At 36.2% G+C, this 115,343-nt stretch carries 114 protein-coding genes and 6 pseudogenes (1 of these 120 running past the window's edge); 29 read left to right on the top strand and 91 right to left on the bottom strand.

Annotated elements, in window-relative coordinates:
* Both H1D32_RS17845 and H1D32_RS17840 read left to right on the top strand, forming a co-directional pair.
* A protein-coding gene (locus H1D32_RS17845; protein WP_261179615.1) for a M20/M25/M40 family metallo-hydrolase crosses the window boundary here: on the top strand, positions 1-232 show its 3' end. 1,421 nt of this gene lie to the left of the window's left edge; the window shows 232 of its 1,653 coding nt (coding positions 1,422-1,653); the start codon falls outside the window, past its left edge; it ends in the stop codon at positions 230-232.
* A 79-nt stretch (positions 233-311) separates the two neighbouring features.
* Positions 312-491, top strand: coding sequence for a hypothetical protein (locus H1D32_RS17840; RefSeq protein ID WP_261179614.1), 180 nt, complete (start codon positions 312-314; stop codon positions 489-491).
* Positions 492-689: 198 nt separating this feature from the next.
* On the opposite strand, the gene H1D32_RS17835 is transcribed toward H1D32_RS17840, so the two are convergent.
* The 4 genes from H1D32_RS17835 to H1D32_RS17820 all read right to left on the bottom strand — a co-directional run bounded on the left by H1D32_RS17835 (position 690) and on the right by H1D32_RS17820 (position 3,015).
* Positions 690-1,766: an ATP-binding protein gene (locus tag H1D32_RS17835; protein ID WP_261179613.1), complete on the bottom strand. Its 1,077-nt coding sequence runs from the start codon at positions 1,764-1,766 to the stop codon at positions 690-692.
* Between the two features lie 65 nt (positions 1,767-1,831).
* Positions 1,832-1,957: a hypothetical protein gene (locus H1D32_RS17830; RefSeq protein ID WP_261179612.1), complete on the bottom strand. Its 126-nt coding sequence runs from the start codon at positions 1,955-1,957 to the stop codon at positions 1,832-1,834.
* Positions 1,958-2,263: 306 nt separating this feature from the next.
* A complete protein-coding gene (locus H1D32_RS17825) occupies positions 2,264-2,614 on the bottom strand; it encodes a hypothetical protein (RefSeq protein WP_261179611.1) in 351 nt (116 codons plus the stop codon).
* A gap of 98 nt (positions 2,615-2,712) precedes the next feature.
* A complete protein-coding gene (locus tag H1D32_RS17820; protein WP_261179610.1) occupies positions 2,713-3,015 on the bottom strand; it encodes a class I SAM-dependent methyltransferase in 303 nt (100 codons plus the stop codon).
* A 260-nt stretch (positions 3,016-3,275) separates the two neighbouring features.
* Here H1D32_RS17820 and H1D32_RS17810 point away from each other — a divergent pair, with 260 nt between their 5' ends.
* Positions 3,276-4,649 (top strand): glycoside hydrolase family 18 protein, encoded by a 1,374-nt coding sequence (locus tag H1D32_RS17810; RefSeq protein ID WP_314733446.1) that lies wholly within the window; start codon positions 3,276-3,278, stop codon positions 4,647-4,649.
* 118 nt (positions 4,650-4,767) lie between these two features.
* Here the strand turns inward: H1D32_RS17810 and H1D32_RS17805 are convergent, their stop codons facing one another.
* From H1D32_RS17805 to nikC, 4 genes and pseudogenes are all read right to left on the bottom strand, one after another.
* A complete protein-coding gene (locus tag H1D32_RS17805) occupies positions 4,768-5,781 on the bottom strand; it encodes an ABC transporter ATP-binding protein (protein WP_261179609.1) in 1,014 nt (337 codons plus the stop codon).
* Positions 5,774-6,796: an ABC transporter ATP-binding protein gene (locus H1D32_RS17800; RefSeq protein ID WP_261179608.1), complete on the bottom strand. Its 1,023-nt coding sequence runs from the start codon at positions 6,794-6,796 to the stop codon at positions 5,774-5,776. The genes H1D32_RS17805 and H1D32_RS17800 overlap by 8 nt, the downstream gene beginning before the upstream one ends.
* Positions 6,797-6,811: 15 nt before the next feature.
* Positions 6,812-7,736 (bottom strand): annotated as a pseudogene (locus tag H1D32_RS17795) (ABC transporter permease).
* Between the two features lie 18 nt (positions 7,737-7,754).
* On the bottom strand, positions 7,755-8,651 hold the full coding sequence (gene nikC / locus H1D32_RS17790; protein WP_261179607.1) for a nickel transporter permease: 897 nt from the start codon (positions 8,649-8,651) through the stop codon (positions 7,755-7,757).
* Between the two features lie 481 nt (positions 8,652-9,132).
* Here nikC and H1D32_RS17785 point away from each other — a divergent pair, with 481 nt between their 5' ends.
* Positions 9,133-10,725, top strand: coding sequence for a glutathione ABC transporter substrate-binding protein (locus H1D32_RS17785; RefSeq protein ID WP_261179606.1), 1,593 nt, complete (start codon positions 9,133-9,135; stop codon positions 10,723-10,725).
* A gap of 43 nt (positions 10,726-10,768) precedes the next feature.
* Here the strand turns inward: H1D32_RS17785 and H1D32_RS17780 are convergent, their stop codons facing one another.
* The 22 genes and pseudogenes from H1D32_RS17780 to H1D32_RS17675 all read right to left on the bottom strand — a co-directional run bounded on the left by H1D32_RS17780 (position 10,769) and on the right by H1D32_RS17675 (position 27,664).
* Positions 10,769-11,968, bottom strand: a complete 1,200-nt coding sequence (locus tag H1D32_RS17780) for a serine hydrolase domain-containing protein (RefSeq protein WP_261179605.1) — start codon at positions 11,966-11,968, stop codon at positions 10,769-10,771.
* Positions 11,969-12,059: 91 nt separating this feature from the next.
* Positions 12,060-13,154 (bottom strand): cytochrome-c peroxidase, encoded by a 1,095-nt coding sequence (locus H1D32_RS17775; protein ID WP_261179604.1) that lies wholly within the window; start codon positions 13,152-13,154, stop codon positions 12,060-12,062.
* Positions 13,155-13,311: 157 nt separating this feature from the next.
* Positions 13,312-13,638 carry a hypothetical protein gene (locus tag H1D32_RS17770; RefSeq protein ID WP_261179603.1) on the bottom strand — a complete coding sequence of 109 codons (327 nt, stop codon included), beginning with the start codon at positions 13,636-13,638 and terminating at the stop codon, positions 13,312-13,314.
* A gap of 592 nt (positions 13,639-14,230) precedes the next feature.
* Positions 14,231-14,491 (bottom strand): metal-sensitive transcriptional regulator, encoded by a 261-nt coding sequence (locus tag H1D32_RS17765; RefSeq protein ID WP_261179602.1) that lies wholly within the window; start codon positions 14,489-14,491, stop codon positions 14,231-14,233.
* A gap of 399 nt (positions 14,492-14,890) precedes the next feature.
* Positions 14,891-15,118 carry a sulfurtransferase TusA family protein gene (locus H1D32_RS17760; RefSeq protein WP_261179601.1) on the bottom strand — a complete coding sequence of 76 codons (228 nt, stop codon included), beginning with the start codon at positions 15,116-15,118 and terminating at the stop codon, positions 14,891-14,893.
* A 45-nt stretch (positions 15,119-15,163) separates the two neighbouring features.
* Complete coding sequence (locus tag H1D32_RS17755; protein ID WP_261179600.1) at positions 15,164-16,291, bottom strand: MBL fold metallo-hydrolase; 1,128 nt, start codon at positions 16,289-16,291, stop codon at positions 15,164-15,166.
* A gap of 41 nt (positions 16,292-16,332) precedes the next feature.
* Positions 16,333-16,899 (bottom strand): sulfurtransferase TusA family protein, encoded by a 567-nt coding sequence (locus H1D32_RS17750; protein WP_261179599.1) that lies wholly within the window; start codon positions 16,897-16,899, stop codon positions 16,333-16,335.
* 109 nt (positions 16,900-17,008) lie between these two features.
* On the bottom strand, positions 17,009-17,485 hold the full coding sequence (locus H1D32_RS17745) for a DsrE/DsrF/DrsH-like family protein (RefSeq protein ID WP_261179598.1): 477 nt from the start codon (positions 17,483-17,485) through the stop codon (positions 17,009-17,011).
* 143 nt (positions 17,486-17,628) lie between these two features.
* A complete protein-coding gene (locus H1D32_RS17740; protein WP_261179996.1) occupies positions 17,629-17,994 on the bottom strand; it encodes a rhodanese-like domain-containing protein in 366 nt (121 codons plus the stop codon).
* A gap of 112 nt (positions 17,995-18,106) precedes the next feature.
* A complete protein-coding gene (locus H1D32_RS17735) occupies positions 18,107-18,367 on the bottom strand; it encodes a hypothetical protein (RefSeq protein ID WP_261179597.1) in 261 nt (86 codons plus the stop codon).
* A gap of 26 nt (positions 18,368-18,393) precedes the next feature.
* Entirely contained in the window at positions 18,394-18,963 is a 570-nt protein-coding gene (locus H1D32_RS17730; RefSeq protein WP_261179596.1) for a carbonic anhydrase, read from the bottom strand.
* 13 nt (positions 18,964-18,976) lie between these two features.
* Positions 18,977-20,644, bottom strand: coding sequence for a SulP family inorganic anion transporter (locus H1D32_RS17725; protein WP_261179595.1), 1,668 nt, complete (start codon positions 20,642-20,644; stop codon positions 18,977-18,979).
* 120 nt (positions 20,645-20,764) lie between these two features.
* A complete protein-coding gene (locus tag H1D32_RS17720) occupies positions 20,765-20,998 on the bottom strand; it encodes a sulfurtransferase TusA family protein (protein WP_396126235.1) in 234 nt (77 codons plus the stop codon).
* Between the two features lie 12 nt (positions 20,999-21,010).
* Positions 21,011-22,147 (bottom strand): MBL fold metallo-hydrolase, encoded by a 1,137-nt coding sequence (locus H1D32_RS17715; protein ID WP_261179994.1) that lies wholly within the window; start codon positions 22,145-22,147, stop codon positions 21,011-21,013.
* A 22-nt stretch (positions 22,148-22,169) separates the two neighbouring features.
* Entirely contained in the window at positions 22,170-22,568 is a 399-nt protein-coding gene (locus H1D32_RS17710; RefSeq protein ID WP_261179594.1) for a DsrE/DsrF/DrsH-like family protein, read from the bottom strand.
* Between the two features lie 14 nt (positions 22,569-22,582).
* Positions 22,583-23,151: pseudogene (locus H1D32_RS17705) on the bottom strand (sulfurtransferase TusA family protein).
* Between the two features lie 19 nt (positions 23,152-23,170).
* Positions 23,171-23,482: a rhodanese-like domain-containing protein gene (locus H1D32_RS17700; RefSeq protein WP_261179593.1), complete on the bottom strand. Its 312-nt coding sequence runs from the start codon at positions 23,480-23,482 to the stop codon at positions 23,171-23,173.
* A 134-nt stretch (positions 23,483-23,616) separates the two neighbouring features.
* Positions 23,617-24,006 carry a DUF302 domain-containing protein gene (locus H1D32_RS17695; RefSeq protein ID WP_261179592.1) on the bottom strand — a complete coding sequence of 130 codons (390 nt, stop codon included), beginning with the start codon at positions 24,004-24,006 and terminating at the stop codon, positions 23,617-23,619.
* A gap of 328 nt (positions 24,007-24,334) precedes the next feature.
* On the bottom strand, positions 24,335-25,024 hold the full coding sequence (locus H1D32_RS17690; RefSeq protein WP_261179591.1) for a formate dehydrogenase subunit gamma: 690 nt from the start codon (positions 25,022-25,024) through the stop codon (positions 24,335-24,337).
* Positions 25,014-26,072 (bottom strand): 4Fe-4S dicluster domain-containing protein, encoded by a 1,059-nt coding sequence (locus H1D32_RS17685; RefSeq protein ID WP_261179590.1) that lies wholly within the window; start codon positions 26,070-26,072, stop codon positions 25,014-25,016. Before H1D32_RS17685 ends, H1D32_RS17690 begins: the two co-directional genes overlap by 11 nt.
* Before the next feature lie 428 nt (positions 26,073-26,500).
* Positions 26,501-26,746, bottom strand: a complete 246-nt coding sequence (locus H1D32_RS17680) for an SHOCT domain-containing protein (RefSeq protein WP_261179589.1) — start codon at positions 26,744-26,746, stop codon at positions 26,501-26,503.
* A gap of 366 nt (positions 26,747-27,112) precedes the next feature.
* Positions 27,113-27,664 (bottom strand): TVP38/TMEM64 family protein, encoded by a 552-nt coding sequence (locus H1D32_RS17675; RefSeq protein ID WP_261179588.1) that lies wholly within the window; start codon positions 27,662-27,664, stop codon positions 27,113-27,115.
* Between the two features lie 396 nt (positions 27,665-28,060).
* On the opposite strand from H1D32_RS17675, the gene H1D32_RS17670 reads away from it, so the two are divergent.
* From H1D32_RS17670 to H1D32_RS17660, 3 genes are all read left to right on the top strand, one after another.
* Positions 28,061-29,029 (top strand): arsenic resistance protein, encoded by a 969-nt coding sequence (locus H1D32_RS17670; RefSeq protein ID WP_261179587.1) that lies wholly within the window; start codon positions 28,061-28,063, stop codon positions 29,027-29,029.
* A 27-nt stretch (positions 29,030-29,056) separates the two neighbouring features.
* The gene (locus H1D32_RS17665) at positions 29,057-29,497 is read left to right on the top strand and encodes an OsmC family protein (RefSeq protein ID WP_261179586.1); all 441 of its coding nucleotides are present in this window, start codon (positions 29,057-29,059) and stop codon (positions 29,495-29,497) included.
* A gap of 189 nt (positions 29,498-29,686) precedes the next feature.
* The gene (locus H1D32_RS17660) at positions 29,687-30,835 is read left to right on the top strand and encodes a histidine kinase N-terminal domain-containing protein (RefSeq protein WP_261179585.1); all 1,149 of its coding nucleotides are present in this window, start codon (positions 29,687-29,689) and stop codon (positions 30,833-30,835) included.
* A gap of 133 nt (positions 30,836-30,968) precedes the next feature.
* Here H1D32_RS17660 and H1D32_RS17655 read toward each other — a convergent pair whose 3' ends face one another.
* The 9 genes and pseudogenes from H1D32_RS17655 to H1D32_RS17615 all read right to left on the bottom strand — a co-directional run bounded on the left by H1D32_RS17655 (position 30,969) and on the right by H1D32_RS17615 (position 39,057).
* The gene (locus tag H1D32_RS17655; RefSeq protein WP_261179584.1) at positions 30,969-31,748 is read right to left on the bottom strand and encodes a 3-hydroxybutyrate dehydrogenase; all 780 of its coding nucleotides are present in this window, start codon (positions 31,746-31,748) and stop codon (positions 30,969-30,971) included.
* A 75-nt stretch (positions 31,749-31,823) separates the two neighbouring features.
* On the bottom strand, positions 31,824-32,795 hold the full coding sequence (locus tag H1D32_RS17650; RefSeq protein ID WP_261179583.1) for a foldase protein PrsA: 972 nt from the start codon (positions 32,793-32,795) through the stop codon (positions 31,824-31,826).
* A gap of 122 nt (positions 32,796-32,917) precedes the next feature.
* The gene (locus H1D32_RS17645) at positions 32,918-33,487 is read right to left on the bottom strand and encodes a hypothetical protein (protein ID WP_261179582.1); all 570 of its coding nucleotides are present in this window, start codon (positions 33,485-33,487) and stop codon (positions 32,918-32,920) included.
* A 201-nt stretch (positions 33,488-33,688) separates the two neighbouring features.
* On the bottom strand, positions 33,689-35,125 hold the full coding sequence (locus H1D32_RS17640) for a sensor histidine kinase (RefSeq protein ID WP_261179581.1): 1,437 nt from the start codon (positions 35,123-35,125) through the stop codon (positions 33,689-33,691).
* Entirely contained in the window at positions 35,103-35,801 is a 699-nt protein-coding gene (locus tag H1D32_RS17635) for a response regulator transcription factor (protein ID WP_261179580.1), read from the bottom strand. The genes H1D32_RS17640 and H1D32_RS17635 overlap by 23 nt, the downstream gene beginning before the upstream one ends.
* Positions 35,802-36,011: 210 nt before the next feature.
* Positions 36,012-36,413, bottom strand: coding sequence for a VOC family protein (locus H1D32_RS17630; protein WP_261179579.1), 402 nt, complete (start codon positions 36,411-36,413; stop codon positions 36,012-36,014).
* Positions 36,414-36,586: 173 nt separating this feature from the next.
* On the bottom strand, positions 36,587-37,246 hold the full coding sequence (locus H1D32_RS17625; RefSeq protein ID WP_261179993.1) for a TetR/AcrR family transcriptional regulator: 660 nt from the start codon (positions 37,244-37,246) through the stop codon (positions 36,587-36,589).
* Positions 37,247-37,317: 71 nt separating this feature from the next.
* On the bottom strand, positions 37,318-38,337 hold the full coding sequence (locus H1D32_RS17620; protein ID WP_261179578.1) for an ABC transporter permease: 1,020 nt from the start codon (positions 38,335-38,337) through the stop codon (positions 37,318-37,320).
* A pseudogene (locus H1D32_RS17615) lies at positions 38,334-39,057 on the bottom strand (ABC transporter ATP-binding protein). The gene H1D32_RS17620 and the pseudogene H1D32_RS17615 overlap by 4 nt, the downstream one beginning before the upstream one ends.
* Positions 39,058-39,310: 253 nt before the next feature.
* Between H1D32_RS17615 and H1D32_RS17610 the strand changes: the two are divergent.
* The 4 genes from H1D32_RS17610 to H1D32_RS17595 are packed head-to-tail and all read left to right on the top strand — an operon-like array spanning position 39,311 to position 42,753.
* The gene (locus H1D32_RS17610; protein ID WP_261179577.1) at positions 39,311-40,123 is read left to right on the top strand and encodes an electron transfer flavoprotein subunit beta/FixA family protein; all 813 of its coding nucleotides are present in this window, start codon (positions 39,311-39,313) and stop codon (positions 40,121-40,123) included.
* Between the two features lie 23 nt (positions 40,124-40,146).
* On the top strand, positions 40,147-41,169 hold the full coding sequence (locus H1D32_RS17605; RefSeq protein WP_261179576.1) for an electron transfer flavoprotein subunit alpha/FixB family protein: 1,023 nt from the start codon (positions 40,147-40,149) through the stop codon (positions 41,167-41,169).
* On the top strand, positions 41,162-42,457 hold the full coding sequence (locus tag H1D32_RS17600) for an FAD-dependent oxidoreductase (protein WP_261179575.1): 1,296 nt from the start codon (positions 41,162-41,164) through the stop codon (positions 42,455-42,457). The genes H1D32_RS17605 and H1D32_RS17600 overlap by 8 nt, the downstream gene beginning before the upstream one ends.
* A complete protein-coding gene (locus H1D32_RS17595; protein ID WP_261179574.1) occupies positions 42,439-42,753 on the top strand; it encodes a ferredoxin family protein in 315 nt (104 codons plus the stop codon). The genes H1D32_RS17600 and H1D32_RS17595 overlap by 19 nt, the downstream gene beginning before the upstream one ends.
* A 182-nt stretch (positions 42,754-42,935) precedes the next feature.
* On the opposite strand, the gene H1D32_RS17590 is transcribed toward H1D32_RS17595, so the two are convergent.
* The 17 genes from H1D32_RS17590 to H1D32_RS17510 form a co-directional block, all read right to left on the bottom strand.
* Positions 42,936-43,337 carry a cytidine deaminase gene (locus tag H1D32_RS17590; RefSeq protein ID WP_261179573.1) on the bottom strand — a complete coding sequence of 134 codons (402 nt, stop codon included), beginning with the start codon at positions 43,335-43,337 and terminating at the stop codon, positions 42,936-42,938.
* A 112-nt stretch (positions 43,338-43,449) separates the two neighbouring features.
* On the bottom strand, positions 43,450-43,617 hold the full coding sequence (locus H1D32_RS17585) for a XapX domain-containing protein (protein WP_261179572.1): 168 nt from the start codon (positions 43,615-43,617) through the stop codon (positions 43,450-43,452).
* Between the two features lie 19 nt (positions 43,618-43,636).
* On the bottom strand, positions 43,637-44,305 hold the full coding sequence (gene deoC / locus H1D32_RS17580; protein ID WP_261179571.1) for a deoxyribose-phosphate aldolase: 669 nt from the start codon (positions 44,303-44,305) through the stop codon (positions 43,637-43,639).
* Positions 44,306-44,365: 60 nt separating this feature from the next.
* Positions 44,366-45,580 (bottom strand): NupC/NupG family nucleoside CNT transporter, encoded by a 1,215-nt coding sequence (locus tag H1D32_RS17575; RefSeq protein ID WP_261179570.1) that lies wholly within the window; start codon positions 45,578-45,580, stop codon positions 44,366-44,368.
* Between the two features lie 705 nt (positions 45,581-46,285).
* On the bottom strand, positions 46,286-47,362 hold the full coding sequence (locus tag H1D32_RS17570; RefSeq protein WP_314733445.1) for a DNA-binding transcriptional repressor DeoR: 1,077 nt from the start codon (positions 47,360-47,362) through the stop codon (positions 46,286-46,288).
* 88 nt (positions 47,363-47,450) lie between these two features.
* Entirely contained in the window at positions 47,451-50,501 is a 3,051-nt protein-coding gene (locus tag H1D32_RS17565) for an efflux RND transporter permease subunit (protein ID WP_261179569.1), read from the bottom strand.
* Between the two features lie 643 nt (positions 50,502-51,144).
* Complete coding sequence (locus H1D32_RS17560) at positions 51,145-51,960, bottom strand: carbohydrate ABC transporter permease (protein ID WP_261179568.1); 816 nt, start codon at positions 51,958-51,960, stop codon at positions 51,145-51,147.
* Positions 51,960-52,838 carry a carbohydrate ABC transporter permease gene (locus H1D32_RS17555; RefSeq protein ID WP_261179567.1) on the bottom strand — a complete coding sequence of 293 codons (879 nt, stop codon included), beginning with the start codon at positions 52,836-52,838 and terminating at the stop codon, positions 51,960-51,962. Before H1D32_RS17555 ends, H1D32_RS17560 begins: the two co-directional genes overlap by 1 nt.
* Before the next feature lie 125 nt (positions 52,839-52,963).
* Positions 52,964-54,223 carry an ABC transporter substrate-binding protein gene (locus tag H1D32_RS17550; RefSeq protein WP_261179566.1) on the bottom strand — a complete coding sequence of 420 codons (1,260 nt, stop codon included), beginning with the start codon at positions 54,221-54,223 and terminating at the stop codon, positions 52,964-52,966.
* A gap of 55 nt (positions 54,224-54,278) precedes the next feature.
* Complete coding sequence (locus tag H1D32_RS17545; RefSeq protein WP_261179565.1) at positions 54,279-55,559, bottom strand: Gfo/Idh/MocA family protein; 1,281 nt, start codon at positions 55,557-55,559, stop codon at positions 54,279-54,281.
* A 131-nt stretch (positions 55,560-55,690) separates the two neighbouring features.
* A complete protein-coding gene (locus H1D32_RS17540) occupies positions 55,691-55,966 on the bottom strand; it encodes a hypothetical protein (protein WP_261179564.1) in 276 nt (91 codons plus the stop codon).
* A 151-nt stretch (positions 55,967-56,117) separates the two neighbouring features.
* Complete coding sequence (locus H1D32_RS17535; RefSeq protein WP_261179563.1) at positions 56,118-57,014, bottom strand: hypothetical protein; 897 nt, start codon at positions 57,012-57,014, stop codon at positions 56,118-56,120.
* Between the two features lie 243 nt (positions 57,015-57,257).
* Positions 57,258-57,773, bottom strand: coding sequence for a DoxX family protein (locus H1D32_RS17530; protein ID WP_261179562.1), 516 nt, complete (start codon positions 57,771-57,773; stop codon positions 57,258-57,260).
* Between the two features lie 243 nt (positions 57,774-58,016).
* The gene (locus tag H1D32_RS17525; RefSeq protein ID WP_261179561.1) at positions 58,017-59,249 is read right to left on the bottom strand and encodes an MFS transporter; all 1,233 of its coding nucleotides are present in this window, start codon (positions 59,247-59,249) and stop codon (positions 58,017-58,019) included.
* On the bottom strand, positions 59,246-59,788 hold the full coding sequence (locus H1D32_RS17520) for an NADPH-dependent FMN reductase (RefSeq protein WP_261179560.1): 543 nt from the start codon (positions 59,786-59,788) through the stop codon (positions 59,246-59,248). The genes H1D32_RS17525 and H1D32_RS17520 overlap by 4 nt, the downstream gene beginning before the upstream one ends.
* 141 nt (positions 59,789-59,929) lie before the next feature.
* Positions 59,930-60,565: a response regulator gene (locus H1D32_RS17515; protein ID WP_261179559.1), complete on the bottom strand. Its 636-nt coding sequence runs from the start codon at positions 60,563-60,565 to the stop codon at positions 59,930-59,932.
* 6 nt (positions 60,566-60,571) lie between these two features.
* Positions 60,572-61,696: a GAF domain-containing sensor histidine kinase gene (locus tag H1D32_RS17510; protein ID WP_396126234.1), complete on the bottom strand. Its 1,125-nt coding sequence runs from the start codon at positions 61,694-61,696 to the stop codon at positions 60,572-60,574.
* Between the two features lie 154 nt (positions 61,697-61,850).
* Between H1D32_RS17510 and H1D32_RS17505 the strand changes: the two genes are divergently transcribed.
* The gene (locus H1D32_RS17505) at positions 61,851-62,423 is read left to right on the top strand and encodes a DUF2087 domain-containing protein (RefSeq protein WP_261179558.1); all 573 of its coding nucleotides are present in this window, start codon (positions 61,851-61,853) and stop codon (positions 62,421-62,423) included.
* Between the two features lie 278 nt (positions 62,424-62,701).
* On the opposite strand, the gene H1D32_RS17500 is transcribed toward H1D32_RS17505, so the two are convergent.
* Both H1D32_RS17500 and H1D32_RS17495 read right to left on the bottom strand, forming a co-directional pair.
* Positions 62,702-63,217, bottom strand: coding sequence for a peroxiredoxin family protein (locus H1D32_RS17500; RefSeq protein WP_261179557.1), 516 nt, complete (start codon positions 63,215-63,217; stop codon positions 62,702-62,704).
* 180 nt (positions 63,218-63,397) lie between these two features.
* Positions 63,398-63,913, bottom strand: coding sequence for a DoxX family protein (locus H1D32_RS17495; RefSeq protein WP_261179556.1), 516 nt, complete (start codon positions 63,911-63,913; stop codon positions 63,398-63,400).
* A 264-nt stretch (positions 63,914-64,177) separates the two neighbouring features.
* Here H1D32_RS17495 and modA point away from each other — a divergent pair, with 264 nt between their 5' ends.
* A complete protein-coding gene (modA, locus tag H1D32_RS17490) occupies positions 64,178-64,945 on the top strand; it encodes a molybdate ABC transporter substrate-binding protein (RefSeq protein ID WP_261179555.1) in 768 nt (255 codons plus the stop codon).
* A 56-nt stretch (positions 64,946-65,001) separates the two neighbouring features.
* Here the strand turns inward: modA and H1D32_RS17485 are convergent, their stop codons facing one another.
* The 4 genes from H1D32_RS17485 to H1D32_RS17470 form a co-directional block, all read right to left on the bottom strand.
* Positions 65,002-65,703, bottom strand: a complete 702-nt coding sequence (locus H1D32_RS17485; RefSeq protein WP_261179554.1) for an ABC transporter ATP-binding protein — start codon at positions 65,701-65,703, stop codon at positions 65,002-65,004.
* Positions 65,696-66,520 carry an ABC transporter permease gene (locus H1D32_RS17480; protein WP_261179553.1) on the bottom strand — a complete coding sequence of 275 codons (825 nt, stop codon included), beginning with the start codon at positions 66,518-66,520 and terminating at the stop codon, positions 65,696-65,698. Before H1D32_RS17480 ends, H1D32_RS17485 begins: the two co-directional genes overlap by 8 nt.
* Positions 66,521-66,656: 136 nt before the next feature.
* The gene (locus tag H1D32_RS17475; protein ID WP_261179552.1) at positions 66,657-67,223 is read right to left on the bottom strand and encodes a nitrous oxide reductase accessory protein NosL; all 567 of its coding nucleotides are present in this window, start codon (positions 67,221-67,223) and stop codon (positions 66,657-66,659) included.
* The gene (locus H1D32_RS17470) at positions 67,220-68,545 is read right to left on the bottom strand and encodes a right-handed parallel beta-helix repeat-containing protein (RefSeq protein WP_261179551.1); all 1,326 of its coding nucleotides are present in this window, start codon (positions 68,543-68,545) and stop codon (positions 67,220-67,222) included. The genes H1D32_RS17475 and H1D32_RS17470 overlap by 4 nt, the downstream gene beginning before the upstream one ends.
* Positions 68,546-68,850: 305 nt before the next feature.
* On the opposite strand from H1D32_RS17470, the gene H1D32_RS17465 reads away from it, so the two are divergent.
* Positions 68,851-69,519, top strand: coding sequence for a sensor histidine kinase (locus H1D32_RS17465; protein WP_314733444.1), 669 nt, complete (start codon positions 68,851-68,853; stop codon positions 69,517-69,519).
* Positions 69,488-70,132 carry a response regulator gene (locus H1D32_RS17460; protein WP_261179991.1) on the top strand — a complete coding sequence of 215 codons (645 nt, stop codon included), beginning with the start codon at positions 69,488-69,490 and terminating at the stop codon, positions 70,130-70,132. Before H1D32_RS17465 ends, H1D32_RS17460 begins: the two co-directional genes overlap by 32 nt.
* Positions 70,133-70,235: 103 nt before the next feature.
* Here the strand turns inward: H1D32_RS17460 and H1D32_RS17455 are convergent, their stop codons facing one another.
* Positions 70,236-73,937, bottom strand: coding sequence for a S8 family serine peptidase (locus tag H1D32_RS17455; RefSeq protein WP_261179550.1), 3,702 nt, complete (start codon positions 73,935-73,937; stop codon positions 70,236-70,238).
* A gap of 519 nt (positions 73,938-74,456) precedes the next feature.
* Between H1D32_RS17455 and H1D32_RS17450 the strand changes: the two genes are divergently transcribed.
* Together H1D32_RS17450 and H1D32_RS17445 are read left to right on the top strand one after the other, a co-directional pair.
* Positions 74,457-75,698, top strand: a complete 1,242-nt coding sequence (locus H1D32_RS17450; protein ID WP_261179549.1) for an ATP-binding protein — start codon at positions 74,457-74,459, stop codon at positions 75,696-75,698.
* Between the two features lie 70 nt (positions 75,699-75,768).
* Positions 75,769-76,197 carry a VOC family protein gene (locus H1D32_RS17445; RefSeq protein WP_261179548.1) on the top strand — a complete coding sequence of 143 codons (429 nt, stop codon included), beginning with the start codon at positions 75,769-75,771 and terminating at the stop codon, positions 76,195-76,197.
* A 76-nt stretch (positions 76,198-76,273) separates the two neighbouring features.
* Here H1D32_RS17445 and H1D32_RS17440 read toward each other — a convergent pair whose 3' ends face one another.
* The 22 genes and pseudogenes from H1D32_RS17440 to H1D32_RS17345 all read right to left on the bottom strand — a co-directional run bounded on the left by H1D32_RS17440 (position 76,274) and on the right by H1D32_RS17345 (position 96,872).
* Positions 76,274-76,717, bottom strand: a complete 444-nt coding sequence (locus tag H1D32_RS17440) for a rhodanese-like domain-containing protein (RefSeq protein WP_261179547.1) — start codon at positions 76,715-76,717, stop codon at positions 76,274-76,276.
* Positions 76,718-76,733: 16 nt separating this feature from the next.
* Entirely contained in the window at positions 76,734-77,213 is a 480-nt protein-coding gene (locus tag H1D32_RS17435) for a cytochrome c-type biogenesis protein CcmH (protein WP_261179546.1), read from the bottom strand.
* Between the two features lie 317 nt (positions 77,214-77,530).
* Positions 77,531-78,835 (bottom strand): DUF2254 domain-containing protein, encoded by a 1,305-nt coding sequence (locus H1D32_RS17430; RefSeq protein ID WP_261179545.1) that lies wholly within the window; start codon positions 78,833-78,835, stop codon positions 77,531-77,533.
* A 439-nt stretch (positions 78,836-79,274) separates the two neighbouring features.
* Entirely contained in the window at positions 79,275-80,810 is a 1,536-nt protein-coding gene (locus H1D32_RS17425; protein ID WP_261179544.1) for a glycine betaine uptake BCCT transporter, read from the bottom strand.
* Between the two features lie 315 nt (positions 80,811-81,125).
* Positions 81,126-81,326: pseudogene (locus H1D32_RS17420) on the bottom strand (OsmC family protein); the annotation flags it as partial.
* Between the two features lie 78 nt (positions 81,327-81,404).
* The gene (tnpB, locus tag H1D32_RS17415) at positions 81,405-82,577 is read right to left on the bottom strand and encodes an IS200/IS605 family element RNA-guided endonuclease TnpB (RefSeq protein ID WP_261179990.1); all 1,173 of its coding nucleotides are present in this window, start codon (positions 82,575-82,577) and stop codon (positions 81,405-81,407) included.
* Positions 82,578-82,710: 133 nt separating this feature from the next.
* Positions 82,711-82,974, bottom strand: a pseudogene (locus H1D32_RS17410) (OsmC family protein); the annotation flags it as partial.
* A gap of 472 nt (positions 82,975-83,446) precedes the next feature.
* The gene (locus tag H1D32_RS17405) at positions 83,447-83,995 is read right to left on the bottom strand and encodes an ABC transporter permease (protein ID WP_261179543.1); all 549 of its coding nucleotides are present in this window, start codon (positions 83,993-83,995) and stop codon (positions 83,447-83,449) included.
* A 122-nt stretch (positions 83,996-84,117) separates the two neighbouring features.
* Positions 84,118-84,915, bottom strand: coding sequence for an ABC transporter ATP-binding protein (locus H1D32_RS17400; RefSeq protein ID WP_261179542.1), 798 nt, complete (start codon positions 84,913-84,915; stop codon positions 84,118-84,120).
* 144 nt (positions 84,916-85,059) lie between these two features.
* Complete coding sequence (locus H1D32_RS17395) at positions 85,060-86,292, bottom strand: MDR family MFS transporter (RefSeq protein WP_261179541.1); 1,233 nt, start codon at positions 86,290-86,292, stop codon at positions 85,060-85,062.
* Positions 86,293-86,368: 76 nt separating this feature from the next.
* Positions 86,369-87,169, bottom strand: coding sequence for a heparinase II/III domain-containing protein (locus H1D32_RS25090; RefSeq protein WP_314733464.1), 801 nt, complete (start codon positions 87,167-87,169; stop codon positions 86,369-86,371).
* 222 nt (positions 87,170-87,391) lie between these two features.
* Positions 87,392-88,411: pseudogene (locus H1D32_RS25085) on the bottom strand (DUF4962 domain-containing protein); the annotation flags it as partial.
* Positions 88,408-88,680, bottom strand: coding sequence for a hypothetical protein (locus H1D32_RS25080; protein WP_314733443.1), 273 nt, complete (start codon positions 88,678-88,680; stop codon positions 88,408-88,410). The pseudogene H1D32_RS25085 and the gene H1D32_RS25080, both read right to left, overlap by 4 nt.
* 25 nt (positions 88,681-88,705) lie before the next feature.
* Positions 88,706-89,467 carry an SDR family NAD(P)-dependent oxidoreductase gene (locus tag H1D32_RS17385; RefSeq protein WP_261179540.1) on the bottom strand — a complete coding sequence of 254 codons (762 nt, stop codon included), beginning with the start codon at positions 89,465-89,467 and terminating at the stop codon, positions 88,706-88,708.
* Between the two features lie 8 nt (positions 89,468-89,475).
* Positions 89,476-90,429, bottom strand: coding sequence for a sugar kinase (locus H1D32_RS17380; protein WP_261179539.1), 954 nt, complete (start codon positions 90,427-90,429; stop codon positions 89,476-89,478).
* A gap of 47 nt (positions 90,430-90,476) precedes the next feature.
* Positions 90,477-91,106, bottom strand: a complete 630-nt coding sequence (locus H1D32_RS17375; RefSeq protein WP_261179538.1) for a YesL family protein — start codon at positions 91,104-91,106, stop codon at positions 90,477-90,479.
* Positions 91,107-91,120: 14 nt separating this feature from the next.
* Positions 91,121-91,762 carry a bifunctional 4-hydroxy-2-oxoglutarate aldolase/2-dehydro-3-deoxy-phosphogluconate aldolase gene (locus tag H1D32_RS17370; RefSeq protein ID WP_261179537.1) on the bottom strand — a complete coding sequence of 214 codons (642 nt, stop codon included), beginning with the start codon at positions 91,760-91,762 and terminating at the stop codon, positions 91,121-91,123.
* Positions 91,759-92,511 carry a 2-dehydro-3-deoxy-D-gluconate 5-dehydrogenase KduD gene (gene kduD, locus H1D32_RS17365; protein ID WP_261179536.1) on the bottom strand — a complete coding sequence of 251 codons (753 nt, stop codon included), beginning with the start codon at positions 92,509-92,511 and terminating at the stop codon, positions 91,759-91,761. The genes H1D32_RS17370 and kduD overlap by 4 nt, the downstream gene beginning before the upstream one ends.
* 88 nt (positions 92,512-92,599) lie before the next feature.
* Positions 92,600-93,430 carry a 5-dehydro-4-deoxy-D-glucuronate isomerase gene (gene kduI / locus H1D32_RS17360; RefSeq protein WP_261179535.1) on the bottom strand — a complete coding sequence of 277 codons (831 nt, stop codon included), beginning with the start codon at positions 93,428-93,430 and terminating at the stop codon, positions 92,600-92,602.
* 167 nt (positions 93,431-93,597) lie between these two features.
* Positions 93,598-93,909, bottom strand: coding sequence for a cupin domain-containing protein (locus H1D32_RS17355; RefSeq protein WP_261179534.1), 312 nt, complete (start codon positions 93,907-93,909; stop codon positions 93,598-93,600).
* A 117-nt stretch (positions 93,910-94,026) separates the two neighbouring features.
* Positions 94,027-95,832 (bottom strand): cache domain-containing sensor histidine kinase, encoded by a 1,806-nt coding sequence (locus H1D32_RS17350; RefSeq protein WP_261179533.1) that lies wholly within the window; start codon positions 95,830-95,832, stop codon positions 94,027-94,029.
* Entirely contained in the window at positions 95,832-96,872 is a 1,041-nt protein-coding gene (locus tag H1D32_RS17345; protein WP_261179532.1) for a response regulator transcription factor, read from the bottom strand. Before H1D32_RS17345 ends, H1D32_RS17350 begins: the two co-directional genes overlap by 1 nt.
* A gap of 176 nt (positions 96,873-97,048) precedes the next feature.
* Between H1D32_RS17345 and H1D32_RS17340 the strand changes: the two genes are divergently transcribed.
* The 9 genes from H1D32_RS17340 (at position 97,049) to H1D32_RS17300 (ending at position 106,580) form a co-directional block, all read left to right on the top strand.
* Positions 97,049-97,960: an ABC transporter permease gene (locus tag H1D32_RS17340; RefSeq protein ID WP_261179531.1), complete on the top strand. Its 912-nt coding sequence runs from the start codon at positions 97,049-97,051 to the stop codon at positions 97,958-97,960.
* Between the two features lie 15 nt (positions 97,961-97,975).
* Entirely contained in the window at positions 97,976-98,857 is an 882-nt protein-coding gene (locus H1D32_RS17335) for a carbohydrate ABC transporter permease (RefSeq protein WP_261179530.1), read from the top strand.
* A 203-nt stretch (positions 98,858-99,060) separates the two neighbouring features.
* Positions 99,061-100,662, top strand: a complete 1,602-nt coding sequence (locus H1D32_RS17330) for an extracellular solute-binding protein (RefSeq protein ID WP_261179529.1) — start codon at positions 99,061-99,063, stop codon at positions 100,660-100,662.
* Positions 100,663-101,126: 464 nt separating this feature from the next.
* The gene (locus H1D32_RS17325) at positions 101,127-101,534 is read left to right on the top strand and encodes a hypothetical protein (RefSeq protein ID WP_261179528.1); all 408 of its coding nucleotides are present in this window, start codon (positions 101,127-101,129) and stop codon (positions 101,532-101,534) included.
* Positions 101,535-101,612: 78 nt separating this feature from the next.
* Positions 101,613-102,500: a hypothetical protein gene (locus H1D32_RS17320; protein WP_261179527.1), complete on the top strand. Its 888-nt coding sequence runs from the start codon at positions 101,613-101,615 to the stop codon at positions 102,498-102,500.
* A 465-nt stretch (positions 102,501-102,965) separates the two neighbouring features.
* On the top strand, positions 102,966-103,460 hold the full coding sequence (locus H1D32_RS17315; RefSeq protein ID WP_396126231.1) for a CcdC family protein: 495 nt from the start codon (positions 102,966-102,968) through the stop codon (positions 103,458-103,460).
* Between the two features lie 34 nt (positions 103,461-103,494).
* Entirely contained in the window at positions 103,495-104,955 is a 1,461-nt protein-coding gene (locus H1D32_RS17310; protein ID WP_261179525.1) for a sensor histidine kinase, read from the top strand.
* A complete protein-coding gene (locus H1D32_RS17305; protein WP_261179524.1) occupies positions 104,952-105,641 on the top strand; it encodes a response regulator transcription factor in 690 nt (229 codons plus the stop codon). The genes H1D32_RS17310 and H1D32_RS17305 overlap by 4 nt, the downstream gene beginning before the upstream one ends.
* A 324-nt stretch (positions 105,642-105,965) precedes the next feature.
* A complete protein-coding gene (locus H1D32_RS17300; RefSeq protein ID WP_261179523.1) occupies positions 105,966-106,580 on the top strand; it encodes a hypothetical protein in 615 nt (204 codons plus the stop codon).
* An 89-nt stretch (positions 106,581-106,669) separates the two neighbouring features.
* Here H1D32_RS17300 and H1D32_RS17295 read toward each other — a convergent pair whose 3' ends face one another.
* The 4 genes from H1D32_RS17295 to H1D32_RS17280 form a co-directional block, all read right to left on the bottom strand.
* Positions 106,670-107,029 (bottom strand): hypothetical protein, encoded by a 360-nt coding sequence (locus tag H1D32_RS17295; RefSeq protein WP_261179522.1) that lies wholly within the window; start codon positions 107,027-107,029, stop codon positions 106,670-106,672.
* A gap of 397 nt (positions 107,030-107,426) precedes the next feature.
* Positions 107,427-107,762, bottom strand: a complete 336-nt coding sequence (locus H1D32_RS17290) for a hypothetical protein (protein WP_261179521.1) — start codon at positions 107,760-107,762, stop codon at positions 107,427-107,429.
* 31 nt (positions 107,763-107,793) lie between these two features.
* A complete protein-coding gene (locus H1D32_RS17285) occupies positions 107,794-108,309 on the bottom strand; it encodes a hypothetical protein (RefSeq protein ID WP_261179520.1) in 516 nt (171 codons plus the stop codon).
* Complete coding sequence (locus H1D32_RS17280; protein ID WP_261179519.1) at positions 108,293-108,775, bottom strand: hypothetical protein; 483 nt, start codon at positions 108,773-108,775, stop codon at positions 108,293-108,295. Before H1D32_RS17280 ends, H1D32_RS17285 begins: the two co-directional genes overlap by 17 nt.
* Before the next feature lie 449 nt (positions 108,776-109,224).
* Here H1D32_RS17280 and hemY point away from each other — a divergent pair, with 449 nt between their 5' ends.
* From hemY to nspC, 3 genes are all read left to right on the top strand, one after another.
* Positions 109,225-110,631 carry a protoporphyrinogen oxidase gene (gene hemY / locus H1D32_RS17275; RefSeq protein ID WP_261179518.1) on the top strand — a complete coding sequence of 469 codons (1,407 nt, stop codon included), beginning with the start codon at positions 109,225-109,227 and terminating at the stop codon, positions 110,629-110,631.
* Positions 110,632-111,318: 687 nt separating this feature from the next.
* On the top strand, positions 111,319-112,560 hold the full coding sequence (locus tag H1D32_RS17270; RefSeq protein WP_261179517.1) for a saccharopine dehydrogenase family protein: 1,242 nt from the start codon (positions 111,319-111,321) through the stop codon (positions 112,558-112,560).
* Between the two features lies 1 nt (position 112,561).
* Positions 112,562-113,689, top strand: coding sequence for a carboxynorspermidine decarboxylase (nspC, locus tag H1D32_RS17265; RefSeq protein WP_261179516.1), 1,128 nt, complete (start codon positions 112,562-112,564; stop codon positions 113,687-113,689).
* Positions 113,690-114,126: 437 nt separating this feature from the next.
* Here nspC and H1D32_RS17260 read toward each other — a convergent pair whose 3' ends face one another.
* The gene (locus tag H1D32_RS17260; protein WP_261179515.1) at positions 114,127-114,276 is read right to left on the bottom strand and encodes a hypothetical protein; all 150 of its coding nucleotides are present in this window, start codon (positions 114,274-114,276) and stop codon (positions 114,127-114,129) included.
* Between the two features lie 8 nt (positions 114,277-114,284).
* Entirely contained in the window at positions 114,285-114,479 is a 195-nt protein-coding gene (locus H1D32_RS17255; RefSeq protein WP_261179514.1) for a hypothetical protein, read from the bottom strand.
* Positions 114,480-115,343 lie beyond the last annotated feature (864 nt).

Below are 115,343 nucleotides of genomic sequence, written 5' to 3'. Positions count from 1 at the left end.
CTTGAGTGACGATGAAGAGGGAATTAACGCGGTTTCTAGTAATACACCATGCTGGGGCTCAAAACTATTTGTAAACTATCAGGATATTCGAGAAATTAATGTCCCAGTAATAAATATTGGCCCATATGGGTTTGATGCTCATAAACAATATGAGCGAGTCGAGCTTTCATATTCCTTTGAAATTGTCCCCAATTTAACAAATGAAGTTATTAGAAAGTTACTACAATCATAGGCTAGCGAATAAAGAACCTCCCTCGCCTTGGATAATTACCACTAAAAAGGATAAATTAACATTGTCTGGAGGTGAGGTTGTGGCTAAAAACAATAAGAACTCAAAACAACATTCGAATAGTGATGCTGCTGCTCTTGGCAATTCTGAAGTAAGTGCTGAAGTCGAGGTAAGAAGTCGTAAAGTCACAAATGAAAATAAAAATAATTTACATGATGATCCTGAGTTTTATATCGGTCAGGAACCCGACGAAACAAAGTAAAAAATAATCTTTCCGCCAAGAAAAGCGCAAGCGCCCTGTTAAGCCCCGACTAGCAAATGTTCTTCGAGAAAAAAAGTGTGTTCTTTCACTTTTATTCTCGAAGGTTATTTGACCTCGAGGGGCTGGGCGGTGGAGCTAGACAGTTATTACGTTGAAATTTTATACATTCTTATCTTTTAAAAAAAGCGCTGAATCCGATCAGCGCCTTTTTTTACTATTGATAGGTAAATGCACTTCCACTTTTGTTCCAATTCCTTCTTTACTATAAAACGAAATCGTTCCTCCGTGCTGTTCTACAATTTTACTACTAACTGTCAGTCCTAGACCTGTTCCTTTTTCTTTAGACGAATAAAAAGGTTCCCCGAGTTTTGTCAAAATTTCTTCAGATATCCCTAAGCCTTCATCTTCAACTGTAACAAAAACGTCCTCATTACTGTTTTTATTAATATTCACCCAAACATTGCCTTTTTCATTAGAAGCCTCAATCGCGTTTTTTATTAGGTTTATAAATAGTTGTTTAAGTAAGTTTTCCTCACATTCAATCATTACGTTTTCTTTTTGTTCAAAACGAATACGAATATTATTCATATTTGCTTGTGGCTCCAGTAAGGATACAATATCCGATACAATTATATTTAGATCATTTTTTGAGAAAAAGACTTTTTGTGGCTTGGCTAATAATAGTAACTCGCCGACAATATGATCTATTCTGTTTAACTCTTTACACATAATGTCGTAATAAGTGTTATTTTCTTTGTTCTGTTCCTTTAGCAGCTGTAAAAAGCCTTTTATTGATGTTAAGGGATTACGAATTTCATGCCCAACACTAGCAGCTAACTCTCCAACGATTGAAAGCTTTTCACTTCGTCTTACTTGTTCCTCTGCTATCTTCTTATCTGTTATATCGCGCCCAATAACAACTAATGCCTTCCTCGTTCCGTCTTCATTAAACAACGGAACTTTAATCGTATCAAAATATTTTGTTGAGCCATCTGGAATTGGGATTTCTTCTTCACATCTAGTTATTTTACCGTTTTGCCAAGTTTGTTCATCCGAACTTTCACAATGGAGGAGTGCTTCGCGATAAAAATCTGTATACCTTGCAAGCTCTGAATCCTTTTTTCCATGGTAATCAACATTTTCTAATTGAAATAGTTTAAGTCCAAAATCATTTGCCTTAATCCAACGACCTTCACCATCTTTAAAGTTTACGAAATCTACCATAGAATTAATTAATGTCGTGAGCTTTTCCTCTTGCTCTTTCGAGGAATTCAATTCTTCTATTTTATTTAAGACAAAATAAATGATTGTTCCCGTTATAAGTACGTAAAATATTCCTTTTACTTTTGAACGACCAAAATCCACTCTAGTGGAATATATAAACCTACTAAAAAGTCGGTTAAGAAAACCCAAGAAACTCCAAGAATAATATAGAGGAGGAAAATCTTCTTATTTTTTTTCAACATTTAGTGCCCCTTTACTAGCTAATCCAATGCAAACTATATTTTATCACACTTACTAATAATTAGATGTTGGTAATATTTTTATTTAAACGCTCTTTTCTAAAAGATTGTTTGTATTTGCTTTTAGGTCGTAACCAAGCGAATGCTTGGTTCTTCACGCATTGGGTGAAGCTTTTGAGAATAAATAAGCAATTGGGACAAATAAATTTGTCCCAATTGCTTATTTATTCTCAAAAGACGACCTAAAAGCAACAAAGTTTACGAAAACACTAATTAAAAGATTTAAACTTCCTCCCTAGTAAAACGTTCCTACACTTTACTCACTTCAAAGACAACTACTTGATCAGTCTCTGTTGCCGCTTCATCGGTATAATCTTTGAAAACTTTCGCCGTTTTAAATCCGACTTCTGCTAATAGTTCTTTTAACTCTTCAATATAATATAGCTTTATTAATAACTCCATTTCCTCAGTTTCAATCACTTTCTCCCCATCGACTAAGTCATATTTTAATGGCCAACTAAGAATACGATTCTCCTCATCATAGGTAGACTTTGAGTATTGAACGATTTCTTTGCCATCTTCTCTTACTTTTCGGTTCGATTCAATCCAGTCAACGCTAGGTTTCATAAAAAAAGCTGGGGTAAGAATTTCAAAAAGCAATTTACCCTCTTGTTTTAAACAGGTATGAAAATTTAGCAAGCTCTTCATCAGTTTCTCTTGTTCAGTAATGACTCCGAGTGAACCCGCCGGGATCATGATCAAATCGTATTGCTTTTCTGATGTAAATCCTCCGCTTTAACAACCTTTAAGTTGCAATTTAAATTTTTCTCTCTAGCTTTTTGCTCGCAAGCTAGTAGCATATCCTCTGAAACATCAAATCCATCAATTTGATAGCCTCTTTCTAAAATTGGGATTAAAAATCTACCAGAACCACACATTGGCTCCAATATTTGCATTTCCTTGTTCTTTAGATATTTCAAATAGAATTTCAACTCATTTTGCGCTGGTTCCGGCTTATCTAAGTCGTAAATTTGCGTACATAAACTTCCATAGTATTTCATTATTGTTGCCCCCTTGCTAATTATCCTACTAAGGATGAATATTCGCCTTAAACATTTGGTAATCCTTTTCCAATTCACTAAATTGTCCAAAATAGGAACGATTTTTTTATAGCTTATAAATAATATATGTTTCAACTCTATGATACCTAATTGCTTCTAGTAAATATCTTCAATATATTACCTATTAAAATAAATAGAGTAATAGGTTACTCTTGTAGTAGTTAAATGAATTTATTATAAACTATTTAGGAGGATTTAGAATGACACAGAAGATATTTGCAGCCTTCCTCATCGTAATGCTTTTCCTCACTCCATTTTCTTCCATACATTCTGAGGCAAAAGGACCGGCAAAAAAAACAAGTGATGATACAACAGTTGTAGATGGGACGGGTAAGGGTAGCTCGAATAGTAAGCATAACCGTACAACAGAGCCTACGCTTGAACCTGTATCTGAAATTATTGAAGAACCTTCACCAGTTGAAGAAGAGTTTGTTGAACCAATTCCTAGTAAGGAGTTAGTAAATTACACTGTTCAATCTGGGGACACGCTTTGGATTATTTCGCTAAAATACGAGACTACTGTGGAAGAAATCAAAGCTTTGAATAACTTAACTAGCGACATGATTTATGTCGGACAAGTTCTTTTGGTACCAGCAAAAAACATCAAAGAAGAGCCAACAAATGAAAGTATCTTTTTAGTACTAGGCTATTACACAAAGTATTGGGACAATGATTTAACTGCCTACCGCTCTCTAGAAAACTATCATTCACACATTAATTCCGTTGCGATTACAACCTATCAGATCAATGCTAACGGGAGCATTGAAACAATTGCTGCACCTGAAGCATTAAAACTCGCTCATGAAAAAGGAGTCAAAACATACGCTACTATTCAAAATCATTTCCAACCTGAGCTAACTCATACTCTGCTTTCAAGTAGTGAATTAAGACAGACTGCAGTCCAAAACATCTACACTCTAGTTAAAAATGAGAGTTTCACTGGCGTCAATATCGATTTTGAAAATATGTATGCGACGGATCGTCAGCTATTCAACCAATTTATTAAGGAAGTCTCAGAATTCTTCACTCCAAAAGGATATGATTTAATCGTTTCTGTTTCTGCCAAAACAGCTGATAATCCAACATGGGCCTGGAGTGGCACCTTTGACTATGCCTTCTTGGGTCAATATGCAAAGTTACAATTGATGAGCTACGATAACTCTGGAACCTGGTCAACCCCTGGAGCAACTTCAGGTGTGGACTGGGTAGAAAATGTCTTAAAATATGCGACAACTCTTGTCCCTTCTGAAAAGCTATTAATTGGTCTACCAGCTTATGGATATGAGTGGTATACCGCAACTGGCAAAGGAATTCGTGCACTTTCTCTTAAACAAATTGATACAATTATCGCCGAAACAAAAGCAACTGTTCGCTTCGATGAAAAAACACAAACACCTTTTTTCACTTATAAAGATAACCAAGGCTTAGAACGAATCGTTTGGTTCGAAAATGAACAAAGTATTCAAGCAAAGATGAACCTTGTTTCTAAATATAATCTTGGCGGCGTATCGATGTGGCGGATGGGACTTGAAACAGACAGTTTCTGGAATACAATTACTAACCATTTAAAATAACGATAAAACCATAATGCCTAGTGGCATTATGGTTTTTTTTGCGTAATGTCCCCCATTATAAACCTCTCACGATCAAAAAAACCACTTTCATTTTATAAGATGAAAGTGGTTGTAAGAATTAGTAGTTCGATGGAATTTGAGAAAAATCAACTGGGCCATCTTCAATTAAATGGCAAGCTGCTTGATGAACCTTTCCAGGTAGCGAATGTAGCTGTGGCTCTTCTGTTGAACATCGATCAAAAGCAAATGGACAACGTGTATGGAAACGACAGCCAGATGGCGGATTAATTGGTGATGGTACATCACCTTTTAGGATAATTCGCTCTTTTTTCTCAAAGATATTCGTACTTGGGATCGCTGATAATAACGCTTTTGTATAGGGGTGCTGGGGATTTTCAAACAGCGACTGTTTATCTGCAACTTCAACAATTTTCCCTAGATACATAACGATAATCCGATCAGAGATATGACGGACAACCCCAAGGTCATGGGATATAAATAAATAGGTTAATGCGAATTTACGTTGGAGATCCTTCAATAGATTTAATACCTGCGCCTGAATCGATACATCCAAAGCAGATACTGCCTCATCACAAATGATTAATTTAGGGTCAACTGATAGAGCACGTGCAATCCCAACACGTTGTCTTTGTCCACCACTAAACTCATGAGGATGACGGTCAATCTGGTGTGAACCAATTCCAACGGTCTCTAGTAAGTTTACAATTTTTTGTCGTCTTTCTTTCGGTGGAACAACCTTTTGTATCTCTAGCGCTTCCTCTAGAATCTGACTAACCGTTTGTCTTGGATTTAGGGAAGCATAAGGGTCTTGAAAGATAATTTGTAAATCTTTACGTTTTCTTCTCATTTGAGCTTTATTTAAAGCGAGTAAGTCCTCACCTTGGAAATTTATTTCTCCAGAAGTAGGCTCATCAAGGCGGAGAATCGCTCTACCTGTCGTAGATTTTCCGCAACCAGATTCTCCAACGATACTTACAGTTTCACCCTCATAAACTTCAAAGCTCACGTCATCCACTGCTTTAACATGATTTACAGTTCTACCGAAAATACCACCTTTAATTGGGAAGTATTGTTTTAAATTTTTAACTTCTAACAAGACTTTTTTACTCATGGTCAGCTGCAACCTCCTTGCTTGTATCCCACTTATCTGTATAGATCCAACAACGAACTTGGTCACCATCAGCAGCAGTTTCTAACTCTGGCAATTCGGATAGACAGATATCTCTAGCGTGCTCACAACGTGGAGCAAACCGACAGCCTTTAGGTAAATTAAATGGACTAGGTACAGATCCATTTATGACAGCTAAGTCACCTTCGTAGTCTTGATCATGTCTTGGAACAGAATTTAACAGCCCAACAGTATACGGGTGTTTTGGACTTGTAAAAAGCGTCTTTTTATCTGCATATTCAACAACTTTCCCGCAATACATTACAGCAACTTTATCACACATTTCGGCAACTACTCCAAGATCGTGAGTAATCATCATTAATGAAGTTCCAAGCTCATCTTGGAGCTTTTTGATAAGATCAAGAATTTGCGCTTGAATTGTTACATCTAAAGCGGTTGTAGGCTCATCGGCAATCAATAGCTCGGGATTACACGCTAAGGCAATCGCAATCATAACACGCTGACGCATTCCGCCAGAGAGTTCAAACGGATATTGCTTTGCACGTTTATCCGGAGAAGGAATTCCTACTAAGCTCAGCATGTCGACAGCTTTGTTCCATGCATCTTTTCGATTTAACTTTTGATGAATTCGAACGGACTCAGCAATTTGCTCTCCACAAGTTAATGTTGGATTTAACGACGTCATCGGTTCTTGGAAAATCATTGAAATTGAGTTTCCACGGATATCCATCATTTGCTTTTTGGACTTTTTTATTAAATCTTCACCTTTAAAGATAATTTCTCCACCAACAATTTTTCCAGCAGGTTCTTGTAAAAGACGGAGAATAGAAAGGGACGTAATACTTTTACCTGATCCAGATTCTCCTACAATCCCAATCGTTTTCCCTTTTTCTATTGAAAAATCTACGCCATCAACTGCTTTTACCTCTCCTTCATCAGTGAAGAAAGATGTTCGTAAATCTTTAACTTCTAATATTTTTTCATTTGATAATGTCATAGTTTTTCACCGCCCTTAATTCAAGTCAATCCGTTTGTTAATTAAACGGTAGGTAATATCTACAAGGAAATTTACAAAAACAAAGAGAACCGCACAAACGAGAATTGTTCCTTAGTACCATTGGGAAGTCGTACGCACGAATTGAGTCGATAATTAAACGACCTAACCCATTAATAGCAAAAACGGTTTCCGTAATTACCGCTCCTCCTAATAGACCACCAAACTGCAAACCAACAACAGTTACTACCGGGATAAGTGCATTACGAAGCGCATGTTTATAGATAACAAGTTTGTCGCTTACACCTTTAGCATAGGCAGTTCGAATGTAATCTTGATTAATGACCTCTAACATACTCGAGCGAGTCATACGAGCAATAATTGCTGCTCCACCAGTTCCTAATGTAATCGCAGGTAAAATCATATGCTTCCATGTTCCCCAACCAGCTACAGGAACCCAGCCTAAATTTACTGAGAAGAAGTAGATTAACATAATTCCTAACCAAAAGTTTGGCATCGAAAGTCCAAATAACGCAACAATCATAATCGATACGTCAGCAAAAGAATACTTTCTAGTTGCAGAAATAATTCCTGCAATTAACCCAATAATTACAGCTAAAGCAGTACCTATTAAAGCTAATTCAACAGTAATCCAAAAACGTTTATCAAAAATCTCTTGCGTAACCGAACGATTTGTTCGAATAGAATTTCCTAAGTCACCTTGAACAGCGTTTGTCACGTAACGTATATATTGAGTGTGGAGCGGATCATTTAAGCCTAGTTTTTCACGCATTGCTTCAACCTGGACAGGGTCCGCAGATTCTCCTGCCATAATTTGTGCAGGGTCACCTGGTAATAGATGCATCATGAGAAATACTGCTAACGTAACCCCAAACATTACAGGGATTGTTTGAAATAGCCTTCGTAAAATATATTCTAACATTTAGCTCACCATCCTTTATTATTTCGATTTCGGATCTAGCGCATCACGCAAACCATCACCAAATAAGTTAAATCCAATAACAACTAGTAATATAACCAGACCTGGGAATAGCGTTAAATGCGGTGCTTGAGCAATATATGAGCGCCCTTGGCTTAGCATCATTCCCCATTCAGGTGTTGGCGGCTGCGTCCCCATTCCAAGGAATGAAAGGGCACTAGCTGTAATAATGGCAGATGCGATGTATAGCGTTGCCTGTACGATAATTGGTGAGACGATATTTGGAAGAATGTGCTTAAAAATAATTCTAAGATCACTCGAGCCCATTGCTCTAATAGCGTCAATATACTCTAATTTCTTTACACTTAATGTTGAGCCACGAACAATCCTAGCAAATGATGGGATTGCAAAGAAGGCAACTGCTAAAATAACGTTCATTGTACTTGCACCCAGAACACTTACAATTGCTAATGCTAATAAAATCCCTGGAAATGCAAGGAGAACATCACAAATTCTCATAATCAATGAATCAATCCATCTACCATAATAACCAGCAACAATTCCAAGGATGACTCCGACAAACGCTCCGATGATTGTCGATACGATCCCGACAGTTAATGAAATTCTTGCTCCAATTAGAATACGGCTTAATATATCTCGACCTTTATCATCAGTTCCAAGCCAGTGCTCAGCAGATGGAGTTTGTAACTTTTTTGCCATTTGAATATCTAACGGATCGTGCGGTGCAATATAAGGAGCTAATATTGCTAACGTGATAAATATTAAAACAATAAATGCACCTGCCATAGCAGCTTTATTTTTTGCTAGCTTTTTATATAAAGCTGACCAACGTGCTGCTTTGGCATTGTGTACTTTAACAGGCACGCCTGTCGTAGGTTGTATAGATGGTTGATTCATAGCTTTCATCCTTTCGCTGTTTTGTAACATTTGTAATATTTCTAACAATTCTATTCTATAATAGCTAGAATATAGAATTATTACAATAGTTTTAATTATATAATTTAATTGTTTTCATTATAAGTTTTTTTACATTAAAGCGCTACAGGGATGATTTGTCAGTTTGCTTATTCCGTCTTTCGAAGAGTATCTTTTGTTGTAAAAAAAAAATATATATTATCAAAATATAATTCTAGTAATTACTAGTAATCTTCAAAATATGACATGCTCTTTAATGAAATAAAGCGGATGTTATTTGAAATTTCATGTTTAAAATTGTCATTATTTGTTACTGAATTATTACAAAGTTACAAAAATATTAATTTTTTTGAAAAAGGTACTTGTGAATTTTTAATTTTTAGACTAATATAAAAATTAATCGTGGCAAACACGAATAACTAGTGTTGTAAAACACATAAAAAAAATAGGGGGTATTTATACAATGAGCTTAAAGAAGAATTTATTTCTTATGCTTGTCCTTGCACTAATGTTAGCATTAGCTGCATGTGGCGGTAAAAACGAAGCAACACCTACACCTGAGCCAACTGATCCTGGCTCACCTGAAACACCAGCACCTGCAGAAGGTGAAGAAGGCGGACATTTGGTCTTCGTAACAGGTGCAGATGCTCCTACACTTGATCCACACGGTATGAACGACACAGCAACATCTAACGCAACATCACAAATTTTCGAACGCTTAACTGATTATGCTGCAGATGGTTCTGTATATGGACTATTAGCAACAGAATTTGAAGCTCTTGATGAGTTAACTTGGGAATTCAAATTACGTCAGGGAGTTAAATTCCATGATGGTTCTGATTTCACAGCTAACGACGTTAAAGCTTCAATTGAACGCTTAATCGACCCAGAAGCTGCTTCTCCTCGTGCATTCATTCTTAACATGGTTGAAGAAGTAGTAGTTGTAGATGAGCACACTGTTCAAATTAAAACAAATATTCCATTTGCTCCTCTTCCTGCTCACTTAGCACATAACGCTGGTTCAATCATTCAAGCTAGTGCAATTGAAGAAGAGAACAACGGTGGTAAAACTATTACAGAACATCCAATTGGTACTGGTCCATTCAAGCTAACTACTTGGGATCGTGGTGCTGAAATTAAAATGGAAAGAAACGAAGATTATTGGGGAGAAAAAGCAAAGGTTGACACTCTTAGCTTTGTAGTTGTTCCTGAAGATGCTACTCGTATTGCAATGTTAGAAACTGGTGAAGCACATGCTGTTCTAGTTGGTGCTCCTGATGTAGCCCGTGTTGAAGCAATGTCTCAACTTGATACAGTTCGTATCCACGGAACTCGTATGGATTACTTAGGTTTTAACATGGACAAAGCTCCTTATGATAATATGAAAGTACGTCAAGCAATCGCTATGGCTGTAAACAAAGACGATATCGTTTATGGTATCTTAGATGGTCAAGGTGTTCCTGCAGTTGGACCTCTAGCTCCTACAGTTAATGGTAACTATCAAGGGTTAACTCCTCTTGATTATGATGTTGAAGCTGCTAAAGCATTATTAGCAGAAGCTGGTTTTGAAAATGGATTTAACACAACAATCTTCGTTAACGAAGGAAACAAAGCTCGTGCGGATATCGCTGAGTTAGTTCAACATCAATTAAGTCAAATCGGAATCAACGTAGAAATCAAAATCGTTGAGTGGGGAGCTTTCCTAGAGCAAACTGCTGCTGGTGAGCATGAGTTATTCATCTTAGGATGGACTACTGTAACTGGTGACGCTGACTACGGTTTATATGCTTTATTCCACTCTTCACAACATGGTTCACCTGGTAACCGTTCATTCTATAGCAACGATCGTGTAGATGAGTTACTAGACTATGCTCGTAGTGAAGCTGATCAACCAAAACGTAACGAAGCATACAAAGAAATTTCTGAAATTCTAGTAGAAGAAGCTCCAATGGTTTACCTACAACACCCTGACTTCGTATATGGTTTAAACGGAGTTACTGGATTATTCGTAGACTTTGGTGGCACTCCATACTTCAAAGGTGTATCTTTTAAATAATACGAATTAAAGGAGGTCCTCTAAAGGACCTCCTTTTTTAACGCTATTTAATATTAGTGATGATCGTTTGAAAAACATCGGGCCACCAGTCAAGCTTCCCGTATTCTTTACCAAATCTGACAATGACAGTATTGTTAATTGGAGACACATAAATGATCTGACCATATTTCCCTAGAGCAAATACGTCATCATCGCCTTCACTATTCCTAGTACTGTACCACATATAGCCGTACCTTGTGTTTCGCCCCTCTAAAAATGAATTGTCGTATTCTTCAAAGCTAATCGGAGTTTCAGTAATTGTTGATTGTTTCACCCACTCACGACTAACTAGTTGTTCATTCTGCCAACGACCTTCGTGTAAGATTAATGAACCAACTTTAGCGAAATCAATCGCTCTCGCATTAATTCCACTTTCCATCTTTTCAAATCCACTTCTTTCACTATCTAAACTCCAGGAAGCATCAAACTCTGATCCAATTTTACTCCATAGCCTTTTTTCCATATAGGTTGCTACTGCTTCTCCTGTACTACGTTCTAAAATAAGACCTAATAAGAGTGGATGATAATTATTATAATGAAAACTTCTATTGCCATTTTTAGTCAAGTTGGGTTTATTTAAGGCCAGATTTCTCATATCAGGCATATAATACGTTTTGGCGTCATCCCCAAACCAAAGGTTACCCTCTTTATAGGAAATAGGAGAACGCATCCGTAACAAATCCTCTATCGTAATTGTTTCAAATTCAGTACCAGCAAGTTCTGTAAGGTAATTTGTTATCGGCTCATAAACTGATTGGATAAAACCATCGTCAATTGCCATACCGACTAAAAGGGATACGAACGATTTTGCTGAAGAAAATGATGTATTAATTGAGTCTCTCTCATAACCATTGAAATAATTTTCGTATACTAGCTTATCATTACTAATAATTATAAAAGCGGTAGTACCTGTTTTTTCTAAGAGTACTTCTAGTGGATCGCTAGTATTAACATTGTTATAGGTATAATTAACCTCGTAGGTTTCCAAGTCTGTAAGTTCTTGTTTTTCATAATAGTAAGCTTGATCTGCCTTGTTAATTGGTCTCGAAGGAAAGATCTTATAATCTTCTATATCTGATTCGCCATAATTGATAATTCTTAGCATGTAATTCGGTGAGTAGGCAATAAATGAATACGTCAAAATTAGAACTAAAACTATGATTGGAATACTTGCTATTTTTATACCCGTTTTCTTTGTCGCCATACTCCTTCTCCTCCCAATATCACAAAAAAAACCTACTAAAAATATTCCACTGTTAGTAAGGTTATACCTTTAAAGGTAAATTTCTTTTGTTCTATTTTAGACCAGGAAGCTCTGGTTTTGTTATCATTGGTACTTCCCCACCTAAGACTTTTAAAAAGGCTAACAGATCAGCTTTTTCTTCAGCGGTTAAATTGAGTTCAGACATAAACATTTTCATAAAAATACTCTTATTAGGATGGTCATCACCACCTCGATTGTAAAATTCAATCACCTCTTCTAGTGTTTCAATACTTCCATCACGCATATAAGGTGCAGTATGAGTAATCCCGTATAACCCAGGAGTTCTAATCCTTCCTAGATCTCTTTCATCTTCTGTTACTGCATAACGACCTTTATCATCAGAGTTAATTCCAAGATTGTAGTACTCATTATCCGTTAAATTTTCTCCATTATGACAAGTAATACAAAAGGCTTTTCCTACAAATAAATCCAACCCTCTGATTTCTTGAGAAGATAACGCATCTCGATCTCCTTTTAGGAACTGATCATAACGTGTTTCGTTTACCACTATTAATCGTTGGAAAGCTGCTAATGCTTTTGCAACATTATCAATGGTAATGCCATCATGAAATGCTGCTAAGAAGAGCTCTTCGTAACCCTCAATGGCCTTTAACTTATCGACAAGTTCATCTAGAGGTTGATTCATTTCCCCTGGATCTTGAATAGGACCTAATGCTTGTTCTTCAAGAGTTTCTGCTCGACCATCCCAAAACAAACTCGTATAGAACCCTGAATTAATTACTGTAGGACTGTTTCTTGCTCCATCTGAACCGTCAATTTTTGTAAACGTAGCTTTACCATCACCATAACCTAATTCAGGATCGTGACAAGTTTGACAACTCACTTCATTATTTCCTGAGAGACGTGGGTCAAAGAATAAAACTTTCCCCAATTCAAGTACTTCTGCCGTCATCGGTGTATCGATTGGGATTGGTATTTCGCCTAGTGGTACTAGGAGCTCATTGTTTAATAAATTTTCAATGATTTCATCTAGGTTATTATTTTCCAGATCGATATTTTGTTCTGGTAATTGATTATCTATTAAGATTTGCTCTTGTGAATTCGCATTGGAACAAGCGATTAAATTAACACTTAATAAACAACTAAGCAGCAATAATCTCTTCATTTTAAATTCTCCCCTCTTACTTAACTTCATTTTCTCTATATTTTTATTTACTTATATTATAATCTCTCTTTTGTTTAGAAAGTGTGTAGTAATGTGAACAATATCTAAACAAAAAATCCTCAAAACTATTGAGGATTTAAAAAATGCCATTAATAAACTAATGATTATTTTCACGCTGAATACTCTCTAAATCACGCTTGGTTTTCTCAGAGCCATATTTATAAACTAGTTGATATAGTTGCTCAAGGTTTGTTAAAGATTCATAATTATCTTCCTCAACGTCTTGAAAATGAAAAGGACGTAAGAGGATATCAGACACATCATAAAGTTCATCACTGTATTTTCGGATAAAATTTGAAACCACTTCTAATTCTTGTTTCGTTACTTCGATTTCATATTGTATCAATTGTGAGTCATCTCTAACATGTTCAATTCCTAATTCAATAGGATTTAATGTCACATAGTACTTTTGTCGTTCTTCCATATTCTCAACTCCTTTAACAGGTATTTATAAACTCTCCAGAGAAACCCTCCTTTATTCTAACGGGTTCAAGTTTCCTATCACAAACATTAACAATGCAAGTCAAAATGAGTGACAATTTGCATATGAATTTGACACTCATTTTTTATTGGTGTAAAGCCATTTGGGTGGAAATAACTTAAAAATTTGTATAGTGAAATGCACCCCTACAATTTTACCCTCAATTTGATATACAATTTATCTTACAAAAAATTTAAAAATAAGCGGAGGTTTTTCGGTTAGATTGAAGAATAGAGCTCGCTACTGGGTAAATAAGCGGAAATTTTCCGATTAAGCAAAGCAAAATCACCCATTTTCACTCTTTTAGAGTCAATAGACGGAATCTTTCCGTCTATTTTAGCTATTTTCAGTGCTATTTTCTTATTAAGAGAAATTTCTCCGCCTATTTATCAAACCCTGCGGACTACCTCATCTATGTCCGTGAGGCTCTTTCTTTTATAATTTGGTAAGGAGCAGAATATTGAGGGGCGTTAGTTAGGAAAACAGCCTTATTCGAAAAAATCCCCTTAACTCGTTTTTAAAGGGACATAATAATCTACCTACTTTTTACAAGTAGATTTACAGCTTCTTGAATAAACTGTTCAGTACTCTCACCATTTTCAATCTGATTTCTAATACAAACTTCCAAGTTCTCACTAACGACTACACCAATAGCTCGATCTAATGCATTTCTTGCTGCCGACATTTGACCGACCAGGTCTTTACAATCTTTTTCTTCTTCCATCATTCTTAAAATCCCTTTTATTTGCCCTTCAATTCTTTTAATACGATTTTTAACTGGATCATTGTATTTCATGACTAGTCCTCCTCTATTTATGAATTTTTAATATTTTCTTGACCCACACTAAGATGCCATTTCACATGATTTTATAATTATTATATACCCTACATAGTATTAAATAAACTTTTTTTAGTAGAAGGCTTTTTTCGCAAAGTTTGTAGCTTTCGTAAAAATCCCAAAAGCCGGAATTTTACACAAAATACTAAGATACCACAACTTATATAGTAAGTAGTGCTCTTTTCTTACTCAATTTATTGAGGGATATCTTCATCTAAGGAATTGTTCCCATTATTTTACGTTAAAAAGCCACAAGTTTTTTTGTGCGACGAGTAACCGCAGGAGCAATGTTTACGAAAAGAGCGTACTTGAAAAATAAATCCTAAAGGATTACCCTTTAGGATTTATTCTTTCTTATTAACCTTTTCGAATCCAGAATTTTAATACATCGTTTTCTTCGCTATCAGCAACTAACTCATTGCCTGTTGATTTTGCCCATGCAGATAAATCATTTTTTGCACCCTTATCTGTTGCGTGAATTTCTAGTACTTGGCCGCTTTCAAGCTCATTCATTGCCTTTTTTGTTTTCACGATTGGCATTGGACATGCTAAACCTTTTGCATCTAAAACTTTATCTGATTTCATTATTTATCACTCCTGTTTTATATTATTAATATTTATTTTTTACCTTTATCTAACTGCACAACGGTTCGGACCAATTTCCATTTCTCTTTGCTTATCATTGTCTGGATTGATCTTACCCATATTTGTTTCACGAATTTCTTGATATGAATTCGGTTGAGGTGGTAAATTCTCTGTTACCATACTTCTAAACTTTGCTTCGTCCTCGATATTTAAACCATGATTTTCTTCTAATAATGTTCCAAGCTTTCTTGAGACACTGCCATCTTCATTTAACTCATCAATAATCATAAAATGAGCAGGAAGCACGATTAATTCATCTGATAACTTACGGTAACGATTATAGAGAGTTTCCCTTAAATCACCTACCCAATCTGCTGCAAGTCCTGCTAAGTCTGGTCTACCAATTGAGTCGATGAAAAGAATATCACCTGTTAATAGATACTTCTCATCAATAACAAACGATGTTGAACCAATTGTATGGCCAGGAGAGTATAATGGTTGAATGGTGATTGTTGTATTTCCAATTGTTACATCGTTGCCATCTTCTAAAGCGCTATATTCAAAAACAACTTCTTCCGCATCTTTTGGAGGTAACCAATAAGTTGCTCCAGTTAATTCTGCGATTTTTCTTCCTCCAGAGATATGGTCTGCATGAAGATGAGTATCGAATACGTGCTTAATTTCCGCACCAATTTTTTTAGCAAAATCAACATAAATATCTGTCATTCGAGTTGCATCAATGATCGCTGCTTCTTTATTTGAAACAACCATATATGATAAACAACCTTTCCCAATTCTTACAAATTGATAAAGCTCTCCACCATCTTTTAGGTCTCCCACTTTTACTGGCTCTAAGTGTTCACTCCATGTTTTCATCCCACCAGTAAGGTAGCCAGCAGCGATGCCTGCTTCATTAAGCATATCTGCGACCATGATCGAAGCTCCTTCTTTAGCACAGACAACTAGAATTTCTTCATTCTTCGGTAATTGATCTAAGATATCCTCTACACCCTCGATCAACTCGAAGTATGGTACATTTAAATGTTTGAAGTTTTCTCCTTCAATCTTCCAATCGCTATATGCATCTTCATTACGAACATCTAAAATAAATAAATTTTCCTTATCAAATACCTTTTTTGTAATTTCAGCTGCAGTTACTGGTCTTGAATTCATTAATGTTACCCCCTACGGTATATTGTTTTATAAAAAAATTTTTAGAGAATTTTCTCTGTAGGACCATTCCATTTGCATATTCCAGGTACAACGTTCCATACCTTTGTAAAGCCATTTTGAGCTAGTTTTTGAGCTGCGAAATCACTTCTACTTCCAGTTCGACAGATAACATAAATTTCATCTTCTTTAGTAAGTTCCGTTAAACGATTTTCCAGTTCTCCTAAAGGAATAGAAACAGCACCAGGGATATGATTAAACATAAACTCTGCTTCTTCACGAACATCTAGTAATGTTACGTTCGCAACACCAAGTTTCTTTTCGAGGTCTTCATTTTGAGCAATATGAGGATGACTTGTTTCTGGTTTTTCGTCTTCCCCGCTAGCTTTGCGTAAATAATGCTTCAATACTCCAGCTTCTTCAATCGTCCCTAAATATTGATTACCAGTTCGCTCAGACCATGCTTTTAAGTCTGCTGTTGAACCTTTGTCTGTAGCTTGAATTTCTAGTACCTGCCCTGGTTGAAGCTCACCAATTGCCTTTTTTGTTCGAACAATTGGCATTGGACATGCTAAACCTTTTGCATCTAATGTTTGGTCTGTTTTAATCATTCTTTTGCCTCCTATTTTTTACAATGTTTTTCATTGTTTCATTCTATTTAATTTATATTGAGTTCTGCCAGAACACTAAGGTTCTGGGACAAAACCCTTTTCTTTTTAGTTAAATAAATAAGTTTACATTACCTTCTGATGCATCTCCTAAATAAGCTGCAACACCTGCTAACTCAATTCCATCAATTAGCTCTTCTTTTTGTAAACCAAGTAAATCCATAGTCATCGTACAAGCCACTAATTTAACACCTTGTTCTTTCGCCATGTCAATTAACTCTGGCAATTGCATTGCATTGTGTTTTTTCATTACATTTTTAATTAGTTTTGGACCCATACCAGCAAAGTGCATGTTTGAAAGACCTAACTTTTCAGGACCACGAGGCATCATTTTAGCAAATGCTTTTTCTAATAATCCTTTTTTCACAGGAACATGCTCACTTTTACGGAATGCGTTTAACCCCCAGAATGTTGAAAAGATCGTAACTTCATGATCATACGCTGCTGCCCCATTCGCAATAATAAAAGCAGCTAAAGCCTTATCAAGATCTCCACTAAATAAAATGATTGTTGTTTTTTTCTTTTCCATTTCCTTCACCTCTTCTATTATTTTATACCTCTATGGGTATTATTAATTATAAAAAAATTTATATAACCAATTACTAATCGGTTTGTTTATTACCTTTACCACTATGGGTATAGTATAAAACATCTAAAAAGTAATGTCAACCATTAAACCCAAGTTAACATGCCACCTTTTACATTCGTAACATTTTGAAAGCCTTGCTTTTTTAACAACTTACTTGCTGTATTGCTACGCGTACCACTTTGGCAAATGACTACCACTTCATTTTTCTTTGACAATTTCCCTTGCTCTTTTGACAAGATTGCAAGTGGGATATTTTCAAATTGACGAATATGATTTGATCTGTATTCCATTGGAGTTCGCACATCAATAAATTGAATCTGTTTATCCTTTAACATTGGTTTTAGATCCGAAGTAGTTATCTGTTTCACACCTTTTGCTGGCAGTAACCTTTGCGACAAAAACCAAATTACAAATAGAACTATTGTACATTTATTAGGATAGTCATTTATAGGCCTCCACTTAGTTTTTTAGCTACAGCGTTTCATTTTATCCTGGCACTCGACAATACAAAAGCCTAAGATTTCGTAGCCCTTGCCCTTTAAAAACCTGATACTCAAATTTCTAACTACTGGTATCCGGTGCTACTATATGGAGTTTTTTACCCATTAGCTGTTTATGATATCTCTTTAAATAGGCAAATGGTAAAACGAATGCTTCCTTTATTGGGAATTTTGCAGCTATATGATAATCTCTTAAATCAACAATCAGTGTTTCCTCATCAATCTCAATCAAATCAGGGCTGATGCATTTCACTACAGTCGGAAAGAAATTTTTATATAAAAGAAAGCTACCCAACAATCCAACAAACCATAAAACATTCATTCAATCATCCACCTCCTTGGAACTTATTAGGGAGAAACTTCGGGAGTGTTTACCCACTCAAGTACTCCCGACTCAACATGAAACAATGCTCCTAAGATTTCAACATTTTGACCGTATTTTTCATATACAGGATGAGTTTTTAAGTTTTTCATCTGACTTATAAGATTTTCTTTGGCTAACTCGTCTAACGTTAGCTTACAGTTTTCATCTTTGAATGGCAGATTCTTTCTAATTTTGTTCAACCAACCTGAAAGCTCAAGGTCTTCTACACCCTTCCATGCGGCTTTTACTCCACCACAGTCGGTATGGCCTTTGATGACAATTTTTTTCACTTTTAAATGAACAAGGGCATAATATAAACTTGCTGTAAAACTCTCATCATTTAGATTAACTTGATTCCCTATATTACGATGGATAAACATTGCACCTAGAGGTAATTGTGTAACAACTGATGGACTAACTCTTGAATCGCTACAAGCAATCACAAAAAACTCAGGTGTTTGCCCTTCTTTTAATTTTTGAAAGTAGTCTGGGTCAGTCTCTTTTATTTTCCGAATAAACTCCTCATTGTTTTTGGTTAACTCAAACAATTCCATAGTTCTCTTCTCCCTACTTTTTTTCTATATCTTTTAATACATGATCAACTGAAGGGTATGTGATTTTCTCAGCAAACTTCTCTTGATAGCCGGCTTTTTTCATTAAATCCATAACAGGTCCTTTTACTCCTGCAATCAAGAATTCAACTCTTGCTTCATTATAAGTAAGAATTAATTCTTTCAACGAATGTAAGGCAACTGCATCAATCGAATTAACGCCAGAAAAATCTAAGACAACCCACTGTGTGTCCGGTTTATTGAGTATTCGTTCGCTTAACTTATTTTCAAAAAACGACATGTTGGCAAAATACAATGATGCGTCAAATCGAAAAATTAAGACATCGGAAAATACTTTTGCATTCGGATAACGTTCAATATTTCGGTAGACATTTTCTTTTGTTAGAAAACCAAGCTCCGCTACATGTGGATAGGCACTTCTCCCAATAAATATGATAAGTGAGAACCCCACTCCAACTAAAATACCAAGCTCAATTCCGATAACTAAAGTTGCGATAAAAGTAATTACCCAAGTCCAACCATCAACACTTCGTACTTTAAATAAGTGTTTAGCTTCTTTGAAGTCAATTAAACCATAAACAGCAACCATAATAATGGCGGCTAAAACCGCATTCGGTAGATAATAAAATAAGCTAGTGAAAAATAACAAAGTTAAGAAAATTAAGATTGCAGTTATCACAGAAGCCATTGGCGTTCTAGCACCTGACTGATAATTAACAGCTGAACGTGAGAAACCACCTGTAACTGGATAAGCTGAGAAAAACGATCCACCAATATTTGCAAGTCCTAATCCAATTAACTCCTTATTCGCAACCACTTTGTACTTTTCTTTTGCAGCAATTGCTTTCGCCATCGCTATCGATTCCATAAAACCAATGAGTGAGATGGTAATGGCCATTGGTAATAATGCAATAAAGGCATTAAACTCAAATGATGGCAATGATAAACCTGGAAGTCCACTTGGTACCACTCCAACAATTTTCACACCGTAATTTTCAAGATTAAATCCATAGACAACTAAAATACTGATAACAACCACCAAAAGTGGGCCTGGTATTTTTGGAATTAACTTCTTAACATAAACAAGCACTAAAATACTAACAATCCCAATTAAAAGAGTAATCGGATTAATTTCGGATGCTCTCATAAATGCTTCATAGAGTAGCTTAAAAACATCCTTGCCTGCTTCAAGTTTTACTCCTAACAAGTGCTTCAATTGACTTAATCCAATAATAATAGCAGCTGCAGAGGTAAAAGCACTGATTACAGCATGGGATAGAAAATTGACTAAAAAACCAAGACGCAAGACTCCTAGGAGTAATTGAAAAATACCAATCATCAACATAAGTAGTAGTACTAGAGCGATATATTCTTCAGAACCAGGCTCTGCTAGCGTTGATACCCCAGTTAGTACTAATAATGATACAATTGCCACAGGTCCCACTGCCAAATGCTTTGAAGTACCAAATAATGCATAAATAAGTAATGGTATCGTTGATGCATATAATCCTATAACTGGAGGCAAACCAGCTAACAGTGCATAGGCCATCCCTTGTGGAATTAACATAATCGCAACAATTAAGCCTGCGGAAAGGTCACCACTTAGGTCAGTCCTTTTATAATTCGGAATCCATTCGAGCGCTGGTATAAATTTTTTAAACATATAATAAGCCTCCTTCAACCTCTTTTTATACCCCTGTAGGTATATATTAATACAAAAAGTTTACACTGTCAACATGTTGTTATCTTTTTATGTAATTAGGAAAAAGAGGGCTATTGCCCCCTAGTGTTTTCGAATATAAAAAGTAAAGACTCCACTTTCTTCTTTATCTCCTATTAATTCATGGCCAGTTGAAGTAGCCCAAGCAGATAAATCATTTTTTGCTCCTTTATCAGTCGCATGCACTTCTAATATTTCGCCAGAACCTAATTCATCCATTGCTTTTTTGGTTTTAACGATTGGCATTGGGCAAGCAAGACCTTTCGCATCCAATACTTTATTAGCTTGAATATCCATAATAAACTCCCCCTATTCTCGAACAGCACAGCGATTTGGACCAATTTCCATTTCCCTTTGTGCTTCTTCATCCGGATTTATTTTCCCCATATTAGTTTGTCTTATTTCTTGATACGCATTCGGTTGAGGTGGTAGGTTTTCTGTAACTGTTCGTCTAAATTTATCAGCATCGCCTATATTTAAACCATGATTTTCTTGATAAAGAACACCCAGCTTTTCAGAAATACTACCATCCTTGTTCATTTCTTTAATCCCCATAAAATGTGCAGGTAATACCGTCAACTCTGCAGCCACTGTTTTATAACGTTGGTAAAGAGTTTCCCGTAAGTCATTTACCCAATCTTCCGCTTTACCAGCTAAGTCGGGACGACCAATGGAATCAATAAATAAAATATCCCCTGTTAATAAAAATTTATCGTCTACGATTAGAGAGGTACTTCCAATTGTATGACCTGGTGAATATAAAGCCTTCACTGTTATAGAACCAACACTAATTTCCGCTTGATCCTCAAGCTTTTCATATGAGAATGTTACTTCACCAGCATCTTTCTCAGGTAAATAATACGTTCCTCCACACTTCTCAGTTAACCTTTTACCACCTGAAATATGGTCTGCATGAAGATGAGTATCAATACAAGCTTCAAGCTTAAGGTTATGCGCAGTTAAAAAGGCTTCATATTGCTCAATCATGCGGTTTGTATCAACAATAATTGCTTTACCTTCTGACTCAATAAGATATGATAAACACCCCTTACCAATTCTCACAAATTGATGGATAGCACCATTACTCAAGTTACCTACTTTGATTGGCTCTAAATATTCACTCCAGCCTTTCATTCCACCTTCCATATAAAACACATTTGAATAACCAGCTTCTGCAATTTCCCCTGCTACAAACTCCGATGATCCTGTTTTCGCACATACAACATAAATAGGTTCATTTTTTGGGAGTTTATCTACAATCGCTTCGAGCCCATCCATTAATTCAAAATAAGGTTTATTGATGATCTCAACATTTTCTCCTTCAATTTTCCAATTATCAAAATCAGTCTCATTTCTAACATCTAATATAAATAGGCGTTCACCATTAATAACCTTTTTTGTTAATTCCTGAACTGAGATGCCTTTAACAGTTGTTCCCGCTGTCATAGTTTGCATAGCCCCATTTCATTTAGAATGTAAGTGTGATGTTAGCTCCATTTGCAAAGTCTAAAAATGTAACAGCACCACCAACGTCAATTCCGTCAATAAAATCTTCTTTTTGTAAATTCATCACATCCATTGTCATCTGACAAGCAATGATTTTTACACCCATTTCAATTGCCACATCAACTAGTTCAGGGATACTCGGCACATTTGCACTTTTGAAGCCCTCAGCAAAATGTTCTTTGCCTTCTGGCATTTGAAGTTGTCCATAGGCTTGTTTATGAATTAAGTTTAATCCTTCAAAAGTAAAAAAAATCGCTACTTCTGTATCTGTAGCTGCTGCTGCCGTTGCAATATTAAATACTTTATAAGCATCAAACAAACCACCGTTACTTGCAATAATAGCTAATTTGGTTGTCGCCATATAAATTCCTCCTATTAATTTTTAGTAACTGAACCTGTCCATTTACTCATCCCGTCACTTACATTTTTTACATTTTTAAAACCCTTTTCAGTTAATTGTTGAGCAGCTAAATCACTTCTGCGGTCAGTACGACAAATCACGTGGATTTCCTCATTCTGATCTAATTCCTCGAACCGCTTCTCTAACTCCCCTAAGGGAATCGATTTTGCACCTTGGATATGACCAAAAGCATATTCGGCAGGTTCCCTAACATCCAATACCGTAACTTTTTCATCTCCTTCAATCTTCTGAAGGAGGTCCTCGATACTAATGGTATGGGGATGCTTTGTTTCTTCTTTTATTTCACTTGGATCTGCTTTTTGCAAATAATGTTTTAGGATTTCCCCATCTTCAACGGTTCCCAAGTAATGGTGGCCTGTATTTTTCGCCCAAGCTGCAATATCTGCTGTTGAACCTTTGTCAGTGGCTTGAATTTCCAACACTTGACCTGGATCAAGGGTTTCAATTTCCTTTTTGTTTTAACAATCGGCATTGGACAAGCTAGTCCTTTTGCATCTAGTGTTTTATTACTAGTAATCATGATTTTCCCCCCTTAAGCTCGATTAACTTTTATTCCAATCCACCATGCCACCAACCATATTCTTTACTTTGTATCCCTTCTGATGTAGCCACTCACTAGCTAACTCACTACGATTCCCAGATCGACACACAATAATATGTTCTTTATCTTTATCAAGCTCATCAAACCTTCTTAAGACTTCTCCTAAAGGGATGTGCTTTGCATTTTCAATTTTCCCAGCCATAACCTCTTGTAATTCCCTTACATCAACAAGGCTTGGATCTTTTCCTTGTTTTATCATTTCCTTTACTTCTTTTGGTGTAATTTCAGGAATTTTCGTTTCAGTATAAGGCATAATCATCTCACCTCCGTTCTTTCTTACTATCTCCTACGGGGTATGATAAAATTTGTCGAAGTAATAGCTAGTTATTGAACCATTTTCCTTTTTAGGGAATTAAAAAACGCCGATATGCTCGGCGATAAAAGTTCTTACATACTTTTGTTAATACAATCAATTAAACGCTTCTCGATATCCTTAGCCATCTCTAGCAAGTCTTTGTCATCTTCAGTTACTGAATTAATTAGAAAGCTTGGTTTTGGCATTCCTAGCATCGTTTTTCCTTTATCCGCAAAGACTACGATTTTGCATGGTAAAAAGTAGCCTATCATTTTATTTTGGCTTAACACTCGCTCCGCTTCCACGGGGTTACAAACTTCTAAAACCTGATACTCATCCTCAAAATTCAAACCCTTTTCCAATAATTTTGCTTTTACATCAAATTTCCATAGGATGCCAAACTGCTCTTCAGCTAAATTTTTCTCCAAGCTTTTAATTGTCTCGTTAATTGAATTTGTTGTTTCGACCGTATAATGAAACATCTCATTTCCTCCTATGGTAACAAAACTTTTAGATATATAAGCAGTGTTCCCTTATTTTCATAAAGAAAAAACCACCATAAAATGGTAGTTTTTTCGCAAGTTGGTGGGACCTATTGTCATAGTTAGTTTAGGCATACTGCCTTATTTAAAGAATAAATGTTGAATGATGAAATAAACTCCTACCAGGAGCCATACCCATGTACCTGGTCAAACAGACGGTATTTTTGTTTGCTTAACCTTGGTAGTGGAAGTTGGAGCAGCTCAACCACTAACGGGATTACATTTTTTCTCTTCTGCCATCAACGTTCGACTCCTTTCGTTTCAAAGCTTACATTACCTTTTTTTTCTTTTTAGCTTTTTCCTCCTCTAGCTCTTTATACCAGATCGTATGGCGTTCTTTTACATATTCCTTATCAACGTATCCTGTAAACATACCAGGTAACATTTTTCGATTTGCCTTGACCACAAAGGCTCCTAAGTGCATAACAATTCCAAGGATTACTAAGACTGTCGCTAAGTTATGAAGTTGAGCACCCCATAGCAAAAATTCATTAGATGCTTGAACTCCTTGAATATTTTTAATAACTTTGAATAAACCAGTGACAATCACTAGACCGATTGCAAAAGCGAAAAATGCATATGCTAATCGTTGTTCAGGTAGATACTTCTCACTAGGCGGCTCGTGTTTACGCATGACCATCGCTTTAATAATTTCATACGATGCCTTAACATCACCTTTTTTAGGTATGATGTGAAATTCTTTTCGAATTAAATGATAAACAAGATGATAAAAAATGATGAAAATTAATAAAGCAGCAAAGAAGTAGTGAACATAAAGCGTTATATCATATCTTGTTAACCAGCCTGTTCCAAATGGTTGGACGAGCAAATAGCGTCCATAAAGTGGCATCTGACCTAACCCTGTGATAATTAGCATAATGATTGAAATTGCTGAACCCCAGTGAACAAAACGGTTTGATAAAGGTTGCCTAAGAATTTTCTCTTTCTTATTCTTCATGCTTATCACCACTTTCATTCTTTTTACCTTTTAATGTTTTATAAGCTGCAATACCTGCAGTTGCAGCACCTGCAATTGGTGCGATCAACGTTGCAAGCATTAAACCTTGAGTCGTATCAAGCATATTGCCTACTTTTGGCTCCATATTTGGTCGACCATCTGGGCGCTTATCTTGGCTCTTGGCTTTTGCTTCTGCTTTACTCTTAACAATTGCATCATTAATTTTATCAAATGGAACTTTTGAAACATAGAACGTTAACGTTCCACCATTTTCATCGTCACCATAGACATAACCACCAATTTCAGCAGCTTTTTCCTGAGCTAGTTTTCTCATTTGGTCAACAGGGCCAAACTCTACTGCTCCAGTTGGACACGAAGTTTGACATGCTGGGCTTTCTCCTTTTGCAAGTAAATCGCTACACATATCACACTTATACATAACCCCACCACCAGCTAAATCTGGTGCAATGTGCATATAAACACCTACACCGGCTTGACGCTGTGGGATGTCCCAAGGACATACATCACGACATTTTGCTCCACCCATACAGAAAAATTCATCAATTTTTACTGCACCCTGTTCAGTCTTATCAATAACTCCAAAAGGACAGAGTTTTTGACAAGGGGCATCAATACAGTGCATACAACGGCGTGGGATAGAAACCATCTCGGTAATGCCATCATGAGAAACCTCTACTTGTTCAATAAACGTCCAGTTGTAAGGTGTTAAGCGATCCGTACGATCCTGTTCTTTTGAATAATCTTCATGTCGTTTTTGTGGCCAATAGTTCTTTAAAGGACCTTCTGGTTGAGGAAAACGATGTTCATTTTTCGTCTTACATGCAGTTACACAAAGTGGCGTATCATAGTTTACACATCCATCACACTTTGTTAAATCAATAATTGAACCAATATATCCTGTAGCTTCTGTTTCTGTTGCAGCAGCAAAAACAGAATTACTTGTCGTCGCAACGACACCAGCTGTTATTGTAGCTTGAGCCGACCTTTTCAAAAAGGTACGGCGATTGATGTTATTTGTTTCTGTCATCAATAACTCCCCCTTAACAATTATACCCTAACAGGTATATCGTAATATATTGTAATCATACTACGAGGGGTATCAAGACGCAAGAGATTTTTTTGACTAAAATGTGTCAGGAAGATATTACCACTATTTTGTTTTTAAAGTCAGGTTAAACGTATGCATTTCTGTGAGAAGGGAGAGATTATGAAAGAAGAATGAAAAATACAAGGTTTATTGTATTGATTGTTTAACAATTTCAAATTCATTTTGTAGAGTCAACGATGAGATGAGCGACAAAAGTATAAATAAAAGGGATGGAGAGTTGCTCTCCATCCCTTTTTTAACTTGAATTACAAATCACTTAATAAAAATTGTCCTATATCTTATGTGATAAGGTATTCAAAGACCTTCAAAATAACAACTTCTAAAGATGCCCCATTCTATTAAAATGGTTACTTAGCTCTTAGAACAATTTTCTTTTGTTTAAACTCTTCATCATCAATCTCTCCACGAGCATAGCGTTCTTCTAGAATTTGTACACTTGTCTTCTCTCCTGAACTTAACTTTTTATCGTTTGATCTAGAGAAACTTTGAAACAAATATACAATTAAAAATACGAACCCCAGCATCATAGCGATTTGAAAAAACATGCCAAGTATTCCTAAACCTCCAAAGCCGTACCCTCCGGCCATCATCATTTATCACCTCTTTGTTAATCAGAATAAATTCATCTTTGTTTTCCTATTTTTATGATACTTCTAAGATATGAAGAAGAAATGAAGAAGTTATGTGGAATTCAAGGTGCACTATTTAGACTACTAATTGCTTTTAGGTCGTAACCAAGCGAATGCTTGGTTACGACCTAAAAGCAACAAAGTTTACGAAAAGAACCTTAAAAACAACGTAAAGATTGGATGAAAATTAGGTTCCAATCTTTTTCTGTTAACTCTCTTATTAATCAACTACGAACACGAAACAAAAATAGCTTACAATAACAATGACATTGTATAAAGCTATTAAATATCCATTATTTATTTTTGCATTCCTCCAGAAATTTCGTGTTATTATACCCTAGTTTTTTTATTTTTAAAGGCTAGTAGTACTATATATAATCCGATAACAACTAGGATTACTTTTCCTTGCCATGTCCATTGCGTAACTTGATAAACCGAATAAGCTTCAATTAATAAGGCTGGGACCTTTCCTAACGTACTTGCAATTGCAAAAATAATAAATGAAACTTTTCCTATTGAACTGATAAATGTAACTAATCCAGAAGGTACAAAAGGTAATAGTCTTAAAGATAATATTAAGTAAAAGGCTTCTCTTCCTTGTTTCCAAAGTAACATTTTTGCTTTGGGATACTTCTCCACTGTTAAAGTTGATAACTTTCTAAAGCCTTTTCTATAGAGGACAAAGGCGACAATTGCCCCAACGGCTTCTCCTAAAAATGAGATTAGCGTACCCAGCCAAAACCCAAAAAAGAGAATGTTTGCACCGGTAACAAAAAAGCTCGGGATAACACCAAAAACTGCGACTATTATATTAGCTAAAATACTTATTAATAAGGCATAATTCGAATATTCTTCAAAAAATCGGACTAAATTTTCTTCCATAAATTAAACTCCTAACTCGAAAATACATTTGGTTTAAGGTACATACTTTTTACTAAAGTACCATCATAATTTTTTGATAGATGCTTTCCTATACTATAAATTTCAACCATATAGCGAATTATAAAATAAAAATGTGATTATTTTATGAAGATATAAATAGGGTAACCAATTGCTCAACGAGGATTAATCCTTTGAAATAACTTCTTTATCTACTAAAAAAGGCTAAAAACTTCCTTATTTATAGATGTCAAATATACTGCAACGCCCATCTCTCATACGATTTCCTTTATGACCCAATTCTTTAGAAAAAGGTTGTTGACAAACGTTTGCATACCCCTTATAGTATATGTATACCCAATAGGGTATATGAATTAAATAAAGGAGGGGGATTACCAATTGAAAACTATCTATAATTTGCCTCAAAAATATTTACTTATTAGTGTGCCATTAACTCTTATTTTAGGATTTATTGTTGGAACACTTGTTGATACTTCCTTTCTAAGAGGAACAATATTAATTGCTACAATTATTATGATCTACGCAACATTGGTTGGCTTTAAGTTAAAGGAATTGACAACATTAAAAGGTGGTAAGATTTTAGGCTATTCGGTGGCGATTAACTTTGTAATCATTCCAGTCATTGCCTATTTATTAGGAAAAGCTTTCTTAACTGAATACCCTATGATGTTTGCAGGTTTAGCATTAGCAGCCCTATTACCAACAAGTGGGATGACAATTTCCTGGACTGCGCTTCAAAAAGGGAATGTACCAGCATCAGTAAAACTAACGGTTTTTGGTCTTATCATCGGGTCTTTGGTAACGCCATGGTATTTATTAGCAATGGTTGGTCAATACGTCAACATTGATATCTTACTTACCATGCGTACGATAGCCTTGGTTGTTTTTTTACCAATGTTCTTAGGTCACTTTACTTTTAAGTACCTACTAAAGAAATATACACTCGAGCAATTCCAGAAAAACATTAAACCTAAATTTGCTCCATTGAGTATCTGGGCAATGTTATACGTTGTTTTCGTGAGTATTAGTTCACAGGCAAATATGATTGTCTCTAACCTACAGTTAATTGCTATTGCTATCATTGTTTTGCTTGTATTTTATGGCTTAAATTATGTCATAAGTACATTCTTTGCTATTAAATTTTTAAACCGTGCTGACGGGATAGCGTTGGTTAACGGTACAGTTCTTCGAAACCTTTCAATAGCAATTGGTTTGGGCGCAACTGCCTTTGGAGCAGAAGCAGCATTAATTGTGACAATTGCCTTTATCGTACAACAGCAAAGTATTGCTTATTACGGTAAACTTGCTAGCAAAAAGTGGTTTAAACAAACAGAAATCCAAAATTAAAAAAAATTAAGAAAGTGAGTGATAGATATGGCTAACAAAATGACATTATTAGTGAATGCGAAAACTGAGGGAATTACGGTGACAAATAAAGCTGGCAAACATGAGTTTATTATTGATGAAGGAAAACAAATGGGTGGTCAAGACTTAGGTCCTAACCCGTTACAATCAGTTTTAGGAGCACTTGCTGCTTGTGAAAATGTTACAGCGCGGGTTGTAGCTCGTGAAATGAATTTCGATCTTCAGGATTTATCATTTAAAATAAAAGGACAATTTGACCCAAGAGGATTTATGGGTGACCCTTCTGTGCGTCCTTATTTTGAAACAATCACTGTAGAAGCTACTGTTACAACAGGTGAAACTGAAGAACGAATTAAAGAGCTTCAAGAAAAAGTTGAATCACGATGCCCTGTTTATACAATGCTTAAAGCTGCTAACGTGCAATTAGAGGATCAATGGAATAAGGCATAAGCGCCCTGAAGCTAGCCTAAACGAAGGAAGCTGACACAATAAGTGTCAGCTTCTATCTTTATTTTACAAATTTAGATCTTTTTCCTCACTAAAAATATTACAAATTATTTTAAAATTTTAAAAGGAACACTAGAATGGTTGTAGAATTAGTAACAATGATCTTTTCTTTATGAAAGTAGGTGAGGGAAATTGAATTCCATTTCAGCAGATAATAATTTATTAGTATTTATCGAAAAAAACGAGGCTAATTTTCTAGAGGAATGGTGGCAAAACATTTGTCTACATCAATATGACCTCCATAAAGATAAGGTAAAAGAAAACGGAACTCAAATGTATCAATTAATAAAGAAAACATTAATCAATACAATTACTGACGAGGAACTAAAGCTGCTCGCTTACAAAGTTGCCAAAGAACGGGTTGAAGCAAAGGTAAATATAGGTGATTTTGTTCAAAATGTGAATTTCGGAAGAACAATTATGATCAAACACTTATTTTCGGCTGAAACTTCTTTGGAGGATTTACAAGTGGCAATTGAGAATCTCAATAAAAGCTTTGATAAATTTTGCTACTATGCTGTACAGAGGTATACCGTCTTAAAGGAATTAGAAATTGAAGAAAAAAATATACTTCTCAATGAAACTCATAAAGTTAAATTAACCTTACTTGGACAGATGTCGTCTAGCTTTGTTCATGAATTTAGAAATCCGCTTACTGCAGTTATCGGTTTTATAAAATTATTAAAAACAGATTACCCAACTTTAAAATACTTAGATATCATTGACCATGAACTTGATCAGCTTAAATTTCGGATTACCCAATTTCTTCACACCTCTAAAAATGAGGGAGCACAAGAACAGCGAAAGGAAATCGTTACTGTTCATTTGTTGTTAGAAGATATTATCAAGTTTCTTTACCCAAGCATTGTCGATATCGATGTCAATGTACTAACTTACTTCGGTCCAGAAGCACAAACTCTTGCAAATAAAAATGAATTGAAGCAAGTGTTCTTAAACATATTAATGAATTCCATAGATGCCATAAATAAAAAGGAAAAACCTAGAGAGATCTCTGTCCGTACGGATATTAACGGTGAAAATATTGTCATTGAAATCTCCAATAATGGTCCAATTATTCCTGACGAAACAAGAGAAATCATTTTTGAACCTTTTTACACAACAAAAGAATTAGGTACTGGGATAGGCTTATTTGTCTGTAAAAAAATCATTGAAAAACATAATGGAACGATCAGCTGTCAATCTAATGATGATATAACTACTTTTAGTATTCACCTACCAATAGCTTCTGAAGAGAAGAAAGATATGTTTATTAAAAATTAAAAACCTTACCTGCAAATCGATGCAAATAAGGTTTTTCCTTTAGCACGGTTTGATGTTTTTAGACGTTCTTACGAGTAGCTACTTGTAAGATTGTATACAAAAAAGCTCAATATCCACCGATCTGCTAGACAGATTACTGTACCGTATAGCCCCCGTCTATGACAACTGACTGACCTGTAATTGATTTTCCCTTTGTGCTAGCTAAAAAAATGGCATAATCAGCTACTTCTTTTGGTTGCAATAATTGTTTTTGTGGTACTAATGGATAAATAACTTCCTCTAACACTTTTTCTACGGGGACATTTCTTGTTTTTGCTAGATCAGACAATTGATTTCTCACTAACGGTGTATCAACGTAACCAGGACATAGCGCATTGACTGTTATTCCATAGTCAGCACCTTCTAAGGAAGCTACTTTTGTGAGACCAATTACTCCGTGTTTTGCGCTATTATATCCAGCTTTCCCTGCAAAGCCAACAAGTCCATTTATAGAGGCTATATTGATAATTCTACCAAATTGTTGCTTTTTCATAATCGGAAATACTTCTTTTATTGCGATAAATGCTCCTGTAACCATCACTTTCAATAACAGTTCAAATTTAGATGTCGGGAATTCCTCAATTGGAGAAACATATTGTAGACCTGCGTTATTGATTAGAATATCTAGTCTCCCAAATACATTTATCGTTTGTTCTATTGATGCCTTTATAGCCTCTTCTGAACAAACATCGCATTGTACCCCGACCACTTCATAGCCTCTTGCTTTTAAGAGATTTGTTTTTTCTACAACTAATGATTTATTTAAATCAGTAAGTACTACTTTTGCTCCAATTTCTGCAAATGATTCTGCCAATTCAAATCCAATACCACTTGCAGCTCCAGTAATATAGACAACCTTATCTTTTAAATCCATCTCCTACCTCCTAACCAATCTTGTTTCATTTGATCATAATTGATTAGGGTAGCAAATGAGTTACAATTGTTCCCTCTATAGATTTATTTCGATGATTTTTGTTGGTAATTCTTCATAGAAATAGGCAAGATACTTCTCATGAATTAATTCTCCGACTAATGAATTTTTTACTTCCTCAAAAGGGAGGACATAAAGATCTTCTAGCTTAACAATGTGATAGCCGTACTCTGTTGGCACTGGATCACTAATCGTATGTAATTCCAGCTCAACCAGCGCTTTCCGAAACTCTGGTACCAATCCTGCGACTGCAATATTTTCATACCGTCCATTCGTTTCAATACTGCCACCATCATCAGAGAACAGACTAACTAGATCTCCCATATCTTCTCCAGCTAAAAGTCTTTGCTGCACCTTATTTGCGATTTGTAACGCTTCCGCTACTGTACGTACTTCCTGTCCTTCAATTGACTTGTCTTCATTGATACCAATCAGAATATGCGTAAAGGTTGCGGTTGTGAGTTCATCGATAACTGAGTGATAAAACTCTACTATCTCAGTTTCAGTGATTTGTTGTTCAAAATAGGTTTCTATGTTCAATAATGAAATTAATGCTGCTTTTATCTCCTCTTCACTTATTTGAAGGATTTCATAGGCATCTTGTAATGTCTCATCTTCATACGACAGTGAAATTTGGTTCCATATTAGTTCCACTTGTTCATTTGCCCATTCTAATTCTGTTGCCAAACTTCCTGTTAGCCTCTCTACAATCAAATCATAGATCATATCCAAACGATATTCTTCGTCATTTATTGGCGCATATGGGTTTAAAAAGGCTTGTAGCGCTAAATATTTGGCGAATTCCTCTCCAGTTACTTCTCCTCCTTCATAGCTTGCAACTATTTTTTCGGAAGAAAGATTCTCTAAATCAATTGCTTCAAACTTATATACCCTCAAATCTTCTGGCGCGCTAGCATCTTCAGTCTCACTGCAAGCAGCTATAAGTAACATAGAAACCATAATAAGTACTGCATATTTTACATTTTTCACAATTAAGTACCTCTTTCTACTTCTGTATGCTAACACACATCCTTAGCTAAATAGCTTTCCTATTCCATAATAAAAGTGGTTGGCAACTCTGAGAACATGAAAGTCGCCAACCATTCAATTATTTACAAACCTTTATTAAAATGTCTCATACCTCTTTTCCCTGGGATTTTCTCTTTAAATTCTTCGACAGTCATTCCAGCTTGCTCAGCCATTTCTGCGTGCTTTTGTTCTCTCAACTCTTCTCTTTCAAGTCGTTTTTCTATTTGCTGTTGTTTAAGCTCATCAACGGTCATTTCTAATTTCTCAGCTAAGTCTGCTAGCCTTTGTTCATGCTTCGCTTCGTTTTCTGCTAAGAATTGTTCTCTTAAATCCTCTAAATTGACACCCTTTTCTTCAGCCAGATCTTGTAAACACTCACCATTTCCATTCATGCGCATCCCTTTTCGTTTAAAACCATTACGGAAAGAGTATCCGTTTTCACCATATTCAGCTTTAAATTCTTCAATCGAAATCCCTTTTTCTTCTGCCATTTCCGCTAGTTTTTCCTCAGACTTAAAGACAATTTGTTGTTTAAACTGAAAGTTGTACCTCGGTGTTTCTTCTTCAGGTGCTACATCACTGGCGAAAACTGTAGTGAAAGTTGTAGCTCCTAGCAAGATTCCTAAACCTAAGATTGCCCACTTCTTATTCATACTGATCTTCCTCCCAGAACATTTTTACAGAGTAAGATTTCTTTCCTATCTGCAATCTCAGTATAAGTTGGCTATATGAATTTAAGATGAAGTGAAAATGAATTTTCAAAGAAAAAAGAGGCAGTACCCAAAGTGTCTTCCACACGGCTCCTAATACTAGCGGTGTCTGACACTTTTTTGGGGCAGCCTCTTTCTTTTAGGCTATGTTGTTTTAAAGTTGATAGTGAACAAGACCCCATCTGTTACATTCTCAATCGAATAATTAATATTATGGAGGTCAAATATTTTTTTAACTATATAAAGTCCTAAGCCGCTTCCACCTGTCTTCCGGTTTCGGGATTTCTCAATTCGATAGAAAGGCTCAAATATCTTTCCGAGCTCATCTTCTTCAATAAAAGCACATGCATTCATAATCGTTAGGTGCGGTCCTTCAACATCCGTAAATAAGCTCAATTTTATTTGCTTTCCATTGTCTGTATACTTGAGTGCATTACTAAAAACGTTTGCTACTGCCCTGGTAATTAACTTAGCATCCCCAAAAGTGAACACATCTGGTTCAATGGACAGTTGAACATCTAGTTGTTTTTGCTCAGAAAAGAACTGAAAGCCATCGAACGTTTGATTAACTAGCCTAGACAAATTAATTTTTTGAATTTGCGGACTAAAGTATGAGCTTTCAAGTTGGGATACATCAAGAATTTCCTGAACTAACTTCTCCATATCTTTTAAAATCGTATACGATTGCTTTAAATATTTTTCACGATCTTTAAAGCTTCCAATTCCATGAATCATTCCTTCAATCTGCCCAGAAACGGCAGTTAACGGTGTTTTTAATTCGTGTGAGATTGTTGCAATAAACTCGCTCCGTTTTTGTTCTTGGTCCCGTTCTTTTTGAATATCGTCCTTCAATTGAGCATTGGCTTCAGTTAGCTCATCCATACTATTTTGCAAATTGATGGCAAGTTTATTGAGACTCCTCGATAATTCCCCTAACTCATCATTGGTATGAATAGTAGATTTAGTTGAAAAATCTAAGTCAGCCATTTTTTTCGCGGTTTTATTTAGCGTAAGCAACGGTTTTGATAGTAAATTCGAATAAACATATCCACCTATAACTGAAATAACGCCGATGATAATTAGCATATAAGGGAAAAACATCAGGATTACGTCCGAGGCCTCATCAATTGGTTGCAAGGGAGCTGATACGGTTAAAACATATTCGTTTGGATCTTGCCGAAACTTGATAGGTTCAACAATCGTAATCAGGTTTGGATTGTTCCAATTATCTTCTAAAAGCCTTCTATTTACACTATTTCTCCCTGGCAGTCCGTTTCTTCCTTTACTATCATGAAAGAAACGGTCCATTGGAAAATAAATGACATAACCAAATTCATTTTGTACGATTAAACGAACATTATAGCTCTCAACAAAATCATTAAAATGGAATTCTACCTCTTCTATTCGACTAACTGCTATTCTTTCAATTAAATTAGCAACACCGTCATTTAAATTCGATTTTTTATAGCTGTAGTAATAGGTAGGCAGCAGAAAATATAATGTTAAATAAATGATTAAAGCTGAGACCACTAATAAAGCACTAGTTATCGTAAAAATTTTAAGCGTGATCCCTTTTTTCATGCCTCTCCCTTTCTAAGGAATATCCTAATCCTTTAATTGTTTTAATATAAGGTAACCCAATTTTCTTGCGGATGTTTTTTATATGGGCGTCTACAATTCGATTGTCCCCAAAGAAATCATAGCCCCAGACCTTCTCTAAAATGACGTCCCTCGTTAAAACAATCCCGATATTTTCTAAGAACATCTGCAGGATTTCAAATTCTTTTACGGTTAATTCAATTAGTTGATTATCAACATATGCTTTATAGCTGCCTAGCTCGAGCTTTAGTCGTTTGAATGCTAAAAGGTTTTGGTGAACAGAATTACTATTTACCCTTCTTAAGACTGCCTCAACTCTCCTTACAAGAACATTGAAAGAAAATGGCTTTGAAAGAAAATCATCAGCTTCTAGTTCAAAAGCTTTTAACTGATCCTTTTCTTCGTTTAGTGCAGTTAAGATAATGACAGGTACAGACGATTTTTGTCTAATCATCTTACACAACGAGAACCCATCCAAATTAGGGAGCATAATATCTAGCAAAACTAAGTCATAGTTTTTTTCAGCATGATTTATTAGTTTCCATGCTTTTATCCCATCATCAACTACGTCTACCTGATAATTTTGTGCTTGCAAAAATTCTTTAATTAACTCTTGAATATATACATCATCTTCAACAACAAGGATTCTATAAGACATTCAATCTCCTACCTTAAACCTTATTTTCTCCTAGACAAGTGTACACTACGAATATGAATTTAATATGAATTCTTGAATTAAGAGTAAGGCTCTTTCCTTTTTGAACATTAATAAATGAGCCTTAAGACAAAAACATTTGTCCCAAGACTCATTTATCTAAAGCCAAGCATCTGCTCGTTCACTACCAATATAAAATTAATTTTAGAGATTTTAACTAATTGTAAGTTCTCGATTAGGCTGAACAAGCTGCAGTAATTCTTGGTCCGCACCTTTAAAGAAGATTACTTTTGCTCCATCGATTGCTAGATTATAGGTTTCTGATAAAAAGACGATCCCTTTGTTTTTATAATACGCTATCGCTTCTTCAATATCATCTACCGTAAAAGCGAGGTGATTAACAATACCAATCTCTGAATATTGAGTTTCTGGGGTTATATCCCTGATAAGTTCGATCTCAAAGTTAGGTTGATCTTTATGACTAATAAACGCCATTTCTCTACGCTCATTTTTCCCTCTAGTTCTTAGGACAAAATTAAACATTGTTGAGTAGTATTCAATTGCTTTATCAAGATCTGTAACAATAATTGCGACATGTTCTACCTTTTTTATCATCTTTAAGGCTCATCCTTTCATGGAAAAAAACTATTCAAACAATGTAAACCATGATTGTTCTAATATTTACGAAAAAAAACTTACTACCACATTTCTATGAATAGTAAGGGAAATCCTTTTTTCAGTTAGTCTATTTTTCTCAAAGCGGCATCTTTTCTAACAAAAGGCATTCATCAGCTTTGCACCTTTAAACCATTTACTAAAAACTGTATCGTCTGCTCCATCTCCTGTTCATACTCCCAATTCTTTTCTGGTAAGAGTAAAAACATTGATAGAAGTGTACCAACAATTGTGTTAATAATTAATCTTATGATCGTGTCCGCTGGAAGCGAAACAATTTCAGTTTTTGTTTGAAAGTAGATTATTTTTTCATGGAATTTTGGGTAGATTTGATCATGAAACAGCTCAATAAATGGCTCTTTTAATTCATCATGAAATGAAATTTCCTGAATTAGAATTTTTACAACAATACGATGGTTTTTCACAAATTCATAGCGGTTATATGCTAGTTTGCGGATAAATTGTTCAAAGTTATTGTACGAAATATCAAATACTTCTTTAACAAACTCCTTTGCAAACATCGGACCTAGTAATTTCGTCATGAACGGGGTCACGATTGATATGAGCAAGTCCTTTTTTGTTTTGTAATGGCGAAAGATCGTTCCTTCAGCAACGCCCGCTTTTTGTGCAATTTCACTCGTGGAGGTTGCAGCAAAGCCTTTTTCTGAAAATGTATCAATCGCTGCTTCTAATATCTTTAATTGCTTTTCACTATATTTACGATTAGTTGAATCTAAGAGTAATAATTCCCGTAACGAGTCACTTTGTGGCATCATCTCATGCTCCTTTAAGGCTAAACAGTACGCTTATTATAAACTTTTACATGGGAAGAGACAATTTCCCCCTATATCTTGCGATGTTTTTTTAATGCAAAGTTATTGAATACCATAAACCCAACTGAAAATAAAATTAACACAAGAAGGTTACTAGTGATTTCTGTTAATCCTTTACCACGGATCATCACATCTCGCATAGCTTCGCCTCCATATGAGAGTGGCATTATCTTACTTAGGTGTGTAAGCCATGGTGACATCGTCTCTAAATTCAATAATCCTGAAAAGAAAAATTGCGGAACAATGACAATTGGAATAAATTGAATCATTTGTAGTTCATTTCGAGCGAATGCAGAAAGTAGGGTACCAAGTGTCAGTGCAGTAATCGACAGTGTCAAAGTGATTAGCATTACCGCCCAAATTGATCCTTCCATCATCATTCCTAATACTTTAATTGAAAAGAAAACAATAATGGCTGTTTGGATCGTTGTAAAAATTCCAAATCCACACACATAGCCAATGACAATCTCCCATCTTCTTAGAGGAGTCGACAGCAATTTTTCTAATGTTCCACTTGTTCGTTCGCGCAAGAATGAAACACCGGCGATGATGAAGACAAAGAAAAAAACGAAAAACCCAATTAAGAATGGCCCAATATTGTCAAACGTACTCATCTCTTTTGATCCATAGTAATAGATAACTTCAGGCTGAACCTTTTCATTTGTAGAAGGTTGAAGGTTTTGAAAAGCACTTTGAACCGTATGAAGAACAACTTGGCTGCTGGTCGGATCACTACCTTCCAAAACGACTTTTAGCGGTGTTTCCTCGCCTTTTATATAACCGTGAATTTCCTCATTTAATAGATCTTTTAAAGCATCCTCTTCATAATCGTAGGAAATTACGGTTTCAAATTGCTCAAGTAATGCTGTATTTCCATTTACTACCCCAATGATTGGTTCAATTTTATCTCCGGAAAACACAAGCGACACTAGCCAGAGAATAAAAATAGGTGCAACAACAATCATCCCAAGGGTACGTTTATCTCGAATAAATTGACGGATAATCCGAATGACAATTGCCTTAATTCTCATCCACGTGCACCTCCATAATGCAAAAATACTTCCTCTAACGATTCTGACCTAGTCTCATTTTTAAGTTCTTCACTAGAGCCCATTGCTAGTAATCTCCCGTTGCGAAGCATCCCCAATCGATCACATTTTTCCGCTTCATCCATAACATGAGTAGTTACGATGATCGTAGTCCCAGCGTTACTTAACAATTTCAACTCATTCCAAATAGACTGCCGAAGAACCGGGTCAATCCCAACAGTTGGTTCATCTAGAATTAAAACTTCAGGTCGGTGCAAGAGGGAGATGGCCAAAGATAATCTTCGCTTCATTCCTCCTGAATAGTTGCTAATTGGCTTTTTAAGTCAGCGTCTAAATTCACTAGCTCTATTACTTCCTGTATTCTTTCTTTTTTAAGCGGCCCTTTTAAGCGATAAATTGTTGCGAAAAACTCTAAATTCTCCAAGGCTGTTAGCTCATTATATAAAGCATCTGATTGAGTCATATAGCCGATCTTGTTTAGAGTGCCTAGATGCGGCATTCTTACGTCGTTTATTTGAATGGTTCCGCTACTAGGAATTTCAATTCCCGCAATCATCTTCACAAGCGTCGTCTTCCCAGCACCTGAAGGTCCTAATAACCCAAAGATTTCCCCTTTATAATATTGAAACTAATAGATTGTACGACTGTTTGTGATGCAAAGCTTTTTGTTACATCGCTAACTGAAATGTGCAATGGCTTCATTTCTTTCCCTCCAGCCTATTAAATGAGTGATTACTCACTTTTATTATAAGACGTTACTCCAGTTAACACCACTCATTCCTAATAAAAACGAAAAATATTTCTAAGCTTATCCCTTGCATCTATTGGGACAATTGTAAATTTGTAGATACCACTCCGTTAATAGTAATAATATTCGCATTTTTTTAATTGTTCATCTATATACATAAAGTAACGACTATCGTTAATAACGTTTAGGCAAAGGAGTGAAAAACAAATGCTTCATATCGTGGCTTGTATCAAACAAGTTCCTGATACAAAGGTAATCAAAATGAATCCAAAAACAAACACCATGGACCGCGCAAGTGCGCCAGCAATTTTAAATCCCTATGATGCACACGCCGTTGAAGAGGCTGTCCGTCTAAAGAAAAAATACGGAGGCACCGTTTCAGTTTTAACAATGGGACCACCTCCAGCTGTTAAAGCTATTAAAAAGTGCATCGAAATTGGTGCAGATGAAGGTTATATGATTTCTGACCGAGCATTTGCAGGTGCAGACACATTAGCAACAAGCTATGCACTAACGAAAGCTTTAGAAAAAATCGCTCAAATTCAACCTATTGATCTAGTTATCTGTGGAAAAATGACAATCGACGGAGATACAGGTCAAGTTGGACCCGGAATTGCCCGCCGCTTAGATATACCACCACTGACTTCTGTGAAAAAGATCGTTGAAGTAAATCAAAAAGAAAAATACATGATTGTTCATCGAAAGTTAGAAGATGGATACGAAGTAATTCAATCTCCACTGCCCTGCCTTTTAGCCGTTGAAAAGGAAATTAATAAAATTCCATATTCTCCTTTACCAAATATGATGAGAGCCGCTAGATACAAACCATATGTTTGGGCAGTCGCAGACTTAGAAAATATCGATCGTCTCCAGTTGGGTTTAAAGGGTTCACCGACCATTGTTTCAAAAGTATGGTCACCACCTAAACCTGAAGGAGGAACAATATTAGCCGGTACCATGGAAGATCAAGTTCAACAACTGCTTGACGTTGTTTTAGAAAAGAAAGAGCTGTTTCAATAGAAGCAGGAAGAGGAGGAAGAAAGGTGGATTTTAAGGATTATCGAGGAATTTGGGTATTTATCGAAATAAAAGACGGAAAGGTCGCCCCTGTTTCGCTTGAATTACTAGGAGCAGGACGCGAATTAGCCAATAAACGAAAAACAGATCTAGCAGGGTTATTGATTGGTGATGGGGTCCTGGAACATGTGGATACGTTGTATGAGTATGGTGCAGACCTCGTATATCTATACGATGATAAATTATTTAACCACTACCGCACTGAGTCGTTTATGCGTGCTGTGTTTGATTGTTGTGAGAAACATAAACCAGAGGTCATTCTTTACGGAGCTACTCCAAATGGAAAGGACTTAGCTAGTGCTGTTGCGACTGACCTTCCAACTGGACTAACTGCTGATACAACCATATTGGATATTGAAGAAGATACCGGCCTCTTACTAGCAAGTCGACCAGCATTCGGTGGAAATATAATGGCAACGATTTTATGTAAAAAATATCGACCACAAATGGCTACCGTCCGACCGAAAGTAATGAAAGCCCTTTCTCAAGAACTCGGTCGAACTGGAACGCTTATTAAAGAAACGATTGATCTGAAGGAAGACGACATTCGAACTAAGGTGTTAGAAATTGTAAGAGAAACTACGAAGAATTCTAGTATTGATGAAGCCGATATTATCGTTGCCGGTGGAAAAGGCCTCGGAAGCAAAAACGGCTTCCAGCTAATTCACCAATTTGCTGAAGTGCTAGGAGCTGCCGTTGGTGGTAGTCGTGATGTTGTCGAAGCCGGTTGGATTGGTCATCATCATCAGGTCGGTCAAACTGGACTTACCGTCGTACCTAAAATCTATTTTGCGATTGGAATTTCCGGTGCCATTCAACATATTGTCGGAATGCAAAACTCTGGTTTAATTATTGCTATAAATAAAGATCCAGATGCTCCAATTTTTCAAACATGCCATTACGGTATCGTTGGCGATGCTCTAGAGGTAATTCCACTATTAATTAAAGCTTTTGAAGAAGCGTTGAACAGGAGAGTGACTCATGCCTGAAAAATTTGATTGTATCGTTGTTGGTGCTGGCCCTGCGGGAATTTCTTGTGCCTATGAAATGGCCAAGGCTGGATTAGATGTTGTCCTTATCGAACGTGGTGAATACCCTGGTTCAAAAAACGTCATGGGAGGTGTTCTTTATCGACAAATGATGGAAGATATTATCCCCGAATTTTACAAAGAGGCTCCACTTGAAAGACCGGTTGTTGAGCAACGTTTCATGATGTTAGATAAACAGTCAGCCTCTTCCTTTAGCTACAAAGGATTGGAATGGGGCGAAGAACCATATAACAATTTCACCGTGTTACGAGCAAAATTTGATCAATGGTTTGCGGATCAAGCTGTAAAGCAAGGTGCACTTCTTATTAATGAAACGGTTGTTTTAGAATGTATTGTCGAAAATGGCAAAGTGATTGGTGTTCGTACGGATCGTGATGATGGCGAAATATTAGCCGATGTAGTTGTCTTAGCTGATGGTGTTAACTCATTGCTAGCAAAGTCACTTGGCTTCCATAAAGAGTTTCGTCCGGACGAAGTTGCCTTGGCAACGATGGAAATTCTAAAACTCGATAAAAAAATTATTGAAGACCGCTTTAACTTAGAAAGCAATCAAGGCTGTACCATTGAAATATTTGGTGATGCGACAAAGGGGATTTTAGGAACTGGCTTTCTTTATACAAATAAAGATAGCTTGAGTATTGGTGTTGGTACCCTCCTTTCCGGAATGATTAAGCAAAAAATAAAACCATATGAATTGTTAGAATACGTGAAAAACCACCCAATCATTCGCCCTTATATTCAAGGGAGCGAGCCTGTTGAGTATCTCGCTCATCTCATCCCAGAAGGTGGCTACCATTCGATGCCTAAGGTCTGTGATAATGGCGTCCTCGTCATTGGTGATGCTGCGCAACTCGTTAATGCGATCCACCGTGAAGGCTCAAACATGGCGATGACATCCGGTAGGTTCGCAGCAGAAACTGTACTTCTTGCAAAAGAACGTGGAGATTATACAGTTCGAACACTAGATACCTATCGAATGAAACTAATGGAGAGCTTCGTAGGGCAAGATTTGAAGAAATATAAGGATGCAACACATCTTTTTGATCAATCACCTCAATACTTTGAGCAATACATTCCATTAATTAATCGCGCGGCTAGTCAAATGTTTACCGTTGATGGCAAGTCAAAATGGGAGAAGCAAAAGAAAATTTGGAATGACCTTGGTACAAACCGTGAAAAGATAAAAATGGCTCGCGACATTCTTCGAGCATGGAAGGTGATGAAATAATGAGTGGATTAAAGAAGGCACAAACAATCGAGGAAAAACAATACCTTGTTCGGTTTAATGCTGACACCGAATCTCATCTTCATGTTTTAGACCATGACACATGCTTATCGAAATGCCCTGATAAAATATGTACAATTTTCTGTCCAGCCGAGGTATATAAATGGGAAGATATTCGTATGCATGTTGGGTATGAAGGCTGTCATGAATGTGGCAGTTGCAGAATAGGTTGCCCTCATGAAAATATTAAATGGGTTTATCCGAAAGGAGGTCATGGGATCGTCTTTCGACTTGGGTAATTCCTTGATACTGAGTGAATGAAAACCATGAAACACCGCCTTAAAGATGTCCCCGAGATCTTAATATGACTTGTCATAACTAGCTATTTTAAAAGCAACAATCATTGAGGAAACAGCTGGTACTAAAATAGACTAAAAATCCTCATTATCAGTATTCGATAATGAGGATTTTCTTTAAAGAACTATGACTGATTTAAATCTTCTGGTGAAAATGCTGCCGGTAATAGCTCACTAACGGTTATTTCCTTAATGTCTCCCTTTAAGTTGGACAAGTAAATAATCATGTTTGGATCACATAGTTCTGCAATCACCTGTCGACACGCACCACACGGTGGCACAGGACGTTTCGTGTCAGCAACTACTGCTAATGCTGCAAAATCTTTTTCTCCCTGTGCGTATGCACTAAATAATGCTGTACGTTCACCACAATTACACATACTATAGGCTGCATTTTCAATATTACAGCCATGAAAAACTTCGCCCCTTTTCGTTAAGAGAGCTGCACCAACTTTAAACTTTGAATATGGGACATACGCCTTTTCTCTAGCTAGCTTAGCTTCATGAATTAACTCTTCTTTTTTCATTTTGGCTATTCCACACTTTCAATTATATTGTTTACTGAGTGAATTTCATAACTACCTTAACTGAGCTTAATCAAGTTGCGAAAATAGTGAATTATGAAATTCATTTAGTTCCCTATGAAAATAGTTTAACAACTTGTGTAAAAATTACCCCTCCGAGGAAAATCCCAACTATCCCCATAATCCCAGCCACAACTGGTGGAGCTGGTAATGGCAATTTTAAACTCTTAAAAACAATGCCAATGATTACACCCGCTACTAAGCTTAAAATAATTTCTTTCATAATTAGCTACCTCTTATCTTTAATAATCTGACGATGATACTTCGCCTTTTACTATCGAAACACCTGAACTAGCACCAATACGAGTAGCGCCTGCTGCAATCATTGCTTTTGCATCAGCTAAACTTCTTACTCCCCCTGAAGCTTTTACTCCAATCGTTGGACCAACAACATTTCTCATTAATGCGATATCTTCAACTGTCGCGCCACCTGTTGAAAATCCAGTTGATGTTTTTACAAAGTCTGTCCCAGCATCTACTGCGATACGACAAGCACGCTCTTTTTCTTCGTCCGTCAAAAGACATGTCTCAATAATAACTTTTGTTAAAGCTTTTCCTTTTGCTGCTTCAACTACCGCACGAATATCTCGCTCAACTAGTTCATCATTTTTTGCTTTTAAAGCTGCTACATTGATTACCATATCTACCTCTGTAGCTCCTTTATTTATCGCATCCTTTGTTTCAAATGCCTTTGTTTCAGGAGTGTTTGCTCCCAACGGAAAACCAATTACTGTACAAATATCTACTCCAGACTCTTTTAAAAGTTCGGCTGCAGTTTCTACCCATGTTGGATTAACACATACAGATGCAAAACCAAATTCTCTTGCTTCTGCACAAAGTGTTTCAATTTGCTCCATCGTTGTATTTGCTTTCAATGCTGTGTGATCAATCATTTTTGCTAAGTTAGTCATTACTAATTCATCCTTTCAGTTTCATAAGCTAGATTACTTGTTTTTCTTTAACACATTTCTTTAAAATAACATTCCCGCAATGGATGCACTTAAAAGGGAAGCTAACATCCCTGCAATTACTGCCTTAACCCCAAGCTTTGCAATATCAGCTCGTCGGTTCGGCGCAAGGTTTCCAAGTCCACCTAGTAAAATCCCCATTGATGACACGTTTGCAAACCCACATAAAGCAAAACTAATAACTGCCACTGTTTTCGGTGAAAGCTGTTCGATTTGTGGTGCAAACGAAGAATATGCTACAAACTCATTTAAGATTAGTTTTTGTCCAATAAATCCACCTGCTTGAACAGCCTCTGCCCACGGAACTCCAATCGCAAATGCAATTGGTGCAAATAAGACGCCTAAAATCATTTCTAGAGTCAGGCCTTCGAAATTAAATAACCCACCAACTGCTCCTAAGAGGCCATTAATTAACGCAATCAATGCAATAAACGCAAGTAACATTGCCCCAATATTTAAGGCCAATTGTAAACCTGTACTTGCTCCGCGAGCAGCAGCATCTATCACATTCACTGATTCTGTATCTTTTTCCAGATGTAAGTCGTCTGACGTCTGTGAACGTTCAGTTTCTGGAATCATGATCTTTGCAATGATTAATCCTGCTGGTGCTGCCATGAAGCTTGCAGCTAATAAATATTCTAACGGAACACCTAATAATGAATACCCGATTAATACCGAACCTGCTACAGATGCTAATCCACCAGTCATTACAGCGAAAAGCTCTGACTTTGTCATTTTATCTAAATACGGTTTTACTACAAGTGGCGCTTCTGTTTGTCCTACGAAAATATTAGCAGCTGCTGAAAGCGACTCAGCTTTACTTGTTCCTAGTAATTTAGATAGAGCACCACCTAAAAATTTTATAACGATTTGCATAATTCCAATGTAGTATAGAACTGAAATTAACGCTGAAAAGAAAATAACTACTGGAAGAACTTGAAAAGCAAAGATAAAACCGATATTGTCTGCAACGAATATTCCACCAAATAAGAAGCCGATCCCTTCATTTGCATAGTTAACAATTTCGTTCACACCTAAAGCCAGTTTCTCTAATGCCTCTTTCCCAAATTCCCATTTTAATACGATAAACGCAAAGGATAACTGAATAGCTAAACCACCTAATACAGTTCTAGGTTTTATTGCCTTACGATTACTCGAAAATAAGTACGCAATAAAAAATACAGTAAAAATACCAAACATACCCCAAATGATGTTCATGTTAATCACTCCTGATGTCTAATAGAATGTTAGAAAGTTACACAAAATATTTAAATACTAATGATCATGATCGGTACATTGATAATATACCAGATTTACAGAACGTATGTAAACGCTTAATTGAACATTTGTAAAACATTTATTTTTTCTTCTTTGAAAATTCGACATAATTCGCAGGTTGAAACTAATTTTACTCTTGGTTTTCAGTTTAATATTGGGTAATGTTTCTATTTAAAGTTTACTTTCTGTAAATTTTGTTTTTTACAAATGAAAAAAAATTGTAAGGCGCACTATTCAAAACATCATATATATAAAACTATTTATTTTAATACTAAATTAAAAGCACACAAATTATTCTAGTAATTAGCAGTATATCCACCAGATCCGATCCAAACTTTACCTAGGTTCGGAATGCTTTTCTTTTTTTCAGCTTGATCCTTTCCGAACTTGGCCTAGCTTCGGAATACTTTCCTATCTAGCAGCCTGATCCTTTCCGAACTTTGTCCAGGTTCGGAATGCTTTCCTTTATCCAAACCTAATCCTTTCCGAACTTGGCCTAGGTTCGGAATACTTTCCTCTTCTCAACCTCATCCTGTCCGAAGTAGCTTAGTTTCGGACAGCTTTCCTTTTTCTCAACCTGCTCCATTCCGAGGTTAACTCAGGTTCAGACAGCTTTCATTCTTCTCAAACTAATCCTGTCCGAAGTTAGCTCAGGTTCGGACAGCTTTCATTCTTCTCAAACTGCTCCATTCCGACTTCAACCACATTCAATTTACACCACTTTTTGTAATTTTTATTTTTTACAAATGAAAAAGTGGTCGACTTTATAGTCAACCACCTAAAATTCTTTATCAAGTAAAACTTTGCCGTAAATTGATCTGTAATCAAAACGTTCGCATATTTTCCTTTTAAGGCGCCGCGAATCCCTTCTATCTTGTGTGGACCACCCGCAACCAAGACTGCATGTTCCTTCTTTTTCAACTCAGCGAGTTCTATACCGAGTGTACGGGCATTTAATTGTTCATTAAAAATTTGACCATTCTCATCGAAAAAACGTGAACAAATATCCCCTACTGCTTTAGAGTTGATCGCACGAATTTCTTGGTCTGTAAAATATCCTAACTGAAATAGTAGAGCCTCTGATTTAATAGGACCAATCGTAAATAACGCTATATTTGCTTGTTTTCCAAGCTCTAATATCCGCTTTATATGACGGTCTGCTTCCATCGCTTGCTTCACAACTACATGGTCGACGATTGCAGGTAAAGGTAGATGATGAGGGGTAGTGCCAAATGCTTTGCCAAATAAATATAGAATTTCATTCATATGGGTATTCGTTTCTGAATGACTGACTCCACCTTTTAACTGAACAACCTTGACATCTTTTACAGATTTGGTCTTTAATTCAACCGCAGTATGATACAGTGTTGTGCCCCATGTAACGCCAATAATATCACCATCTTTTACAACGGCATCTACATATTTTGCTGTAGCTTCTCCTAAATACATTTTAATGAGATGGTCTTCATACTGGGGAATATGAGTAACAATTGCTTTTTTTAAATTGAATTTTTGTTCAAGTCGAAGAGCAAGGTTTTCAATGTCTTCGGTAGGATCAATAATTTTAATCTGGACGATTCCTTCTTCCTTAGCTAGTTGAAGAAGCCTTGACACGGTTGGACGCGAGACACCTAATTGCTTAGCTATATCTACTTGATTATAATCGAGTAGATAGTAAAGCTTCGCTGCTTCAATTACTTTTAAGAGCTTTTCATTTTCCATAATATCACCTATGTTTTGAAATTATGTTCTATTGTATCAAACAATGATATCGTTTTCATAGAGTTATTTATGATTAAGTGAAATTATGTTAAATCGATTGCGACTTATTGTTCCTACGTGTTAACTTACGACGGAACAAACGATTTAGTCCTGATTTTATATCTTCAAATAATAGATAGACAGACGGAACGAGGATTAGCGTAATGAATGCTGCAAACAGTAGCCCTGAGATAATCACGATGGCTAACGGTGACTGATAATTACTCGCTGTTCCAGTAGCTATCGCAAGTGGAAGCATTCCTCCAACTGTGGTTAAGGTTGTCATAAAGATTGGACGTAAACGATTTTTCCCAGCTTCAACAATTGCTTCTTCTGTATTGTAACCTAAACCTCTGAGTTGTTTTGTACGATCAATTAAGAGAATAGCATTATTCAAAACAATCCCTATCAAAAATACCATCCCTACACCTGATAACACACTTAATTCAGATTGCGTGAATAATAATCCTAACAATGCTCCTGTAACGGTCATCGGAATGACGGACATGACAATAAACGGATGAATAAAGCTATTAAACTGAACGGTCATTACGACGTAAACAAGAAAAATCGCAATTGCTAAAATCATCAGCATGTCTTTCTGCATTTCTTTTTGCTCTTCTAAGCTACCTCCAGTCTTAATTGAGTAACCAGCAGGAAGTTGATAGTTTGCTATTAGCTGGTCGACATCTCGGGTTATTGAACCTAGATCGCGCCCTTCAATCCCTGCCAATATGGTGACAATCCTTTCACCATCCTTTCTAGTAACTTCTGTTGGTACTTCCACCTTTTTCAACTCGATATAAGTAGCCAGCTCTTTTTCTCCAGCCATTGTCATGATTTTTTGTTTTAATAAATCGGCTTTATGATTAATGTTTACATTTGTTGTTAAAAAGATTGGTGTAACTTCTTCATCTCTTAATTCTCCTAAAGGCATACGAACTGACCATTGCTGAAACTGAGCTAAGAGCTGCGAAGCAGTCACTCCATCTCTTTCCATACTTACATTTTTAAATTGGATTTGCTCCTCAGTCATTTTCTTATTTGCCGCCGATGTAATTCCTACAACTCCTTCTACTGTCTTCAGCTTATTCATGAAATCTAGAGAAATCTCAGCTAGCTGCTCTAAATCATTTCCTTTAATCTCAATCGCCACTGGGAAGCTAGGTCCAGAAAAATCTGCTCCACCGACGCTTATTATTGGAAACTCTGCTTCTAGCTCACGGAGCGCTCGAAACATAGCCTCATTTACTTCACTTTGTTCAACCGTCGCATTTTCTTCAGTGGTCATGTTAACAAGAATATATAATACTCCAACATTATCCAAAATCAAGTTATTCTCAACATCATCTACTGCAGAGATTTGTTTATTAATTTTATGAGCAATTTCCTCGCGTTCAGCAGGAGTTAACCCACCTTCAAGCTGAACAATAATTTCTGCATAACGATTGAGTACATCTGGCATAACCGTCATTGGTATTTTGGTGATCAACAGCAACGAACTTACAAAAATAGCAATAAACAACACCACGATTCCGTAGCGGTTTCGTTTTTTCTTTGCAACCCAAGCAACTAATCGTCCATATTTAGCAATAATGACGCCCTCTTTTGAACCTTCTCTTCTATACTTTAACTTTAAAAAGTTCTCGCTTAATGTTGGAATAAGGGTGAAGGCAACAACCACTGAACTAACTAATGTCATCACAACAATCATCGAAAGAATAATCATAAATTGCCCCATTTCACCACCAAGCAAACCAATGGGAACAAAGACAACAATGGTTGTCAGCATTGAAGCAAATACTGCTGTTGCTACTTCTTTAACCCCTGCTAAAACTGCTTCTAGTTTTTTAAGGCCCGCTTCCTTCTTTCGATAAATAGACTCTAAAATAACAATCGATGAATCTACCATCATCCCGATTCCTAACCCTAAACCAATCAGAGTTAGCATGTTAAAACTGTATTCAAAGAAATACATCGCAATAAATGTTAAAAGGATCGATAGCGGAATGGACAAGCCAATGATGATGGTCGCACGGATATTTCTTAAAAATAAGATAAGGATCAAAAGAGCGATTACTCCACCAATTACTACATTTTTGCTAACTCCATCAATTGAATTCGTAACATAATCTGCTTGAGCAACTAGCTCTTCAAACTGAAAGCCTATCACATGGCCCTCTTCTTTAATTTTTTCAATTTCTCTTCGCACAGCGGCAGCCATCTCGACTTGTGTTACATCCTTAACCCGGCCAATTTGAACGAAAATAAACTCTCTTGTTCCATTATTCCAACCAACGGATGATGCCATATTTTTATCCTCATACACTTTTGCTACATCAGCTACTCGTTTAATTCCTGTTTCAGAAATAAGTTCTATATTTTTGATATCTTCTACGTTTGCCATGGTAGTCGTCCATCTTACAATCGGTTTACCGACATCTGCTTCTGCTTCTAAAGTAGCCACAGACGTATCAACATTTAACTGCTGAATAGTTTGAATTACCTGTTGATGAGAAACTCCGGCTTCTTGTAGCTTTTCTAAGTTTAATTCAACAATGAGTTCAGACTTTTCAATTCCTTCAAGACTAACTGCCCGAACTTCAGGTAAGGATTCTAGACGCGGTTTAACTATGTTACGAGCAAACTCAGACATTTCCTTCAGTTGGCCTTCTGTAATCGTCATATAAAACTCATAGGGCTGGTCTGTTGAAAACTGTTGAGTAGAGATTAGATTTACTCCTGGGAGTTGAGTTTCCAATCCTCTCATTGATGCTTCGATTTCTTTAAATACCTCTTCTCCTAAACCCTCTTCTGCCTGAATACTAATTGAACTTACACCAATTGCTGAAGAGCTAGTGATTGATTTAATCCCACTGATATTCTGTAATACCTGCTCAATAGGTTTTGTGACTTGTTGCTCAACATCAAGTGTGGACATTTGACCAGCATTCACATAAATTCCGGCCCCATCAAAAGAAATCGAGGGAAATAACTCCCGGTCAAGTTTTCCCGCAGCATAAATCCCTATTATAAAAATAAAAATGACCATTAGAGCAACCAACTTTTTTCGACCTATCAGAAAACGTAAGACGTTCATTTTAACTCCTCCTTTTTTCCCATAGCCAATTAAATTATATAGCCTACAGGTAAATTTTGGTATATAAGAATATAAAAAAAGTTAATCTTTCTGTCATCATCACTCAAGCTAGTTCTATCATAAACAAAGAATAGTTTTTCCAAAATAAACCACAGGCTGATTTTCAATAAGACTTAAGGCTTAGAAGTTCATCTAACAATAATAATGAAAGGCTCTTTTCTAAAACATTGCTCCTGCGGTTACTCGTCGCACAAAAAAACTTGTTGCTTTTAAACTGAAATAATTGGAAAAGTTCCTTATATGAAGATAAATTTAGTAATAAAAGAGCACTACTTACTAAATAAGTAGTGAAATCTTAGTAAGTATGTGTAAAAATCCGGCTTTGGGATTTTTACGAAAGCAACAAACTTTGCGAAAACAGCCTAATAAAAAAACTCACTACCTTTAGGATAATGAGCTTCGAGATACGCTGTTTTCGTATGCCTTGTTGTTATACTGGATGTCTTTCAACCATTCCCTTAGCTACACACAAGTTAAGTTACATTGATGAAGCAAATTTCACTTTCTCCTATACTAATTCGCTTCTTCAATCATTTGCATCGTATGTTGTTGAAAGTGAACTTTCTTTTACATTAAATTGTTATTACTCTTTTAAAGCACCACTCGTAAATCCTCTAAGAAAATACTTGTGTAAAAACATGAAGATCAGAAATGGTGGAATGATCGCTATAATAGAAGCAGCCATTAAATTATTCCACTCCACTCCATACTGTGTCATAAAGCTATAAAGACCATATGGCAATGTTCGCTTAGCTTCTGAGGACGTTAGGGTAAGCGTAAATAAAAACTCATCCCAAGCAACTAGGAAGGAAAATATTCCGGTAGAAATCATTCCTGGAACCGCTAGAGGGACAATAATTTTCAGAAAGGCTTGAAAACGAGAAGCACCATCAATCATCGCTGCTTCTTCAAGCTCCCGAGGAATACCCTTATAAAACCCTGTCATAATCCAAGTCGAAAAAGGCAACGAGAATGTAACATAAGCGAGGATTAGTCCTAAATAACTATCAATTAATTTAAACTTTGTCATGATAAAAAATATTGGCATAAGTAACAGGACTCCAGGGATCATTTGAGCACTTAAAAACAAGTGTAACATGCGTTTTCTACCTCGAAAGTAAAAACGCGAAAACCCATAGCCTGCTAGTGACGAAAGGACCACTGATATCAATGTCGAGCAAGTTGCCACAAACAAGCTATTGCCTAAATACCTCCGATAAGCATCCATCATTAGGACGTCCTTAAAAGCTTGGAAGGTGAATTTTTCTGGTATAAAAGAAGGTGTTAATGAGAAAATTTCATTTGATGACTTAAATGCTGTAGAAAACATCCACAGTAATGGAAAAATCATGATAAGTGCATAGACTGAGATGGCGATATACCAGAATACCCTTTTCATTAAAATTCACCCTCCTTATCTAGCAATCTTCGATAATAGATGACAAAACACGAAATGATTAGAAATGTAACAACTGCTATTGCAGAGGACAAGCCAAAATTGTATTGGGTAAAGGCTGTTCGGTAAATATGGATGACTAACGTATTGGTCGCATTTACTGGCCCGCCACCAGTCATAGTATAAATGATATTAAAGCTATTAAAAGTACCAATGAAGCTCAACGTTCCCATGACTAGTAAAATTGTCTTCATGCTCGGTAGCGTAATATAAATGAACTGTTGTAGCCAGTTTGCACCGTCGACCATCGCTGCCTCATACCACTGTGTTGGAATTGTCTTTAATCCAGCTAAACAGACAACGATCATAAAAGGTAAGCCTACCCAAGCATCAACCACAATGACTGAGATTAGTGCTAATAGCTCCCTACTTAACCAAGGGATAGGCATCTCTAATATTCCCACTGAAACCAAAACTTGATTAATAATACCGAATTGTTCATGGAGCATCCAGCGCCAGATTAATGCTGCTACCACAGAAGGGATGAGCCAGGGAATTGTAAAAAGTGACCAGTAAAACTTTGTGCCAGGATGATTTTGATGCAATAACAATGCACCTATCATTCCAAAAATAATCTTTATGGATACCGAAGAAAGTGTAAAAATGACTGTAATCAATAGAAATTTCCAGAGCTCGTTGTCACCAAATAACTCTTGATAATGAGTGAACCCGAGAAACTGATCTCGTTGTGGAGCAATTAATATTTTTTCATGAAGACTTAGCCAAAACGTCCAGGTTAATGGATAAAAAACAACAATAGACAGAACAAATAACGCTGGAAGTATAAATAGAAATCCTGTTAAATTTTCTCTTTGCCTCATTTCCCCACCACTTTTAATAATCTGTATTTATTTGGTAAACTAGTAAATAGTTTATCTCAAAACCAATCTGGAAGTAAATAGAAGATCGTGCCCAATAATTCTGGGCACGACCATAGATGTTCCGATTAATTCCCTAAAAGAGAATTTACTTTTTCGGCTGCTTCATTTAATGCTTCTTCAGGTGTTTTCGCACCGATTAGAGCTTGTTGTATGGCATCAGCAATTGCTTGATCAATTTGAGGCCACTCCGGCAATGTTGGATATGATACCGCGTGTTTAGCTTCGTTTAAAAAGAACGCCATAGCTTCATTGTTTAAGTACTCAGGATCACTCAAATTCGCTTGACGATAAGGGATAAACCCTTGATATTTTGCCCATTTCAGATCATTCTCTTGATTTGTAAAGAACTCCGTAAATTTCCAAGCTGCCTCTTTCTGCTTTGATGTATTAAACATGACAATATGGTCTGCAGTTCCCAAGCTAATTGGACGTTGTTTAATAGGATATGGAGCAATACCATACTTAATATCTGGAGCGTCATTTTCTATAAACTTAGGGAACCAAGGTCCAACCGTTGTCATACCTACAGATCCTGTTAAGAATAGGTTTTGAGAATCTCCTCGTTTATTATTAATGCTTCCTTCAGGAGCTGCTTCCTTGTACAAGTTGGTATAAAACTCTAATGCTTCTATTCCTTCAGGCGAGTTAAAAATAGCTTTTGACATATCTTCAGTCAGAATATCCCCACCATTGCCCCAGAGAAAAGGCGCCCAAAACATAGTCGTTTCCATACTGTTATCACCAACTAAACCAAATCCATATTTACCTTCTTTTGTGAATGACTTAGCTACATCTAGAAACTCATCCCATGTTGCTGGCGGTTCATTATATCCTGCTTCCTCCAACCAATCAGCCCGATAAAATAGACCAGTAGTTGTAAAGCCTACAGGTAATCCCCAGGTTTGCTCTTGATATTGCGTTGTATTCCATGCAGCATCAACAAACTCTTCGCTAAAGCCCTCGTTAAAATATTCATCAAGTGGTTCTACGACATTCATCGCTACCATTTGTGCTGTCCAGCGACCCGCAATTGTAGAAACATCCGGTAAGGTATTATTTGCAGCTGAAGTAATCAGTTTGTTCTCGCCTTCGCCCCAAGGTATGTAATCTAATTCAACGTTTATCGTTGGATACTCATCCTTAAATCGTTCAACTAAGTCGTCATGGTAATTTCTCCAATACTCATCGGTTCCCATCACCCACGCTTTTATTGTTACCGATTCTTCGTCCGTTTTAGCGGTCTCTGTTGTTTTTTCTGTATCAGCACATGCTGTGAAGATAACTAAAACACTTAGACTCAATAATAGTAGCCAAAGTTTTTTCATTCTTTCTCCATCCCCTTTTTTCTGTGTAGTAAATGTATAGAGTTAGGTCGCAAAACTACTTTAATATAGCTTTACGAATCCTATTACCCCCAGGAAATTTTGTCACGAATTCTCGAGCATCGATCGTCCTGCCCTCAAGCCTTGAAACCTCTGCTGCATGGGCATAAAGGTGACTTACGATCGTATCCTCACTATCAGTTGATTTTAGCGAATTCTCTGATAAGGTGTGCCAAAAGTTTTCCATTAACCCAAAATCCCCACCAGCGTGCATTCCAAATAAAGAAGGCTTAACATGAAATGTTTTTTCGCTCTTGCCAAATCGCTTAGTGGTAATTTTATTTGAAGACATTTCTCCAGCTAGCTCACCATGTGTGCCTAAGACTCGAACTTGACGTTGTAACTTTTCAGTAAAACCACTCATCGTAATTGTTGCAGTTGCCTGTGTCTCAAATTCCATCGTTACAACTTGATGGTCAACAACATCATTATCACAGTGATAGACACAGCGCCCATATGGCCCGGTTTCAAGCACCTTTTTTCTCCCGGTTAATGATAGATCAGAAGAAATTGTTGAGACAGGCCACCCGATGTCATCTTGCAAGTAAATCTTCTTAGCTGAGTAAGGGCAACTTTGTTCAACTTCACAGCCACTTAAACAGCGTTCCGCTGAACCAATCGGAGCGTTCTCTTTTTTGAAATGAACCAAACTTCCAAACGACGAAATCGCTATACAAGGACTATCAAGTAAAAAATGAACAATATCAAAATCATGACATGACTTCGCTAAAATCATTGGAGAGGACTCGGTACTGCTCCGCCAATTTCCTCTAACAAAGCTATGAGCCTGGTGCCAATAAGCAACATTCATATCAATCGAGATATGACGAACATTCCCAATTGAACCATCACTTATTAATCTCTTAATCTCTTGAAAAAATGGTGTGTATCGAAGCACATATGCAAGGAGCAGTAGTTTATTAGTCTGCTTTGCCTTTTTTACCATTTCAATACATTCAACAGGACTCGGGCTCATTGGTTTTTCTACCAGGACATGATAATTTTTTTCTAACGCCAGCATGACTGGTCGAAAATGATCATGGTCTTGTGTCGTAACTATAACTGCATCACACAACGTATCTTTTTCAAACAACTCTTCGTACGTGTGAAAAATATTCTCAATCTGAATATTGTGCTTCATTATAAATTGCTCTCTCCGCTCATTATTTGGTTCCGCAACAGCGACTATCTTTACTTTTTCTGGATGTAGCCTGGCAAATTCACCATATAAATCCCCTCTATTACCAGCACCTATAACAGCCACAGAAATTGCCTTCATGGTATCACTTGCCTTTACTAAGAAGTTATACACTATTTTTATGATAAAGGATTTCCAATAAAAAGTATATAACTTTTTATAATGAATGTAATTACAATAAGTTATAACAAAGGTGCAGGAGAATAATCTAATCATCCTGTCTTTCTTACTTCCAAAACTGGTCGCTCAACATCTTTACTACTTTTTAGAATTAACAGAGCGACAACACACAATTCAACTAGCAAACCAACTGATTGAGCTAATGCACCAATCATTCCATTCCAGTGCGGGAAAATCGTAGCTGTAACCACTAATACGACTAACGTAAAAACAACGTTTGTCCCTTGGGAAAATACCATGACCTTCGTTTGATTTCTAAGTAATAGTAATCCATTCCCAAAGTCAAGAAACGGAAAAACGATCGTCATCAGTAAAATATTTTTAAACTTTGCATACTTGCTTCTAGCAGTCGTTCATTAGCACCAATTACATGCTCAATGAACAATGGTCCAAGTGGAGTAAAACAAAATAAAGCCAATATAACAGTGGGAATAACTCCAATAATTAGCGTAAAGTTTTTCACTTTTTTTGGATGGTCTTGATAAACGTCAGCACAATTTGATGCGTATACGTAAAGAAACTTAGGATCAGCTGTGTAATGCTCAAAGCAATCGCATAGGATGCTATCGCAAGCTCGATATCATTTGTCTTTCCCAAAAAAACATTAATTAGGGGAGCAACCAATACAATAATTAGTGAAGAGAAAATGAGCGGCTTATAAAAACGAAATATTTGAGTTTTCGTTGTAACTGTATGATTTTGATCCTTATTGACCATTTTTTTTACTAATTGACGGCCTTCAATAAAGCTTATAATGCTTTCAATGACCATACCTGCAAGGAAAATATAGGCTCCTGTTTTGGCCGTAATATTTCCTGTGTGGATAAAATATAGGGACAATAAATACATTGCTATTAATCGAATAATCATCCCAATCGTTAACCACTTTGTTTGGCGGTTTAAGATGATCACGCCTTGAAATAAACAACGAACAGCAGAGAAAAGAATAACAATAATGAGAATTTGATAAACATCAACGATTTGATCAATGACGTTTTCCTTTACCCCATATAAAACTGTAAAAATCCAGATTCCAATAGGTGTATAAGCAATAATCGTTGAGACAGCCATTAAAGCTACAATCACATAACATCCGACCATTGCCATCGCTTTAAACGATACCCTATCTCTAACTAATGCCGAGCATGTGTGCCGTAGTAAAACACCTAATCTTTCTGTAATACTAAATAAACTTATAGCGATAACATAGCTAGCAATAATGACTTCTGGATTGTCTCCCCTAGTTAATGTTCCATTGATAATAATATGAGATAAAATTACTAAACTCGCAGATAGCCCTAATGGAATAAAAAACATTAGGATTCTTTTTGTTGTAAGGGTTTCTTTTTCTACCATCTCTCCCACGCTTCTTTCTTTACTACCATTTTTTAAACTACAACGCGCATTAATAACAACGTTGTTATTTGCATTTTAGTTTCTTTCCCAGTCTCTGTCAATAGCTCTTTCGTAGCTGGACAAAATTCTTAAGAAAAACAAAGCTCTCTAGGAAAAAGGATAATGTACTTATCCAAAGACAAAAACAAGTCGAGTAAATAATCTTACGATTATCTACTCGACTCTAGTTTCTATTTACTAAAATTATGCTACCTTTTTTTCAACTATTCCTTTATTGCCTTTGAAAACCATTTGTTTGATATACGGTAATACCCAACGGTCGCCACCGAATTTCCCTGCGTTCGCTCCTGCTGCTAAAACGAACATTGCGATAAGGATCATCCAAGGATTTGTTGAGATAGTTCCCGCAAACATGAATGAGAAGTTCATGACTACTCCGAAAAATGCTGCTGCAGTTGTTAAAATTCCTAGGATTAAACCAAGACCTACTAAGAATTCTCCCCATGCAACCATTACGCTAAATACTCCTGCATTTGGTATCGCAATATTCTCTAAAAACGATACATAAGTTGGGTAAACAAGATTTTCACCACTCATTACTGGATTATTAACAGCTCCATTTAAATACCCACCTGCATTGAACGGTTCACCTGTAATCTTACCCCAACCTCCAGTTAACCACTTCCAACCAAGATATACTCTTAAAACAGTTAAAATTCCTGATGCATATACATTATTTCTTAAAAAATTCATAAACATAAGTCCTTCACTCCTTTGATTTTTGTTAGTTAGTGATTGCTAACTTAACTTACTTCCATTATACGATATGATTTTGTGAATAACTGAGCAAAGTTTGACGAAATTGTTACCAGACTGCGAACAGATTGTGACAAGATGAAACCGCAATAGGTAGTAACATGAAAAAAGCTTACGAAAAGAAGCCGTTGAGACAATTGAATTTGTCTCAACGGCTATAAATCATCGTGAACACGAAATCTAGTTTCACATTGCCTTAGCTGGCTGTAAATTTGGTCTTCTTTTGGCAAGTGCTTTATAGGTTAGAATAATGATAACAAATGAAGCAACCATCATCACACTTAATACATGAAAGGAGTTTACAACACCTTGATTGGCAACCATTTGAGTAAACGCGACGAGTAGACATAATCTGATACTTAACCCAACGACACGAAACAAGCTGTCGACCCTACCTATCTTATCATTTGGGATAACTTCCATCATAAGTGAATTCCTTGCGACTCTTGTTCCAGCAGCTCCAATTGCGATTAAGAGTGTAAGTACATAAAACACTATGATGTACGGAAAGAAAATAAACATTGCTATGGCAAGGGTAAAAAGAAGCATCGTCCAAATGATCACTTGTTCGTTCCCAAACCTCGTTAACCAAATGGGCAATACGAGTCCAGCTAATGCTGCCCCTATTCCATATACCATACTTTTCATTCCAAAGACTGAAGCATCAGCTTCTAGGACTGCTTCTATATAGATAGGAAACGTGTAATTTGTAACCATGATGACTAGAAACGGCATAAAGGAAGCAAAAAGAAAGAGAAACAATCTTGGGTACTGTTTCATATAACGAAAGCCCTCCGTTAATTTCAGCCAAAAACTTTCTCTTTGTTGTTCCTTTTTAAACCTTTTCCGATATGGAATGGTTAAAAATAAGCTAAGCGCTATGATATAGGTACATGCATCTATTAATAGGATCCATTTTATCTCCAATACGGGTAATAAAAGAGCCGCCATGCCACCAGCAACAACTGAAGCTATTTGACCTTGTACTTCCATAATGCCGTTTAACGATTTGTATTGTGTTCTCTCAAAAATCTCTTGAGTGAAGGCAAATATCGTTGGATAAAAAAGGTTGTAATAAAAGGCACCTGAAATATAGATGACACTTAAATGCCATGTTTTGTAGTCAAAACCTAAAAATCCAATTATTACAAACGAAACAATGACTACGAAGCCTACTAGTTCTCCATAAATCAGTATATTCTTTCGTGAAAATTGGTCAATTAATACCCCAACATATGGTGTAATCACAAACAAACAAAACGTAGAAAATAAGGTGATATACCCTAATAGAACATCGCCACCGTCTTTAGTAATGAAAAGCCAAGGGATAGCAATCATGGTTATCCCTGACCCCATCGACGATAAGGTATTAGCTAAGATCAACTTATAGAGGCGGGAGTCATGTCTCAAGCTGCTCATGAAACCGAATGCTCCTGCTTTAAATAGCTCCAGGCTTTTGCATATAGCTTCAATTGGTCAATTTGCTCATCAACCAAGAGAGCACTTTCCTTAGATAATGTTTCGTTTTCACGATCAAAGTTTTCTGGATCTAATACGATTTGCTTTGGGATAACATTCGCATACAGGCCGCGGAGGACAATTCTCAAATTGTTTAGGGCGTTAATTCCGCCTTTGCCCCCACCTGCCACTGCTAGCATCGCAACAGGTTTATTGAAAAATTGCTCACTTCCTAAAAAATCTAACGTATTTTTTAGGGATCCACTGATTCCGTTATGGTACTCAGGGGTAGCTATAATTATTCCATCGGATTCTTTAACTAATGCTCGTATTTCCTTAACAGCCGCAAATTCGTATTGTTCAGCCGTCCCATTATATAAAGGGATCGTTCCTTTACTTAAATCAAACATTTCAATTCCATACTTATTTGAAATAAAAGCTCCAACTATTTTGGTACGACCAAAACTTCTTGGACTCCCACTAATGATTACTAACTTCATCTGAAATCTCTCCTTTATGAATGTTTCTAATGTTAGTATAGAAGTTTCATACTTTTCTTAAATCGGAGCATAGTTTGAACTTCTAATCCATAAATAGATGTACATTCTGCCAGATAAAATCAGACTTAAGGTGTAGAGAGGCTAAAGCCCGTGCTTAACCGCATACAATGCTGCTTGAGTTCGGTCATGAAGCTCTAACTTAGCTAGGATATTTGATACATGGGTCTTTACTGTTTTTTCTGTAATAAATAGACTTACAGCTATTTCTTTATTGCTTTTGCCTTTAGCTATTTCTGCTAAAACGTCTTTCTCTCGCTTTGTTAAGTGACTTAGAGGTTTTTCTGTCCCCTTACTCTCACCGCTTATAAAAGTCATCATTTGAGAAGTTACTTTTGCACTCAGCTGGCTTTCCCCGTTTGCTACACCTCGAATTGAACGGACAAGTTCATCAGGCTCAACATCTTTTAGCTGGTACCCGTTTGCTCCGGCACGGATTGCTGGTATCACATAGCCCTGATCAGACATACTTGTTAAGATTAGGATTTTCATTTCTGGGTGCGTTTCTTTTATCCTCTTTGTCGCTTCAATGCCATCCATCTCTGGCATCATGACATCCATCAAGATTATATCGGGTAATAGCTCATCAGCTAGTTTAATCGCCTCCAAACCATTCTGAGCCTCTCCAACAATGACCAAATCCTCTTGCGTTTTCAGAAAAAATACCAACCCTTTTCGCACTACATGATGATCATCAGCAATTACTATTTTTATGGTCACTCGGCATCACTCCTTGTTTGGAATAGAGACTACAATTTTTGAGCCTTTACCTGGCTCACTTTGTAATTGAAATGTTCCACCTAGTATTTCTGCACGTTCCTTCATGCTTAATAAACCAAGAGAAGGCAGGCTCGCGTCAGCTTCATAATTAAAACCACAACCATGATCACGAATTTCCATTACAATATATTTTTCGTCAGTAAGGATTTTTACGAATGCTGTTTTTGTATTTGCATGCTTCTTACAATTATTTAAAGCTTCCTGACCAATTCGCCACAGAACTTCTTCAATTTTCACAGGTAAGTCTTGCTGGCTGGGTACTTCAACCTCTACTTTTAAACCTAATACTTTCCCGTAGTTTTTAATTGCACTAACTATTCCATTTTCTAAACCATGAGGGCGTAACTGCCAAATGAGTGCTTTCATTTCGCTTAAGGCCTCTTGTGATAGATCCTGAATGTAAGTGAGCATTTCCTTCAGCTGCTCATCTTTAGTCATTTCTTTTGTGCCCCTAACAGTTAACAGTAGGGAAAAAAGAAGCTGGCTCACAGAATCATGCAAGTCTCTTGCAAGGCGATTTCGTTCAGCTATTAATGCCATGTTCTGTTCATTCTCAACCAATTTAATTCTCTTTATCGCTGTTCCAATTTGATAAGCTACCGCTTCTAATAATGCTAGCTCTTCGTTATGAAAATGTGTTTTATTAGCAGAGGCTACATTTAACAATCCAAAATTTTCATTTCCTGCTTTAAGTGGTACGGTTGCGTGGTGGGTGATTTGATTTGTCTCTCCTCGTTGCTGCTGTATGACATCCTCAATTCTTTTACATTCGATAATATTAACTGCACCTTTTAAACGACCATCATTATACCGGTTTACACACCAGCATTCCCCTTCGCACATCGGCTTTTTATGGTTCCAAGTCAAAGCCGGGGGAAGATTAATATCGACCACTAACTGAAAAGCCCCATCCTGATCAATTAAGAAAATCCACCCAGTTTCCATTCCAATCAGAGGTAGTAATTCGTTCATTACTTCCTGAAGCATTATTTGTAAATCATTAGCTTCATTTAGTCTCTCAGCAATGACTTTTAATGTATGTAGCTTTTTGATTTTGAGATCATCTATCAAAATTCTTTCTCCTTTCAACCGTTCAATATCAGACCGTTTTGATAGAATAATTCAACTTTTTTATTGAAAATCCTGCTTCATCGGATCAAGTGTTGCGATATGTATCTAATTAGATTATAATCAAATTAGATTAGTGTGTTAGGAGGAATCATTTATGCAATTGGATCGTTTGGTTAACTTTCATAAAACACTTGGTGATAAAACCAGAATTCAAATAATCTCATTGCTCAGAGACGGGCCGTTGCACGGTCAAGCAATTGCCGGAAAGCTTGGTTTAACGGCACCAACCATCTCACACCATATTACAAAGCTACGAGAAGTTGGGATTATTTATGAACGGCGCGAAAAGAATACCATTTATTTTTATCTCGATGAAAAAAAGCTTGCGTTTAAAGCCGGGGCTATTTTGAAACTCGGGGCCACTGATGAGAAAATGATGGGAGATCTGAATATGGATGAAAAATATGCGATCCTTAAAAACTTTCTCCAAAATGATGGGAGACTTAAAACCATTCCATCACAACGTAAAAAACGGCTTGTTGTTTTAGAACATATTGTAAAAGGCTTAGAAAAAGGAAAGCAGTATAGTGAAAAGGAAATTAATGAGCATATTAAAAAATTTCATGATGACTTTGCTACGATCAGAAGGGAGTTTATCATGTGCCAGTTTATGTATCGCCAAGATGGACAGTATGAGTTAAACCCTGAGGAAATGTGGCCGGTTTAAGGAAAAGTGCAAGGTGCAGCTCACCTCTGAAAGGCAAATTCCTGTCAGATGATAAATGCGAACTAAGAAAGGAACTGTTAGAGAGGCAATGAACTTCTAGCATTTGAAAAACAAAATGAGAATTTAGAAAGGCTGACACAGCTAGCAACAATTTATAAAAAATGGTGCTGTGAAGAATATCTAAATGGATATAAAATACTAGGTAAGCCTAATCATTTAAAGACACTTAATGAATTAGTGGAAGAATTTTGAGGTACTTGGGAGTATTACCATTAATTTTACTGAAAAAGAGGTTCTGTCAAAATATCAATTTGTTCCTTGGTACCACATACCCCTTTGTCTTCAATCACGCCATTTTTATTCACGGCAAAAGCGTAGGGAACTATCTGTACCCCAAATTGATGAAAGACTTCTTTAGTAGGATCCCATAAGTGCTCACCTGGCATCATTACATCCTTTAGTAGCTTTCTTCCTTCAGGTTCTCCACCAATAACTATTGATATTAGATCAAGCATACCCTCGTTTTGGTTATAGCTTAAACGGCATTCTTCTAATAGTTTCCGGCATGCCCTTGAATGAGGTGTCACAAACACAATAAGTGTAGGCTTCCTAATCAGTTTTTTAACAACAACCTGTTTGTTATGGGTAAACGAAAAAGCCTTTATAGAGGGGATTGCTGTCCCTAGTGATAATTCGGCTGTTGTAACACCCTTTCGCAGGCGCAAAATTAAAATAAAACTGATTGCCTGCGTGACTATGAGAATGATAACCGTATACATCAGAAAAGTTTCCATTGAACTACCTCCACATATTACTAAAAATACATTTATTAATAATATGAGACTAGTATTCGTAATATGTAACTTGAAACTAGGCTTGCTGGACTGCTTGCGCTAGACATCAAGTACTAAAAACGGTTATCTATCAAAAAAAGACTTTCCCAACAAGGGAAAGTCTTTTTGTACTCTATTTAATTAGGCCGCTTTGTTTTGGTGAGTTATTGCTTTTTTTCCTGAAATCAGTTGTTTAAGATAAGGAAGTACATAATAGTCGCCACCGAATTTACCTGCGTTAGCTCCTGCTGCTAAAACAAACATTGCGATAAGGATCATCCAAGGGTTTGTTGAAATAGTTCCAGCAAATATGAATGAGAAGTTCATGACTACTCCGAAAAATGCTGCTGCAGTTGTTAAAATTCCTAGGATTAAACCAAGACCTACTAAGAATTCTCCCCATGCTACCATAAAGCTAAATACTCCTGCATTTGGTATCGCAATATTCTCTAAAAACGATACATACGTTGGGTAAACAAGATTTTCTCCACTCATTACTGGATTATTTATAGCTCCATTTAGATATCCACCTGCATTGAAAGGTTCACCTGTAATCTTACCCCAACCTCCAGTTAACCACTTCCAACCAAGATATACTCTTAAAACAGTTAAAATTCCTGATGCATATACATTATTTCTTAAAAAATTCATAAACATAAGTCCTTCACTCCTTTGATTTTTGTTAGTTAGTGATTGCTAACTTAACTTACTTTCATTATACGACACACTTTTGTGAATAACTGAGCAAAGTTTGACGAAATTGTTACCAGCCTGCGAACAGATTGTGACAGCTCACTTCTCTGACTCATAAAGTCCCTTCCCTCCAGTAGTCATGTATCCTATTCCTTCAATTATTGTGATATGAGGACAAGACAGATATAATGAAAGTTAGCCTAATAATTATGAACGAGGAGAATTTTCATGGGACGAACACTACGCTTTTTTATTTTGATTACTTTGTTTTTTTCTATTATTAGTGGTTGCGGCCCTAAAAGTGAAGAAATAGAAATCACGGTTGCTGCTGCTTCTGACTTATCTTTGGCTTTTACGGAAGTTGGAGAAATCTTCGAGCAGGAAACCGGAATAAAGATAACGTTTTCTTTTGGTTCTACTGGCCAGCTTGCTGATCAAATTGAACATGGTGCCCCTTTTGATGTATTTGCAGCTGCGAATATTTCATTTGTTGACAACTTACGCGAGAAGGGTTTGGTTAATCCAGAAACTCAAATGACTTATGCCTTTGGTAGAATTGGTCTCACAACCTTACTTGACAGCCCACTTAATATTGAAACATTGGAAGACTTGGCAAAACCAGAAGTGATAAAGATTGCTATCGCCAATCCTGACCACGCTCCTTATGGATTAGCTGCCAAGCAAGCATTAGAGACTCTTGGACTTTGGGAGCAAATTGAAGAAAAGCTCGTTTATGGCAAGAACATTTCTGAAACCCTTACCTTTATTGAAACAGGGAATGTAGAAGCAGGGATAGTCGCTTTGTCCCTTTATAATAAAGAAAAAGTAAATTTTCACTTAATTGATGAAGATTTGCATGCTCCACTTGAACAATCTATTGCCGTCATTAATCGAACTAACCAAGAACAAGCTGCTCTGGACTTTATCAATTTTATTTTGGGACCAATCGGTAAACCCATCATGGAAAGCTACGGCTTCATAGTCCCTACTCAATAAAAGGAAAAGAGCGATAATACATTTCAACTGTCTTATCGCTCTTTTATTTTTTACAGTTAAGCAAATACTTCCTTATAATATTGCGACAAATCTCTCGGTACGTTTTCCTCAAAATGAATTCTTTCTTTAATTATCCCGTTTTTCAAGAAAATGACCTGATCAGCTACCTCTTCAGCAACTGCAAGATTATGAGTCGAAAAAAGAATCCCTTGTCCATTTTTCTTTAAATCCAAAAGAATTTCTATAAATGTTTTTACCCATTGAGGATCTAAACCATTTGTTGGCTCATCAAGTAAGATAAGTTTTGGTTTTGATACAAGGGCTTGAGCTAATAATAGGCGTTGCCTCATCCCTTTTGATAGCTTTGAAATAAGTTGATCTTTTTTTTCTAACAGTCCAACTTTAGCCAGTGTCTCTGTAACATGTTTATCGGCTTTTTTCAATGAAGCAAAGAAACTAATAAATTCAATAACTGACAATGGTTGTTGAAGATGAAAATCATCTGGCATGTAACCTATTTGTTTTGCATATGCCATTCGATTTTTGTGCCAATCTACTCCATTTATTGTTATCTTACCGGTTGTTGCTCGTGTTTGTCCTGTTACCATTTTAATAATTGTACTTTTCCCTGCACCATTGCCACCACACAGAGCGATAACTTCGGGCTTATTCATTGAAAAATCGAAAGGCGAGACGACTTGGTTATCTGCATAAACTTTACTGACATTTTCAATTTTTAACAGAACTTGATTATCCATGTCTTCTCCCCCGCTCAATGATATAAATGGCAGTCGTCATCAAAAAATAGACCCATACGATACATAGAACAATGAAATACGCCGTACCTAGGCTAGAGCCAGCCCAACCAACCCAATGAATGTATTCCGGACCGAATACCGCACCACCGCCTAGTTTTATGATCATATAAATCCTTGTAAATTCAGCAGGGTTTAACAATGTAACAATTTCAATGGTTGACTTTAATACTTGATAGTTCAGTGAACTTAGCGTTGAGATCATCATAATTGGCCATGCTAAAACCAAAAAAATCCAGATACTAACGCTAGCCGTGAGCGCTTGCCAACGGTTTTTAGAAACAGTACCTATAAAAATGGCTAATGCTAGGAAAATAAAAGAGAGCAATAACGAAAAGGTCAGTAAAAAGAGACCTGTCCCGCTTGGAAGTTTGGCTCCAAAAAACATCCCCACTATACCGGCTAGTCCAAATCCAAATGAAACAATCGCAGTAATGACAATATAGATACCGATATATTTTCCAATTAGCCAATGGGAGCTTGATAGTGGATAGGACAACAGCAGTTGCCAATTACCATCTTCCTTTTCAGTTGTAACGGAGAAAGACCCCAACATGAGTGTCATTAACGGCAAAAAATAAAGCAATAAATTCATCATTGTACCTGTCATTGTTGTATACTTCCCAATGCCCGCTTGCGCATCAGCATGAATGAATAACAGTGCTAATGAAAATAACGAAAAAGTAATTAGGAATGTATAGGACCATGGATTTCGAAAACCTAGTTTAATCTCTTTTCTTGCTATCGTAATGATATTCAACCCAGCCAACTCCTTTAGTATCAGAAAGCGCCTACAAATAAAACGGCATTCAGTGACAAATGAAAGTTCACCCTCAAAAGAAATAGGAACATCATTCCTCTCCTAAAAGTGAACTTTCAATACCTAATTCAATTAATTAATGGCCATGTCCTGACTTTGTTTCTTCTTCAGCTTCTTCATTATCTCCGGCGTCACCATGATGGTGCTTGCCCATTTCTTCTTTCATTTTCTTCATCATTTCCATATCTCTTTCCCAAGTATGACCTTCAAGCTCTGGGTAAGAAATAATTTCTCCCATGCCTTGTTCGACTACAAATGCTTCAGCATCGACTTTTGAAGAAAACGAGTAAACTCCGTAGGCCATAGGAGTTCGAAATTCTTTATGATAAACAAATGTAGCTTCCTCCATCACAATCCAATCTTCACTATGGTAGTCTCTTACATAACGAACATTTACATCGTCCATTCCATGATCATTTACCCACTCAACCATACAACCGATATCATCAAACATTAACGAACGGCCATCCGCTAAAATTAACTGAGTAGCATTTAAATCATCAGGTACTAACATATTACAGTGTTCGCAACGATCCACTCCACCTTGGACATTTGCAGCTGGATAAACAGCATCTTTTGTACCGCATGCGACGATTCCTGTTAAAAGTACCATTAACACTAATGTAATCAAACTATTCTTCATTTTCTTCTACCTCCTAAAATAATTGCGACTGATCCCAACATTAACCCCAGATAAATAAAGAGATCTTCGAATGATTTTTTATCATCCATGACTGTTTCTAAATTAGGCTTAAGAAGTGGCGCAGTATCCTTTAAAATGGCTTCTTCATTCATATCAAATAATAAATTCAAAAATAATAAACCAGGTGATTGAGCTAAAACTTGAAATGATGGTTTTCGCTCAACTAAGGAAAGGAAGATCGGATCCGACTGAAACTGAATTTCACTCTTCCCATCCCCCGTAAAATCAAGACCTGTATGACTATCCCAATAATTTTCTCTTACATCATTCATGTCACTGTCTGTCACTCTTGCTTGAATGACATTCGTGTTGAAATCATTATGGAATATATCATGATTAGACACTCTTTTTAACTGGATTCCAACAAAGTTAGCAGAGATCTGATTTTCCTGTATAAAATTCTGACTTGATCGCTCAATGTAAAGACCGATTAGATTTTCAGATAGGAAATTCTTACTTACAGTCGAATCATGAACATCGTAGAGAAGGAGTCCTTGGGAATGTACATGATAAGATTGCCTAGTAAAGGTATTATTTGTTATCGTAAGGTTAGATGACCCCATAATCATTGCACCAGTAATGTTTAGACTTGCATAATTGTTCTGCATTGTTGTACTTTCAGCAAACATTAAATGATAGCCGTAACGCGATCTAATTACATGATTATTTTCAATAATATTTCCCGAACTACTTTCTACATATATTCCATCTAATTGATTAACCATTGTATTGCCTTTAAGTACATTTTCATTTGAAAAAAATAGATCAATCCCATTTCCTTGGCGATTTCCCATATTCGTTTGCGCCAAATCAAGTGGCTGTTCTCGTTCAATGTGTAGACCTTCTATCGTATTTCGAATAGAATTATTTAATTGAACACCTGTCGATTGACTACTTATTTTTAAATTACTAAGAGTATTGTCGGTTCCTTCGATGAGGATCGCTGGATGTTCAGTCTGCTTATTTAGTTGAAAAACCGTTAATCCCGTTAAAGATACTTCGTCGGACTGGATATGAATGGCCACCTTATCCGCTGTATTTTTTATAATTGCGCCTTCACCAATAATCTTTAACGATTTCGTAATAGTAATGACTTCTTCATATATTCCTTCTGGAAGAATAATCTCCTCCCCGTGCTCAGCTTGGTCAATCAAATCCTGTATCGTCCCATGAGCAGAAGAAGAACCAGAAAAACATAAATAGAAGCTACTAAATAATAAGCAAAAGATTAAATAAATCTTCCATGAATAAAACATAATCATTACACCACCAATCCATGTTATCGTACATAAAATGAATTAATTTTGTAAATGGCTCTTTAGGGTCATATAAACTCTAGACGTTCTGAAAATAGAGCATCAATCTAAAGGAGAATACACATGTCCTACAAACAGATAAAATGGCTAATATTATTAATCCCTACCATTATCATTGGCCTATGGGAATATGTCCGTCACGAATTTTTACTTCCTTACCTATCAATGGAACTTGGAAATCTTTTAGCACCTATCATTGTATTTTTAGTAACTATGGTTTTCCTCCTAAGGTTGTTTAACATTTTGAAGAAATGAAGGAAGACTTAGAAAAAGAAAAAGCACAGAAGTCAATTTTAGAAGAAAGAGAAAAGCTGTCCCGTGAATTACATGATGGAATTGCTCAGTCACTTTTTCTTGTTTCAGTAAAATTCAATCAACTAGAATTAAAAGAACCACAGCTTAACGATAATGAGGTTTATCAAAAGATAAAAAAGACGATACAACACATTCATACAGATGTTAGACAAGCTATCTTTAATTTACGAAATGCAACACATGAGGAGTCCTTTCACTGGAGATCATCATTAAATACATTAATCGCAAATTTCAAAGAAGAAAGTAAAAAAACTGTTAATGTTAATTGGGAGATCGACGAATCAATCTTTTCAGCAAAAGAAAAGATTGAGCTTTACGCTTGTATAAAAGAGGCATTAATGAACATAAGAAAACATGCAAAGTGTGAAAATGTCTGGATCTCAGCAAGGACACTACCAAATGGCTGGATTTGTAAAATTGAAGACGATGGCTTATATATTAGAAATGGAAAAAGCTCAGCAAAAGGGTACGGTTTAGAGATCATGAAAGACCGTACAAATTCGATGGGGTGGAACTTTTCACTCGAACGAAACGATGAAAAAACACAAGTGATTATCCGAAAGGGGAATTATGATGAAACAACCATTTCGCGTAATAATTGTTGATGACCATGACCATGCAAGAGAAGCAATCCGAGAGATTGTCGGTTCCTACGAAAACTTTGTGATCGTCGGTGAGGCAACAAACGGAGAAGAAGCGATTTTTTTAACTGAGGAGCTGATGCCTGATATTATCTTGATGGATATTAACATGCCACATATGGACGGGCTTTCAGCTACGAAAATTATCAAAACAAAGTACCCATATATCAAAGTGATCATTGTTACTGTTTCTGATGAGGTCACTAATCTTTTTGAAGCGATAAAAAAAGGGGCCCAAGGATATTTACTAAAAAATATCAATCCCACTGCTTGGTATGAATATTTACAAGCGATTGCAGATGATGAAATTCCAATGTCAGAAGAGCTTGCATTCAAACTACTTCAGGAGTTTACTTCTCAAAAAGAAAAACAAATGACGAAAAACCCCTTGTCTAAACGAGAACAAGAAGTTCTTGAGCTAGTAGCCAAAGGACATACAAATAAACAAATCTCAGTAGATCTCTCTATTTCAGAACACACCGTAAAAAACCATCTAAAAAACATCATGCACAAGCTCCATTTAGAAAATCGCGTTCAAATTACAAGGTACGCATATGAAAAAGGCTGGGTTGAATAGTTAAAATTTTATATCAAATAGCTTTCCATACAAAACTATAGAAAGAACCTCACTACCAAAAGCAGTGAGGTTCTTTGATTAACTAGGTCTTTAATTGTCAGTTCTATTTCCCATTATTTTCCCTTTGGTCATGAGCAACTGTAATTGTCGCTGTAGCTTCAACAGTATTTCCAGCATTGTCAGTGGCTACATAGGTAACCGTATAAACCCTACCTTTACCATTACCATTTCTAGATGTTCGTACACTGAATTCTGTATCCCTTGTATCAAATTCTGCCCCTTGGACATCTTCATTTCCGTAAGACTCATTCACTGTAATCGATGTAAGATGTACAGTGGCAATTCCAGATACAGAATCATTTTCAACTAGTGTCACTTTTATATCTTCTAGCTTGTTGTTTGGTACGTTAAATATTGATTTATCTACGGTAACAGCTAACGTAGGTGCAGTTTTATCAACTCTCACCTCTAATGATTGAATATCTTCTTCGTTACCAGCACTATCCACACTATAAAACTCAATTTTGTTCGTTCCTTCTTCTGTCACCTCAAAGGCACTCGAATATGTCTGCCATTCGCCTTCGTTTACTCGGTACATAGTTTCACTGATATCAGACTCATCATCTGTTGCAGTAAGGGTAACCGTTACATCAGCAGTGTACCATCCATTTGTACCTTCTTGACCGTCAACAGAAGCATTCGTTACCGGTGCATCTGTATCTAATCTTGTAATAGTAATTTCTTTTTCAGCACGGTTTTGCGCTTCATCAACAACAATTAATTTTACCGTATTGTCCCCTAGGGATAACTCGTCAACAGAAGCTTCGAATGTCCCATCTTGATTTAAAGTAATAGGGAAGTTCCCTACAAAATCACCTTCACTATTTGTAAGGTCATAGCTAGCCGTTAGCTTATCATTTACATCATAGTCTAAACCAAAGACATTTCTGACTGTTGGGGCAAAATCGATGTACTTGTCAGTAATAGAGCCAGCAAAGTTATAGCTTGTGCCACTCATTCTATATTCTTCATCGGTAAAGATTTCTGGAGCAGAGTACTTAACATAAACCGGCCCAGTCCAACCAAAGGCAACGATTGCTGTTCCTAGAAGGTTTAATGTAGTGATATCAACTGTGTAAACACCCTCAGGTACCTTTTGCTGTGTTGAAGAGCCCCACGGCGTATACATTCCATTAAAATTATACGTTTTTGGTCCAACTGATGTTGAAGCTTGATTTACTAGCCAGCCGATATAGCCGTCTCCATATAATCCACCATCGGGGTTAGACGCATCCCAGAGCTCAATGTACGTTCTTCGTTGAGCAGTCCAGAAATCATAGCGAATTATTGTACTATCTAACAGTCCATCACCGTTTGGTGAAATGTCGTAGTGATCTAACGTTAAGCTCTTAAGTCCTGTTGGTGGAGCAAAATTCGCTGCAAATGGAAGAATTAAGTTCGTTGTCCCGTTTGTGATGTGGACATAACCTAAGATTTCATTTCCATTTGAACCACTACCTGCAGGAATATTTAATGTCACTTTTAATGTTTTTTCATCTGCTAAGGTAAAGCTAGACTGGTCAACTGTGACGTTAGTACTAGCTAGTGAACCAGATGCCGCCTTTGTCACCTGAACCGAGACATTATAATCACTTACATTACCAGATAGATTCTTCAAAACTACATCTCTTGTAACAGTCGTCGCTGAACCTGTCGGAACATTTCCAAACGTAATTGTTCCTTTGACATTATCATACGTTCTGTTTGAGAATGTTGTCTTATCATATGCGTAGGCTAACGCTTCTGTTGTTGCTGCTTTTAGCGGTTGAACACGTCCAGGTCCTTGGGCAAACACATCGAACCTTGCTGTATCTAATTGTTTAGCAGTATTCGAGATTGCTACTTTCAGATCAAATGGTGTCCATTCTGGATGCTGTGATTTAAGTAATGCAGCGATACCAGCAACGTGTGGAGTCGCCATACTTGTTCCTGTGTAGCGATCGAATGCCTTTGAATAATCTGCATCTGGATAGTCTTTACCATATGATGGAACTGTTGATAAAATATTTGTTCCAGGAGCTGTGACATCTGGTTTAATATCAAATACAGGATTTGCCGGTCCACGTGAGCTTGAGTTGTTAACCTCATCACCAGATGTTTTCGTATAAGTATAATTATCGAAACTTACTTGGCCTTGGCCCCCATTACCGTTCAGAGCACTTACTAATGCTAACCCTTCTTCACGCGTCATATCAAATGCCGGAATGAAGTCAAACGAATCACCAAGTCCGATATTAATATGTCCTGCTGCATTATTATAAATAATAATTCCTATAGCACCTTCTGCTTTAGCCGCAGCAATTTTATCTACAAAAGGTGTTTGCCCACGAGTTACTACTGCTATTTTTCCTTCAACATCTTTGCCGACATAATCTTTTGGTTCACCCCAACCGCCAATGGCAACTAGGTCTAAAGTACCTTGAAGAACATCTTCAGCTTTTTCTCCAAACTTCCACCCCATCAGGTTTAAGTTACTAGTAACATTAGATGTACCAACAACGGTTGTCCCTTGAGCTTTAATCACATCTTCAGGAACGGTCGTATTCCCAACTGAGATTGCAAATGCCGCTGTTGCAGGATTCCCAATTGTACCTCGACCAGAACCACTGTTACCTGTTGCAATTACCGCTGTTACACCAGCAAGTGCAGCATTGTTAATCGCTATAGCGTCAGAAGCGGTTTGGCTATTGCTACTTCCACCAAGTGATAGATTAATAATGTCCATGCCTTCTTCAACAGACTTATCGATACCGGCAATAATTCCAGAAGTCGCTCCACTACCATATGCACCTAGTACTCTATATGCATATAACTCTATTTTTGGAGCAAGTCCAATCATTCCGTAAGGATTTTTCCCTTGTGCAGCAATCGTTCCAGCTACATGAGTTCCATGTGTTGTGTAGAACGAGCTCCCATTAGAGTTAAATTCAGCTCTATTTGATGGTCGATCTAACGGAGATGTTTCATATGGATCATCAAAATCTCTTGCTCGTGCATATCCACTTGAACCCCCGATTGTATGAGGAACAAAGTTGAATCCACCCTTATATACACCTTCAAAATCTGGATGGTGATAGTCAATACCAGTATCTAAAACCGCTACTTTGACTTTTTGCCCTTCATAGCCTAAATCCCAAACGGCAGGTACATCTAAGTGAGTCACACTTTCAATGTATTGTTTAGTTCCTGCTTCGCCACTCGCAGTAGGGTTAGAAAGCGCAACTACCTCTAAATCTGGTTCAACTAAAAGTACACCTTCTAATTCTAGTAATTTCTCTACTTCGCTAGCTTTGATGGTTAGTGCCATACCATTGATGGCATTGCTGTAAGTAAAGCCTTTTTTTGCCTTTAGTCCTTTTTTCCCTAGTTCATTTTCAAATTTATCGTGTTGAGCCTTTACTTTATCCTTGACTCTCTTTTCATCTGCTTTTGAAAATCCTTTACCAGCAATCTTGCTTTTACCTTTTTCCAAAGCCACTGGAGCTTCCGATAACTGAACAATGACTGATATTTCTTCATCGCCTGTAAGATTTTGTAAATCAGGATGTAATACAGGGTCTGCACTTAATGCTGCTTTTTGTTGTGCAATTATGTCCTTCATTTGGGATAGTGCTTCATTGCTTAACTGATCTTTTAACGAGGGCCCTTCATTTGTAGCAAATCCATACGCTGGGAATAGCATTGTGAAAATGATTGTAAATATTAATAAACTATTAAAGACTTTTCTAAATTTCTTTCCCCTCATTCAACATTTCCCTTCCTATTGTTTAATTTTTAAGATCAAAACACTCTACCCTTTTACTTGCAAAAAACATCCCAATCAACAATTTTTTACTCGTTCACCCCCGAGACGACGATTTCCTGAAATCAGACGTTACTTTATAACTCAAAAAATAAGAATTGTCTGATAATTAAAAGTTTATATTATTTCTATATTTATAATATTGAATTCTTCCAACAATCATCGACAAAGTCTTAAACACTTCGTTTTGCTCGCAAAATATATTAGTTCTAATTACCCACGGTGTGTCTAACCAAAAATGACATGTTAGGACAAATAACAAATCCCTACTTTGGTCCTTTGGACAAACAAAAGAGGATTTTGTTTTTATCCATCGTAGCTTGGTGGTTGATAGCATAATTTGTAAAGTGATTTTTTTGTCAAAATTTATAATTTTTTGTAACAAGAATAGGTCATTTGTAGTAATATTAAGAAAACTAGCAGTGTTCTCAACTTAATTCAATTGCAAGAGAGGTGTTCCTTTTGACTGAAACCTTACTCATAAACTTCCTTATTCTACTTCTACCGGTACTAATCTATTTAATTTTCCTTGAAAACAAAACTACTTTTTATAATACAAAGTTTCTGATACTACTTGGAGCTATCACAACCATCCTTTGTATGAGCTACCCAATTAGACTTGAATTAGGGTTTACGTTTGATCTACGTTATTTCCCTTTTATCATTGCCTCACTTTATGGGGGATATAAGCTTGGCTTCCCATTGATTTTAGTAGTCATTGGTTACCGTATTATTGTAGGTGGGAATGGAACTATTCAATCGATCTTATTATCAATTCTTTTCTTTATTTTAGTGCCACTATTACATAAGAAATTCGTTAAATTGAGCTCGACCAAGAAGGTTTGGTGCGCAGCAATGGTTGCAGGTGGGATCATCATATTCTATCTTTCAACATTAACCATGTATTATGAAACACTAAATCGAGAGTTTTGGATTATATCCATTAACTCTTTATCAATCTACGTTATTTGTATTGTTTTTATCATGATCCTAGTAGAGAAAATCTATCATAACATGAAAAAACGGGAAGAGTTAATTCAGTTAGAACAAATGAATATCATCAATGATTTATCTGCTAGTGTTTCTCATGAAATAAGGAATCCTTTAACCGTTACCAGTGGTTTCTTACAACTTCTCAACAAATCAACGTCCTTAACATCCGAGGAAAAGTGGTACATTGATTTATCGTTAAGAGAGTTAAACCGTGCCGAAAAAATTGTCAGTGATTTCCTCGCTTTTGGTAAGCCACAATCAGTTAATATGGTATCTTCCAACTTAGAAGAGGAAACCATTTATGTAAAAAATATTATTACTCCCTATGCAAATTTGCACGAAGTCAGTTTAGAATTTAATTTCAGTAATACGCTTTTTAAAAAGCTTGATAGAAACCAATTCCAACAGTGTTTACTTAATTTATACAAAAATGGAATTGAGGCAATGAAAGACCTAGGTGGCACCTTACGTGTTGATGTTTTATCAAAAAGAAACAACATTATCATTAAAATTAGCGATACTGGAATTGGAATGACTCAAGAAGAAATCTCACGTTTAGGAAAGCCCTATTACTCTACTAAGGCTGAAGGCACTGGGCTAGGAATGCTTATGGTTTATAACACAATCAATAAGCTCAACGCAAAAATTGATGTAGAAAGTGAAAAAGGAGTTGGGACAACTTTTACTCTTACGATTCCAGCACAAGTGTAATTTGTTTTTTACAAGACTGTTTGTTAAACTTTAATCGTTCTTACTAATTGAATTGGATGGAGTGAAAGTAATGGCTGTTGATGTTTACCTAAATTTTAATGGAAACTGCCGTGAAGCAGTGGAGTTTTACGCAGATGTATTTGGTACAGAAAAACCACTAATTATGACGTTTGGAGAAACACCACCTAACCCAGAATTTCCATTGCCTGAAGAAGCAAAAAACTTGGTCATGCATACAAGACTTACGATTAGCGGCAGTAATGTCATGTTTTCTGATGTTTTCCCTGGTATGTCCTATCAGGTTGGAAACAATATTAGCTTAGCCATCGTAAGTAAGAACATGGATGAAATTAAGAATGCCTTTGATAAACTAAAAAGCGGTGGTACTGTTGGCATGGAATTACAAGAAACGTTCTGGAGCAAATGCTATGGACAAGTAACGGATAAATTCGGGACTATTTGGCAACTGAATTATGACAACGGTGAAATGAACATGTAAGACTACATAGTAAAGGGCTGACACCATCGCAAGGTGCCAGCCCTTTATTTATTCCATATATACGTCTAAAGCGACCTTAATTTTCGCTACTCACTTCTTCAATAGCTTTATATCCACCAGTTACAACAACTGGATGGAAGCCCGCGTCTCTAAGTTCTTCTGCTATCTGTATAGAAGTACTTCCTCCGTAGCAGATAATCGCAATTTCCTGATCGAAAGGCAGTTCATCATATCTCTCTGCCACTTCAGAAAAAGGTATGTTTACTGATCTCTCCAAATGAGACTCAAGAAAATCATTGGCGTAACGAATATCTAATAGGAAAAGAGAATTCAGTTGTATTGCTTCAATAAAATCTTCAGCAGAAATCATATCCAGATTTTCTTCTATTTCCTCACTACTTTTCTCCGGTAGCTCACTAATAGCTCTAGTTTCAGATGAGCTGCTACAAGCTGCTAACCCTAGGATTAAAACTACGAAAGGAATTAATAAAATGAAAAGTGAACATTGAGTCTTTTTCATTAGTTATCCCCCTATCTTAGAAGAACTTCTTGCGTTCTTCATCTATCATTGCTTTCGTTATTTCTGATTCTACCATTTCTCGTTCACTTACATTTTCATGATCATTATTTTGACTAAATCTATTAGTCATTCTATTTACGCCTATAAACAAACCTACTCCCGCTACACCTAAAACGACGAAAGGTGTCGTCCATGCCAATAGGCTGAATCCTGATTTTTTCGGCACTCTCATTCCTTCTTCACCATACATACTATAATAATAATCAATAATTTCCTCTTTTTTTTGACCTTCGTTTAATAATTCGACTATTTCTTGATAGTACATTTGCATCGTTTGACACGTTGAAATATCATGATCAGCATGCCCTTGCATAGAAAACTGTTCAGCAATTTCTTTGACTTCTGGTGAATTATTATCATAAGTCGAAGCAGTTACTGTACTGACATGAATATTTAATCCAATTATTATTAGTAACAAGAGATGAATTTTTCTCAATGCTTCTCACATCCTTTTTCGGTTATTTTCATTACTTCTGCAACTACAAATTCCTTTATGATCCCCTTTATCGTACATACAATTCGTCATTTGCGTAAATGGCTCTTTATAGCTATTTAGAGGCAAAAAGCCAACCATTCATTAACAATTAGTGACATTGAAGTGGTTTTGAATTAACTAACATTAACATTTCATTTCTCGGAAAAATCGCTTGGATCACAACGCTCAACGTAAAAAAATGAGCAGTTAGAAACAATATTACTTTGCTTCTAATTGCTCATTTCTAGTTTAAATACACCCAAAAAACAACTCTTAGTTCACGGAGATAATACTATTGGACCCACAAAGGTTTCTAACTCTGTTTGCTTATGCTTTAATTGTTTGCGATCTAATTCCTCTAATCGTTCTTTTTCAAATTTTCGAATCACGTAGATTGCAAATGTTTTAATTTCATGTTTGATGTTGTCACTACTATTTTTAGCAATATGAATGAGTGTATCTAGGATTGCTAAGAGAATTGATATATCTTCTCTACCATAATGACTAAGCTGATAAAACGTCGTATATAGTAATTGCTCAGGACTCTCTTTTCTCTTTATTAAACGTAGCTTTTTTTCGTTATCGTAATAGACGCTAAACCTGCCACGCCCACTCAAGGCCTCTAGTAAAGGAACTCGTAAAAAACGAATACAATCAATCGCCGTATTCGGATCATTTATTCCCGGTGAAATGGCCCTTAGCGCAATTTCAACCATTTTTATCAAATTAAATTCAACGTCCTGAAGTGAAGTTCGATCATCTCCTATGGTTAAATAGTCATTAATCTTAAACTTAACATTTTTTCCATGATGATAGATGGTTAAAAGCTTACTTTCACTAGTTATATAATGTCCTATATATTGGTTGACTTCAATCAAATAGTTTTTTTCTTTAGCCAGTTCATAAAGACCTTGGTAATCAATAAGTTGAATATACCCAAATTGCTCACCTGTCATTTCTTGTTTTTGAGAATATTCTGTTGGGATTTGAGGTTGCTTATCAACCTCGTCCATTGTACAATTTTTCAACACTTTCCTATCATCTTTAATTGTTTGTAACGTATCAACTGCTAATTTGTTTATTAAATTATTAACTTGGATTGAGGTTGCCACGTTATGTATGAAATAAGCAAAAAAAGCGATACAAACAAATGCAACTAGTACACCTACAGTTGCAGAAATGACTTCGTGGTCAATGGTTGTATTCCTCATAAATAGTAAGGAAACAATTGAATAGATAAATCCCCCTAAGAATACTCCCAATACTCTCATTGTTGAAGCATCCGTAAGAAAATCCTTTAATGTTCTCGGAGAAAACTGGGATGTATAGGTCGTTAATACAACCATAATCGTTGAAAAAGTGATTGTGGTCATCGTTAATAAAGCTCCAGCGATTGTTCCAAGTGTGGTTTGTGCTAAATCTACACTCGTCATTAAAAAGTCCGGAAGGTATTTATGGACATACTCATGTAACGAGCTATCTACATAGACAATTAAAATAGCAATAAAGAACGAGATGACACAATAGATACTAGGAATAATCCAAACACTTTCCTTTATTTTTAAAAGTAATTTCTTCCCCATACATTCCCTCCTCTCAGCCAAAAGTTACTGTTATCTAGCTTTACCAAAGGAGCTTTTCGTAAACATTATGACTATTAATCAATAATGTATTTAAACATTTGCAGTTTACGAACTTCACGCTATCCGTGAAGAGCCAAGCTTTGCTTGGCTACGGTCATAATGCAAATGGTAATTTGATAAGGGTGTTTTCGCATAGATTGTTGTTTTAAATAATTCAGCATAGGGAATTACACCGTGTTTGGCGGGGATCTTTTCTAACTTGCCCTTCGGCTAAGTAAGGCAAGCTATCTGATCCAACACATTAAGCTATTAAATAACAACAAAGTAAGTTTCCGAAAAGAGCTTTGTGATAAAATCAGGCTGTCGAGAGTTTCTCGACAGCCTGAACTAACTAATACTAACACTATTGTTAGTTTTTGATTATTTATATTTTTACAGGTTAACTGGCAGATTTTCCAGCTAACTTTTTCTCTTTTTTTATAGCAATCTCATTCTTCGTCTCTTTTAAGTCTTGATTAAGTGCTTTGACTAATCCATAGCACATGACTAAAACAATAAGTGTTAGAGGTAGAGCACTAACAATAATCGCTGTTTGTAATCCAACCAGACCACCTGAAGCCAGAAGGACCAATGTAGAAGCAACAAGAATAAGTCCCCACGTTACTTTTACTCGATTAGATGGGTTTAAATTCCCACCAGTCGTCAGCATCCCTAACACAAACGTTGCTGAATCCGCCGATGTAACAAAGAACGTTGTAATTAAAGCAACCGTCAAAATAGAAAGAATAATCCCAAATGGTAAATGCTGATAAACATAGAACAAGGCCGTCTCAAGTCCTTGACCTGATACATTTACACCTTGAATTAATTCTAGATATATTCCTGTTCCACCAAAAATCGTAAACCAGAGACCACAAACTACCGTTGGCACGAGTAAAACTGCTATTGTGAACTCACGGATCGTTCTACCCTTAGAAACTCGTGCAATGAACATTCCGACAAATGGGGTCCACGAAATCCACCAAGCCCAATAAAATACAGTCCAGCCTTGAGTAAAGGACGCTTCATTTCCATCAAAAGGAGATAATCGTAAGCCCATTAACGCTACATTTTGTATATAGCTACCTAAACTTGTTGTAAACATGTTAAGTAGAAACAATGTAGGACCAAGAATTAGCATTGCAAATAATAGTAATGTCGCTAATGACATGTTTATATTACTTAAATACTTAATACCTCGTGAAATACCTGTGTTTGCTGAGATGATGAAAAGAACTGTAATGATACCCATGATGATCATTTGTACCACGAAGTTATTTGGAATACCGATTAAGTATTCAAGGCCAGCATTTATTTGTTGTGAGCCAAGCCCTAAAGAGGCCGCAACTCCAAATAAAGTGGCAAAAACGGCAACAACATCAACTGTTCGACCGATTGGACCTTTCACCTTTTCACCAAGCACAGGATAGAGCGTTGCGCTCATTAGGCCTGGAGCATCTTTTCTAAACTTTTGATAGGCAAGAGCTAACGCGACAATTGCATAAATCGCCCATGCATGTAACCCCCAATGAAGCCAAGTGTAACGCATCCCGATAATTGCAGACTGTTCGGTTCCTCCCTCTCCCATTGGTGGCGAGACAAAATGAGAAATTGGTTCTGAAACTCCATAAAAAAGTAGTCCTATTCCCATCCCGGCAGAAAATAACATCGCAAACCAAGTTGGACGACTATATTCAGGTTTGGAATCATCCTTTCCTAGCTTCATTTTTCCATATTTACTAAAGATCATAAAGATAGCAAATCCAAGGAAAAATGTTGCGACTAGTTGATAAAACCAGCCAAAGGACTCTAGCATAAACCCTTGTGCTACAACCATCGCTTCACCTAATTGATTAGGGATCAGGATCCCAATTAAAACAAAGACAACGGCAATACTAACAGAAATTTTGAAAATCGACCTGTCACTTTTATCCATACCATAACACTTCCTTTCGTTTTTTTAATACCCGTTGTACAGTTTATTCTGTACGTACAGTTTCTTATTTAATTAAAACATAATTCGAAAATAAAGTGAAAAGGCATACTAGCTGATATTTCAGGGTATTTTGGGATACAAAGGAATAAGCGATAATTAACTATAAAATCTTTATTAATGCTCTAGAATAAGGTCTATTTCTTCCGATTCCTTTCTTTTTTAAACGGTCTTTTCTAAAGGCTGCCTTCACAAAAGAAAGCCCTAACTACCAGTACGTACTGTTAGTTAGGACTTTCTATCTTTTCGCTTATTAATTTAAACTTCTACTTCTTTTCCTTCTATGACAATCTCGTTTAATTTTAATGTCACTGGATTTGCAATTGTATCCCCTACCGGACAGGTTTTTTCAATAAATCTAACAAATTCAGACACCTTTTCCCTCGGCGCATCTGTTTGAATATGGATGTTGTAGCGAATTTCCGAAAATCCTCTTCGAACATCTGATATATTCGTGAACTACCCTCCACTTAGTTTTCTAACGAAAATTTGAAGTGGGGGCTTCCTAAGTAAAGATACCTAATGGTATCTAGTTGATTAGGCGATCCCTGTCGTCCCGACAGTTAATCGTAATGCTTCATTACGAAGATTCATTCCTGCGTTTACATCTCTTTGGTGATAGCTCTTACATGAAGGACATTCCCATTCACGTAACGCTAGATGTTTCACGTCTTTATTCTTGTAGCCACAACACGAACACAGCTGACTACTTGGGAAGTTTTTAGCGACTACTACTACTTGTTTGCCATACCACCTTGCTTTGTATTCAAGCATTTGACGAAATCGATACCAAGAAGCTTCACTAATGGCCTTGGCAAGGTTCTTATTCTTTGCCATGTTTTGAACCGAAAGATCTTCCATCCCAATGATGTCGTGGTTTTTGACAAGATTAGTTGAAAGTTTGTGTAAGAAGTCTGTACGAGCGTTCGTAATCTTTTCATGAATCAGAGCGACCTTTTTTCGTTGTTTGTACCAGTTGGATGAACCGATCGTTCGTCTGGAAAGAATTTGTTGAGCCCTTACTAACTTTTGTTCAAGAAAATGAAACCACCTCGGATTTTGATAGACAGTACCATCCGAAAGAGTCGCAAAATCTCTGAGACCGACATCGACACCGACAGATGAATGGGTTTCAGGAAGTTTTTCGACCTTTGTTTCTACTAAAATACTAATGAAGTATTTACCGCTTGGACTGCGCCGAATCGTCGCATTCGTAATACGACCGTTCACTTCACGACTTTTCGTAAAACGAACTAGTCCTAGTTTTGGTAACTTGATATAACGTTCCAAAACCATGATGTTCCCATTGGTCTGTTTTGTGGTGTACGACTGAACCTTGTTCTTCTTTGACTTAAACCGAGGCGCATTGGCTTGTTTTTTGTAGTAGCGAGCATACGCATCACTTAAGTTTTCTACGGATTTTTGGAGAGAAATACTATCAACTTCTTTTAGAAATGGGTACTGTTTCTTTAACAAACGAACCCCTTTTACCGAGTCGTATTTATTAAAGAATTCACCTTTCCAAGCATTTGTATGGAGCTGCCCCGATTGCTTCATTTCTTCCACGATGTACCAATAGGCATCTTTCTGTTTTTGCTTCGCAAGGAAGAAGTTAAACACGAAACGCGCACATCCAATGGTTTTATTGATGAGATCTATTTGTGACTTTGTTGGGTAGATACGAAATTTATAGGCTTTCTTTACAACCATATTTTTCACCTCACGCTCTAACCATATTATACCACGAAACAAGATCGTACGTTCTGTTTTTTTAAAAGAAAGTAGCCATTCATCCCCCACTTACTCGTAAACTCCTTGAAGTGGGGGTCTTCTGGCCAAAAATGATAAATCCATCCGTATCCAAGTCACCTTCAAGCTCACCCCACAAATGATCAAACTCAATTTTGAACTTCTTCGCATACACGCGCGCGACTATCGCTTGGCAAGCACCTAATGCAGCTAGCACAACCTCAACTGGATTCATTCCCGTATCTGTCCCACCTAAACTCTTTGGCTCATCAATTGTAATCTCAAAGTTTCTAGACTTTGCCAACACTTGCACACCTTCTTGTAAATGGGCAGACGCGGTAAAAATTGTTTTAGGCATTATCTTTACCCCCCTCCTTTTTTTACACTTTATGGAACCATTTGTATATCATCTATTATCGTACTCTGTTTGAAGAATAAAGTCTGTAGATAGTTTGTGAAGTGATGAGCAATTTATTCGATTAATACTGTCGTTTTTTCTTATATTAAACTCATTCTTTACCAGCCTTACACTACTTTTTTGACACCTCAAAAGATCAGGAAGGATACATATGAAAAAGCCTTGCTTCTAAACAGCAAGACTTCCTAACTTAACTAAACGTTGATATCCCTTCTTGAAAATACTAGCGCGGATGTCACAAAGAAAATGATCAGGTATGTACTAACATTCAACAATGAAAAATTAAGTGACATTCCCTCAAATAAAGGCCTACCGGTAAAATGTTGAGAAAGGTTCGTATTTGCAAAAAAGATATACTTGCCTTGATTTATATTGTAATGGCTAAGGACTTCCAAAATTACTTTAAAGGACATTAGTAGGAATATTGGTACTGAAACTGAAAAACACTACTTCGCGTTATGACCGACAACATCATGGCGAAAGTTCCAATCGCAACAATTTCAAAAAAGCCGAAAAGATAGTTTGCTAAAATATTCGCGATAAAGCTACTATCCAAAACAAAGATACTTGAATAAAAGAAGAGTGACCCAAAAATTACCGATGAAGCGAGATGAATACTTACGACCAATACTGCGAAGATGATCACAGCTACATACTTAGCTAGTAATATTTTTATACGATTAGCCGGTCGAATTAATAGTAGCTTAATCGTTCCTGAAGAATATTCACTAGAAACAATATCTCCTGCAATGATAATACAAAAAAAATTTAACACGAAGATAAGGTACGTGCTGATATTTAAATGATCCCAAAATGTAAAATTGGTATCCGCAAAAATGTATCTCATCACTACCGCAACTGTAAGATTTATGAAAATTAACAAGCCTAGTAACACCAGTCCTCTTGGACGTTTATAAATTTTCACCTGTTCGTTATAAACTAGATCAAAAAAGTAGTTCATAGATTACCCCTTTACCCTTGCTAAAAATGCTTCTTCGAGTGAAGCGCGAGCTTTTTCTATTCCGATAACATTCATATTTTTTTCCACCAAGAATTTAGTTAATAATGCCACATCAAGTTCAGCTAAGCGGATCGAAAAAAATCGCTACCAACCTCAACCACATGTTCTTTTAGAGGATAGGTTGCTAATACAGCATGAAGAGAACCGGGCTCTAACAGTCTAAACGTATATAGGCTATTCTGATGTTCATCTTCTCGAAATTGATCAATTTCCCCCTGCGCGATAATTTCCCCTTGGTCAATCATTAAAATGCTATCACAAATCATCTCGATTTCAGCTAAAATATGACTAGAAATGAGAATAGCTATTCCTTGATTAGACAAAAGCTTTAAATGCTTCCTAAGATCCTGAATACCCGATGGATCTAACCCATTTGTCGGTTCATCCAACAATAGTATGTCAGGCTGATGAAGCAGTGCTTGGGCCAAACCAAGTCTTTGTAACATCCCCAGTGAATAGGTAGCTACCTTGTCATCGATATAATCAGACATTCCTAATAGTTCTACCACTTCTTCAAGTCTCGCTTCTGATACACCTGGAGTCATCCTCCGATATTGCTGCAAATTATCGTAACCCGAAAGATATTCATACAACTCGGGATTTTCAACAACTGCCCCTAACTTCCCAATCGCTTTTTCATAGTCCGCCTGAATATCGTAACCACCAATGCTAACTCTACCTTTTGTTGGCTTTAATAATCCAACTATCAATTTTAACATGGTTGTTTTCCCTGAACCGTTTGGGCCTAATAAGCCTTTAATTTCTCCTCTCTTAAGCTGAAAAGAGACATCATCAATAATCGTCGCTTTCCCGAGTGTCTTAGAAAGATTAATAACTTCTAATATTGCATCTTCTCCCATTATCGAAAACTCCTTATTTATGTACTGACCTACTAACCAATAGTACGAAGTATGTATCACCGAACTTTTTTCCTTAAATCTATTATAACTTTCTTTGAAACTAAATATAGCCCCTCACACAAACTTCGCTGGTGAGGGGAGGATCTATATAGATTTTTTTACCCTTACATCGTTTTTTGACTGCTGAGCCTTCCTACTTCTTATTTCTGTACTTAGAATAATAAAGCTAACAGTCACACCAACGATCGAAAATATTACCCAAGGTATATTTATATGAATATCTCTTCCAAGATCATATAACATCCCACCTAATAAATTCCCTACCATACCACCAATGGCTAACGCTAACCCATTAAAGCCAAAATAGGAAGCTATTAAGGTTTGTGGTGCAATGTCAGCAATCTGTTTACTAATCATAGGTTGGATAAACATTTGACCAAAAGTAAAAACAATAACGGAACAATAAATTCCTACTAGATTGCTACTAAATCCTAGAATAATCAAACCAAGTGTCACACAGGAGCTCCCCAACCCTATTAAATAAGTTGGTGAAAATCTAGAACTTAAGCGATTAATCAGCGGAACCTGAAGAAATACAATGATTAAAGCCCCTGCACTATAAATCATCCCTACATTTACATCCAACAATTGCAAGGACTGCAGTTTTACGGGGACTGCCACGTACAGCTGTACGACAAGAAACCAAACAAATAGTATCAGCGCACAAAACTTCAGGTATTTACGATTAGATGATATTTCCCGTACATTTTCTACAAATGGTTTGGTAGCTTCATTGTTTGAGGTAAGCTTAGGCATCCCAAAATAGCTGATTAGGAAGACGATTAGGAACATCACTCCTGCAGTTATACAAACCCATTGGAAGTTAAACCCCAGCAAAAATGCACCAATAACTGGACCGAAAATAAAGCCCACATTACTTAGCATTTCCCGAATAGCATAAACGGTAGCTCGATTCTCGGAAGTCGATAATACTGTATAATACGCATAACTAGATGGGTGAAATAACGCTCCACCAAGCCCCGACAGAATGGCTGCAACTACTAAGCCGGTCATAGTACTAGCAAAGCCAAAACTGATAAACCCGATCGCTCGAATGAATACACCCAGACAAATGACATTTTTATAGCTTAGCCGGTCAGATATAAACCCACCAAATATCATCAGACCTTGTTGACAAAAACTTCGTATGCCAACGATGATCCCCACTAAAGTTGCCGACAGCAGCAACTGATCTAATAAATAAACCGCTAACAGTGGAATTAACATAAAAAAACCGAGTGCCATCGTGAATGAATTTACAAATAAAATCCATAATGGAATAGGAATTTGTTTCAAACTTCTTTTATAGGTAATCATTTATCTCCCTTCTTTTAGCCTCCATTTTTGATTCTCTTTGTAAAGAAAGAGCCTCTTTTTAAGAGACTCTCAGCTATTAATATACTTTTGCTACTTCAATGCGAAAGGTTTTATTATTTTCTGTAAAATAGAACTGTAGTCCATGATCTTGATCATCCATAAAGTAAGAAACGTATTTCGGTTGTTGCTTCTTCATTGGATGAAGGAGCGTGACAATTCGATGACGTGTAGCTTTGTTTGTTTGAGCTTGAAGACGCCAATGAATTGGAAGTCCTTCTATTTCACGTAAATCAACACCAGGATAATCGTTGTATTGATTTACTTCCAACTCTCCACTAGAGCAGTAGACAAATTTCCCCTCTAAAGTAGCTTTCTCACCTTCTAGTAAAAATGACTGATGTTTAATTTTCATTTCATGTAACGAATGTAGCAACCAATCTACCTTTCCTGGCTGCTCTAGATCAATCGTATCAATCAGCACAAAATAGGAGTTATTTACAAAATATGTTTCACGAACAAATTTCTTTAAGTAAGGCACGTGATATTGATAGGCATTTGTTGCATTCGAACGAATATATGCATAATTTTCATGGTCTTCAACTGCTTCAATTTTTCCATTTGCCTCCATAGCAATAAATTTATCCTTGTCAGCAAATTGACCTTTTCCATCAATTAAAATGGCATTTTTTGATATGGTTTGGCGCCTCCAGTTCATATGCATCGTACTATTAAAAGCAACATAATATCCACTGTGAATAGCCAATGGCTCGCCAAATGCATGTAACATAAAGGCATTTTGATCACCATGACTATGACTTATCGAACCATACTGACTACTTTTTGTTAAGTACATAATATGTTCATTAGGATCATCCATGCGGTGATGCATGGCCACCCAGTCTACATCTTTAAACCATTTTACTTTTGGTAAATTCGTTGGAACTTTTGATTCAATGACTGGAAAATCGTGGAGATACATCATCTCATCAAAGTAAAAGTCCCACCAACCTTTATTGTAAAATTCCTCTTCAGTACCGACATTATATTTCTTCGTCTCCTCATAGAACCATTGGTAATATGGATTACCAGTAACACCTGCAAACTGACGAATATTATAACCAACCTTTAAACTTGTCAATTCTCCGAGACTAGCAATATCGCCAAAGCTCGCCCGCTTTGTATCAGGTGAGTATACGTATAGAGGAAAATCCCCTGTTTTTTGGAAGAATGGTCGCTGATAATAGTCTAAGCCATTGAACTTCTTCACCAGGTTTAACGCATCAATCACGTATGCCATTCCTGTCATCCAGTAGTGTGCACCTTCAGCCCAACCACCATCTGCTCCGCCCCATGGTGTATAAAGGCCGCTATAATACTCTAATGTATAATCTAACCATTCCCTTGCCTCTGGGACTTCATCAAACAAGGCAATACAACATGGAACTAAAACTGAAGATAATGAACGAACAGCATGACTATCATATGGTACATGGTGAATTTTTGAGCGCTCCATCACATGAAACGCGACTTGTTCTGTGCGACGGAATAACTTCGAGCGTACTTGTTGTTTCTCCTCTTTAGACAAATGCTCATTTAACCAATCATATCCCCAAGCCAAAGCACCAGCAATTCTGAAAGCTGCCTCATCATTATAATCTCTCGACGTAGTTCCTTCGGTATCCCAGCTAGTAACGTGTAATAGCCATTCCTTTGCTTTGGCGATCAGTTCACTGTCATTTAACACTACCCCTGCTACACTCAAGTGCCTAACTGCATAAAGTGCTTCTTGGCAATCTAAATACATTTGTCTCCAAAGCTTAGCCACCCGTTTATTCCCAGGATACGGTGCCGGCTCATCAATTAATGGTAGCTGTATATAAGGCTGAACAGATTTTTCATAAAAAGTTGACCACTGGCAGTATTCAGGCTGTTGGCTTACATTAAAACGAAAATCAAGCAATTCATTTTCGGAAAACCATAATCTTGGCCGACCTAAGTTAGCTTTTTCGTAGCGAGCATTTCTACTAGGTAAAGGTGTTTCTGGTAACTGATCGTCAATTTGAAAGGACCTTATTTCGCTCCAACTACTTATCCTCGTTTCTTGGTCAATTTCATCTAAAAGTGCGTATCGCCAATAATACGTTCCAGGAGAATATGAGTGATTAGGAGTAAAAAATTTAAGTTGATAGGCTGATAAACTCTAGTAAATTCGAGTTCAAAAACTTGAGATGATGAAACCTCTAGCACATATACTTCACCATCTAACTTTGCTGGCATCCACGTAAATCGTGGTGGATTTTCGATGATCTCAGTCGTTTCTACAGGCTGATATGGAACATTTAACTTGCCACTTTCAGGTTGATATAAGTCAATTAGAGTATGATTCACAAAGACACCTCCTGCTTTTATTAGTTTAGCGCATGTACATTCCGCCGTTTATTTCAATCGTTTCTCCCGTTAAATAATTTGCTAAATCCGAAACAAGATATAACACAGCGCCCGCAACATCATCTGGGTTTCCTTCCCTCTTAAGAGGAATACTATTGACTGTATTTACTCTACCTTCAGAAGTCGTAAACGTATCATGGAAAGGCGTTTGTCCAATAAACCCTGGGGATACGGCATTGACGGTTATCGAGTGTGGCGCTAATTCCTTAGCCAACGCTTTTGAAAATGTTAATACAGCAGCTTTGGAAGCTGCATATGCTGCTGCCCCTGGTCCTCCACCATTATGAGCAGCAATCGAAGTCATATTGACAATTTTCCCTTTCGTCGTTTTCATTAGTGGAATGGCTTGCTGTGAGACCAAAAATGTACTAGTTACATTGACATCCATGATCCTATGCCAAAGCTCCTCACTCATTTCCTCCACAGGAGCTCTTTGCACTAAATGCCCTGCATTATTTACTAAAATATCTAATTCATGATTAAAAAAAGCAGCTGTCTCCTTCATAAATGCAGTTATATCATCCTTTTTTAGGACATCTCCTTGAACAGCCAAAGATTGCCGCCCCATATCTTCAATAAGCCGCACAACTTCCTCAGCTCCTTTTGCATTGCTACCATAATGAACGACAACATCCGCTCCTGCTTTGGCTAAAGCTAGAGCAATCCCCCTTCCAATACCGGTACCTCCACCTGTTACTAGTGCCTTTTTGCCTTGTAAATCTATCATCTTACATCTCACCTTTCGATCGTTTTATCATTATTTTGGTAAGCATTCAATTCTTTAATACTAGGTGCCCCGTGATAGTCACCTAACTGTGCTACCACACTCGCACCACACCAATTACCAATCGTCAGACTTTCTTCTATTGAGAGACCTTCCATTTGACCGTATAAAAATCCAGCATTAAAAGCATCTCCAGCCCCTACAGTATCAACTACAAAAACATTTTTTAAAGCTTTGGAGTTATAAGTTTTATTTCCGCAAAGCGCTGATGCTCCTCTTTCACCTTTTTTTACAACCAACATTGTTTTTTCAGGTAACTTCTTTTTTAATGCAGTTATCGAGGCAGAGATATCTCGGCTATTAGCGCATATTTTCGCCTCATCTTCAGATAAGAATAAGATATCTATATATTGATATAGCTTTGTAAATGCTAATCTAGCATCTACTTCTGACCACAACTTCAAACGCATGTTGATATCAAAACTAATTACTATGCCTTCTTGCTTACAAAACTTCATTACCTCTAGAACAGTCTTTAAAGAGGTTTCCCCTAAAGCTGGCGTGATCCCTGTTAGATGGATCCGTTTCGCTTTTTTTATATATTGAAATGGAATTTCTTTAATTGTTAATGTAGAGGCTGCAGAATTTCGGCGGTAATAATAAACATGAACCTGTTCTTTACTTAAAATCTCTTTAAACATGATTCCAGTAGGAGATTCGGTAGAAAGTTGTACTTGGGATACATCAACACCTTCTCCACGGACTGTTTTCAAAATTTGATTTCCGAATGGATCATCGCCCAATTTGCTAATCCACCCTACCTCTTTACCTAACCTCGCTAAGCCTATTGCTGTATTAGTCTCAGCACCACCAATTGATTTACTTAAGTCTGGAAAAGCTTCTAGCTGACCCATTTGCCGAGATGAGAAACAGACCATAGTTTCTCCAATAGTAATCAGATCCATTGTCAAATCTCCTTAGTTACTTTCAATTTATTTATTCAAATTACTTGTTAGGTTAAACTCATTCTCACAAAACCTTTTTCCTCTATTCTCTTGAATGCAAATAGTGATAATTTGGTATATAGTAAAGCTGTGACACTAATACCAATCAAAAAATAGATGATTGGAATGTAAATCAAAATCAAATACAATCCTAAAGTACTTAAACACAACCCTAAAGATATATGCGGCTGGGTAACCACAACAGTTAAAGCTAAACGGATGCGATCAGGCCACTTCATTTCGAAGTGAGTAAAAATAGGGATAATAACCATTGAGCATAATAAATACAAAATTAGTAAACTAACAAATAAAGCCCCTAAAATTACGGTTAGTAAGTGGTCATAACTAAATAGAAGTCGAACATCATAATACAAAAATAGACCGGTAATAATCCATAAAAAGCTAAACCACTGTTTTTTCAAATATTTTCGGTAATGTTGCCAAAAGCGCTTTCCTACATTATTTTCTTCACCTTGTAAACGCTTTCTTATCACTTCAAAAACAGCGTACGTTGCAGGGCTAATCCCTAAAACACCAAGACCAATGGCAACCCCTAATAACCAACACAACTGAACAATAAACAAAAAGTAAATCCACTCACTTATTTGTGTAAAACGGCTCATCATTCCATCTACCACATGAACACCTCCACTCACTTTGAAGATTGAACCTTTTCTACGATTCGAATAGCCCTATCGTAAATAACATCATATTTCTTCTCATGCATTGCGGCTAAATCAACTAGTGAACCACCTACTCCAACTGCAATGGCTCCGGCACGAATATACTCACATGCGTTGTCGACTGAAACCCCTCCCGTTGTGATTATCGGGATTTTACCTAGTGGACCTTGAACATCCTTGATAAAAGAAGGTCCAAGTGTTGCAGCAGGGAAAATTTTCACTGCATCGGCACCAGCTTCAATAGCATGATAAATTTCGGTAGGTGTCATTACCCCAGGTGCAACAAGAGTTTTATGGTCTCTCGCTACTTCAACCACTTCCTTCGAAAAAATTGGACTAAATACAAAGCTTGCACCTGCTCGAATAACCTCTCGTGTAGCTATACCACTGACAACGGTTCCTGCCCCAATAACAGCCTCTTCCTTAAAATGTTTTACTGCATCTTCAATCATTTTTATTCCCTGATCTGAATCCACTGTAATCTCTAACAAATGAATACCAGCTTTAACTAAAGTTTCAGCTAAAGGAAGAAAATGATCGTAAGGAACTTTTCGTAAAACAGCTATAACACCGAGTGCCTCAAATTCTCTTAGAACTGCTTGCTTTATCATCGCGACATCCAACCACCATCCACGACTAACACGTGTCCATTGACATAATCCGAGGCGGTTGATGCTAGAAATACTGCAGCACCTACTAAATCACTGACTTGCCCCCAACGACCTGCAGGGATTCTCTCTAAAATTGCGGTACTTCTCGCTTCATCTTCCCTTAGCGCTGCTGTATTTGCTGTTGAGATATATCCAGGTGCTATCGCATTTATTTGCACACCTTTGTTTGCCCATTCATTAGCAAAAGCTTTTGTAATTCCAGCAACACCATGTTTGCTTGCAGCATAACCTGGAACAGTGATTCCCCCCTGAAATGAAAGAAGCGATGCGATATTAATAATCTTTCCAGACCCACGTTCTAGCATTTGTTTTGCAACTTGTTGTGAAACTATAAATACAGCACTTAAATTAATATCAATAACCGACTGCCAATTTTCAAGAGTATGTTCTATTGCTGGCTCTCGGCGGATAATACCTGCATTGTTTAAAACAATATCAATTGTATTTTCAGAGACAATCTTTTGAAAACTTTGAGTGATATTTGGTACATCTAATAAATCGACAAGATAAGAAGTCGAGGTTCTTCCCAGCTCAGCAATCCTTTTTTCCGTTTCTTCCATAGGAGAAGAACCAACTAACACAAGATCTGCTCCCGCCTCTGCAAATGCAATTGCTATTGCCTGACCAATTCCCCGTCCCGCTCCAGTAACTAGTGCCGTTCTTCCTTCTAAAGAAAACAAATTAGACATAGTCTTCCTCCTTAAAGATTGTGAACATCTCACATGCGACTCAAAACTCAAAACTCAAAACTCAAAACTCAAAACTCAAAACTCAAAACTACTTCAAGTCTTTCATCTCAATAAACTCCATATCAGTAAACGTATAGTTTTCTCCTGCCATAGCCCAAATAAATGTATAATTTCCTGTCCCTACCCCTGAGTGGATTGACCAGCTAGGTGAAATAACAGCTTGCTCATTGCTTACGACAAGATGCCTTGTTTCATGTGGTTGGCCCATAAAATGAAACACTCGATTGTCCTCACCCAAGTCAAAATATAGGTAGACTTCCATTCTTCGATCATGAATATGCGCTGGCATTGTATTCCACATATTGTTTGGCTCTAACAATGTCATACCCAACATTAATTGACAGCTTTTTGCTCCATCTGCATGAATGTACTTGTAGATCGTTCTTTTATTAGATTGACTATCATCACCTAAACGAACGGGTTCCGCTTGCTCAATACTGATCTTTTCTGTTGGGTAGTTCGTATGGGCTAGTGTAGACACGAGATAAAATTTAGCCGGAAGCGAAGGATCTATCGACTCAAATGTCACTTCCTCTATTCCTTTCCCAACATAAAGACCATCCTTATTTGAGAGTTCGTAAGCTTCTCCTGATACCTTAACTACTCCATGACCACCAATATTAATAATTCCAATTTCTCTTCTTTCTAAGAAGTAATCTGTCTTTAAAAAGTCACCTGCAGCTAGTTTAATAGCTCCTTTTATTGGAAAAGCTCCACCAATAACGACTCGATCTTCGTGAGAGTAAGTAAGTCTCAACTCGTCTTTGACGAATAGTTGTTGAATTAAATATTCATCTCTTAACTTTTCTGTAGTATAGCTCTTTGCTTCTTGTGGATTGGTTGCATAACGATTTTCCATTTTAAACCTCCCTTATCAAACTTCACAGGAATAGTTTAGCATCAACACAAAAATTCAAACTATTGGCATTCTTTGTTTTGCAGTTGTTTTTTTTTAGATTCAAGTGGAATAGAGTAAAAAAAACAAAGTTGATGATTAAATCAACTTTGCTTTTGCACATATATACTCTATCGCTTTAGTAAATCCTCACGTAATGGTGTGAAAGTATCAATTAGGACTCCCGCTTCTAACGCAATCGCTCCATGTTTTTTATTACTAGGAATAACTAAAGTTTCACCGGCTTTAATGATGTGTTTTACTCCGTCAATTGTAAATTGGAAACGACCTTCTTTACAGTATGTTAACTGCTCATGTGGATGACTATGTTCATAACCTTCTGCACCTTTTTCAAAATGAACTTCCATCATCATTAATTGTTCTCCAGGAGAGAATACTTTCCTTTTTACACCTGGCTCTGCTTGTTCCCATTGTCCAATCAATATTAAAACTCCTTTCTCTTTAACATTCTATTTTCATAGTATCAAAGAAAAAGGAGGATATGATTGGTGCTTTTTTATACGCAGTTTGTTTATTTTTAGTTTAGTTAAATTCACTATTTAACTTATTTTTTCAATCAAGACATTCCTAGGAAGATTCATTTCCACAGTTGTTCCGTTTCCTTCTTCAGAATGTACCCTTAATCCATACTGTTTTCCAAATATTAATTGGATTCTTCTATGGACATTACTTACGCCAATTCCCATTTTTAGATCTGTACTTTCTTCACTACTTGAAGACAAATTTGCGTTAATTTCTGCTAAACGCTCAACAGATATTCCTGAACCATCATCAATTACTTTTACAATTAATTGTAGTTCTCCTAGCTCAGCATTAATGATGATTTTTCCTTCATAACGTTTTTTTCTTAAGCCGTGATGAATGGCATTTTCAACAAGTGGCTGCAAAGATAATTTAACAACGTCTTCTTTATACAAATCATGTGATATATCAAATACAACGTCAATTTTTCTTTGAAAGCGATGTTCTTGAACAATAAGAAAATTTCTTATGTGCTTAAGTTCATCTTCTAGTGTAACCACTTCAAAATTACGTACCGAATAACGAAACATTTGCGAAAGGGCTTCTGTCATCTCTGAGATCTCGTCAGCTTCATTTAGAATGGCATAAGCATTCATTGTTTCCAACGTATTATGGAGAAAGTGTGGATTTATTTGCGATTGAAGTGCTTGAAGCTCAATTCTCTGTTTTTCGATTTGAACAGTTTTATTTTTCAATTGCGACTTGTAGAGGTCTTCGATTAAATTAGATACTCTTTCGACCATTTTGTTATAACTCTTAACAACACTACTAATTTCATCTTCCCCATGTAATGCTTTAATTCTTTCCCATTCTCCCTGTTCCATCTTCTTCATGCCGGTTTGCACTCTTCTTAACGGAATAACAATGCTTCTCGTAAAAAATATTGATATAATAAGCGCAAATAATAAGGCAACGGTCGCTGCAAAAATTGCATTTCTTTTCATACCTGAAACAGGCTCCAACACTATCTTCTCAGGTGTCATTGCTACTAAGGTCCAATCAGTTTCCGTGGAATGTGTGTAATAAAAAATCGTCTCTTCTTTTTCCCATTCAGTAGTAAATGTCCCTTTTTTATGCCCGCGGAATTTGTCCCATATATTTTCTGGCAAAGGTTTACCTAACCAACTTTCATCAAGACTATAAACAATCGAACCATTAGAATCTACAATCCCAAAAGTAGTCCCATTAGGTAATTGGGCGATATTCCAAAGCTTGTCTAATGAAGAAGCATTGATCTCAAGACCCAAGATCCCTTTAGGAATAAATGAGGTTAGCCCTCTAACTCTACGTTTGATCGTCACGACGTGTTGATGGTTGTGCAAGCCCGGGCTCATTAGTATACTGATACTCCCACTTTCCGAGGTTGTTTCTAGAAGTCTATCATAAACACTTTTCGAAGGTATAGACTCACTTCCCTCAAAGATTCTATCCTCAGAAAGAACATATCTCCCGTTCTCCCCTATTAAATAAATTAAGTTGATATCAGGATGTTGTATCGACAAATGTGACATTTTCTTTTTAATTTCAGTGTAAAGGTTATAAGAAGCTAATGATTGATTTGTATGTAAATCTAGAAAATATTTTATGTTTACATCGGTAAGAAGAGGCAAGGTAGCTAGTTCTAAATCTCGGATATAGCGATCGGTTTGATAGCTAGTATTTTCAACGATATATTCCAAATGTTTTTTCGCTTGATCTTTCATTTCATTTTCAGCTTGATAATAGATTAGCCATGTGACAAGGGCTATAGCCACAAAGATAACAATAGAAAAATAAAGCAAAAGTTGCTGCATGATGTTTAATTTATAAATAAATTTCCGCATTAATCGATCCCCATTTTTGCCCTAAATTCCGAAGGTGTAATACCCGTATATTTTTTAAATGTCTTTGTAAAATGTGGATGGTCATTTAAGCCTATTAAGCTTGGAATATCAATTACTCTTATATCCTTTTTAAGCAGTAAATTTTTAGCAAACTCCATTCTTAGTCGAATTCGATATTTCACAAATGTTTCACCTGTTTCTTTTTTGAACAATTGACTAAAGTAGGATGAATTTAAGCCAAGCCTATTAGCGACCTCATCTAAACTTACTTCTTGAGCAATATGCTTATTTATATAATCTTTTGCGACTTCGATTGGATCTACTTCGTTACCTTTTCGATTTTGCTCGATAATTTTTATCATTTCATGACACTTCTCAAGAAATTGTTTATTTGCTAAAGCCATTGTTTCCTTAGAAATGTCCCATTGAACAGCTTGAGTAATCTGGCTTCCTCTATTTTTTAAGCGGTGGAAAAGAACTTCTAACATATGAGATAGCAACTCACAATAATAATCGAGGGAAATCGATTTATCTTCAATCATTTCCTCCCATTGATTAAACTCTTCTTTTAACAAACCTTGGTTAATCTCCCAAATTGCTTGCTCAAATTTGTTTATAACCTGCTCAATTTTATCAGCACCTATAAAATCTTTTTGACTATTACTTACATTTTGAAGACAGTTTAGTAGTGTATCGGTAAGTTTCTTTTTGGTTACTGGTTTTAATAGATATTCTTTTACACCAAATGTAATGGCCTTTTGAGCAAATTCAAATTTATCATAACCAGATACAATCACCCATTGTGTTTTTAATTTTGGTTTCTGCCATTTTTCTATTAAAGAAAGCCCATTTATCTCCCCCATCTCAATGTCGGTGAAAATGATGTCGTACTCATGCTCTTGTAAATGTTGATCCGCTTCCTCTGCACTTTCTACGTCAGTTATTACTAATTTCTCAAGTCCCTCTACTTCAATTTGACTTAATAGTCTAACTAAACCTCTTCTGATTAATGGTTCATCCTCAACAACTAGAATTCTCATGTCGACACCCCTTTGAAGCGCTTTCAGTTTTTTTTATTATACATAAATTTTCGGAAAATTGACATATTTTAAAAATTGATACTAAAAAAAACACAAATACTACAAAACCTACTCTATTGTTGTAAGCCCTTTCACAACATATGATTAAGCTACATTATTACAAGGAGGAAGCAAAAATGATGCTAAAGCAAAATTTACGAACGATGTGGAAGTTCAAAGCGCTATATTTAATTGCCCTACCAGGGATTGCATATTTTATTCTCTTTAAATATGTTCCCTTAATGGGGTCCGTCATTGCCTTTCAAAACTATAATATATTCCATGGGGTAACAGGTAGTTCCTGGGTTGGTCTAGCCCATTTCGAAAAAATGTTTAGTTATCCAGAATTCATTAGAATTTTAAAAAATACTCTACTAATTAATCTCTATGATATTCTTTTTGCTTTTACAGCACCGATTGTCTTAGCTCTAATGCTGAATGAAGTACGTAAGGTTGTTGCCAAGCGGCTCATTCAAACCATTGTTTATATGCCCCACTTTTTGTCTTGGGTCATTATAAGTGGGATATTTATTGGCGTATTATCACCTTCTTCAGGTCTTATTAATAATTTTATTCAATCTTTAGGGTATGAACCTATTTATTTCCTCGGTGACGATAGTTATATCCGGTCAATTATAGTTGGTTCTGGAATTTGGAGAGATACAGGCTGGGGAACGATTATTTACCTTGCAGCACTAGCTGGAATTAATCCTGCTTTATATGAAGCGGCCGATGTTGACGGAGCTAATCATTGGCAAAAAATGTGGAACATTACTCTTCCGTGTTTATTACCAACAATCACAATCTTATTTTTACTGCAAATTGGTAATTTCTTAGACTTTGGTTTTGAAAGAGTCTATGTATTTCTAAATCCACTCAATCGGGTAAATGGTGAGATTTTCGATACGTATATTTATCAAGTTGGTTTATTACAAAATCAATTTAGTTATACAACTGCCATTGGCATATTTAAATCTATCGTAGGTTTGGTACTTTTAGTTGGTGCAAACTGGCTAAGCCGAAGAGCGACAGGTAACAGTTTATATTAGAAAGGAGAAACGAGCATGCCTTTAAAAGAAAGTCCTTCCAGGAAAGCATTTTTAAAAATTAACTTAGGAATACTCATTATTTTTTCATTGATCATGTTACTCCCATTTCTACACGTCCTAGCACAATCGTTTAGTAGTTCAGGTGCTATTGACCGCGGTGAAGTCATTTTTTGGCCAGTAGAATTAACTTTTGCTAATTACAATTATGTTTTTCAGGATATGAGTATCTGGAGAGCGTTTGGGGTTACTGTTTTCATTACGATCGTTGGAACGATCTTTAACCTTATTGCTACCGCAACTTTAGCATATCCACTCTCAAGACAAGAGTTTATAGGGAGAAAATTTCTATTATTTATGGTTCTCTTTACGATGATTTTCTCAGCACCGTTAATTCCTACGTATTTACTAGTTCAAAAGCTCGGCATGTTAAATTCATTATCGGCTTTAATCATCCCTACTGCGATTAGTGCTTTTAACTTTTTCGTAATGAGGTCATTCTTTTTAAATATTCCGCAAGAGTTAATCGACTCTAGCAGAATTGACGGCTGTGGAGAACTACGAATTTTATTTCAAATTGTTTTACCTTTGTCGAAACCAGCTCTTGCTACTTTAGGAATTTTTTATGCCGTTTTTCATTGGAATACCTATTTCAATGCCTTAATGTATATTGAAAATAGAAGATTATATCCTTTACAAGTAAAGCTAAGAGAAATGATCGTTGATGACTCTTTAGTTGCTGACCCAACATCTGACGTTTTTACCACAATGTTATCAACGTCCCCAGAAGGAATAAAAATGGCAACAATCATTGTCGCAACCATCCCTATTTTAATGGTTTATCCATTTTTGCAACGCTTTTTCATCAAAGGCTTCTTGTTAGGAAGTATGAAAGACTAGTAATATGTTTGTCTTGAAAATAAACATTTTCTCTATAAAAACTGTTATAATCTATGAAAATTGAATTGATTTTTATTTAAAACTAAAAAAAGAACAATCCAATCTAAAAACAGACAATTTTAAAAGTTCAATTTGACTGTTAATTTAATAAATGTAAGCACTTTCATTTTTCTTAATATTCAAAATACCAAGGAGGCCAACTAATGAACAGAAAACATTTAGGTATTACAGCATTAATATTCATTTTAGCATTACTCTTAGCAGCCTGTTCCACTAAGGAAACGACACAACCTACGCCAGAGAACAACCAAAATGAAAATACTACAGAAACAGATCCAAAGGATAACGAAGAGGTAAAATTAGATCCATTAAAGTTCTCTATCTCGATGAGAACACTTGCAACAGCGTATGTTGAAAGTCACCCAGATATTAATGAAGACAAATGGGTGAAGAGTTTAGAAGAAATGACAAATACTGATATGACGATCCGACTAATCCCCCATCGTGAATATGTCGAAAGAATGACCTTAATGCTAGCGTCAGGAGATATTCCAGATGTTGTGCAAGCGTCGGGCGGTGTATTAGGACCAGAATTAGCAGGTGCTGTTGAAGCCGGTGTGTTTATGCCTTTAGATGACTTATTAAAAGAACATGGGCAAAACTTACTTAAAGTAATCCCTCAAGAAGCATGGGATCAAGTAACCTACGACGGAAAAATTTATGCTATTCCTGATTATCTAGCAAACAGATCACGTCGTGGTACAGCAATTCGAATGGATCTTCTTGAACAAACTGGATTAGGTATTCCAAAAACGACCGATGAGTATTTAGATGTATTACGTGCTTTTAAACAATTAGGTGTTGAAAATCCATTCCAAGGTCGTGAAAGTTTCAAATACGCGGATACATTCTTTGGCGCCTTCGATGCCTTCCCTTACCAATGGGAATATTATAACGGAGAAGTTGTTCCTAAATTTATGGCTGGCGATAAAATTAAAGATGCTCTTGAATACCATAGAGTCCTTTACCAAGAAGGTTTAATTCACCAAGAGTTTTTAACAACCCCACAACCTGAATACAGAAGTAATATTATTGCTGGTAAAGCTGGTATGTGGTCAATGAACGCTGAAGAAGTTCTAGCATGGGAATCTGAAATTCAACAAAACGTACCAGAAGCTAGAGTAGCTATTATTCCTTCACCTGTTGGTCCAGATGGCCACGGTGGTCACTACTTATATAACAGCGTTATTCGCTCTTTCTTAATTAATTCAAAAACAAAGGTTGATGTTGAACGTTTAATTCAATATTTTGATTGGCAAGTATCAGATGAAGCAGAAATGTTTTTCACATACGGTGTTGAAGGAGAAACTTATACTTTAGATGCTAATGGAAATGTTAATTATGAAATTCCAGAAGATTCTAATGGCCTTAATGAACAACGTTACCGCTCTTACTGGTTATGGTTAGTGAAAGATGCGACGTATACAAAAGGAATTCTTGAGCTAACTGAAGATGGGCAAGAACTAATTAGGATCTTCGATGATATCTTAGCAAATGAAGGTCGCGATAGCATTCATTATGATCCACCAATTGAAGCATTACAAAGTAACCCAGATATCCGTCCAGGTAGTGATATTCCATCAAGTGTTTGGATGAGTGGTGCTGCAAGAATTATCCTTGGTCAAGAGCCAATCGAGTATCATGACAAAATTGTTGAAGAATGGTTAAACAAAGGCGGACGCCAAGCAATCGAAGAATCAACGAAACGATATAACGAAAACAACGGTGTTCAGAAGCCAAACTAGTCATTAATAAAAACATTTGAAGTGCGAATTAGCTACTAATTCGCACTTCATTTTTGGTTTATAGTTTACCATTTTAGTCCCTTTGCATTCTGTTCTTTTTATGAAATTGCAAATGTCTATGATGGGTAAGTGTAGAAGACTTACAAGAAGCGAATCCAAATGAAGATCCTTATGAACTGACCATAGGTTCCAAGATCGTTATTCCACTAAACTAGCAGACTATTTAGGAGTGCCTGTATCAAAATGATGCAGGCGCTTTTTTTATTGCTACCTCTCTCAAGCAGATCGATTTAGATATTGCTTTAAGGCTGTGCCGATTTCCCATCTTGTTTTTAATCTAGATATCTTTAAGCAAATCAGAGAACAAGGAAACAAATTTAAGAATTATTTAAGACTTCGTTAAGTACCTGTTTATATTTACTAGGTACATTATAAGTATCAAATGATCAAGGAGGCATTACCAAATGCTAACAGCTTATTTTCTACATAGAGTATTGGCACTCTTATTTCTACTACTTATTCCCCTACCTTTTGTTTCATTAGTAAAAAGACGCAAGAAAACTGAATTGGGATCTGCAGTGATTTGGTTAAATATCATTCGAATTACAAACCTTGGCTTAGTAGTTGTATTAATTTCAGGAATTACACTTTATCCGTTCTTTAGCTCGATCCGTACATGGGTAGCCATTGTTTTAACACTAGCCATCGGTGGATTATTAGGAGTTCTTTCGAAACAATTGAAGCAATACATCCTTACAGGTGATCAAAGTTCACGATTGAACCTGTTACAACGTATTTCCATTTTAGGTTTTAGCTATATCGGTGTAATTGTTATAATTTTTGGCTTTATGAGTCACTGGTACCAATTCTAGATCATGGTCGTTTATTTTTGGATACTAAGAATTTCGTCCAAAATTTTAAGATAGCAATATAAATCGAGGAGGTTCACGATGAAAAAGAAACTATTGTCCTTAACTGTTGTGTTGACTGGTTTATTGTTAGGGGTTGGATTTTATACCGTATTAGCTAGTAGTTCAGGCTATGATGCGTATAAAGAGGCGTTTATTGAAACTCATAAAATGAAAAGTGGTGTTGTCAGTATTGATATGAGCATTTCCAATAATGGCGAGTTACTTCAAGAACTTACGATGCAAAACGCATATAACCTTGAAGAACAACGTAGTTTAACAAATATTGCTCTAACTACACTAGAAGAGAAATTACAGTTAATAATGAATAACGAGAAAAACCTTACTTATATTGAAAATGGTCAAGATGATACGACTTACGTGATTGAAAGCAAGAGAGATCCTGCCGAAGTAAAGGAAAAACACGCGAAATACCATAACAAGGAACTATTAAAAATTGCTGAGCTTGTAGTTGATAGTTTAACGAGCCCGCTTCACGATAGTTTTGTAATGGGTTCAGACAACTCGATCTCTTTTAATATCACGAATGAAGAAATTCCTACAGTCATTCATGCGATGGGAACATTTATGGTCAAAAAGAGTTTCGAGCATCATGCAAATATTGAATTAAATACAGACGACTATCCATTTCTACCGAGTACTTACCAGCAAGTACTTCCAGCGTTAACGACAGAGATTTCCTTTGATGAAGTTACGCTTGATGTACAATTAACAGAAGCAGGAATGCTGAAACGTCAACAAGCCTTCGTAAAAATGTCAGGAAAAGATCATGAAGGACAATCACACACAATCACCATTCAGTTCAATGTTAACTTCGAAAACATCAACGAGATAAGTGTTACACCACTAAACCTTGATGGTAAGAAATTAGAAACCATTGAATTAAAACAGTTCCATAAGTATCACTAATAATTAAACACAAATAGGGCGCATGAATTGCCCCTATTTGTGTTTACAAGGCTCTTTTCTTAAGGCTCTTTTCTAAAACCTTTTTGCTTCTTAACCTAAAATGAAAAAAAATTCTTTATATGGAGATATCACCTAATAAATTTAGTAGAAAAGAGCACTACTTACTAAATAAGTAGTGAAATTCTAGTATATTTGTGTAAAAATCCGGCTTTTGGGATTTTTACGAAAGCAACAAACTTTACGAAAACAAACTTTCTTAAACATTGCTCCTGCGGTTACTCGTCGCACAAAAAAACTTGTTGTTTTTTAACCTAAAATAATTAATAAAATCCCCTAGTTGAAGAATTCACCTAGTAGAATAAGTAAGAAAAGAGCAATGCTTACTAAATTAGTAGTGATATCTTAGTGTTTATTTAAGCAACAAACTTTGCGAAAATAGCCTTTTACAAAATCAAGGGAGGGTGCATGATTATGAACCTTATATTTGCCACCATCGTAATGGCATCTCTTGCAATTGTTATTCGTTTAAGAGCGATCCAAAAGCCAGCAACAGTTAAAAAGATTATTTTACCTCCTCTATTTATGTCTACTGGTTTATTAATGTTTCTTTATGAACCGACTAGACTTGAACCAATACAAGTTTTCGCAACACTCTTGGTTGGTATCCTCTTTTCTCTACTCTTAATTAAGACGTCAACATTTGAGATCAAGAAAGATTTCATCTATTTAAAACGTTCAAAAGCGTTTATCTTTATTTTAGTCGGTTTGTTAGTGACACGGTTGATAGTTAAATTTGCTTTTGGCGACTCAATAAAAATTGAAGTATTAGCCGGCATGTTCTTTCTACTTGCGTATGGTATGATTATTCCTTGGAGGATTGCGATGTATTTCTCTTTTAAAAAAGTAAAAAGACGACTAATAAATTCAGATGAAACAACATTTTTAGCTGCCAAAGGATGAGCAGATTTGAAAAACGGAGATAGGTGGTGACCTGATGTCACTTCAAAAAAGACTTAATTTATCGTTCATGGCAATGATCGTGATTCCTTGTATTTTATTTACTGTCGCACTCTTTTTTCTGTTTATTACTTTTTCTGGAACAGACGGAGTCATGAATTCTAGTTACCAATTACAAAATATCGAAAAGAAAAACACCATATTTTCAGAACTGAAATTATTGACCACTTCTACCCCTACCTCTTTTTATGATGAGAATTATTTATCTGAGAAGGCACGTGAACTTGAAGAGCTAAATATAGCCTTACTGATCAGAATTGATGATGATATTACGTTTTCCTCAAACTTGTTTAGTGACTTGCCAATTAAGAATTACCTGACTCCCTTTGGACAATTTGTTAATCATGTTCATAACTCTGTTGTCATCGGCTCACAAGCCTTTAAATTTGAGCAGCATGACTTTTATTTACCAGATCAACGTGAGGCAAGTATCTTTTTCATCAAGGAAACAAGTCCTCTAGAGCAATTTACAGCAGAATATTTACCTATTTTATTAGTTTTACTCATTGTGATCATCGTACTTACGAACGGAACACTTTCCTATCTCGTTTCAAGAAGTATCGTAAAGCCATTAAAAACGTTGCAACAAGCGACGGAGAATATTAAAAGTGGTAACCTTGATTTTAAAATTGAAGAAAAAAGAAAAGATGAGATTGGTCATCTTACAAGAGACTTTGAAAGTATGCGGCAAAAGCTAAAACACTCGATTGAAGTTCAGCAGCTATACGAGGAAAATCGAAAATTACTAATCTCTAACATATCCCATGACTTAAAGACACCAATTACTTCCATTAAAGGTTATGTAGAGGGCCTACGAGATGGCGTTGCCAATACAAAAGAGAAGCAACAAAAATATGTTAGTACGATCTATAGAAAAGCTAATGAATTAGATGCTCTCATCGATGAATTGTTTTTATTCTCAACTCTAGACTTAAACCGTGCTTCTTTCCACTTTGAAAAATTAAACATCGTTCATTTTATTCAGGAGTGTATTGACGATTTATCTTATGGTCTCGAGAAAAGTGGAGTGCAAATCAAGTTTCAAAATCCATATGCCTCTTCGGTTCTAGTGACAGCAGATCCTGAAAAGTTAATGCGTGTTTTTAACAATATTATTCAAAATAGTATAAAGTATATAGATAAAGATCCAGGACAAATTACGATCACTTTACACAAGGCTGAAGATTTGTTATTCGTGACGGTTGAAGATAACGGATCTGGCATTGATAGCGACGATCTCCCTTCTGTATTTGAAAGCTTTTATAGGGCAGACAAGTCTCGGAATAGTAAAACCGGTGGAACTGGTCTTGGTCTGGCTATCTCCAAACAAATTATTGAAGCGCATGGTGGTTCTATTTGGGCTGAGAGTACAAAAGGGATGGGAACTGCTATCAAGTTTTCGTTAAAATTACTAGAAACTAACGGTGATACGTTATGAAAAAAATATTAATTATTGAAGACGACCAAAGCATCGCCGAATTACAGCGCGATTATCTGGAAATCGAAGAATTTATCGTAGAAATAGAAGATGATGGTGAAAAAGGTTTGCAACGTGCTTTAAATGAGCATTACGACTTCATCATTTTAGATCTAATGCTGCCAAAGCAAAGTGGATTTGAGATATGTCGAAAACTTCGAAAAGTGAAGGAAACGCCAATCATGATTGTCTCTGCCAAAAAAGAAGACTTTGATAAAATTCGCGCTCTCGGTTTAGGTGCCGATGATTACATGGTCAAACCATTTAGCCCAAGTGAACTAGTCGCAAGAGTAAAGGCACATCTTGCCCGGTATGATCGTCTGATAGGAACAAAACAGCAAGAGACAAGGACCGTAACCATTGGACATATCAAGATTGATCAAGAGGATCATCGTATTTATGCCCATGGAGAAGAAATGATCATGACCGCCAAAGAATATGATTTACTAGTATTCCTTGCAACGAACCCTAATCGAGTTTTCAGTAAAGAGCAACTTTTTGAAAAGATTTGGGGGTTTGACGCTTATGGAGACACCTCAACAGTAACTGTTCATATCCGAAAACTAAGAGAAAAAGTAGAGCTTGAACCTTCCAATCCGAGAATGATTGAAACCATTTGGGGTGCTGGGTATCGGTTTAAATTATAGCAAATGAAAATCCTTGCGGTAGTACACACTAGCGTAGGGATTTTTTTCTGTTTAAAAATTAATTGTTTCAATGTATAACAGTTGTTGTTTTGACCTCAAAAGAAGGAATAACAGCCTTTCAGATAGAAAATATTACTAAAGATTTTAGAAAATGGAATAAAAACAATTATCTTTTATAATTTTTTTTGGATTTTAAGAATAAATTGAAGTAATTCAGAGAGATACTTTACTATCATCAAAAGGAATTCTATTGAGAATATAATCAAAAACTAAACTAACTGCCTAGATCATATAATTTATGAAATGGATTAAAGGAGATTTTAGATGAAAAATATTAATCGCAGTACAATAATATTTTCAATTTTTGGATTTGCATTTATCGCTTTTGTTTTACTGACCATTGATAAAGATCCTAAAGGCCAAACCATTAAAGAGGATACTAGTGTCAGTGTGAGTATAAATGAAACTGCTAATCAAGAACCTGCAACACCAGTTGTTGCTTCAAAAGAGTTAGATTACAAAGGGGAAATTTCTTCAGCTCATCATAAACTAAACTCTTTACTTGGGTATGGCAGAGATCAAAAAGTAGACTTTGAAAGTTCAACGTATCATACATTTTATTTAGACACGTTTAATTTGTTGGAACAAGCACGAAGTTCAACATCTAGCTCTATGGAAAAAGTGAACATAGATTTAGAAAACGCACTAACTATTCTTCAAATCGCCAACCTAAAAAAAGACCTTAACGGATTATTATACACTCACCGAATTATCCATGATTTGGATCGGTCCTTGAATGGAAGCAAGATTGATTGGGGCTACTCCTACCATGCAGAAGGCAAAGAGACCTCGGCTTATAAACGTCATGTAATATCCTATATAAATAAAAACATTGAGTTAGTTAATAAAGATATTGAAGATGAAAAGAACCCTTCTTAGAAGGATTCAGGCTGTTGAGAAAGTCTCAACAGCCTATTTTTTATGAATTCTACTAGATAGATTTTGACCGTCTCCTCCTATTTATAGCATCACTTTGTATGTTTCCAACTGACTAATAATGCCCATAAACCAATAAATCCATGAAAATAGGTAAGCCAAGGAATTGAAAAAAACATCATCACTATTCCGGAGAAAATAGCTAAAAATAGATAGAGAAATAATTTAAATCCGTTCCATTTTTTATACCCTTGTCTAAATGGGTTAAATAATTCTGTCCGAACATGGGTTGTTACGATACCAACAAGGAAGACAGCAAGCGTAATTCCAAGTAGAATATGAACCATTAAAATAACTGAATAAAATTGCCATTTAATATCTCCAAAAGGTACGAAAAGGATTAGGCCTGTTACCGCTGCTGCAATCGCTAATTTAACTGTAACTTTTTGCATATGATCACCTGTTTTTATTATGCATTAACACTATCTACATATTATTAAATTCCAAAAATATCCACATATCTATTGCAAATCTATCACCGCATAGCCCCATCGTCAATTACTATTTAAAAAAAAGATTTCAGCTATATATACATGGAGGTTTTATTATTGCTTATAACAATAACCTTTTAGAAAAGAGGTCCATTGTATTTGCGTAGAAGCCAACCGCAACTACATTTGGTTTGATAAAGCTCGACTAAAATAATTTAGCGACTTTATGCGTTTGTAGCCTTCTACCAACTGAAAGATAAAAAATCCTTACGATCTGCTACCACTGTTCGTAAGGATTTTCCCATTATTTAACTTCCTTCTTACCAATCTCTGACGACCTGTCCAATACAATATACTGCTATTTATCTTCTTTTATAGAGCGGAGAAATGCATATGACTCATGCATATTATTCGTTCTTAATAATAGCTTCTTCTTACCTTCTTTAATTTTAAATATAAATACAAGCGGAGTTCCTTCAATTTCATACTCAGGAAACTGCTTTTTGGCAACCTTGTCACTTTTATAATAATCAATTTCAATGACTGGTTTTCTAACACTTATATAGTTCTCAAATGTTTTTATTAGATTTTCTTCACCTTCGACAACTAAAACATAATAATCTTGCTGGTTAGTTAATGAACAACCACTTAACAAAGTAATAAACAACAAGATTATGGCCAATATTTTATTCAAATTAGAAACCTCCACTTTAGTTTCCTTGAGATTAAATGTTCTCTTTGATTTTACTATTCAGGGATTTACTCTTAACTATTTGGTAAAAAATGATTAGCATACTTTGTGCGATAATGTAAATTGGAAAAGACCAATACATCTTATACCCCTTATCAAAATGGAACAAACCAATTTTCAGCCCTATCCATTCCATCAGTAATGAAAAACAACTCCATATAAGTACATAATACAAATGCCAAATTCCCTTAATTTTTAATTTTTCATACAAATATAAAAAAAAATAACTATATGCCCCGTACATTACGTAGCTAAAGAAATCAATGATTTGATAAGATGAATTGTCATTTACATCATAGAAATCCCATGGTTTTGTACTAATCGTATGATCATAGAACATTCCATAAGCTATTCCAAAAATGTAATAAGCAATCCCTTCTAGTAGCGGAAATATTTTAGGAGTACTCCATATAAGGATTGAAGATCCAACTAAGCTAATTATTACGAACCACTCATTCCAATTAAAGGAGTTTTCATAAATAACCGTCATATGCTTCTCCTTTCCTTTCTAAGATTACTAATAACTTACTAATTCCCAAACCTATCATTAGAAAACTAACGTTTTTTAGAAAAGAATAAAATAAATTCCAATCAATAAATTGAATAGCTCCAAAATAATTCATCAAAACGTCCAATCCTTGCATAACTCCTATCGTAGTTATCAAAACGAGTACTTTTTTACTTCCTGTTGCCATTTGCAAACGTAAATTTAAGTAGATAACGATTAGTAGAGGAGTCAAGATACTTCTGTCTATGATTAAGTACAAATATAACCATGGAACCTCGGATATTTTAAGAAGGTTTAATTGCAACGTCGCGATTGTCATAAAATTTGCTGAAACGATCGTCATTAGCATAAATACAATTGAATTATGTAAGAATGAAAGCTTTTTTATAATAAAAAATGTAATATAGAAAATTACCAACATTATTGTGATGGAGAATGGTAAAGCCATTTGACCCCTCCTTGCTTATATTCCTAAACCTCTCTTGATTTTCATTCCATCCTTAATGTTTGTTTTAGAACATTTTTCATTCGTTATTTCCGCTACTAAGTTATAAATGTAGTTACGTAGAAACCATTCGCAACTACTTTATAGTTTGATAAAGCTCTGGATTAAGGTATTGATGAAATTGACTTATTTAACTAAGAAAATCAAAACTAAGCTACTACATTTCAAACTGTCTTGAATAAGAGGTTGACCGCTCGTTGAAGGTTCTAAGTTTCGTGAACTTTTTCTAACAAGTTTTCAATTATTAGATTTTTTTTTACGATATAAGATAAAATGGTCCTATAAGGAGAAAGGCTAATCTTTCTCCTCAATAAAACGTTTCATTTGTGAAAACTTTAACAATCTTTTTGAATTTGCTTTAGTACTAACATTCTATAGAGTAGGTGACGAAGATGGAGAAAAAGAAAGTAGTCATTATTGGTGGCGGGATCACAGGTTTATCTGCAGCTTATTATTTACAAAAGGAAATAAAGGAAAAAGGGTTACCCCTTGAAGTGAAGTTGTTTGAAGCAAGTAATCGTTTTGGCGGTATGATTAACACAGTTAAAAAAGATGGTTTTATCGTTGAAAAAGGACCGGATTCCATTCTTGCGCGTAAGACCAGTGCACTAAAATTAATAAAAGAAGTTGGTCTTGAAGATAAGATTGTTTCGAATACAGCTGGTAAATCCTATATCTATGCTAGAGGTAAAATCCATACGATGCCTGAGGGATCATTCATGGGAATCCCTACTCAGGTTACTCCGTTTGCACTTTCTGGCCTCTTTTCTCCGTTAGGAAAACTGAGAGCTGCTGGAGACTTTATTTTACCAAAAGGAGAAGAAAAGGATGATCAATCACTTGGAGAGTTCTTTAGGAGAAGATTAGGTAACGAAGTCGTTGACAATTTAATCGACCCATTACTATCCGGCATTTATGCAGGCGATATTGATCGACTAAGCTTAATGTCGTTGTTTCCAATGTTCTATCATATGGAGCAAAAACATAGAAGCTTAGTTCTAGGATTAAAAAAGGCGATGCCAGCACCACCAAAATCCGCTAAAAAAGAACCTTCTAAAAAAGGGATGTTCATTTCCTTATCATCAGGCCTTGAGACTCTAGTTGAGGAGTTAGTATCTCGTTTAGATGAAGGTACTGCTGTAAAGGAAGCACCCATTGATAAAATTGTGAGAGTACAAAATAAATACACGCTTACATTATCAAATGGAACCGTAGAAGAAGCAGACAGTATTGTGATTGCAACAGAACATTTCCATGCACAACGGATGCTTTCTGACTATTCTTTCATGAATGCCTTTGATGATATGCTGTCCTATTCAGTTGCCAACGTCGCAATGGCTTTTCCTAAGTCTGCGATCAAAAAGGATATTGATGGAACTGGATTTTTAGTATCGAGAAATAGCGACTTTAGAATTACAGCTTGCACATGGACACATAAAAAGTGGCCGGATACTACCCCAAATGATATGGCTTTATTGCGTTGTTATGTTGGAAAACCGAATGATCAAGCTATTGTTGACTTATCAGATGAGGACATTATGAATATTGCCTTACGAGATTTAAATAAAACGATGAACATAAATGAAAAACCACTATTTCATGTTATAACAAGATGGAAAAAATCAATGCCACAATATAATGTTGGTCATATTGAACGGATGAGCAACGTTAAGAACTCTCTTGCAACGGAACTACCGGGTGTATATCTAGCAGGAGGCTCTTACGAAGGTGTTGGAATCCCAGACTGTATAGACCAAGGAGAAACTGCAGTAAAAAAAGTGTTTGAGTACTTAGGATAGGCTGAATTCCCTAAACTCACTACTATCTATAAGTCAATTAATAACAGCTACAAAGAGGTTGATTATTTTTCCAGCTTAATTTTTTTTATTTTTTTTATTTAAACTATTGAAATCTCAATTATATGTGTTAATCTAATAATGCATTCTTTGGAAAACAACTATTCAATATATCATGTATTTCCAAGCAGATTTTGACCACTTCCATAAAGAAGTTAAGGCCATACGGACAGCCGGGTCAAATGCCGACTGGCAACTTAGTTGCCTTATTGATTGAGTTAGAAGCTCAAATTTTATAAGTTGGTTACTTTACAACCAGTGCATATGCACACAACTTGTGAAACGATCAATAAGAGTGATAAAAGTATTTATTTGCTATATAGACTCTGATCTCGTAATGATATATTTTGAATATTTAAGAGCCTCCAAGCAAAAGTCTAGGACTTTCGTGTGTTCATATACTTATGATTTTTTCATAACTATATTGATGCTTTTTAATTTTGAAATGATATCGAAAGCAAGTGTTGTGCGCAATTATGCGTTTGCACTTGCTTTTTTTGTTTTAAAAAATTTTTAGAGGATATGTTAAGAATTCATACCTAAAAAGATTTACTTACAAGTTGTTATGCCATTAGTTAGACTTATGTACTACTTAATTATTCAAAATCTATTTGGTAAGGGGAGATAAGTATGGGAAAAGCACTTATTATTGGTTGTGGTGGAGTGGCAGCAGTAGCCATCCAAAAATGCGTACAAAATAGCGAGGTATTTGAAGAAATCTGTATTGCTAGTCGTACTAAATCAAAATGTGATGATCTAAAAGCAAAATTAGATGGTGGTAAAACGAAAATTACAACTGCACAAGTTGACGCTAATAATGTGGACGAGTTAATCGCTTTAATCGAAGAGGTAAAACCGGATATCGTCATGAACTTAGCTTTACCTTATCAAGATTTAACAATTATGGATGCTTGTCTTGCAACTAAAACTCATTATTTAGACACGGCAAATTACGAGCCAGAAGATACGGCGAAATTTGAATATAAATGGCAATGGGAATACCGCGAACGTTTTGAAAAAGCTGGAATTACTGCACTTTTAGGTAGCGGCTTCGATCCAGGTGTTACAGGAGTATTTTCCGCTTATGCTCTTAAGCATCACTTTGATGAAATTGAATATATCGATATTCTAGATTGTAATGGTGGCGATCACGGCTATCCGTTTGCAACGAATTTTAACCCTGAAATCAATATTCGTGAGGTTTCTGCAAATGGTCGTTACTATGAAAATGGTAAGTGGGTTGAAACAAATCCAATGGAAATCAAACGTGTATACAACTTCCCTGAAGTTGGCGAAAAAGATATGTACTTGTTGTACCATGAAGAACTTGAATCTCTTGCTGTAAACATTCCAGGCGTTAAGCGCATCCGTTTCTTCATGACGTTTGGCCAAAGTTACCTGACGCACCTAAAGTGTCTTGAAAATGTTGGAATGACTTCGATTGAACCGATTGAATACGAAGGTAAGCAAATCATTCCGCTTCAATTCTTGAAGGCTGTTCTACCTGATCCTGCTTCTCTAGGACCAAGAACTGTGGGTAAAACCAACATTGGATGTATCTTTAAAGGAAAAAAAGACGGTAAAGAGAAAACGTATTATGTATATAATGTTTGTGATCATCAAGAATGCTACCGTGAAGTTGGTTCACAGGCCATTTCTTACACAACAGGTGTTCCTGCAATGATTGGTGCAATGATGATCATGAAGGGATTATGGAATAAACCAGGCGTATTCAATATCGAAGAATTCGATCCAGATCCATTCATGGATGCATTGAACAAATGGGGTCTACCATGGAAAGAAGATTTTAATCCAGTGCTAGTAGATTCAGAAGAATCTGCGAAAAAAATAGACTTGGAGTTCGTTCGTTAAGATGCGCTTTGAAGATTTACCAACACCGAGTTATGTAGTAGATGAAGCTCTTCTAGAAAAAAACCTTAAAGTCCTAAATGGCGTCATGGAACGAACAGGTTGTAAAATCATTTTGGCACAAAAAGCATTTTCCATGTTTGCCATGTACCCTCTCATTGGCAAATACTTAAATGGCACAACCGCGAGCGGACTATACGAGGCTCGCCTTGGCCACGAGGAAATGGGCAAAGAAAATCATGTCTTTGCCCCGGCCTATCGTGATGAGGAAATGGATGAAATCATTTCAATCTGCGATCACATCATCTTTAATTCTTTCTCTCAATTAGAAAAGTTTAAAGATAAAGTACTTCAAGCAGGGAAAAAAGTAGGGCTTCGGATTAACCCAGAATGCTCCACACAAGGTGGACATGACATTTATGACCCTTGTTCAATTGGTTCAAGATTCGGGGTAACCATTGAAAACTTTCGACCAGATTTGCTTAATGGTGTTTCGGGGTTACATTTCCACACTCTATGTCAGCAGAACTCAGACGACTTAGAAAAAACACTTGATGCGGTTGAAGAAAAGTTTGGACCATGGCTATCGCAAATGGAATGGATTAATTTTGGTGGCGGACATCATATAACAAGAGAAGATTATGATATCCCATTATTAGAGAAGTGTATTAAACGAATGCAAGATAAATACAACTTACAGGTTTATCTTGAGCCCGGAGAAGCTGTTGCTCTTAATGCAGGCTATCTTGTTACGACAGTACTTGATACGCTTCAAAATGGGATTGAGATTGCTATTTTAGATACTTCTGCATCATGTCATATGCCTGATGTGCTTGAAATGCCGTATCGCCCTCCTCTTTTTGGGTCAGGTGAAGCAGGTGAGAAACCATTTACATATCGACTTGGCGGACCAACATGTATGGCTGGAGATGTCATTGGAGACTTTTCCTTTGACCAACCATTACAAATTGGCGATCGATTAGTTTTTGGTGATATGGCGATCTACTCAATGGTAAAGAACACCACGTTTAACGGGATGCCATTACCATCAATTGCTGTTAAAGCGAAAGATGGAGATTGTTATATTGTTCACCAATTTGGCTATCAAGACTTTAAAATGAGACTAGCTTAATTTGATATTTGAAAGGAGAGCACACTCAAAAGATGTGCTCTCCTTTTCAAATTAAAAAGGCTGTTTCTTAAACTTTCTTGCTTTTAGATCGTCTTTTGTGAATGAATAAGCCAATGGGACAAATTCCTTTGTCCCATTGGCTTATTTAAAAGCTTCACGTAACGCGTGAAGATCCAAGCATTCGCATGGTTACGACCTAAAAGCTATTAGCAACAATCTTTTAGAAAAGTGCGATAAAAAACAAATTCGAATGATAACTGGTCCGTATCCTATCGCAAAATCATAAATTACATTAAAACTGAGATACAATTGTCACTAAATTGGCGCTGTGATTTACGACTATTTAATAATATAGATAACATGGACAGTTCAATTTGAAGCGAGACATTTTTTAAATATTCTTATTGCTGCACAAACGCCTACTTTAGTTCAATAACCTATTCAATATTTTCTATTAAAAATTCCTTTATTTCGTCAAAATCTGTTGTTTCGATAAGAATTCTCTTTTGGTCTAATATATAAAAGTATGGTGCTTCTTTTGCATTTAGTGATGGATATGTTTGCTGCGTTAAATGTAAATCATACACAAGCAATCCTACTTCTGATTATCTTGGTGAAATTCTGTAACCCATTGAAAATAGTCCCAGAATTTATCATCTTTAATTTCTGGTGCAATATAAAAGATTTTATATTGTTCCTCTGATACTGCATAAGGTAATTTTTGCGAACAACCTGTTCCTATTCCTATTAATAATAAGAATAAGAACAAAACAACAGTTTCCTTATTCATAACAAATAATTCCCCTCCTAATTTTTGCACCTTAAAACTATCCTCAATATATAAACAAAACCGTCCGTCACTGCTGCTGTTCTAGTAAAGATTATCTTTAGTTGAAGAAGGATTTTAGTTAATTTTGAACATGCGATAAAAAGATAAAATAATTAAAGCACAATAAAAAATTATAGAAATTAAGTAAAACATTGTTTCAAAAATTGTAGTCAGTGTATTAATTGCAATTAAAATAACTATATTCACAATTGAATAACTAATGATTATAATTAACAACTTCTTATAAAATCTATCATTAGTATATGAGTTTATAACTGCGCCAAAGCAACCAATTATAATAAAGAGGGTAAAACTACCCCAAAAATAATCAAAATCTGGAGTTACATTAATAGTATTTCGATAAAAAAGGTAAACAACTGAATTTACTATCGGCAATACAATTCTTGAATTATATCTATTATAGAATGAACTTAGGTGCTTCCTGTAAGCCTGTTAGCCGTTTATATGCCTGTAACATATCATGGACTTTCATATTAGCTAGTCTTACTTATCCACTGCTAACTTCACAATTTGGTGATATACACATTTCTATGTAGTAAGCGTTTAGACCCGTACATTCAGAAGTTCGTCAGTTTAATCCTTTTTCGTAGATTATTTAGCATTCTCACCATATTCATTCAACTCAAGCATCATGATTTACACCACCCCCTCGGGTAGGCTTTCGGCAGCCGAACTGTTACGATAAATTCTCACGCCTTCTTGCCGAGCTTATAACACTATCATTCTTACTAAATTTAGTGCTATTCGACTAAGAGAGAGCCCTTCAAGACGTTACTCAATCATTTGACTCTTCGATATAATCCT

The sequence above is a fragment of the Anaerobacillus sp. CMMVII genome, assembly GCF_025377685.1.
Taxonomy (GTDB): domain Bacteria; phylum Bacillota; class Bacilli; order Bacillales; family Anaerobacillaceae; genus Anaerobacillus.
Note: the sequence above shows the minus strand (reverse complement) of the source record. Positions and strands in the feature narration are given on the sequence as shown.

Bases quoted from the DNA above. Each gene is read 5' to 3' on its own strand.
- H1D32_RS17575 (WP_261179570.1), bottom strand. From the start codon at position 45,580: ATGAACATCATTTGGGGTATGTTTGGTATTTTTACTGTATTTTTTATT.
- H1D32_RS17625 (WP_261179993.1), bottom strand. From the start codon at position 37,246: ATGCCACAAAGTGACTCGTTACGGGAATTATTACTCTTAGATTCAACT.
- H1D32_RS17735 (WP_261179597.1), bottom strand. From the start codon at position 18,367: ATGAATGTTTTATGGTTTGTTGGATTGTTGGGTAGCTTTCTTTTATAT.
- H1D32_RS17535 (WP_261179563.1), bottom strand. From the start codon at position 57,014: ATGGTAGAAAAAGAAACCCTTACAACAAAAAGAATCCTAATGTTTTTT.
- deoC (WP_261179571.1), bottom strand. From the start codon at position 44,305: ATGACTAACTTAGCAAAAATGATTGATCACACAGCATTGAAAGCAAAT.
- H1D32_RS17440 (WP_261179547.1), bottom strand. From the start codon at position 76,717: ATGAAAAAGACTCAATGTTCACTTTTCATTTTATTAATTCCTTTCGTA.
- H1D32_RS17560 (WP_261179568.1), bottom strand. From the start codon at position 51,960: ATGAAAAGGGTATTCTGGTATATCGCCATCTCAGTCTATGCACTTATC.
- H1D32_RS17405 (WP_261179543.1), bottom strand. From the start codon at position 83,995: ATGAACTACTTTTTTGATCTAGTTTATAACGAACAGGTGAAAATTTAT.
- H1D32_RS17680 (WP_261179589.1), bottom strand. From the start codon at position 26,746: ATGATGATGGCCGGAGGGTACGGCTTTGGAGGTTTAGGAATACTTGGC.
- H1D32_RS17595 (WP_261179574.1), top strand. From the start codon at position 42,439: ATGGAAGGTGATGAAATAATGAGTGGATTAAAGAAGGCACAAACAATC.
- H1D32_RS17305 (WP_261179524.1), top strand. From the start codon at position 104,952: ATGAAAAAAATATTAATTATTGAAGACGACCAAAGCATCGCCGAATTA.
- H1D32_RS25090 (WP_314733464.1), bottom strand. From the start codon at position 87,169: ATGGATGATCCTAATGAACATATTATGTACTTAACAAAAAGTAGTCAG.
- H1D32_RS17685 (WP_261179590.1), bottom strand. From the start codon at position 26,072: ATGACAGAAACAAATAACATCAATCGCCGTACCTTTTTGAAAAGGTCG.
- H1D32_RS17765 (WP_261179602.1), bottom strand. From the start codon at position 14,491: ATGAAATACAATGATCCAGTTAAAAATCGTATTAAAAGAATTGAAGGG.
- H1D32_RS17370 (WP_261179537.1), bottom strand. From the start codon at position 91,762: ATGATAAAGCAAGCAGTTCTAAGAGAATTTGAGGCACTCGGTGTTATA.
- H1D32_RS17495 (WP_261179556.1), bottom strand. From the start codon at position 63,913: ATGTTTATGAATTTTTTAAGAAATAATGTATATGCATCAGGAATTTTA.
- H1D32_RS17610 (WP_261179577.1), top strand. From the start codon at position 39,311: ATGCTTCATATCGTGGCTTGTATCAAACAAGTTCCTGATACAAAGGTA.
- H1D32_RS17620 (WP_261179578.1), bottom strand. From the start codon at position 38,337: ATGAGAATTAAGGCAATTGTCATTCGGATTATCCGTCAATTTATTCGA.
- H1D32_RS17270 (WP_261179517.1), top strand. From the start codon at position 111,319: ATGGGAAAAGCACTTATTATTGGTTGTGGTGGAGTGGCAGCAGTAGCC.
- H1D32_RS17540 (WP_261179564.1), bottom strand. From the start codon at position 55,966: ATGACGATCGTTTTTCCGTTTCTTGACTTTGGGAATGGATTACTATTA.
- H1D32_RS17455 (WP_261179550.1), bottom strand. From the start codon at position 73,937: ATGAGGGGAAAGAAATTTAGAAAAGTCTTTAATAGTTTATTAATATTT.
- H1D32_RS17635 (WP_261179580.1), bottom strand. From the start codon at position 35,801: ATGTCTTATAGAATCCTTGTTGTTGAAGATGATGTATATATTCAAGAG.
- H1D32_RS17565 (WP_261179569.1), bottom strand. From the start codon at position 50,501: ATGAACGTCTTACGTTTTCTGATAGGTCGAAAAAAGTTGGTTGCTCTA.
- H1D32_RS17470 (WP_261179551.1), bottom strand. From the start codon at position 68,545: ATGATTATGTTTTATTCATGGAAGATTTATTTAATCTTTTGCTTATTA.
- H1D32_RS17485 (WP_261179554.1), bottom strand. From the start codon at position 65,703: ATGGATAATCAAGTTCTGTTAAAAATTGAAAATGTCAGTAAAGTTTAT.
- H1D32_RS17525 (WP_261179561.1), bottom strand. From the start codon at position 59,249: ATGAGCAGCTTGAGACATGACTCCCGCCTCTATAAGTTGATCTTAGCT.
- H1D32_RS17760 (WP_261179601.1), bottom strand. From the start codon at position 15,118: ATGAAATCAGATAAAGTTTTAGATGCAAAAGGTTTAGCATGTCCAATG.
- H1D32_RS17665 (WP_261179586.1), top strand. From the start codon at position 29,057: ATGGCTAACAAAATGACATTATTAGTGAATGCGAAAACTGAGGGAATT.
- H1D32_RS17630 (WP_261179579.1), bottom strand. From the start codon at position 36,413: ATGATAAAAAAGGTAGAACATGTCGCAATTATTGTTACAGATCTTGAT.
- H1D32_RS17545 (WP_261179565.1), bottom strand. From the start codon at position 55,559: ATGAAGGCAATTTCTGTGGCTGTTATAGGTGCTGGTAATAGAGGGGAT.
- H1D32_RS17280 (WP_261179519.1), bottom strand. From the start codon at position 108,775: ATGGCTTTACCATTCTCCATCACAATAATGTTGGTAATTTTCTATATT.
- H1D32_RS17505 (WP_261179558.1), top strand. From the start codon at position 61,851: ATGCAATTGGATCGTTTGGTTAACTTTCATAAAACACTTGGTGATAAA.
- H1D32_RS17715 (WP_261179994.1), bottom strand. From the start codon at position 22,147: ATGACAGCGGGAACAACTGTTAAAGGCATCTCAGTTCAGGAATTAACA.
- H1D32_RS17690 (WP_261179591.1), bottom strand. From the start codon at position 25,024: ATGAAGAATAAGAAAGAGAAAATTCTTAGGCAACCTTTATCAAACCGT.
- H1D32_RS17380 (WP_261179539.1), bottom strand. From the start codon at position 90,429: ATGGATCTGATTACTATTGGAGAAACTATGGTCTGTTTCTCATCTCGG.
- H1D32_RS17430 (WP_261179545.1), bottom strand. From the start codon at position 78,835: ATGGGGAAGAAATTACTTTTAAAAATAAAGGAAAGTGTTTGGATTATT.
- H1D32_RS17385 (WP_261179540.1), bottom strand. From the start codon at position 89,467: ATGATAGATTTACAAGGCAAAAAGGCACTAGTAACAGGTGGAGGTACC.
- H1D32_RS17340 (WP_261179531.1), top strand. From the start codon at position 97,049: ATGATGCTAAAGCAAAATTTACGAACGATGTGGAAGTTCAAAGCGCTA.
- H1D32_RS17755 (WP_261179600.1), bottom strand. From the start codon at position 16,291: ATGAATTCAAGACCAGTAACTGCAGCTGAAATTACAAAAAAGGTATTT.
- H1D32_RS17295 (WP_261179522.1), bottom strand. From the start codon at position 107,029: ATGCAAAAAGTTACAGTTAAATTAGCGATTGCAGCAGCGGTAACAGGC.
- H1D32_RS17710 (WP_261179594.1), bottom strand. From the start codon at position 22,568: ATGGCGACAACCAAATTAGCTATTATTGCAAGTAACGGTGGTTTGTTT.
- H1D32_RS17465 (WP_314733444.1), top strand. From the start codon at position 68,851: ATGAAGGAAGACTTAGAAAAAGAAAAAGCACAGAAGTCAATTTTAGAA.
- H1D32_RS17745 (WP_261179598.1), bottom strand. From the start codon at position 17,485: ATGGAAAAGAAAAAAACAACAATCATTTTATTTAGTGGAGATCTTGAT.
- modA (WP_261179555.1), top strand. From the start codon at position 64,178: ATGGGACGAACACTACGCTTTTTTATTTTGATTACTTTGTTTTTTTCT.
- H1D32_RS17655 (WP_261179584.1), bottom strand. From the start codon at position 31,748: ATGGATTTAAAAGATAAGGTTGTCTATATTACTGGAGCTGCAAGTGGT.
- H1D32_RS17395 (WP_261179541.1), bottom strand. From the start codon at position 86,292: ATGATTACCTATAAAAGAAGTTTGAAACAAATTCCTATTCCATTATGG.
- H1D32_RS17810 (WP_314733446.1), top strand. From the start codon at position 3,276: ATGACACAGAAGATATTTGCAGCCTTCCTCATCGTAATGCTTTTCCTC.
- H1D32_RS17675 (WP_261179588.1), bottom strand. From the start codon at position 27,664: ATGGAAGAAAATTTAGTCCGATTTTTTGAAGAATATTCGAATTATGCC.
- H1D32_RS17300 (WP_261179523.1), top strand. From the start codon at position 105,966: ATGAAAAATATTAATCGCAGTACAATAATATTTTCAATTTTTGGATTT.
- H1D32_RS17330 (WP_261179529.1), top strand. From the start codon at position 99,061: ATGAACAGAAAACATTTAGGTATTACAGCATTAATATTCATTTTAGCA.
- H1D32_RS17750 (WP_261179599.1), bottom strand. From the start codon at position 16,899: ATGATTAAAACAGACCAAACATTAGATGCAAAAGGTTTAGCATGTCCA.
- H1D32_RS17550 (WP_261179566.1), bottom strand. From the start codon at position 54,223: ATGAAAAAACTTTGGCTACTATTATTGAGTCTAAGTGTTTTAGTTATC.
- H1D32_RS17520 (WP_261179560.1), bottom strand. From the start codon at position 59,788: ATGAAGTTAGTAATCATTAGTGGGAGTCCAAGAAGTTTTGGTCGTACC.
- H1D32_RS17770 (WP_261179603.1), bottom strand. From the start codon at position 13,638: ATGGAAGAACGACAAAAGTACTATGTGACATTAAATCCTATTGAATTA.
- H1D32_RS17570 (WP_314733445.1), bottom strand. From the start codon at position 47,362: ATGGAAAATGAAAAGCTCTTAAAAGTAATTGAAGCAGCGAAGCTTTAC.
- H1D32_RS17725 (WP_261179595.1), bottom strand. From the start codon at position 20,644: ATGTTTAAAAAATTTATACCAGCGCTCGAATGGATTCCGAATTATAAA.
- H1D32_RS17645 (WP_261179582.1), bottom strand. From the start codon at position 33,487: ATGAATAAGAAGTGGGCAATCTTAGGTTTAGGAATCTTGCTAGGAGCT.
- H1D32_RS17500 (WP_261179557.1), bottom strand. From the start codon at position 63,217: ATGGAAACTTTTCTGATGTATACGGTTATCATTCTCATAGTCACGCAG.
- H1D32_RS17325 (WP_261179528.1), top strand. From the start codon at position 101,127: ATGCTAACAGCTTATTTTCTACATAGAGTATTGGCACTCTTATTTCTA.
- kduI (WP_261179535.1), bottom strand. From the start codon at position 93,430: ATGGAAAATCGTTATGCAACCAATCCACAAGAAGCAAAGAGCTATACT.
- H1D32_RS17400 (WP_261179542.1), bottom strand. From the start codon at position 84,915: ATGGGAGAAGATGCAATATTAGAAGTTATTAATCTTTCTAAGACACTC.
- H1D32_RS17805 (WP_261179609.1), bottom strand. From the start codon at position 5,781: ATGAGTAAAAAAGTCTTGTTAGAAGTTAAAAATTTAAAACAATACTTC.
- H1D32_RS17310 (WP_261179525.1), top strand. From the start codon at position 103,495: ATGTCACTTCAAAAAAGACTTAATTTATCGTTCATGGCAATGATCGTG.
- H1D32_RS17785 (WP_261179606.1), top strand. From the start codon at position 9,133: ATGAGCTTAAAGAAGAATTTATTTCTTATGCTTGTCCTTGCACTAATG.
- H1D32_RS17720 (WP_396126235.1), bottom strand. From the start codon at position 20,998: ATGGATATTCAAGCTAATAAAGTATTGGATGCGAAAGGTCTTGCTTGC.
- H1D32_RS17700 (WP_261179593.1), bottom strand. From the start codon at position 23,482: ATGCCTTATACTGAAACGAAAATTCCTGAAATTACACCAAAAGAAGTA.
- H1D32_RS17695 (WP_261179592.1), bottom strand. From the start codon at position 24,006: ATGTTTCATTATACGGTCGAAACAACAAATTCAATTAACGAGACAATT.
- H1D32_RS17320 (WP_261179527.1), top strand. From the start codon at position 101,613: ATGAAAAAGAAACTATTGTCCTTAACTGTTGTGTTGACTGGTTTATTG.
- H1D32_RS17460 (WP_261179991.1), top strand. From the start codon at position 69,488: ATGAAACAACCATTTCGCGTAATAATTGTTGATGACCATGACCATGCA.
- H1D32_RS17530 (WP_261179562.1), bottom strand. From the start codon at position 57,773: ATGTTTATGAATTTTTTAAGAAATAATGTATATGCATCAGGAATTTTA.
- hemY (WP_261179518.1), top strand. From the start codon at position 109,225: ATGGAGAAAAAGAAAGTAGTCATTATTGGTGGCGGGATCACAGGTTTA.
- H1D32_RS17425 (WP_261179544.1), bottom strand. From the start codon at position 80,810: ATGGATAAAAGTGACAGGTCGATTTTCAAAATTTCTGTTAGTATTGCC.
- H1D32_RS17255 (WP_261179514.1), bottom strand. From the start codon at position 114,479: ATGAATAAGGAAACTGTTGTTTTGTTCTTATTCTTATTATTAATAGGA.
- H1D32_RS17590 (WP_261179573.1), bottom strand. From the start codon at position 43,337: ATGAAAAAAGAAGAGTTAATTCATGAAGCTAAGCTAGCTAGAGAAAAG.
- H1D32_RS17335 (WP_261179530.1), top strand. From the start codon at position 97,976: ATGCCTTTAAAAGAAAGTCCTTCCAGGAAAGCATTTTTAAAAATTAAC.
- nspC (WP_261179516.1), top strand. From the start codon at position 112,562: ATGCGCTTTGAAGATTTACCAACACCGAGTTATGTAGTAGATGAAGCT.
- H1D32_RS17555 (WP_261179567.1), bottom strand. From the start codon at position 52,838: ATGAGGCAAAGAGAAAATTTAACAGGATTTCTATTTATACTTCCAGCG.
- H1D32_RS17830 (WP_261179612.1), bottom strand. From the start codon at position 1,957: ATGTTGAAAAAAAATAAGAAGATTTTCCTCCTCTATATTATTCTTGGA.
- H1D32_RS17285 (WP_261179520.1), bottom strand. From the start codon at position 108,309: ATGACGGTTATTTATGAAAACTCCTTTAATTGGAATGAGTGGTTCGTA.
- H1D32_RS17315 (WP_396126231.1), top strand. From the start codon at position 102,966: ATGATTATGAACCTTATATTTGCCACCATCGTAATGGCATCTCTTGCA.
- nikC (WP_261179607.1), bottom strand. From the start codon at position 8,651: ATGAATCAACCATCTATACAACCTACGACAGGCGTGCCTGTTAAAGTA.
- H1D32_RS17345 (WP_261179532.1), bottom strand. From the start codon at position 96,872: ATGAGAATTCTAGTTGTTGAGGATGAACCATTAATCAGAAGAGGTTTA.
- H1D32_RS17475 (WP_261179552.1), bottom strand. From the start codon at position 67,223: ATGAAGAATAGTTTGATTACATTAGTGTTAATGGTACTTTTAACAGGA.
- H1D32_RS17780 (WP_261179605.1), bottom strand. From the start codon at position 11,968: ATGGCGACAAAGAAAACGGGTATAAAAATAGCAAGTATTCCAATCATA.
- H1D32_RS17640 (WP_261179581.1), bottom strand. From the start codon at position 35,125: ATGAAAAAAGGGATCACGCTTAAAATTTTTACGATAACTAGTGCTTTA.
- H1D32_RS17775 (WP_261179604.1), bottom strand. From the start codon at position 13,154: ATGAAGAGATTATTGCTGCTTAGTTGTTTATTAAGTGTTAATTTAATC.
- H1D32_RS17350 (WP_261179533.1), bottom strand. From the start codon at position 95,832: ATGCGGAAATTTATTTATAAATTAAACATCATGCAGCAACTTTTGCTT.
- H1D32_RS17800 (WP_261179608.1), bottom strand. From the start codon at position 6,796: ATGACATTATCAAATGAAAAAATATTAGAAGTTAAAGATTTACGAACA.
- H1D32_RS17585 (WP_261179572.1), bottom strand. From the start codon at position 43,617: ATGAAAGAAATTATTTTAAGCTTAGTAGCGGGTGTAATCATTGGCATT.
- kduD (WP_261179536.1), bottom strand. From the start codon at position 92,511: ATGTCTAATTTGTTTTCTTTAGAAGGAAGAACGGCACTAGTTACTGGA.
- H1D32_RS17730 (WP_261179596.1), bottom strand. From the start codon at position 18,963: ATGGAATTGTTTGAGTTAACCAAAAACAATGAGGAGTTTATTCGGAAA.
- H1D32_RS17445 (WP_261179548.1), top strand. From the start codon at position 75,769: ATGGCTGTTGATGTTTACCTAAATTTTAATGGAAACTGCCGTGAAGCA.
- H1D32_RS17820 (WP_261179610.1), bottom strand. From the start codon at position 3,015: ATGAAATACTATGGAAGTTTATGTACGCAAATTTACGACTTAGATAAG.
- tnpB (WP_261179990.1), bottom strand. From the start codon at position 82,577: ATGGTTGTAAAGAAAGCCTATAAATTTCGTATCTACCCAACAAAGTCA.
- H1D32_RS17600 (WP_261179575.1), top strand. From the start codon at position 41,162: ATGCCTGAAAAATTTGATTGTATCGTTGTTGGTGCTGGCCCTGCGGGA.